Below are 109,933 nucleotides of genomic sequence, written 5' to 3' on the forward strand. Positions count from 1 at the left end.
AAGGAATCTTCGAAACACGCGACGGATTTATGCCCTGATGGCAAAATGGTATCAGGGCCGACGAAGCATCCCTGCAGGACCTGAGGGAGAGCCGGTTGGAACCATGGCATGTCGCAACGGCGAGATGGCCCTCGCGCGCCTGAACGAGCGGATTTCGCAAATGTTGAACTCCGGTCAAGTAGCGCCGGGGCAGATTGCGGTGCTCTCAGGAACAGGTGACGCCTTGACTGCTCTTGGCGAAAGGATCGCCGGCAAGCCAACCTGCCGTGCCGATGATGTGCGGCCTGATCACATCGTCCTTGACACGGTTCGGCGCTTCAAGGGCCTGTCGCGTCCATGCATCTTCCTGATCGGCATCGAAGGTCTCACTGATCCCGAACTGATCTATGTCGCGACAAGCCGCGCAAATGTCCTGCTGGAACTCATCGGGACTGCGGAAGACATCGCGCGCCTCAAGCAGGAGGTTGCAGCCGCTGGACCGTGAAGTCGGCTTCACAAAGCGAATGCTTATCAATAGTCGAACAGGCTGTTCTGTGTCGGATGCGCATCCGCCGATGACATATCCGGCTGTTGAGGATCAGTGCCGTTGCTCGCAGAATTAAGGCCTAAGATAGCATTCAACACGATCTGTGCTATCTGGCGGGCCAGAAACGGCGGGACGGCGTTCCCGACCTGGACGTATTGCTGAGTCCGGTTTCCCATGAACAGGTAGTCGTCGGGAAATGTCTGAAGACGCGCAGCTTCGCGCACCGTGAGGCTGCGGCACTGCAGAGGATCCGGATGGATGAAGTAGTGACCATCCTTCGAGATGTGACTCGTGACAGTGGTTGAAGCCTCATCGGCCAGCTGGACCCGGAACCGGTCATTGAACACCCCGCTGTGCCAGTTGCGATGATCTGGGCTCAGCGCGAGCGGAAAATCGGCGGCCTTCGGGCTGTAACCACGGACGGCCCCGAACACGGCTGCGAAAAGGTAGCGGCCGAGATCCGACGTCATGTGTCCCCGCGTCTCGTGCTGGGCAATTGCGCGAAGGTCCGTACGCTCGAGCCAGTTAAGCAGTTCATCGTTCGACCCCCCGTAGCCCTCGGCAAGTCGTGTGTCCTTCCGACTGCCCGGCGCTTCTGTCGCCGTGCGCCTTGCTACTGAAGAGAATGCCTCGCGGAATGGTTCGCTCTCCTTCTCGGGGTAAATGCGCGCCAGCATTCTGGCAGCTTCGACAACCTCCTCGCGCCAGTCTGCAGCGCTGTCCGCTCCTCGACTGATGCCACTGCGCAAGCGCGGCATCGTGTCAATCGCGTCACTGACCGTTCGCCTACGCTCGGGGGCGGCCATGCAGGCGCCCGCCGTCTTGCCAGCCAGATCGGACCTGATCCCGACGATGATTACCCGGTGACGCCGCTGCGGAACCCCGAACTCTTCGGCACGCACGACGAAGTCAGAAGGTCGCATCGCCTCCAGCAGGCGGACCTTCCCGTCTTCGACCCGAATGGCACGGAGTTCGTATTGATGGCCATGGCCACTGCCGAGGGAGGTAAGGTCCTCCATCAGCATCTCGAACACGAGCCGGCTCTCGACCGTCGAGGACAACATGCCCTTGACGTTTTCCATAACGAAGGCTGCCGGCCGGAGCCTGTCGAGCACCCTGATGTACTCGCGGAAGAGGTAATGCCGTTCATCCTCCTCCGGCACATAGCCGACCTTGCCCCTCGACCGGGCCCTACCCACGAGGGAGTACGCCTGACACGGCGGACCACCGATCAGGATCGTGTCGTCGTACCCCGACTTCAGCTTCTCGATCGCGGCATCGATCGCTGTTGCTGCGGCCTTGGTGCCGAGCTCGAGGCCGCGGGCCTCCTCGACGGCCAACCGCCAAGCAGACGCGTCGACTTCCGACCAGTCCGGTTCAGGAATTTCTCCCGCATGAAAATCGATGAACTGTTTCGGCAAGCTGCCATGAAGCAACCGGTACTCGCGCAGAAACGCGCGCAGCATCAGGGTTCGGTGCGCCGATGCTTCCTTCTCGACCGAGATGCCGATCCGGAACGGCGAGTGGCCATCCTCGACAAGGGATGCAAACCCCTCGCCAAGTCCGCCGGGGCCGGCGAACAGATCGACGATGCCGAAAGTCGAAGGCAAATCAGTCTCCTGACGAACTACATTCAGCCGGTGTATACTAGGTTCAGGCACGAAAACCAGGACGCAAGTGACAGATATTGTGAATCAGAAGACCCGGTCGCGCATGATGGCAGGGATCAGTGGAAAAGACACGAAGCCTGAGCTAGCGCTGAGGCGGGCGTTGCATGCGCGCGGTTTCCGATTTCGCCTCCATTCGAAGGCGGTCCACGGTCGACCGGATCTCGTTCTGCCGAAGTATCGCGCCGTCGTTTTCGTACATGGCTGTTTCTGGCATCGTCACGAGGGGTGCCGCTACGCCACCACCCCGTCGACCCGTCAGGACTTCTGGCAGGCGAAGTTCGAGGCGAACGTCGCTCGGGATAAAGCAGTTCGCGGGCGGCTTCTGGAAGACGGGTGGCGCGTTGCAACGGTGTGGGAATGCGCGCTCAGGAAAACGGATCAGATTGCCGCGTCTGTAGACAGACTTTCAGCATGGCTACGATCCGAGGAATACCAGATCGAAATCGGCGACACAGAGGCGCAGTTGCCCTGAGACGCCCCTAAAATTGAACGCTCATTCAGCCGATCTTGGTCCCCCCAGAAGGACGTGTGGTCTCCGGCGAAATGGCCGTCCGCGACCCGCAAATATCCTTGGACCTCAACCGTATCACCCTCCGGCAGCGGCACCAAGGTCTGCTGTCAGATGGCGGCGGCGAGCGTGACATGGATGGCCGAGGTTTCACCGAAGGAGCTGCGGATTTCCGTCGTGCCGTTCAGGACGAGCCGCCCCCGAATGCGTGCAGTGGTGCTTGCGTTGACTTTGTAAATGAGCGTCGCGCCGAAGAGGCAGCTCCCGTCGACCTAGGACCACGAGCCGGTTGTTCGCGGCGTAGAACACTCCCTGATCGTTTTAGTCGGTATTGTTCAGGCCGATCCTCGTCTAGGTCCCGACGCCGATGTAGTTGTCATAGTTCGTGTACGCCTTGAAGCGCGGCAGCTGGGGCTGATCGGGGAGCGTGTCGAAGGCGGCGTCGCGATCATTACTCTGAACCACCGCCTCGATCTCGGCGCGGTGCTGGTAGTGGTAGGTGAGCGGCGACAGCTTCACCTCGGGCTCGCCCGACTCGCCGTCGCGCAGCACCAGCAGGCCATCTGCCGGGACGCGCTCGGGTGACACTTCACCCCGCAGCGCGGTGGGAGGCAGCGCCGAAAGCCGCTTGTGCAGCGCGGCGAGGATGGTTTCACGAGTGGAGGCCAATTAATTCAACTTTTGTCTGTCAGCATTGGGCTTCACCAATCCGTGACCGAGCGCACTGCTGCTTGCTTCTGCGCGGCGCTGAAAGGCCGAATACAGATTCTTAGCAACAGAGAGATTTCGGGTAGAGACAGCGAGTGTCTCGGCCATCGGTTCTGAGGCAACTTCAAAGAACCAACAAGCCGCCTCCTGTTCCTGGATCGCACCAGCCATCCACACCCGACCAAATGTTTGATTGAATTTTTCTCTCGTCTTGATGACCAGTGTATTTGATCCAAAGTTTGGGTGAACCATTTCAGAAAGAATGTCGTAGTATGCAGAGAATGGCTTATTGTGACCTTTCTCCATGTGGGAGATGCAGTCATTAACATGTGTCTTCCGAGATTCCGATTGCTTGAATGCTTGTGATGCCAAGCCCTCATCATGCAGCCCTTGAAGATTTTGCTTAATCCAAGAGGCCCAATCAAAATCAGAGCCCTGCAATGCCTTTTCAATATTTCTGATTATTTCAAGATCGCAACTTATGTAGTCTTTAATCCACTTGTCTGACGGCCGCTTACCTTGCCTGACCCGCTTGGTTTCATTCTTTTCCAGTTGATCGATTTTCTTCACGTTTCTCTCAATGCGCGAGAGATAGAAGTTGTAGTGCGCTATCTCCTCGAACATGTTCCGAAGGCAGGTGAAGGCGATTAGCCAATTCCCGGCGCTCAATGAGTACTTCAACCCATCATCATATGCGTTCATTTTATATGCGTGTCGATAGAGCCAGAATCCGACCAGATATTCGCAGCAATGCGTGAGAGAACTAAATGCATCTGGAAAATAACCTTGAAGCCGTTCGGCTGATATCTGATAAATCTCATACATCTCGACTTCTGAGGGCAAAGGCTGTATTTCTTTTTGAAGACGAGAGTATCGGGATCGAAATCGGTCTATCGACTTAGCGGCTGGGGAACTCAGGCTTGACCTAATGCCATCGTAGTCATCTTCGATCCAATCAGGGAACACACGGTCTCCGGTCATGATTGCTCCACTAACTCCACTGCTCTTGGCAGACTAAACGAACGCGTCGCGACGCAAAAGCACCGCCTATTATCGGCGGCTGAGCCAGTTCGCCACGATGAGCCCCGGCACGCTGTCGAGGGCACGCTCTGCATCCCGGTCGAGGTCCAGCCGCTTCGGCGGCTTTACCTGTGGCACCTGCAGGAAGTTCGGCACCGTCGCGCGCCCGCGGCCGGTCTTTGAGCGAGACGCGACGCCGAGCCCTCGGCTGTTCAGGCGCCCTTCCGCACAAGTAGGCTCGGCCCCTGGCGGCGATAGACGAAGCTCAGGCGCAGTCCACGGCCGGCGGCATCTGTCGGAATCGCGAGCCAGAAACCGTCCTTCGAGCGGATCAGCAGGTCGGTAGTAAGCATCCGGCGTGGGCCGCACGCGGTCAGCGCGCGCTGTGCCGGTCTATTTCGATGAGCTCTCGCAGGTTTTCGATACCGAACGGAGTGAATGCGATGACGCTGTCGTCGCCGGGACCGTAGACCCAGATCACGCCATCTTCGGTTTCCATATCACCGGCGAGCTCGAAGATCCGATCGACGGTTTCTCCGAGCTCGGCAGCAACGCGGTCGATGGTCTTGACGGAATGCACCTTATTGAGCGGCATGATCATGCCGCCTCGGCGAGGGACCCGGATTTCCAGTTCCAGGGCAGAAGTTCATGCGTGCGGGAGACAGGCATGTCGGGCAGCCGGGCGAGAACATCGGCGAGCCACGCCTGCGGGTCGATGTCGTTCATTTTGGCCGTGACGATGAGGGTATACATGGCGGCGGCCCTCTGCCCGCCGCGCTCGGAGCCGGCAAAGAGCCATGACTTGCGGCCCAGGGCTACGCCGCGCAGGGCGCGTTCGGCTGCGTTATTCGTCAGGCAGATGCGCCCGTCATCGAGGAATGCCGTGAAGGCCTGCCAACGGCCTTCTTTCTCGAACATGTAGTTGATCGCCTTGGCCACCTTGTTGTGCCGGGAGAGTTTCGCGCGCTCTGCCAGCAGCCAGTCATGGAGGCTGTTCACCAGAGGACGAGACAGGTCCTGGCGGGCGGCAAGCCGGGCATCGGCATCCAGCCCATTGATTTCGCGCTCGATGTCGAAGATGGCGTCGATCCGTTTCACCGCTTCCAGCGCGACCGGCGAGATCTGATGGGCGGGTTTGCCCTTGCGGACGTTTCCGGCAATATCCGCCAGTTCGAAGAACTTCCGGCGCGCATGCGCCCAGCACAGGGCGCTGGTCACGGGCCCTGCATCACGGTCGACGCGATAGAGATCGTTATATCCACCATAGGCGTCGGCTTGCAGCACGCCTTGCCATCCGGCGAGGTGCTGATTGGGATTGGTTGCCGAACGATCGCGGGAGAAGTGGAAGACGGCCGCCGGCGGTGCGCCACCATTCCAGGGCCGATCATCGCGCACATAGGTCCAGAGCCGGGCTTTCTTCGCGCTACCCCGCGCCAGAAGCGGCACGGTCGTGTCGTCGCCGTGCAGACGGTGAGCGGCGCGCACGTGGGTCTCGATCAGGGCATGGATCGGCTGCAAGGCGACAGTCGCGTGCCCGACCAGGTCTGCCAGGGTCGACAGGCTCAACTCGACGCCTTCACGGGCGAAGCGTTCGGCCTGCCGGTTCAGTGGCTGGTGCTGGCCATATTTCTCGAAGACGAGCATGGCGATCAAGCCGGGCCCGGCCCATCCACGAGGGATTGTATGGAACGGGGCTGGCGGCTGGCTGATCTTCTCGCAGGCCCGGCAGGTGAACTTCTCGCGTACCGTCTGGATCACCTTCCACCGGCGCGGGATCACCTCCAGGGTCTCGGTGACATCCTCGCCCATCTTCACGATCCGATCCGAGCCACAGCAGGTGCAGGCATCAGGCGCCTCGACGACAACCCGCTCACGCGGCAGGTGATCGGGGAATGGTTTGCGCACAGGGTGGCGGCGCGTGAAGGCGCGCACCGTGGTGGCCTTGCCGGCCACCTGTTCGGCGGCCAGGCCATCCTCGGTTGCCGCCGTTTCAAGCTCTTCAAGCTGCAGTTCCAGCTGATCGATCAGCCGGGCGCGCCGTTCCGACGAGATGCCGTATTTGTCGCGGCGCAGCTTGGCGATCTCAAGCTTGAGTTCCTGGATCATCGCTTCCGAGCAGGACACGACCGCACGGGTCTGTGCCAGCTCGCTTTCAGCAACCTCTACGCGGGCCTCGGCGACGGCCAGGGCAGCGCGTAATCTCGCAAGCTCGGAAGCGGTGTTCGACATGGCGGATGTCTATCATCCGGGCTCGCAAGGCACCAATAAAAAACAGACCTGTCAGCGTAATTTATCCTGCCTTTGCAGGGCGTTGCGTCCAGCGTGGATTGCGCCAATCGATCCCCTCGAGAAGATAACCCAACTGCGCTGCAGAGATCTGCACCGCCTCGCCGGACCGGCTCACCGGCCAGATGAACTTGCCAGCCTCCAGGCGTTTCAAATAGAGCGACATGCCCACGCCATCATGCCACAGGATCTTCACCAGGTCGCCCTTGCGGCCCCGGAAACAGAAGATCTCCCCGGCATGTGGGTCACGACCAAGCCCCTCCTGCACCTGCAGAGCCAGCGTGTTCATGCCTCGCCGCATGTCGGTCACTCCGCCCGCGATCCAGACCTTAACGCCCGCTGGAAACGCGATCATGCGCGCTCCACCAGTTGGATGAGCCGGACCAACTTCTCCGGTTCCAGTTCGGTCGGCACGATAAGCCGACGGCCATTTGGTAGGGCGATCTCGACTTGGGTATCTCGCGCTGGCTCAAAGGGATCAACCTGACCCGGCCGCGAGCCCGGGCTGTCCTGCGTTACGCTAACCGGCGAAAAGGCTGCAGATCGGGATGCGCCAAGTTCGCCGTTCCGGTATTCACGGCGCCAGATCGTCAGCAGCGAGCGGCAAACGCCATGCCGCCGGGCCGTGGCAGCACATTGCCGATGGCCAATAAAGCTTTCCTCGACAATCCGGACCTTGTCCTCGTCCGACCAGTGCCGGCGGCGGGCACCGTCAGAAACGGCAAGAACTTCGATTTGCGGGCGGTTGTTAAAGTCGGACATAACGTCGGACTTATCATCGGATCGTAGCCGCGATCAGACGGCCGCCGCCGGAGCCTTACGGTCGGTATCGAGGGCGCCGACGATGACAGCCACACAATCGCCTCCTCGGCCTCCAGCATTTAGCGCGGGCTCGGCCGGGGACGGTGCATCTGCGGCTTCAAACTGACGTAGCTTGTTAGCATTCACAGGAGACGAAATCTCGTCCACATATGTAAGAAATAAATCCTCTCCCCTTGCCTCATATTCTAGGCAAGTCAGGAGCAGGCAGGCAACGGTCCATCAAAACGGAACGCCCTGTTCTGGCGGTGAAATGCGTAACAAAAAAATAGGGACCGTATCTTGGGATTTCGTGCGCGGGTCCGCGGCACCCCAGATACTCGGCGTTTTTCTGATCTCTCGATTTGCGTTTCGGTTCGCCGCACCGGCAACAATGAACCAGGCTCTACCGGCACCGTCATCTCCGGCCAGGCACAACATTACATGAACACGCCATAATTCGCCGACTTCATGTAAAGCGCAGCCGCATCCGCTCGGGCATACTGCAGATGACATCCCAAAGAGATCTGCGTCATGCCACCAAGCGGTTCGAACCAAGCTCCTGCAATCGCCCACCAGGTCGAAACTCGATCAGTGAGCGACCTCACTCCCTACACACAAAATGCGCGGGAGCACCCACCGGAGCAGATCGCACAGATCAAGGCTTCCATAGAGCAGTTTGGGATCACAATTCCTCTGCTCATCAAGGAAGATGGCACTCTGATTGCGGGCCACGGCCGCCTTGAGGCGGTTCGTGGCCTCGGACTGACCGAGGTGCCGGTGATCGTGGCCCGTGGCTGGTCTGATGAAATGGCCACGGCCTACGCGCTGATCGACAATCGTCTCGCTGAAACCAGCATGTGGAATGAAGACCTTCTGCGGGCAGAACTTGACGCTCTCGAGGACTTGGTTGGCGCAGACTTTCTCGCCGACGTCGGCTTCTCGCCTGAGGAACTTAACGACCTCCTCCCGCCTTTGACCGCTGCAACCATCGGTGGGCTGTCTGAACCGGATGACCTTCCGGAAACCGCTGAGACGGTCATCAGTCGCCCCGGCGATCTCTGGCAGCTCGGCGACCATCAGCTGATTTGTGGAGACGCCACCGATACTGACGCAGTGCGGGAACTGCTTCATGGCGAAACGCCGAACTTGATGGTCGCTGACCCACCTTACGGCGTCACCTATGACCCGTCATGGCGCGCCAAGGCCGGCGTCAACCGCAACCGTCGCAAACTGGGACGCGTGCAGAACGATGACCGAGCGGACTGGCGGGCGGCCTGGGCCCTGTTTCCGGGCGACGTCGCATACGTCTGGCACGGCGCGCTCCATGCCAGCACTGTTGAAGAAAGCCTGATCGCAGCGGGCTTCGAAATCCGCTCACAGATCATCTGGGCAAAAGAGCGGTTCGCACTTTCTCGGGGCCACTATCACTGGCGCCATGAACCTTGCTTCTATGCTGTACGCAAAGGCGGAAACGCCAACTGGCAAGGCGATCGTAGCCAGTCGACGGTTTGGTCAATTGGCTCACGCGACGATGCCGGGCACGGCCACGGAACTCAGAAGCCCGTCGAATGCATGCGGCGCGCCATCGAGAACAGTTCGGCTGTTGGTAACGCGATCTACGACCCGTTTGTCGGCTCGGGGACGACCCTGATCGCAGCCGAATTGGCGCAACGCCGCGCGTACGTGATCGAGATCGACCCCGCATACGTCGACGTCACCATTCGACGTTGGTCGGAGTTCACCGGCCGCGAGGCGGTTCTTGCTGTAACGGGTCAGCCGTTCACGGACGTCGCGGCGCAGCGTGCTCAAGAGGGAGTTGATCATGAACCGGCCTGAGCAACGCCCCTCCGTACTCTTGGACGAAACCGGCCAGCGCTACCACGTCATAAGCGCAAGCGAAGCACGCGCAGTGATGTGGGGCGCCATTATTGACGCGCTCGACCGCTTCAAGGCAGAGCAGGGTGCTAGCTCGACAGCTGGCCAGCAGCCCGAAAACGTCCTGGACCCACACGACGACACCAGTCGGTCGAGCTGACCATTGTGGCCTACGAAAACCCAGCCCGCGGGCCGCCACGTCCTCGGACGCCAAGATCACTTTCTTCGAAAATAGAACAGAAAGGAAACACGACATGCAAAACCAGTGGAGCGCGTGGAAGCCCTGGACCGGAGGCCCCTGCCCCGGCGACCTCAACACCGTGGTCGAGGTCTTGCTGCCCGATGGCACGCTTGCACCCACTGCCGCGAAGAACGTCGGCTGGGATTTCCCGCAGGATCCCGTGGTCGCCTATCGGGTTCGCGAGACCGCCGCTGCAGACGCCGCGCGTGAGAACCTGCGTCGGCCGGAACATGAGCACTGTGACACCGATGGCTAGCCAGAAGGATGGAGGTGCAGGCCTGACGGTAAGTCAGGCTGCCACCCTCACCGGGCGATCGGAACGCTGGCTCCAGAAGCTGCGGAAAGACGGCTTCATAGCCGACGATGGGCGCGGATCATACACCGTTGTCAGTCTCGTGCGCGGGATCATCGCGCACTATGAAGATGCCCTTGAACGCGCGTCAAAAAAGGATGCCTCAAACGAAGTGGCGCGCGCGCGTGCAGCGGAGATCCAGCAGCGCATCGCGGTCAAGAATAGGGAGCTGATCTCGCAGAAAGAGGCTGAGGCGGTGATCATGCAGCTTGCGACCTGGGTCCGTGCCGAGCTCTACGGTCTGCCGCCGCAGCTGACTCGTGATCGGGCCATGCTGAAGCAGTACAATCAAGTCATTGATGACTGCCTCAATCGCTTGGCGGAAAAATGCACAAAATCTGCAGAGTCTCTGAGATCTGGCAGCGACGACTGAGGCACGCCGCAACCTTCCTTCATCACTGATGGTACGTGCGGGTTTGCGCCAAACAAATCGCCTTGTTTTCTTGATCCAAGCCACACAGAATTCGGAGGAATCAGCTACACACCATTGAAGACCGGGGGCGTCAGCATGGCAATGGACGAGAAGAAACTCGCCAAGCTTGAAGAGTTAATCCAGTCAACCTGGCCAAGCACCGGACCGGACCCAGACTACCCATTCAAACAATACGTTTTCCCAGCAAGATCTCTCGCAGTTATGATATTGGGTGCCTCCGAGGTTCTTCCCCTCGAATACGGAAAGTTCATAGATAAAGAGCCGATCGAAAAACTCATTCCGGCCCTTAAAAAGTTGCTCAAACAGCTTGGGCGGATCTCCGGTCAGGGCGCACTTGAGTTGAAGCTGCATGCCGATATGCTTCAATATAGCAGCGATCGCGAAGAACCCTTTGACGAATTTTCAGACTATGCTCGGCGGCTGCTTCGCTCGGCAGAATACATCGCCAATAAAAACTCCGGTTTGAAGCCGCCGCATGGCGGGACCAATTGGCGAGCAATTTCTGTGTTGGATGTTTGCAGCGAGATCTGGCACCAAGAAACTGGTGAGAAAGCGCCTAGGATCAATGCCGAAACTCAGCATTCGTCGCCTTTCGGGAAGTTCATCAATCACGTTTTTCGAATTCTTGGCATTGGCGCGCAGCCAAGAGTTGCACAGGACAAGCTCCGCCAGTGGCAACAAGATGAAGCCCAGAGTACATGAAGGCTCTGCAAGTTCCTCATATCTCGTAACGAGAACCATTTGGACAGGACATACAACGACTTCCAACGGCTGAGTTCGTCTGGAGGTTATGATGTTGGCCAGCGAAGTCGATCTGGATGCTCATGCATTGCTGCCCCCGCGCCAAGCCGCGCGGTACTTGGGGTTGAGTGAGTCCACGCTGGCTAAGCTTCGCAGCCGTCATGCCCGTGGCCGCGGCCCGCGCTACAGCAAGCTGGGTGGATCTATCCGCTATCGGAAGACCGATCTTGACGCCTGGATCGCTGAGAACGCAACGCGGTCTCCCGGCCAAGCGCCGGATGTCCTTGCCGTCCGCGATGACGCAGAGCGGTGATGGTGATGAAAGCGGAAGCTCAGCCATCCTCAGACTGCCGCGCCCGGGTCGAGGCGGAAATCGCCTCCCTTTGCAGCGCTGGCTTCTCTCTGCTCCCGCTTGGCGGCGGCCCGGAGGGCAAGGCCCCCTTGGTGAGCTACGCCAAGAAAGTCACCATATCGATGCCTCAGGTCTTCGGTGCGATGCGGCGGGCAGATTCGCTCATGTATGGCATTCGGCTGCCTGGCCTCGTCGTTCTCGACCTCGATTGTGACGATGATGATATTATCCGGCGCCTTGAGGACCGTTTTGGACCGGCGCGGGTTCAGGTGAGGACGCCGCGCGGCCTGCACCTTTACTTTCGGCGTCCCGCGGCCTCTCTGCCCAACCTTCGCACCGAGGGTCTGCCCGTCGACGTGAAATCCGGCCCGAATGCCTACGTCGTGGGTCCTGGCTCTATTCGCCCGAACGGAGAAGCCTACTACTACGCCACCGGCGCCCAACTCGGCGAAACAGAAATTACGGTTCTGGCCACGGAGAATAGTGAGAGCGCTCCAATTCTGCAGCCGAAGGTCCCTGAAGGCGCACGGAACCGTCACCTTTTCCAGTCGGCAATCAGCATGGTCGAGTATGTCGATAGCCTTGATGAGCTTTCAGACAATCTGAGGTTTGAGCGTGATGAGCGGTGCGTGCATCCGGAAACGGTAAAGGACGCAGAGGTCGAAGCCATCGCCAAATGGGCTTGGAAGAAGCGGCTCCGCAACTCGGTGTTTGAAGGCCGCAACTCTGCCTTCCGCGTCAACAGGTGTGCTGTAGATGCCATTCGGCATGCCGGCGGATCGTCCGATGCATTGGCACTGTACGTGACGCTGGTGGATCAGCATGGGCATGCACCGGCGAAAGCCTTCGCACTCGATCACACCGGCATGCGCGAGGTAGGGCTGACGGATCTGTCGCGGGAGCGTTTTCTGAAAGCGAGACGGGACTTGGAGCGAGCGGGTCTGCTTTCGCAGGTACGACGCCCCGTTCCCGGGAAACTGCATGCTCAGTTCCAGCTTGTGACCCCGATCGATGGTAACGTCACGAGGTTGCCGAGATGACCAAGCCGCATGCTCCTCGTGTCTCCGCAAATGCATTGTCGCCGCACCTGATGTCCCCGGCCGAACGGCGTGCGGAATTGTGCCGTTTGCTGGCCTGCGGGCTGGTTCGCCTGAAGATGGGACAGTCAAGGAAATATTCTCCTGAGATCGGAGATAGTTCGCTTCACTCCGAGCGCCTTCAGAGCGGTCATGCAATTCCAACTCGCAAGGAGACCGCATGATGACCGACGACCCCATCCCCGCGCGCCTGGCCGCGCTCAAGACCACGCCGACGCCGGCGCTGAAGCAGCAGTGGCGCGAGTTGTTCGGCGGCGAGCCGCCGCCGTTCAACCGGCAGTATCTGGAAAGCCGCCTCGCCTATCGCATTCAGGAACTGGCCTATGGCGGGTTCAAGCCGGCAACCGTCCGAAAGCTGGAGAAACTGGGCAAGCAGCTCGACGGCGGCGACCGCAAGAAGAGCGGCATGCGGGCTGATCGGGAACGTCCGATCAACGGCACACGGCTGATCCGCGAATGGCAGGGTGTCGAGCATGTCGTCACCGTCACCACGGACGGCTTCGAGTGGCAGGGACGGCCCTACAAATCGCTCTCCGCCATCGCCCGCGCGATCACAGGAACGCGCTGGAACGGCTGGGTCTTCTTCGGCCTCAGGAACCGGGGGGCACGGACATGACCAAGCCAATCGTGCGCAAGCAGCGCTGCGCCATCTACACCCGCAAGTCCTCGGAGGAAGGGCTAAGCCAAGAGTTCAACTCGCTCCACGCCCAGCGCGAGGCCTGCGAGGCTTTCATCGCCAGCCAGCGCTCCGAGGGCTGGGTGCTCGTCCGCGATCAATACGACGACGGCGGCATCTCCGGCGGCACGCTGGAACGGCCCGGACTGCATCGGCTGCTGGAGGACATCGAGGACGGCCTGATCGACGTGGTCGTCGTCTACAAGATCGACCGCCTCAGCCGGTCGCTGGCCGATTTCGCCAAGCTGGTCGAGGTATTCGACCGCAACGGCGTGACCTTCGTCTCGGTCACGCAGTCCTTCAACACGACCACGTCGATGGGCCGGCTGACGCTGAACATCCTGCTCTCGTTCGCGCAGTTCGAACGCGAGGTGACCGCCGAGCGCATCCGCGACAAGGTCGCCGCCAGCCGCAAGAAGGGCATGTGGATGGGCGGCGTCCCGCCCTACGGATACCGTGTCGAGAACCGGAAGCTGGTCGTGGACGACGAGCACGCCAAGCATGTCCGTTGGATCTTCGCCCGCTTCCTCGAGATCGGATCGGGGATGGAGCTCGCGCGGGAGGTGTCGAAACGCGGCATCCGCACGCCGCGCGGCAACCGGATCGACAAGAAATACCTCTACCGGATGCTGAACAACCGCGCCTATATCGGCGAGGCGGTGCACAAGGGCGACAGCTACCCGGGCGAGCACGACGCCATCATCGACCGCGAGACGTGGGACCGGGTCCACGCCATCCTGCAGGAAAGCCCCCGGAAGCGCGCCGCACGGACACGCGCCGAGACGCCCGCGCTGCTGAAGGGGCTGCTATTCGGTCCCGATGGCGCGGCCTTCTCGCCGACGCACACCCGCAAGGGCGGCCGGCTCTACCGCTACTACGTCAGCCAGACGGTACTGAAACACGGTGCCGGGTCGTGCCCGGTGGGTCGCGTACCAGCGGGCGAGATCGAAGCGACCGTCATCGATCAACTCCGAGCCGTGTTCCGCCAGCCCGAGATCGTGGCAGGGACGTGGAAGGCCGCCCGCGCCCACGCCGACGACATCACGGAAGCCGACGCCCGTTCGGCGCTCCAGCAGCTCGACCCGCTGTGGGACGAACTCTTCCCCGCCGAGCAGGCCCGCATCGTGGCGCTGCTGGTCGAGCGGGTGGACATCGGCACGGACGGGCTCGACGTCCGCCTGCGCGTCGATAACCTCTGCGGCCTCGCGCGCGAGATGCTGGCCGGCGGCACCGGGGAAGCCGCATGACCCGTGCGACGCCGATCCCCGACACCGTGACGCTCCACGTCCCTTTCCGCGTCGTGAAGCGCGGTGGACGCAAGGAGATGCAGATGCCGGACGGTGCTGTTCAGCCGCGACGGCCGGATAGCGCCCTCGTGAAGGCGCTGGCCCGCGCCTTCCGCTGGAAGCGGATGCTCGAGTCGGGCGAGTTCGCCACCATCGCCGAACTGGCCGAGCGGGAGGGCATCGCGCCCTCATACATGACCCGCGTCCTGCGGCTCACGCTGCTCGCGCCCGACATCGTCGAGGCGATCCTGGACGGGAAGCAGGGGCCGGGGGTGACGTTGGCGCGGGTTCTGGAGCCGTTTCCGGTGGAGTGGGAAGCTCAGCGGTTCAGGCAATCAATCTGAAAACAGACGGGGCAGGCCGCAGCCTGCCCCAATGGTGTGGATATTTCGCCTTATCGCGGGAAAGACCACGCCGCTTCTTCTGCTAGGAATTTCAGGTTATCCCGGAATATGCTGGCTTGGCAAGCATTTCGGAGGGCTCATGTATCGTTTCGCTTTCGACCTTGGAACAAACTCACTTGGCTGGGCCGTCTATCGCCTGGACGCTGATGTGCGGCCCGCTTCTCTTGAAAAGATTGGGGTGAGGATATTCCCGAATGGTCGGGATCCACAGTCGAAGGAGTCCAATGCTGCCGGACGCAGAATCCCGCGCGGTGCAAGGCGGCGGCAGGATCGAAGCCTAGGGCGAAGGAAGCGACTGCTCGATGACCTGGTCAGATTCGGCCTGATGCCATCAGATGCAGAAGACCGAAATGAGGTCTTTGCCACAAATCCCCTCGAAGCTCGGGCGAAGGCCGCACGCGAACAGGTGGCGCTGGAGCAACTTGGTCGGGCGCTCTGGCACATGTCCAAGCATCGCGGATTCAAGAGCAACCGCCGTGCCGACAAGGATGCGGACGAAAAGGGCAAGATCGCGATCGCCTCGGCCGCGCTTCTGGAGCGACTGAGGTCAGATGGGCACCCGACATACGGTGCCTTTCTGCACGCGCGCCTTGCGCGTGGCGAAGGGACCCGCATCCGTCCGACGGGTGAAGGCGCGAAGCTTTCCTACGAGTTCTATCCAACACGCGCACTTCTGGAAGCCGAGTTCGATCACATCTGGGCGACGCAGGCCGCATTTCATCCGTCGCTGACCGAAGACATGCGACAGCGGTTCCGTGACACGATCTTCTTTCAGCGCCCGTTGCGCCCCGTACGCCCGGGGAAATGCACATTTTTCCCGGATCAGGACCGGCTGCCGCGCTGGCACCCGGCCGCACAGGAGTTCCTGATCCTGTCACAGCTCAACCATTTGCGCATTGTCGACGACCACGGCGAACAGCCGCTGGACATCACCGCGCGGGATCTTGTCGCGCGTACGTTGATGGCTGGAACGAAACTGTCATGGTCGGGCCTGAAAAAGACCCTGAAGCTGCCGTCACAGGCCGAGTTCAACCTCGAAAAGGGCGGCATGAAGGAGCTTGCACGGAATGACGTGGCAGCACGACTGCTGGGCGATACGAAGAAACCCGGACCGCTGGCGACGATCTGGCCGACCCTCGACAACGCCACGCAAGAGGAAATCCTGTGGCAGATATCGGAGGTCGCAGACACGGAAAAGCTCATCTGCTGGCTTATTGAAAGGCTTGGGCTTTCTCGCGAGGTGGCGGAAAGGGTCGAGAAGATCCCACTGCCGGACGGTCACCTGCGTTTCTGCAAGACAGCGACGCAGGCGATTGTCGAAGAACTGCGCAGCGACGTCATTTCTTATGACGAAGCGGTCCGGCGCGCGCCTTTGCTTGGCGGAGCGGGGCTGGACCACTCCGATTTTCAGGCCGAAGAAGGCGTCGATACCCTGCCGCCCTACAACCGACTGCCCGTTCTAAAGCGCATGATCGGGAACGGAACCGGGGACCCGAATGACCCCGACCTGTTGCGCTATGGCCGGATCACTAATCCAACCGTGCACATCGCACTCGGTCAATTCCGGCGCGTGATGAACGAACTGATCGCAAAATACGGCAAGCCCGCGCAGGTGGCGATAGAGGCCACCCGCGACATGGCCAAGTCCGCGGAGGAACTGAACAAGATCGAGAAAACCATCCGCGACAACGAAAAACGCAATGATCGCTGGCGTGCCGAGCTTCAGCAAGCGGGGCTGCTGACGGAAGGCGCGCGGATCGGCGACCGGTTCTTGCGGATGCGACTTTGGGAGGAGATTGGCAAAGGCCCCTCAGATCGGCTCTGTCCATACACAGGCCGCCCCATCGCACTGCATCAGCTGCATTCCGACGAGATCGAGATCGATCACATCCTGCCCTTCGAGGAAACCTTCGACGACAGTCCGGCCAATAAGACCTTGTGTTTCCGCGATGCCAACCGCCGAAAGGGCAAGCTGTCGCCGTCCGAGGCCGCCGACCAGCAGCCGGATTTCTTCGACCTGGCCGCCATCATCGGACGCACGAAACACCTGCCCGCCAACAAGTCCTGGCGGTTCCTGCCGGGCGCCATGCAGAAATGGGAGGAGACCCGCGGTTTCGAAGACCGTCAGTTGGACGCCACCGGCTATCTGGCCCGAGTTGTCCGCGCCTATGCCGAGGCGTTGTTCCCGAAAGTCGACGATGAGGGCAAACGCCGCAGCCATGTCTGGGTGCTGCCGGGTCGGATGACGGCCATGCTGCGGCACCGCTGGGGGCTGAACCTGGGCGATCACAACCGCAAGTCGCGCAACGATCACCGCCATCACGCGATCGATGCCGCCGTGGTGGGCGTGATCGACAGGCGGATGGTGCAGGTCTTGCAGACCCATGCCCGGAACATGGGGGGTCAGCGGCTGGACCGAGTCCTGCCCGCCCCGCCTGAGCCCTTCGATGGGTTCCGCGACGCCGTCTTGTCCGCCGTCGAAAAGGTCAACGTCAGCCACCGCGCGCAACATGGCAGCATCGGCCCGAGCGATCCGTCACAGACCAGCGGCAGGCTGCATGAGGATACGGTCTTTGGTATCGTGCGTGATGTGTCCGAGAACCAGGCCGACCGGACCATCGGCAATGTTGTCGTCCGAAAACCGGTGTCCGGCCTCACTGAAAAGGAAATCGGTCAGGTCCGGGACGTCAAGCTGCGCCTAAGCCTGGAAGAGGCCACCAGGTCAGCCCGCGACAAGTCGCTGCCAGAGGCGGAACGCAAGAAGCGCCTCCCCGAGTCACTGGCGAAATGGGTTCAGGAAACCGGCCACCGGAAACTGCGCATCCTGAAACCCGAAGCAGGCGTGCGCCCCGTCCACGACCGTGACGGCGAGCCCTACAAATGGCTGGTTCCCGGCGAAATCTCTTGGCTCGACATCCTTGAAACTCCCGAAGGCACCTGGTTTCAGCACGCAACAGACATCTGGGCGGCGAATTCGGGTGGGGCCAAGCCATGGGATGTTGCGCATCCCGACGCGCGCTTCATCATGCGCGTCCGCAAGAATGACACCATCCAGCTGTTCGATTGGGACGACAAGAACAAGTGCATCGTCGAGGGAAGCAACCAGATCAAACGGATCGTTCGACTGTCGCCAAGCAACTCGGTGATTTACCTCGTCGGGATCAATGATGCTGGAGACTACCAGAAGCGGCACAGTGATGCCAACGATCCCTTCCGCTGGGATTTCGCAAACATCGGCAAACTGAAGCTTCGCCGCGCCCGGCGCGTGCGGATCGACGAACTGGGGCGGGTACACACGATCCCGCATGGGACACTCTGACAGGCAGGCCAACCGCTCGGGCGCATTCCCACAAGGAGGCTCTCATGGTTGGACGGATACTGGAACTGACGAAGCCCGGGCTCTCGGTGCACAAGCGCCGCGGGTTCCTGGCGGTGGACACAAGCGACGGCGAGGCCGGACGGATCGCTTTCGATGACGTTGAGGCGGTGCTGGTCGCCAGCCCCGGAATGGTCTGGTCGAATACAGCGCTTGCCGAACTTGGCGTCCGACATGTACCGGTTATGGTGCTGGGCCATGACTTTAACCCGGTGAGTGTCATGCTCCCGCTCAACGGGCATTTCCAGCAGGCGCATCGTTTCAGGGCGCAAGCAGATGCGTCCTTGCCCTTTCGCAAGCAAGCTTGGGCCACTTTGGTGCGCCACAAGATCATGGCACAGGCTGAGGCACTTGAGCGCGTGAACGAGCCCCCCGAGCGATTGCGACGACTGGCAACAGCCGTGCGCTCCGGCGACCCTGACAATCGCGAGGCCCAAGCTGCGCAGGCCTATTGGCCCTTGATGATGGACAAGGCATTTCGGCGTAACCGCGACGCCTCGGGCGCGAATGCCCTGCTGAACTATGGCTATGCCGTTCTCAGAGCAGCGACTGCCCGCTCGATCGTGGCCACGGGTCTGCATCCGTCCTTGTCCGTCCACCACCGTTCCGGTGGCGATGCGCTGGCGCTTGCCGATGACCTGATGGAACCTTTCCGCCCCACTATCGACCTGATCGTCCGTAGCCTTTGCGCGGAGGGCATCACCGAGGTCGCCGAGGCGCGTGGCGCACTCGTGGCCAGCCTCGCGGCCGATTTCCCGACGTCACAAGGCGCAAGCCCGCTTTCTCAGGTTCTTGTGCGTCTGGCGCAAAGCCTCGCCCAGTCCTGTGAGACCGGCAAGCTGCGCCTCGTCTTTCCGGACCGGCCGATCCCCATCGCCGCGGAAGTGCGGTACGATGAATGAGAACGGTTTCAAACAGCTTTCAGGATACAGAATCATGTGGGTATGGGTGCTTTTCGATCTGCCGGTGCTGACCAGCGCGGAACGCAAACGCGCCACGCGTTTTCGCAACGACCTGTTGGACCTTGGCTTTGAAATGGTTCAGTTTTCAGTCTATCTTCGGCATGCTTGGAGCAAGGAAAAGGCTGAGAGCTATGCAAGACAGGTTGGCGACCTCGTCCCGGACCCCGGCCATGTGCAGGTGCTATTCTTCACGGACAAGCAATATGCCCTCAGTCAGGTCTTCCACGGCAAGCGGAGATCGAAAGCCCCTGCAGAAAAACCAGCTCAACTTGTGCTGTTTTGAGCAGGCAAGGGGCGTTTTTCTGAGGCGCCACTCAGTAAAAAGCCCCGCGCAACAAGAGGTTGCGCGGGGTGTAATCCTAGCAGAAGGAGCGGCGTGGCCAAGCCCGGACAACGCCCTCTTCCTCGAACGCCTCGACCGTATCCTAGCAGAAGGAGCGGCGTGGCCAAGCCCGGACCGCAAGGGGATCGACCTTGACGGCAATCAAATCCTAGCAGAAGGAGCGGCGTGGCCAAGCCCGGACGGCAGTTATGTCAACCGCTCTTGCACTTTTATCCTAGCAGAAGGAGCGGCGTGGCCAAGCCCGGACTTCTCTGGCCCGTCTACGTCTACCTGCACAATCCTAGCAGAAGGAGCGGCGTGGCCAAGCCCGGACCGGGATGGATTTTTCATCCGTGATGCTGACATCCTAGCAGAAGGAGCGGCGTGGCCAAGCCCGGACCAGTTATCGCATTTCCAGAATGGCAAAGCGAATCCTAGCAGAAGGAGCGGCGTGGCCAAGCCCGGACGAAATAGAGAACCGGGTAGACATCCACGTTAATCCTAGCAGAAGGAGCGGCGTGGCCAAGCCCGGACACTGATCTGATTGCCTGCACTTCCATGCTTAATCCTAGCAGAAGGAGCGGCGTGGCCAAGCCCGGACGTTCGGGAAAACGGACTCCACGAGCGCCTTATCCTAGCAGAAGGAGCGGCGTGGCCAAGCCCGGACCGCCGATTGCCTTGAGATCCCCCCGCTGGATGCATTGTTCTACAACCACCAAGCCATGGCCTGAGAACTTCCGAACCCGGTCGCGGCAGATGCAAACGCGACTCCAATCCAAGCAATTTCGGGGACTCTATTTTCTTGTTCTATCACAGGGGTTTACAAGCCATTCACCAAATCGGCGCAGTCATGAGGTCCAGAGAATATCAGCCCTGAGAGACCGCTTTCGAGCCTCCCGGCGCTGAGGCCAGTGCTCAGCCCTTCCCGCATAACCCTCGAAAACAACGAGAAAATCCGGCCGCGGCCAAATCGGGAGAACGCTTTCGCGGGGGCAAGTGGCGGAGAGACAGGGATTCGAACCCTGGAGACGGTTTCCCGCCTACACGCGTTCCAGGCGTGCGCCTTCGACCACTCGGCCACCTCTCCGTGCGGCTCTCTTTAGCCGCGGGGGCGCAGGCAGTTCAAGGGAATTCTTGGGGTTCTCGCGCCCGGCCGTCAGTCTTCCAGGTGCAGGCTCACCCGGCGGTTCTGGCGGCCCTTCTTCTCGATCTTTCCAAGGCGTACGCGCCCTATCTCACCCATCCGCGCGACATGGGTGCCGCCGCAGGGCTGCAGGTCCACCTGGTCGGTGCCCTCGCCGATGCGGACCAGATGCCGTACCAAGTATGTCGCTTGTCTCGTTCGGTACTGCGGTCATCTAACCATCCTGCAAATCACTGAGTTCCTTTTCGAAATCGATCTCGTGTTCGTCAGGCGGATTTACGTGTTCAAGAGCTAGGAAGATGACGTCATTCTTTCGTGCGAGGTGAAAGACAAGTTGAGAGAACTGTGGGTAGTTTTCACTCAACAGGCTCTCCAACGGCCCGGCACCCAGTTGCGCGATTTCCTCGTCAGAAAGTTCACTCTTTGATATCTCGATTATTCCTCCCCAGAGTTCCTCTGGGCGATCGAAGGTCCATCCAACGTAACAATCGACGACCCACTGGCTCGCAGACCACATCGCGGTGCCTGCGGGGCTTCTTTGAAATCCCAGCCAGGAGACGGCAAAGTCACTTGAGTTGGCATTCTTCGGAGTAATCATGGACGAAATGATGGTCGAGAACATTAGCCGAGTCCAGGGACGGGTGCAGGGCGTTCAGCCGCCCGCCATCGCCCGACTTCCCGCCCCCGGTGGCGTAAAAGATCGAGGCGTCCAGCACGATCCCGCCCTCTTGCGTGTGCCCCGTCACGGTGGCCTCCGCCTCGGTCCGGTAGGCATCCTTCAGGAAGAGCGGTTCGGTCATCTCGCGTCCGCGTCCCCGTCGGACCCGTCAGCCTCGCCGTCGGTCTCGCCGGTGCGGGCGTCCTCGATATCCTTGCCGGTCAAATGCGCGCGCGCATCCTCGACATCGCCGCTCGTGCTCGGCGTGCCGGGTTCGGTCTCGGGCGCAGGTTCGCCGCGCAGCACCTCGGGGTTGCGCAGCCAGACGTCGCGTTGTGCGAAGGGGATCTCGATCCCTTCCTCGGTGAAGCGCCGGGCAATCTCGTGGTTCATGTCGGAATGCACGGCCAGCACCCAGTTCACGTCGCGCAGGATGGCGCGGATCTCGAAATCGAGCGAATCCGCCCCGAACCCCTTGAACACGATGAATGGCGGTGTCGACATCAGCACCATCGGATGCGCCTCGGCCACCTCCTTCAGGATGCCCTCGACCTTGCGCGTGTCGGTGCCATAGGCCACGCCCACCGGCACGATCACCCGGCCGACGGTGTTGCCGCGGGTATAGTTGGTGACGGTGCCGCTGATCAGGTCCGAGTTGGGCACGATCACGTCGGAGCGGTCGAAGGTCTCGATCACCGTCGAGCGCACCGAGATGTCGCGCACCACGCCATGCGTGCCGCCCACCTCGATCCAGTCGCCCTCGGAAATCGGCCGCTCGATCAGCAGGATGATCCCCGAGACGAAGTTCGACACCACGTTCTGCAGGCCGAAACCGATGCCGACCGACAGGGCACCGGCGACATATCCAAGCGCGGTCAGGTCGATGCCGGCGCTGGTGATGGCGATGATCGCGGCCAGGAAGATCCCGACATAACCGATGCCCGAAACGATGGCGTTCTGCCCGCCCTGGTCGAGCTTCGTCTTGGGCAGCACGGTGTTCTTCAACGTCCCCTGCAGCAGCCGGGTCGCCATGTAGCCGATCACGAAAACGATCACGAGAGTCAGGAAGATCGCCGGCGAGATCCGCGTGCCGCCGACATCGAACCCCTGCAGGAGGCGGGAATAGATCTCGGTCAGGTCCGCCACCCGCGCGCCCCAGGCCAGCGCGAAGAACGGGATCGACATCAGCACCAGCACGAAGCCGATCAGGATCGGGATCAGCGATTCCGCTGCGCCGTCCCGGTTGCCGGTCACCAGCACGTAGACCTCGGTCACCAGCCTTTGCAGGATCAGCAGGATCGCCAGTAGCTGCAGCGAGGCCAGCGACGGGAACATCAGGAAATGCGCCAGCGTGAAATACCCCACCGACGCCAGCACCGGCGAGATCAGCGACAGCAGGTTGAGCGCCAGCACGAGGAACCGGGTCAGCCGCGTGCGGTAGTTCTCGCTGCCCTCCAGTTCCACCTGGTTGCGCGTATGCGCCCTGAGCAGCCGCGCCAGCCGCAGCACCAGCAGCCCCGTCAGCACCAGCAGCGGGAAGAGCAGCGTGTTGGTCGTGGCCTCGCTCCAGCGCGACAGCTCGGCGGTGTTCCGCACCAGCGCATAGGCCGCCACCACAAGCCCGAGCGCCGCCCCCGTCCAGCGGCCGCTGAAGCGCTGCGCCTCGTCCAGCACCAGCGGCAGGGTCCGTGCCTCCTTGGCGGGGAAGATTCGCGTGGCCAGCCAGCGCGCCATGAGGAAGACGAAGGCCGAGGGCAGCAGTGCCTCGACGAACTGCTCGGCCCGCAGGCCCAGCAGGCCGGTCTTGCTGACCGCCTCGATCAGCAGCGCGACGCCGATGAAAGGCAGGATCAGGCTGCCCAGCGACAGGGCGAACCCCGCCAGCCATCGCCCGGCGCCGGGTTGATCGCCCAGAACCCAGGCCGTCAGCCCGCGTGACCAGCGCCGCCCCCGCACGACAAGGACCAACCCGATGGCGAGAAACACCAGCACGGCGGGCAGGTTGTCGCGGGTCTCGTCCTGTCGGATCGGGTTGTTCCAACCGTTGCGCACCTCCCCGACCATCTGCGTGGTGGTGGTGCTGACCTCCTGCAAGGCGGGCAGCCAGTGCACCGGGTTCAGCGGCGACGGCCCGAATTCCAGCAGCTCCTCGGCCTGCCTGTCCCGGATGATCCGGTCGACGCCGCGGATAAGCCCGTCGGCCCGGCTATAGGCCAGCTCGGCCCGCTTCACCGGCGCCTGCAACTCGGCCAGCCGGGCATTCAGCGCCTGTCGCTGGGCTGCAATGTCTTCCGATTCCGTGCCGTCCTCGGGGGCGTCCCCCAGGGCTGCAAGCTGCTGGCGTACCGTGGCGATGGTGCTGGAATTCTCGGATTGCGCGGCAAGGAACCTGTCGCGCCATTCGGCCAGATCCTCGCGCAGCGCCTCCAGCGCGGGGGTCGAGGCGCGGTTGTTCTCGACCGCCTCCTCGGCCCGGGTCGCCGTGCGCTCCCATGCCTCGTAATCGACGGCCTGCCCGGCCGCCTGTGCCATGGCCTGCGGGACAGTGACAAGCCCCGCCCCGGCACCGCCCACCAGCAGCGCCAGGAGAAGGCAGAGCGCCCGCAGAAGCCCCGTCACTCGACGAAGACCCCGGGAATGCTGCGCGGCGAGCCGTCAAGCCACTCGGGCACCGGCAGGTTCTTCTCGCGCAGGAATTGCGGGTTGAACAGTTTCGACTGGTAGCGGTTGCCGTAATCGCACAGCACGGTCACGATGGTGTGGCCCGGCCCCATCTCCTTTGCCATGCGGATTGCGCCGGCCACGTTGATGCCGGACGAGCCGCCAAGGCAGAGCCCCTCGTGCTCGAGCAGGTCGAACACCACCGGCAGCGCCTCCTCGTCGGGGATCTGGTAGAGCATGTCGGGGGTGAACCCCTCGAGGTTGGCGGTGATCCGCCCCTGCCCGATGCCTTCAGTGATCGAGTTGCCGGTCGCGTTGGCCTCGCCGTCCTTGTAGAGCGTGTACATGCCAGAGCCCATCGGATCGGCCAGCGCCACCTTCACGCCCTTGGGCTGCAGCGCCTCGCCCACCCCGGCCAGCGTGCCGCCCGAACCCACGGCGCAGACGAACCCGTCGACCTTGCCGCCGGTCTGTTCCCAGATCTCGGGTCCGGTCGTCTCGACATGGGCCTGCCGGTTGGCGACGTTGTCGAACTGGTTGGCCCAGATTGCGCCCTCGTTCGAGTGCCGCGCCATCTCCTCGGCCAGCCGGCCGGAATAACGGACATAGTTGTTGGGGTTCTTGTAGGGCGCCGCCGGCACCTGCACCAGGTCGGCCCCGGCCAGGCGGATGAAATCCTTCTTCTCCTGGCTCTGCGTCTCGGGGATGACGATGACGGTCTTGAACCCCATCGACGCCCCCACCAGCGCCAGCCCGATGCCGGTATTGCCCGCCGTGCCCTCGACGATGGTGCCGCCGGGCAGCAATTCGCCCCGCTTCACCGCATCGCGGATGATGTAGAGCGCGGCGCGGTCCTTGACCGACTGGCCGGGATTGAGGAACTCGGCCTTGCCGTAGATGTCACAGCCGGTCTCCTCGCTCGCCTTGCGCAGCCGGATAAGCGGCGTGTTTCCAACGGCCTCGGCCAGATCCTTCGCGACGCGCATGCCCTGCTCCCTCATCTTGCATTGCCCCGAAAGGATTAGAACCTGCGCCCCGGAAACTCAAGCAGCAGAACGCAGGCGCGGCCGTTCCCGCTGAAGCCAGAGCAGCATCAGCACCAGCGGCCCGACATTGGCCTCGCCGCTTTCGACAAGCGCCATCGCCTGATCGAAACCCAGAACATGGGTGCGGATATCCTCGTTCTCGGTCTCCAGCCCGCCCCGGCCACGGCCCGTGTCCGGCAGGTCGGCCAGGCCGAGATAGCAATGGTAGAACTCGGTCGAACAGCCGGGCGAGAAGTAATGGCTGGTCATGTGCTCCAGCCCGTCCAGACGCAGCCCCGCCTCCTCCCACGCCTCGCGGTGCGCGGTGGCCTCGGGCGTCTCGCCGGCATCGACCCGGCCCGCCACGGGCTCCAGCACGAAGGGACGCGGGTCGCCCCTACCATAGGGCCCCATGCGGAACTGCTCGACCAGCAGCACCCTGTCGCGCGCGGGGTCATACGGCAGGACAAGCGCCGCGTCGGTGGCCACGAAGACCTCGCGCTGCAACGGCGGGCTCATATGGCCGTCGAACGCCGGATGCCGCAGGGAATGGGTCTGCGTCAGGAAGAAGCCGGCATGGGTTACCTCCCGCCCCGTCTCCTCGACCTGCGAGGCCGGCGTCGCGCTGCGCAGGGTGGCGGGCGGCGCATCCGCCGCGCTCACGCGTGCGGCGGCACGGGCCAGCACCATCTGCAGGTGCGCCGCCACCTCGTCCGCCGGCTTGCGGCCGAAATAACCCGCGATCTCGGTCACCGCGTTCAGGGCGATGTCCCCCCAGCGCTTGGCCCAGCCCGCCTCGTCCCACGCCGCGCCCGGCTCGGTTTCGCCCTCGCCGAGAAAGGCAATGGCGGCCCGCGCCTCTCCATCGACCTCGATATGCTTGGGAATGGGGGTGCAACCAAGCGCGGCGGCGACATACTCGATGCGATCGAATACCAGCCGGTCGGGCAGATCGACCAGCACCCCGTCCGCCATGCCCTCCGCCGCCGGCACCAGCACCGGGAAACAGGTATCACGGTCCGGGCCCAGCGTCGCCCCGGTCAGCCGCGCCGCGCGGGGCCGCCCGGAAAGCGGCCCGCCCGCGACGATCTCCAGCAGGGGCGGCCACGCCAGCGGCCCGGTGACGAAAACCTCCTGCATCGGCTCAGCGGAACCTGCGGGTGACGAATTCGGCAACCAACGCGACGCCCATCGCGCCCAGCACGAGGAACCAGATCAGCGGCCAGTAATAGACGTTCTGCGCATACTCGAAAGCGATCTCGAACATGCCCTGGATCGCCTCGACCGGCCCGTCATACCGCAGGTCGAGCGAGCGCTGGATCATGTCGTAGAAGGACAGCAGCAGGAATTCCCAGAACACGAACGCGCCAAGCCCGGTCAGCCCGGCACCCAGTGCCGCCATGTAGCCCCGCCCGATCCGCCGGCCCATGACCCACCAGCCCACCAGCAGCCCCAGAAGCGCCGTGAACAGGCTGAAATGGCCGAAGCTTTCCTCGATGGGCCAGATGGCCTTGACGGTCTGCGTGGCCTGCCAGCCCAGTGCCGCCAGCCCGATGGCGCAGATGAGCTTGCCGACGGTGGGCATCCGTTCTGTTGGGCGCATGTGTTATCCGGGCCTTGCGATGGTGATCTGCGTCACGTCGCAGTTTCCCCCACGGAACGCCCCGGCACAAGAGGTCAGGTAGAAATTCCACATCCGGCGGAAGCGGTCGTCGAAGCCCAGGCGCGCGACCTCCTCCCACTTCTCGTTGAAGGTGTCGTGCCAGCGGCGCAGGGTCTGGCTGTAACTTTCGCCGAACTCGATCGAGCGCAGCACCTGGAGGCCCGCCCGTTCCACCTCGGCCCGCAGCACCGAGGGGCTGGGCAGCATGCCGCCGGGGAAGATGTATTTCTGAATAAAATCGACCGTGTTGCGATAGGCCTCGAAACGGTGATCCTCGACCGTGATCACCTGCAGCGTCGCCCGCCCGCCGGGGTTCAGCCGGTCGCGCACCGTGCCGAAATAGGTGGGCCAGTACTGCTCGCCCACCGCCTCGAACATCTCGATACTGGCGATCCCGTCATAGGAGCCGCGCTCGTCGCGGTAATCCTGCAGCTTGAAGGTCACCTGCTCCGACAGGCCGGCCCTGGCGATCCGCTCCTGCGCGAAGGCGAATTGCTCCCGGCTGATGGTGAGGCCGGTTACCCTGAGCCCCCGCTCCTTCGCCGCATATTCCGCGAACCCGCCCCAGCCGCAGCCGATTTCCAGCACGTGATCGCCGGGCTTGGCGCCAAGCTGGTCGACCATGCTGGCATATTTCTGGGTCTGCGCGGCCTCGAGGCTTTCCTGTCCCGTCCGGAACAGCGCGCTGGAATAGGTCATCGTGTCGTCGAGCCACAGGCGGTAGAAATCGTTCCCCAGATCGTAATGGTGGCTGATGTTCCGCCTGGCCTGCGCCCTGGAATTCCGCTTGAGCCAGTGGCGCAGCCGTTCGTACATGCGCACCAGCCCCATGCCGGGAAAGCCGTCATAGACGTCCCAGTTGTCCTCGTGCACGAAATCCATCAGCGCCTGCAGGTCCGGCGTGCTCCACCACCCCTCGAGATAGGCGTCGCAGAAGCCCAGATCCCCCTCGCGGATCAGCCGCGCGAAACAATCGGGGTTGTGGATGTCCAGTTCCGCCACCGGCCCGGGCGTCTTGCCTTCCACGCGAAAGCGCCGCCCGTCGGGCAGGACGAAATCGAGCCGCCCGCAATTGATCTTCTGCACCGTGTCGAAGGCCTGCGCGAAGTAGCGCGGCAGGTCCTTCTGGCCGGTCGTGTCGGTCAGGATCATCCGGTTCCCCCAAATATGCACCCCAAGGCTAGGCCGCTGTTGCGGCCAGCGGCAAGGGGTTTTGCCAATGTTTTCAAAAGTCCCGCGCCTCGTAGGCCTCCAGCGCCTTCTTTCTGCCTTCCTTCATGCCCACCACCGGCTCTTCCGGGTAGGCGTCGTCGGGCGACAGGTTCCAGCTTCGCGGGATGGCGTCGAAATAGGACAGCGCCGTCTTGGTCGGCCGCGATTGCCCCTCGGCGATCCAGCGGCGGCGATAGGTGCCGTCGCGGTCGAACTTCTCGGCCTGCGTCTCGGGGTTGAAGACCCGGAAATACGGCGTGGCATCCGGCCCGCTTCCGGCCGTCCACTGCCAACCCAGCGCGTTGTTGGCCGGGTCCCAGTCGGTCAGGCAATCCTCGAACCAGCGCTTGCCGATGTCCCAATGGGTCATCATGTGCTTGGTCAGGTAGCTCGCCACGATCATCCGGGCGCGGTTGTGCATCTTGCCGGTCACGTACATCTCGCGCATGGCGGCATCGACGAAGGGCACGCCAGTGCGCCCCTGCTTCCAGCGCAGCACGCTCTTGCGGTCTTCCTTCTCCTCCCACGGGAAGCGGTCCCACCCCTCGCGCCAGTTGCGCTCGGTGATGCGCGGCGTGTGGTACATGAGGTGATAGGCGAACTCGCGCCAGACCAGCTCCTTCACCCATGTCTCGGCCCCCTCGGCGCCCTCCTTCGCGGCCCGCCAGCCGGCATGCCAGCACTGGCGGGGGGAAATCTCGCCATAGGTCAGGTTCTCGGACATGCCGGAGCAACCCTCCTCGGCCACCATGTTGCGGCCCGTGTCGTAGTCGCCGATGGCATGGCCCGCGAACCAGCCCAGCCGGCCCTGCGCCGCCTCCTCGCCCACGCGCTGATGCGGCAGGCAGACGGCAGCGCCCCGGTCCATCGCGGCGCCGAGCTGCCAGTCGTCCAACTTGTCCGACTTGGGCCATGTCCCCGGCGCGGGTATCTTCGACGGCGCAGCCAGCGCCTCCGGCACCTCGCGATCCTTCACCGCGCGCCACATCGGGGAATAGACCTTGTAATAGCCCCCCTCGCCGGTCTCGACCGTCCACGGCTCGAACAGCACATGCCCCTCGAAGCTTTCCGCCTCGACGCCGTCATCCTTGAGCAGCGACTTCACATCCGAATCCCGCTCGATCGCCTCCGGATCGTAAAGCCTTGACCAGTAGACGGCCCCTGCCCCGGTCTCGGTCACCAGTTCGCGCAGAACCTCCTGCGCCGGCCCGGCGCGAAAGATCAGCCGGCTGCCCTTGTCCTTCAGCCGCTGCGCCAGATCCTCCAGCGACAGGCCCAGCCGCCAGCGCGGCGCGGCGCCCAGCCGGTCGATGCTGGCGTCACGGATAAACACCGGTATGACCGGCCCGCCCCGCTTCACCGCCGCGGTCAGCGCCGGATGGTCGCTCAGCCGCAGGTCACGCCGCAGCCACAGGATCGTCGGTTTCGTATCGCTCATGCCCGCCTCTTGCCGTTGTACTCTTTACGCAAGAGGCGACCTAGCGGATCAGATCACGTCGTCCAGCGCGGTCAGCAACTGGTCGATCTCGGCCTTGGTGGTGTAATGCACGAAGCTCAGCCGCAGCACCCCTTTCTTCAGGTCCACCCCCATCGCCTGCAACGGGCGCGAGCCGTAGAAATCACCGCCACCGGCCATGATGCCGTGGCGCGCCAGCTTCGCCGCCGCGTCTTCCCCCGGCCCGGGCAGTTCCACCGCCACGGTCGGCGCCTTCTCTGCCGCGTTCCGTGGCCCGATCAGCCGGACGGAGTTTCGATCCGACAGGAAGTCGAGCACCGGCTGCAACAGCTCCGTCTCATGCGCCCGGAAAAGGTCATGTACCCCGCTGGTCCGCGCCGCCGCATCACCGTTCAGCCCATGATGCCCTGCCAGGGCATCGTAGTAATCCGCCATACCGGCACTGGCCGCCACCTGCGCATGGTCCGGCCCCGCCGGCGTGAACCGCTTGTAGAGCGTGTCGGCGTTGAACCAATGCGCCTGGTTGGGCAAGAGCCGCCCCAGCTCCTCGCGGATCACCATCACCCCCTGGTGCGGCCCGAAGGTCTTGTAGGCCGAGAACAGGTAGATATCGGGCCGCATCTCGCCCACGTTCGGAAAACCGTGCGGCGCATAGCTGACCCCGTCGACACAGACGAACGCGCCCGAGGCATGGGCAGCCGCGGTGATCTCGGCCACCGGGTTCACGGCGCCCACGATGTTCGAGCAATGCGGGAAACACACCAGCCGCACCTTGTCGTCAAGCAGGGTCTCGAGGTCGTCCAGCCGCAAAAGCCCGGTGTCCCGGTCGATCCGCCACTCCCGCACCTCGATCCCCGCATCGGCCAGCCGCCGCCACGGGCCGGAATTGGCCTCGTGATCCTGGTCGGTCACCACGATCGCGTCGCCCTCGTTCAGCCACTCGCGGAAGGCCTGCGCCAGCACATAGGTGTTCTGCGTGGTCGAGGGCCCGAAGCTCAGCTCCTGCGTCTCCACCCCCAGCATCGCGGCCAGCCGGCTGCGCGCCTCGTCCATTTCCTCGCCCGCAAGCCGGCTGGCCTCGTATGGCGCATAGGGCTGCACCTTGCGCTGGCGGTAATAGCGTTCCAGCCGCTCGATCACCGGCCCGCAGGTATAGGAGCCGCCGGCATTCTCGAAGAATGCCTGCCCCTTCAGGCTTCCCTCGGCAAAAGCGGGAAACTGCGCCCGCACGAAATCGATATCCAGTGTCGTTGGCATGCCGCCCCCCAATTTTTGCCCAACTCACCGGCAAGAAACAACAAAGCCCCCCGGGCTGCAACACCCGGGGGGCTTCCTTTTCCGAAATCGTCGCGCCGTCAGGTCAGGCGCGCTTCTCGCTCATCAGGCCCTTGGTGATGCCGATACACAGCACGATTAGGATGATGGTGAACGGCAGGCCGGTGGAAATCACCATCGCCTGCAACGCCCCCAATCCGCCGCCGACCAGCAGCGCGATGGCCACGAGCCCCTCGAAGGTGCACCAGAACACCCGCTGCGGCACCGGCGCGTCGACCTTGCCGCCCGCCGTGATCGTGTCGATCACCAGCGAACCCGAGTCCGACGAGGTGACGAAGAACACGATCACCAGGATGACCCCGATGGTCGAGGTGATCGCCGACAGCGGCAGGCTTTCCAGCATCGCGAAGAGCGACAGCTCGGGCGAATAGGCGTCGATCACGTTGGCTTTCACCGCCGAGGTGTCGGGGTTGGCGATCATGTCGTTGATCGCCGCGCCGCCGAAGACCGCCATCCAGAAGATGCAGACCAGCGACGGGATGATCAGCACGCAGGTGATGAACTCGCGCACGGTCCGGCCCCGGCTGACGCGGGCGATGAACATGCCCACGAACGGTGACCAGGAAATCCACCAGGCCCAGTAGAACGCCGTCCAGCCCTGCATGTAGCCGGTATCTTCACGGCCATGCGGGTTCGACAGCGGTATCACCTCCTGCACGTAGGCGCCCAGCGTCGAGATGAAGTCGGTGAAGATGCCGACAGCCCCGGCGGTGAACAGCACGAAGACCAGCAGCACCAGCGCCACGACCATGTTGATCTCCGACAGCACCTTCACGCCGCCGTCGAGGCCCCGCAGCACCGAGATCAGCGCCACCGCGGTGATCCCGCAGATCAGGATGACCTGCACGGTCATGTTGTTGGGCAGGCCGTAGACATGGTTGATGCCGGCATTCGCCTGTTGCGCGCCGATCCCCAGCGAGGTGGCAAGGCCGAACAGCGTGGCGAAAACGGCCAGCGTGTCGATGATGTGGCCGGTCCAGCCCCAGACCCGTTCGCCGAAGATCGGGTAGAAGGCCGAGCGGATCGAGAGCGGCAGGCCCTTGTTGTAGGAAAACAGCGCCAGCGCCAGCGCCACCACGGCATAGATCGCCCAAGGGTGCAGCGCCCAGTGGAACGAGGTTGCGGCCAGCGCCATGCGCCGGGCCTCTGCCACGTTCTCCTGGATCAGCGCGCCATCCTCACCGAACGGGCGGACAGTGCCGAGCGGCGCATCCCCCCACGGTGTGCCGAAGTAATAGGCCGGCTCGAGCACGCCGAAGAACATCAGCCCGATGCCCATGCCGGCGGCGAACAGCATCGCGAACCATCCGGGATAGCCATAGTCGGGCGTCGCCTCGGTCCCGCCCAGCTTGATCGAGCCCCAGGGGCTGACGATCAGGAACAGGCAGAAGATGACGAAGATATTGGCCCCCCAGAGGAAGAACCAGTCGAAGGTCTGGGTGAGATAGGCCCGCAGGCCCAGATCACAGAAGGCGCCCGCCTCGCAGCCCTCGACGGCCGATGCGTCGACGCCGTTGAAGAGCGCGTTCGCGGTGTCCTGCGCGAACATCGCAAAGGCCACGAAGGCGACGATCACCAACCCGGAAATCACGAAGACCGGGTTGTGGATGTCGAGGCCGAACGGGCCCACTTTCGTCTGGATGTTGTCCTGTCCGATCTCGTAATCGGTCTGAATGAGATCTGCCGAGCCTTCCGGCTTCGGTATCCCCTGATCTACTGTTTCATCGGCCATGCATGGCTCCTTGTTGTGTGTTTATTCCGTCCTGTCCCGTCCGTGCGAAGCCTAGCTCCGCACCACCATCACGCTGCAATCGACATGCTCGGCCACGCTGCCGCCGTTCGACGGCCAGATGATGTCGAGCACGTTGGGCACGTGGCTGGCCATGATCACCAGGTCGGTACCGGTCTCCTTGGCCGCCTTGATGATCGCGTCGTCCACGTCCGTCGAGGGATCGTGGCAGATCTCGGTTTTCGACGACACGGTGATCCCGTGCTCGCTGCCCTGCGCCATGGCGAAGGCCTTGAGCTTGGCGTCGAACTCCTCGGGGTTGTGGGCGGTCGAACTCGGTGCGGCGGCGGTGACGCCGACATAGACGACCTCTGCGCCGTAGTGCTTGGCCAGGTCGGCCGCGCAGGCCAGCGCTTTCTGAAGATCGCCCTGATGCGCCAGGTCGACCGGCGTCATGATCTTGTTGAACACGAATTCCCTCCTGATCGGACACTTGGGAATCGCCGGACAGCTTGCCTCGGCGCCAATGTGCCTCGTTTTTGCCCGTTATTTCAGCATCAGCGTGAAATTGCCCACGCCTAGGGGGGCAGGCTAACCCGATTCCGCGTTGCATTACAAATACCGGCGACCGTTTTTGTACGTTACGCGACATGAAGCCGGTGCAACCAAAGGGCGAAAAGCCGCCGGCGCCCGCTGACCGGTGCCACGGGGATTTCTCGGATTCGCGGCATCTCTCCCCTTTCAAAACACCGCGCAAGCGCTTATGTTCACGATGTTCCTTCGGGAACTATGGGCATAAACGCGCTCGTAATAAGCGGATCGGACCCGGGGGCGGTACCCGGCGGCTCCACCAAATACCTTTCGTTGGAGGGATCTGGGGCCGAAACAGGATCGACGAACGTGTAAAGGAGTGGCTTTGTCCCGGTGAGGTACCACCGTTATCGGTCCGAACAAGCATAATTGCCAACGACAATAATGCTCCGGTTGCAGTTGCCGCGTAAGCGGTGACAAGACCGAAATTGAAGCCCTTGCCTCTAGCAAGGTAAGGCGGGGTTCGCAGGCACCTGGCAACAGAAGCCTGCACTTACCTCCCGATACGACACTCCCCGGCAATTGACTTTGACGCCCCCTCGGGTAGGTTTCCCGCATGGGGCCCCATTGCGACTGCCCCGTGAGGCCAAGGCCCAAAGTCGCATCCACTGTCAGACCAGAGGATGTGCCATGCCTGCGCCCAATGAAATCACCGTATCCCGTCTTGACCGGCTGATCGGAACGCCCGATTGTCCGGCGATCGTCGATCTTTGCACCGACGAGGACTTCTCGGAAGATCCCTATCTCATCCCCTCCGCCGCCCGGCACCCGTTCACCGACCTGCCGGGGCTGGCGGCGAAGCTGCGAGGAAAGCGCGTGGTGGTTTATTGCCAGAAGGGCGGGAAACTCAGCCAGGGCGCCGCAAGCTGGCTGAGGGGCGACGGGATCGCCGCCGAGTTCCTGCAAGGCGGCATGTACGCCTGGCGCGATGCGGCTGGAACGATGCGGGTGCCGGCGGCCAGCCTGCCGACGCCGGTACAGGGCGAGACGCTTTGGGTCACCCGCCACCGGCCCAAGATCGACCGGATTGCCTGCCCCTGGCTGATCCGCCGCTTCGTCGACCGCTCGGCGCGATTCCTGTTCGTGGCGCCCGCCGATGTCGGCGCCGTTGCCGACCGGTTCGGCGCCACGCCCTTCGACATCGAAGGCGTCTTCTGGAGCCACCGGGAAGAGACCTGCACCTTCGACACCATGGTCGAGGAATTCGGCCTGACCTCCGAGGCCTTGCTCAGGCTGGCCCAAGTCGTGCGCGGCGCGGATACCAACCGCCACGACCTGCATCCCGCCGCCGCTGGTCTGCTGGCCGTCTCGGTCGGCCTGTCGCGCCAGTACCGCGACGATCACGCGCAGCTCGAGGCGGGCATGGGCCTTTACGACGCTCTCTACCGCTGGGCACGGGACGGGTACGAGGAAGGCCATGACTGGCCAACCGCGCGGGGTTGAGGCGATGAGGGTCACATTCGGCGACCTGTTCCGAAGTTTCGGACGCATCGGCGTGCTGTCCTTCGGCGGGCCGGCGGCGCAGATCTCGCTGATGCATGCCGAGCTGGTCGAGCGACACAAATGGCTTTCCGAGAAACAGTTCCTGCAGGCGCTCTCGTTCTGCATGCTCCTGCCCGGGCCGGAGGCGATGCAGCTGGCCACCTATGCCGGCTGGAAGCTGCGCGGCGTGCCGGGCGGGCTGATCGCGGGGCTGCTCTTCGTGCTGCCGGGGGCGGCGGTGATCATGGGGCTGGCCTTCGGCTATGCCCATTTCGGCGAGATGCCGCTGGTCCAGTCGCTCTTTGCCGGCATCAAGGCGGCCGTCGTCGTGGTCGTGCTGCAGGCCCTCTGGCGGCTGTCGCGCAAGGCGCTGGGCGGGCCGTCGAGCTGGGCGTTGGCGGGGCTGGCCTTTGCGGCGCTCTTCTTCCTGTCCATCCCCTTCCCGCTCATCATCGCCGCCGCCGCGCTCTGGGGCTATGTCACCACGACCCATGTGGCGGCCGAGCCCGCGCCGCCGCCCCACCGGCCCGATACCCTGCGCACCGTCGCCACCTGGGGCACGCTCTGGCTGGCGCCGGTGGCCCTGCTGTGGCTCTCCGGGGCGGAGTTCCTGACCGACCTCGCGCTCTTCTTCTCGCAACTGGCCGTGGTCACCTTCGGCGGCGCCTACGCGGTGCTGGCCTACATGACGCAGGCCGTGGTCGAGACCCATGGCTGGCTGACGACACCGGAAATGATCGACGCGCTGGGGCTGGCGGAAACCACCCCCGGCCCGCTGATCCTGGTGACGCAGTTCGTGGGCTTCCTCGCCGGGTTTGCCGAGGGCGGGCCGTGGCTGGCGCTCCTCGCCGCCACCCTCACCCTCTGGGTCACCTTCACCCCCTGCTTCCTGTGGATCTTCGCCGGGGCGCCATACGTCGAAACCCTGCTCGCCCGCCCCCGCCTGCGCGGCGCGCTCGATGCGATTTCGGCCGGCGTGGTGGGGGTGATCCTCAACCTTTCGGTCTGGTTCGCGCTGCACGTGATCTTCGCCGACGTCGCGCCCGGCCGCTTCGGCCCGCGCGTCGAGGCGGCCAGCCTGATCCCGGAAAACCTTGTTTTCATCGGGATCGCGATTGTCCTTCTCCTTGGCCTGCGCCTGCCCCTCATCCTCTGCCTCGGGCTGATGGCGGCCATCTCGGGGGCTGCGGAACTTTTAGTTTGACGCCGGCCCGCCATGGGTCTTTGTTAGAGGGAGAATCCCTCCAACAACGGGCACGACCCGGGGACATCATGGCGCGAGAGATCGACTACGGAAAACTCATGCACAGCGCGATGCGCGGCCTCATCCAGGAGGTTCTGACCGATGTGCGCGACAAGGGGCTGCCCGGCGCCCACCATTTCTTCATCACCTTCGACACCACCCACCCGGATGCCCGGCTCGCCCCCTGGCTGCGCGAGCGCTACCCGACCGAGATGACGGTGGTGATGCAGCACTGGTTCGACAATCTCGAGGTCAATGACGACGGCTTCGGCGTGACGCTCAACTTCGGGGACGAGCCGGAAAGCCTCTATATCCCCTACGACGCCATCCAGACCTTCGTCGACCCCTCGGTCGAGTTCGGCCTGCGCTTCGAAAGCCATGACGAGGACGAGGATGACGACGAGGCGGAGGACGACGGCGAACCGGCCGGCTTTGCCGAGGATGTCGAGGAAGAGACCGAGAAGAAGGATGCCGAGGTGGTGAGCCTCGACAGCTTCCGCAAGTAGCCGCTTGCGCCCGTCGCGGCGCGCGGCGACACGGTTATCCCATGAAGTTTTCATGAAGTTTCGCGGGCCCCGCTTGCCCCGTCCCGCGGCTTTGCTATCTCGCCTCTGACCCCACCGCAGAGGATGCGAACATGGCAAACGATATGGGCCTATTCTTCGGCGAGTTGCTGCGCCACCCGGCCGAGGTTTCGGCGCTTCTCCCCTCCTCCGGCGCCGTCGCGTGGCGGATGACCGAAGGGGTCGACCGCCATACCGGCCCGGTGGTCGAGATCGGCCCCGGCACGGGCAGCTTCACACGCGCGATCCTCGCCCGCGGCGTGGCCCCCGAACAGCTCACCCTGCTGGAAACCAACGCCCGGTTCTGCGAGATCCTGCGCGCCCGCTTCCCCGGCGTGCGCGTCCTCAACCAGCCGGCGCAGGACATCGAGAAGCTGGGCCTTTCCGAGATCGGCGCCGTCATCTCGGGCGTGCCGGTGCTGGCCCGCCCGAAGATCCAGCGCGAGGTGGTGGGCCCGGCCTTCCGCCTGATGAAGCCCGAGGGGTTCTTCACCCAGATCACCTACAGCCCCAACCCGCCCATCTCGGCCGAGATGCAGCGCGAGCTGGGTCTCTCGGTCGAGAAACGCGGCACCGTCTGGGTCAACCTGCCGCCCGCGCGGGTTTTCGTCTTCCGCCGGCGCACGCATTGAACTTTCCCGCCACTTGGGTATGACGGGGGCGAACCGTATTCAGGAGAGCCCCCGAATGACCGACACCCGCACCGAAACCGACAGCTTCGGCCCTCTCGAGGTGCCCGCCGACAAGTACTGGGGCGCGCAGACGCAACGCTCGATCATGAACTTCCCCATCGGCTGGGAAAAGCAGCCGGTGGCGGTGGTCCGCGCGCTGGGGGTCATCAAGAAGGCCTGTGCCATGGCCAACAAGGCGCAGGGCACGCTCGACGCCAAGCTGGCCGATGCCATCATCGAGGCCGCGGGCGAGGTGATCGACGGCAAGCTCGACGACAACTTCCCGCTGGTGGTCTGGCAGACGGGGTCGGGCACGCAATCCAACATGAACGCCAACGAGGTGATCGCCAACCGCGCGATCGAGATCCTGGGCGGCACCATGGGCAGCAAGGATCCCGTCCACCCCAACGATCACTGCAACATGGGGCAGTCCTCGAACGACACTTTCCCAACGGCCATGCACATCTCCACCGCCACCACGGCGCATAACGTGCTGCTGCCGGGGCTGGCCAAGCTGCAGGTGGCGCTGGAACAGAAGGTGGTGCAGTTCGACGGCATCATCAAGATCGGCCGCACCCACACGCAGGACGCCACGCCGCTCACGCTCAGCCAGGAATTCTCGGGCTACGCCCACCAGGTCGCCATGGGGATCGAACGGGTCCGCGGGGCGCTGGTGCGGATCTACGAGCTGGCCCAGGGCGGCACCGCCGTCGGCACCGGGCTCAACACGCGGCAGGGCTGGGACGAGGCGGTCGCCGCCAACATGGCCGAGATCACCGGCCTGCCCTTCGTCACCGCCCCCAACAAGTTCGAGGCGCTGGCCGCGCATGACGCCATGGTCGAGATCTCCGGTGCGCTCAAGACCGTGGCCGCGAGCCTCTTCAAGATCGCCAACGACATTCGCTTCCTCGGCTCCGGGCCCCGCTGCGGACTGGGCGAGCTGATCCTGCCCGAGAACGAGCCCGGCTCCTCGATCATGCCGGGCAAGGTGAACCCCACGCAATGCGAGGCGCTGACCCAGGTCTGCGCGCATGTGATGGGCAACGACGCCGCCGTGGGCTTTGCCGGCAGCCAGGGCCATTTCGAGCTCAACGTCTACAAGCCGATGATGGCCTATAACGTGCTGCAATCCATGCAGCTTTTGGGCGATGCGGCCTCGGCTTTCACCGACAACCTGATCGACGGGCTGGATGCCAACCGCGAGCGGATCGAGAAGCTGATGCGCGAGTCGCTGATGCTGGTCACGGCGCTGGCGCCCGAGATCGGCTACGACAACGCCACCAAGGTCGCCAAGACCGCGCACAAGAACGGCACCACGCTGAAGGAAGAGGCCATCGCGCTGGGTTTCGTCGACGCCGAAACCTTCGACCGCGTGGTCCGGCCGGAACAGATGATCGGGCCGAAATGAGCGGCAAGCCGGTCAACCTGAACCGGGTCCGCAAGGACAAGGCCCGGGCGGAAAAACGCGCCCGGGCCGACGAGAACGCGGTGAAATTCGGCCGGACGAAGGCCGAGAAGGCCCGCGACGGCGCCGCCGCCGACAAGGCGGACAAACATCTCGACGGCCACAAGCGCGAGACATGAGCCACCGCCCCGTCAAGCGCTCGCTCACCCTGCGCGGGCACCGCACCAGCGTCTCGCTCGAAACCGAGTTCTGGGAGGCTTTCCGCACCATCGCCGCCGAGCAGGGCCAGCCGATCAACGCGCTGGCCGCCGAGATCGATGCGGCCCGCGGCACCGAGATGGGCCTCGCCTCGGCCATCCGGCTCTACGTGCTGCGGCATTACCGGGACCGGGCCACCTGACCTGCGGCCCTCGGTACAGACGCCCTTTTTGGGAGCCTCCGGCGGGGATATTTGAACCAAGAAGAAGCCCGGTATTCCGCCCCCGCTTCTTCTGGCTGAAAATATCCCGGGGAGTCGCGCCGGAGGCGCGGCGGGGCAGCGCCCCTATTCCGCCAACCTTGCCTTCAGCGCCGCGTTCTCGGCGCGAAGCTCGGCCAGTTCGGTGCGGATGGGGGCCAGCACCGGCTCCAGCTCCTCGACCGTCAGGCGCACGGGCAGGTGCTGGGGGCAGTTCCAGTCGAAGCCTTCCACGGTGATCACCACCGCCCGTTCCACGCGGGCGCGGTAGCCGTCGTCGCGCAGCCGGGCGATCAGCTCGGGGTCGTCCGACAGCCGTGCCCGCCCGAGGATCTTGATCCGGGCCGAGTTGGGATAGTCGACGAGGATCATGGCGATCCGGTCATCGCCGGCGAGGTTGCCGTCGCTGATATACTGGCGGTTGCCGCGGTAATCGGCATAGGCGATGGTCCTGTCGTCCAGCACCTTGAGAAAGCCGCGCGGGCCGCCGCGGAACTGGACATAGGGCCAGCCGGTCTCGCCGACCGTGGCCTGGTAGAAGCCGTCGCGCAGGCCGATGAAGCGCGCCTCGTCCGGGCCAAGCCGGTCGCCGCGCGCCGCCTCGGGGTCGAGCATCCGGTCATACATGCGGGCAGAGCCCTGCGCCTCCTGCATCTTGCGCACGGCGGGGGTGAAGGCGAGTTCGGCGAAAGTCTTGGCCATGGGGTGATATCCTTAACCGATCGGTCAACCCCTAGATAGGCATGCCCTGCCCGCCTTGCCAAGCCCCATCACGGCAGCGTGACGGAAAAGGATCAGAGCCCCGCGAACTGGGCCGCCTGGCGCGCGTTCCAGCGCACCGTGAGGTGATAGCCGTCCTCGTCCTGGGTCTCGTCCTCGACCAGCCCCTTGTCGAAGAGCCATGCCCGGCGGCGGCCGTCGTCGAAGCCCAGGTGAAGGGTCTCGAGCATCGTCACGCCGGCGATCCGGTCCTTGATCGCCTCGACCACCGCGTCGATCCCCTCGCCGGTCACCGCCGACAAAAGGTAAACATCGTCTGAACGGGCGGCGCGATTCTCGAGCACCGGCCGCGCCTCCGAATCGACCCGGTCGACCTTGTTCCAGAGCTCGAGCTGCGGCACCTCCTTGTTGACCCCGAGGCTGTCGAGGATGGCGGCCACGTCGTCCGCCTGTTCCTCGCTCTCGGGGTGCGAGATGTCGCGCACATGCACGATCAGGTCCGCCGCCGTCACCTCCTCGAGCGTGGCGCGGAAGGCCGCGACCAGCTCGGTCGGCAGGTTCGAGATGAAGCCCACCGTGTCCGACAGAATGACTTCCGGTCCGTTACCGGGCAGTTCGATCTTGCGCATCGTCGGGTCGAGCGTGGCAAACAGCATGTCCTTGGCCATCACGTCGGCCCCGGTCATCCGGTTGAAGAGCGTCGACTTGCCGGCGTTGGTATAGCCCACCAACGCCACGATCGGGAACGGCACCTTGGCGCGGGCGGCGCGGTGCAGGCTGCGGGTTTTCACCACCTTCTCGAGCTGGCGTTTCAGGCGCACGAGCTGTTCGTCGATGGCGCGGCGGTCGGCCTCGATCTGGGTTTCGCCGGGGCCGCCGACGAAGCCCAATCCGCCGCGCTGGCGTTCCAGGTGGGTCCAGGCGCGCACCAGCCGGGTGCGCTGGTAGCTGAGCGCCGCCATCTCGACCTGCAGCACACCCTCGCGGGTGGCCGCGCGGTCGCTGAAGATCTCGAGGATCAGGCCGGTCCGGTCGAGAAGCTTCACCTTCAGGTCGTTCTCGAGGTTGCGCTGCTGCACCGGTGTCACCGGCCCGTCGACCAGCAGAAGCTCGACCTCCTCGGCCTGGATCAGCGTGCGCAGCTCTTCCAGCTTGCCCTTGGAAAACAGCGTGCCCGGATGCGGCTGGCGCAGGCGCACCACGTTCGAGCCGCACACGTCGAGCCCCGGCAGCGCATGGGCCAGCGCCACCGCCTCGTCCAGCGCGTAGGCCGGGTCACGCGCGTCGGCGTCCCCGGGAATGTCAGGATGCACCACCCAGGCGCGGGTGGCGTCGGTCTCGGTCTGGGTCACTCAGCCCCCGTGCGGGCCCTGTCGTCAGGCCCCGTCTCAGGACGACGCGTCATCGCCGTCATACAGGTTCACCGGCTGCGACGGCATGATGGTCGAGACCGCGTGCTTGTAGACAAGCTGCGACTGACCGTCCCGGCGCAGAAGAATGCAGAAATTGTCGAACCAGGTGATCACGCCCTGAAGCTTGACCCCGTTGATCAGGAAAACGGTCACCGGAATCTTCGTCTTGCGGACCTGATTCAGAAATGCGTCCTGCAGATTTTGTCGATCTGTCGCCATCGTAATATTGCCTTTGTTCTTGCGACGCCGCGGATCGGCGCGTCCCTCTCCCTCGGCGGAGTATGAAGTGGCACGGTCCGAGTTTCCACCCTAAAATTCAACCCGTTGCAAGGGGCAATCGCACGGCCCGTATCAATAGCGCCACAGCGAGGGATTGAAGAGCGCGATGATGGCCAGCGTTTCAAGCCGCCCGAGCGCCATGGCGGCGGCAAAGACCATCTTTGCCGGCGCGCCGAGCTGAAGCAGGTTGATCGGCGTCTCGGCGGCGATCTGCGTCAGCGGCCCGGTGGTCGAGAGCGCGGCGATGGCCATCACGATGGCGGATTCGAAATCGAGCCCCAGCCCCGCGAAGATCACCGTGATCGACGACAGCGACAGCGCGAAGAGCATGAAGAAGATCCAGGCGATGAAGGCGCCCTCGCGCCGGATGCGGCGGCTGGCCTGCCCCGCCCCGCTGATCGAGGAGGGATGCACCAGCTTCTCCATCTCGCGCCGCCCGCTGAGATAGAGCGCGTAGACCCGCAACAGCTTGACCCCGCCCGCCGTGGTGGCGACACCGCCGCCCACCACCGACAGCCCCATCAGGATAAGCCCCGGCGTGCCCAGCCCCGACCAGCCGCGCGCCTGGTCCCACGCGGCGCTTTCGAACCCCGTGGTCGTCAGGAAGGACAGCACCGTGAACATCCCCCCCCAGAGGGCCGAGACCGCCTCGGAGAAGTTCTCAATCTCGTCCACGTCGAAGGCCGCCGCCCAGTGCCGCAGGAACAGGATCAGCGGCACACCCACCACCAGCGCGATGCCGATGCGGAATTCCGGGTCGCCCCACAGGCCGGTCTGCGACGTGGTGATCGTGTCGGACGAGAAGGTCAGCCGCGACAGGCCGAACAGCATGAAGAGGAAGATGATCGCCTCGCCTGCGATCCCGCTCTGCGCCTCGGGCACGCCCACCAGCGGGGTGATGCCGCTTGTCGCCATGGTCGACATGGCATGCATCGTGGCCACCAGCGGCCGGTCGCCGGCGATCAGCAGCAGCAGCCAGATCGCCGCCGTCAGCCCCGTGTAGACCGGGAAGAGATGCGCCGTGAACTGGGCGATGCGGCGCGCCGAGCTGGCCCGGCGGAACCGATCGAGGCGCTGCACGTCCTGCCCCGGCTCGGCCCGGGCGGTCACCTCGAACCCGCCGAGGTGCAGGGGCGCCAGCACCGCCGCCGCCGAGATCCAGACCAGCAGCCCGCCCAGCCAGCCCACCAGCCCGCGCCACAGGTGCAGGCTGCCGGTCAGCCGCCCCGGCTCGGAAAACAGCGTGGCCCCGGTGGTGGTCAGCGACGAGACCATTTCCACGTAGGCGTTGAGATAGGTGGTGGTGCCCAGCCCCTCGTAGAACGGCAAGGCCAGGAAGACGGGCAGCAAAGTGTAGCTCAGGAACAGCGATAGCAGGTTCTGCAGGTCCGAGCTGTCGCGCCGGTCCCGCCCGGTCATCGCCAGCCCGATCACGAAGATCAGCGTCAGCCCCAGCAGCCCGGAATAGAAGAAGGACCGGGCGATGGTGTGATCCTCGTTCACCAGCGCGTGCAGGGCGGGGACGAACATCGCGATCGAGAAGATCCCCGTCAGCAACAGGATCAGCGGTAGGCTCAGGATGCGCTCGCCCGGGGTCATCGCCATCTAGAAGAAATCGATCGAGACCTGCAGCAGCTGCTCGACCCGTGCCACGTCGGCGGCCAGCGCGAACATCACCACCACGTCGCCCGCCTCGATCCGCATGCCGCCGGTGGGTTTGACGATCTCGCCGTCCTTCAGCACGCCCGCCACCAGCACGCCCTCGGGAAAGTCGATATCCCGGATCGCGGCGCCGGCAATGTTGGAGGTCGACATGACCTCGGCCTCGATCACCTCGGCCTCGGCATCGCCGATCGAATAGACCGCGTGCACCCGGCCGTGCCGGATGTGGCGCAGGATCGAGCTGACGGTGGTGGCGCGGGGGTTGATATAGGCGTCGATCCCCAAGGGCTCCATCAGCGGCAGCAGCGTCGGGTCGTTGATCAGCGCGATGGCATAGGCACAGCCCTCGGCCTTGGCCCGGACCGAGGCCAGCATGTTGGTCTTGTCATCGTCGGTCACCGCGAGGATGGCGTCGGCGCGCGAGACGCCCGCCTCGGCCAGCAGGGTCGAATCGAGCCCGTCGCCGTTGAGCACGATGGTCCGCTCCAGCGCATCGGCCGCGCGTTCGGCGCTGCGGCGGTCGCGCTCGATCATCTTGGTGCGGGCCTTGCGGCCGCGTTTTTCCAGCGACTGCGCCACGGCGAGGCCGATATTGCCGCCGCCGACGATGACCAGCCGCTCCTGCTTGTGGTCGGACTTGCCGAACACCTCGAGCGTGCGGGGGATATCCTCGACCGGGGCAAAGACATAGGCCTCGTCATGGGCGAAAAGCTGGTCGCCCGCCTCCGGCGCGAAAAGCCGCCCGTCGCGGCGGATGCCGATCACCACCACGCGCAGGGTCGAGAAGAGGTCGTTCAACTGCCTGAGCGGCGTGTTGAGCACCGGGCAATCCTCTTCCAGCCTGAGCCCCATGAGCTGGGCCTTGTTGCCGAGGAACATCTCGGTGTCGAAGGCGGCGGGCGCGGCCAGCCGTTGCAGGGCGGCGTCGGCCACCTCGCGCTCGGGGCTGATCACCACGTCGATCGGCATGTGGTCGCGGCGGTAGAGGTCGGAATAGATGGCATCCAGGTAGGACTGGCTGCGCAGGCGGGCGATCTTGCGCTGGATGGCGAAGACCGAGTGCGCCACCTGGCAGGTGACCATGTTCACCTCGTCCGAATAGGTGGCGGCGATGATCATGTCGGCATCCCGCGCGCCGGCGCGGTCGAGCACGTCCGGATAGCTGGCGAAGCCGTTGATGCCCTGCACGTCCAGCGTCTCGGCGGCCCGGCGGACGAGGTCGGCGTTGTTGTCCACCACCGTCACGTCGTTCTTCTCGCCGCTCAGATGGCGGGCGATCTGCCAGCCCACCTGGCCGGCCCCGCAGATGATGACCTTCATGGACGCACCTTGAGCTGTCGTCGGGGTTTTTGAATGACAGAAGGGGGGATGGGGGTCAATTGCCTTTGGCGCCCGGCCCCGGCCTCCGGGCGCGGCGCGGATTTCCGGTTGATCCGTGGCGGTCGGCTGCGGTCTAGTGAAGCCAGAGCGAAACGGTCGGAGAAGGACATTGCCGATGACACGCCTGTTGATCACCGCCAGCGCGGCGCTGTGCCTGGCGGCCCTGCCCCCGGCGGCGCAGGAGGAGGGAAGCGGGCCGCTGGGCCTGCCGAACAAGGCCGGGGCGTCGGTGCTGATGACCGAGCTGAACGCCATCGAGGCCGCGAACATCATCCGCCGGGGCCGCGTGATCCCGCTTGGCCGGGAATACCGGCCCGAGATGCCGCTGGGGCCCGGGCAGGATTACGCGCTCAGCCGGACGACCAGCCGTGGCGTCACCTCCACCCGGATCGAGACCACGCTATCCGCCCCGCTGACCGCCGGCACCTATCTCGAGGGGCTGGGTCATACCGGCACCGGCGGCGAAGACCCCCGCTTTTTCAATGGCTTCACCCCCGACGAGGTGGCCCCGAAGGACGGCCCCGGAGAGGCCGGGGTGGAGCATCTCAAGCCCATCTTCACCCGCGGCATCCTGATCGACATGGTCACCGTGAACGGCGGGCCGATGGCGGCGGGACAGGAGATCACCGTGGCCGATATCGAGAAGGCGCTCGACTGGTTCGGGGTGAACGAGCCCGGAAATGGCGACGCGGTGGTGTTCCATACCGGCTGGGGGCGGCACTGGATCGCGGACAATGACACCTACCTCTCCGGCGCGCCGGGCATCGGGCTGGAGGTGGCGGAATGGCTGATCGAGCGCGAGGTGGCGCTGGTGGCGACGGATGCCTGGACGGTGGGGGTGCAGCCCGTGAAAGAAGGGCCCGAGCGGGATTTCCCGGTGTCGCTGGCGCTGACCCAGAAACACGGGATCCTGCTGCATGACAACGTGGAAAGCGAGCGGCTGATCGACGCCGAAATCTCGGAATTCGCCTATATCTTCGCACCGGTGCCGATCAGGGGGGCGACCGGCTCTCCGGGGGCGCCGTTGGCGGTGTATTGACGGGCGGTTCCCGACGAATGGCGGCGAATCGGGGTTAATGGCCTGATTTTGCTGGGTTTCCGATGTCGGTATAACGTCGGTATTTTGTCGGTATCGCGTCGGTGCGAATGACCGCCCGCGCCTTGGTTGATGTGGCGTGCGGTGCGGGGGCACGCCAGATGTTGTGAGGCGCGCAACGGCCACCCTGCCCCCCAACCCCGTCGACTTGTCACCATTTTCCACCGCTTTGCCACGATCTCCGCCCCGAGAGCGCCCCCTGCCCCGATACGGCTTCGGTTTCGACACCGAACCATCCGAAGGGCGACAGCATGGGCGCAGACAACACTCCGATTCCCGACCTGATCGAGATTTCCGGCATCACCGTGAACACCACCTTCACGGTCGAGGGCACCGGCGGCGGCACGATCCACGGCGTGGTGGACAACGCCACCTATTCCGACAACGAGACCGGCAACAGCGCCACCCATATCGGCGAGCTGAACGAGACCCAGGATGCCGATAACGGCGTGCTGACGATCGACGGGGTCGAGTACAGCATCGAGCTTGTCACGCCGACGGGCAGCTCGGGCGGCGATGTCACCTATACCTTGTCGGACGGCAGCACCGGCACGATCGCGGGCAACGGCGATGACAGCGATATCGTCTTCATCGTGGCCTCGCCCACCGGCGGCGGCGAGACGCGCTACTTCGCGGTTATGGATGACAGCCTGGGCGACGTGGCGGGGATCACGTCGCTCACGACCGGCGACCTCGACTATGACCCGGCGGGCGACGACGTGATGATAGATGTCGAGCAGAACAACGCGCAGACCGTGATCTGCTTCTGCGCCGGCACGCTGATCGACACGCCCGAGGGCCCGCGGGCCGTCGAAACCCTGCGGCCCAACGACCGGGTCGCTACCATGGACCGGGGCGCGCAGGCCGTCCTGTGGACCAGCGCGCGCACCCTTGCGCCCGAGGCGCTGGCGGCCGACCCGCGTCTCCGGCCGGTGCGGATCGGCCGGGGCGCGCTGAGGCCCGGACGGCCGGCGCGGGATCTGTATGTCTCGCCCCAGCACCGGATCTGGCTGCGCTCGAGGATCGCCGCGCGGATGTTCGGCACGGCCGAGGTGCTGGTGCCGGCGATCAAGCTGACCGGCCTGCCCGGCGTGGCGCAGGTCAGCCCGGAGGGGCCGGTGCGATACCATCACCTGCTCTGCCGCCGCCACGAGATCGTCTTTGCCGAGGGATTGCCCTGTGAAACCCTGCTGCGGGCCGAACGGGCCGGGCTGGCGCTGTCGGGGCGGGGCCGGACCGCCTGGGCCCTGCTGCGCGGCGCCGGGCGCGGGCCGGCCCGGCCGATCCGGGCGAAGGGGGCCACCATCGACCGGCTGGTCGCGCGGCACGTGAAGAACCGCAAGCCGCTGATCCCGGCGTAGCGGCGCGGGCGGAGGGGGCTGGCCGGCGGCGCGCCCCTACCCGGCCTCCTGCTCCTCGGAGTGTTTCACGCCCTTGTTGCCGGTCACCACGCTGAGGCTCTTCAGCTTGCGGTGCAGCGCGCTGCGCTCCATGCCGACGAATTCGGCGGTGCGGCTGATATTGCCGCCGAAGCGGTTGATCTGGGTCAGCAGGTATTCCCGCTCGAACGCCTCGCGCGCCTCGCGCAGCGGCATGGTGGCCACGGTGCCCGACAGCACCACGCGCCCCTCGTCGACCGGGCCCTGGGATTCACCGGGAAGTTCCTTGGCGCCGATCTCGCCGCTGCTGTCGCCAAGGATCAGCACCCGCTCGATCACGTTGCGCAGCTGGCGGACATTGCCGGGCCAGCTCATCGTCTGCAGAAGCGCGCTCGCCTCGCCGCTGATCTTGCGCAGCGGCAGGCCCTGCTCGCGGTTCAGCACCTCGATGAAATGGTTGGCGAGGTCGGGCACGTCCTCGCGCCGTTCCTCGAGGCTGGGCACGGAAATCGGCACCACGTTCAGCCGGTGATAGAGCTCGCGGCGGAAGCGGTCGGCCTCGATCTGCGCCTCGAGGTTGCGGGAGGTCGAGGAGATGACGCGCAGGTCGACCTGCACCTTGTCCGAGCCGCCGACGCGCAGGAAGGTCTGGTCGACCAGCACGCGGAGGATCTTCGACTGGGTGCCGAGCGGCATGTCGGCCACCTCGTCGAAATAGATCACCCCGCCATTGGCCTCTTCCAGCAGGCCCGGCTCGACGCCGCGCTCGTCGCTTTCGCGGCCGAACAGCACCTCCTCCATCCGCTCGGGCTCGATCGAGGCGCAGCTGACCGAGACGAACGGCCCGTCGGCGCGGTTGGAATGGGCGTGGATATAGCGGGCGGCCAGTTCCTTGCCACAGCCGGCGGGCCCGGTCAGCATCACCCGCCCGTTCGACTTGGTGACCTTGTCGAGCTGGCTGACCAGCGTGCGGAAGGCGGGGCTTTGCCCGAGCATCTCCGAGGGTTCGGCCCCGCGGCGCTTGAGCGCGATGTTCTCGCGGCGCAGGCGGCTGGTTTCCATGCCGCGGCGGATGACGACGAGCAACTGGTCGATGTTGAACGGCTTCTCGATGAAGTCGTAGGCGCCCTGCTTGATGGCGGCGACGGCGATCTCGATATTCCCGTGGCCCGAGATGATGACGACGGGCACGTCCGGATAGTCGCGCTTGACGGTCTTGAGGATGTCGATCCCGTCCATGTTGCTGTCTTTCAGCCAGATATCGAGGATCAGCAGCGCCGGCGGCTCCTGCCCGATCGAGGCCATCGCCTCGTCGGAATTGCCGGCAAGGCGGGTGGTGAAGCCCTCGTCCTCGAGGATGTCGGAGATCAGTTCCCGGATGTCTCTTTCGTCGTCAACGATCAGAATATCGCTCATTTGAACCTCATACCGCTTGTCTGTTCTGGTCGGTGGCCTGCGCCGTGGCAAGGACCGGCAGCCGGATGACCGCCATCGCCCCGGCATGGGCGCCCTCCTCGAAGGCCGGGGCGTCTTCCAGCGTCAGGAGGCCGCCATGCTCCTCGATGATCTTCTTGACGATGGGCAGGCCGAGGCCGGTGCCCTTCTCGCGCGTGGTGACATATGGCTCGAACAGGCGCGAGCGGTCCTCGGGCAGGCCGATGCCGTTGTCGGCGATGCGGATCACCGCCTCCTCGCCGGTCATCTCGCCGCTGATGCGGATGGTCGGCCGGTGGCCATCGGGCGCGCCCTTTTCCTGAAGGCTTTCAATCGCTTCGCCGGCGTTCTTGATCAGGTTGGTCAGCGCTTGGCTGATCATCGTGGCATCCAGATCGGCCCAGACCGCGCCCTCGGGCATGTCGGTCTCGAACTGCACGTCGGGCTGGCCCGCCTCCTGCAGCAGCACCGCCTCGCGCAGAAGGCTCATCAGGTCTTCCTGCCGTGTCTGCGGCTCGGGCATCCGGGCGAATTTCGAGAACTCGTCGACGATGCGGCGCAGATCGTCGGTCTGGCGGATCACCACGCCGGTCAGCTGTTCGAGGCTGTCCTTCTGGTCATCGGTCAGGACCTTGCCGAACTTGCGGTTAATCCGTTCCGCCGACAGCTTGATGGGCGTGAGCGGGTTCTTGATCTCGTGGGCGATGCGGCGGGCCACGTCGCCCCAGGCCGCCATCCGCTGGGCGGCGACAAGGTCGGTGACGTCGTCGAAGGCCACCACGTAGCCCTCGCGCTTGCCCTGCTCGGTGCGCCGCGTCGACATGCGCACCAGCAGGTTTTCCATCCGCGCGCCCCGGCTGACCTTGATCTCTTCCTGCACGAAGCCCGAGGCGCTGGCCTTGAGGCGGTCGAAAAGCGGCCCGAACTCGGGCACGGCATAGCTCAGCTCCAGCGATTGCTGGTCGTCGTGCCAGTCGAGCAGCCGCTCGGCGGCGCGGTTGACGAAGGCGACGCGCCCCTTGGCATCGAGCCCCACCACGCCCGACGAGACCGAGCCCAGCACCGAATCGAACAGCCGCCGCCGGCGTTCGATCTGCTGGGTGTTGGCCAGCAGCCGCTCGCGCTGGCCCTTCAGCTGGCGGGTCATCTGGTTGAAATAGGTCGACAGCATCGCGATCTCGTCGCCGCCGCCTTCCTCGCGCACGCGGATGTCGAGATCGCCCTCGCCCACCCGCTGCGCCGCGCTGGTCAGCCGGCCCACGGGCCGCGACAGCCGCTCGGCGAACCACATGCCCAGCCAGATCGCCGCAAGGATCAGGATCACGGCAAAGCCGAGGTAGAGCAGCCCGAACTCGAACAGCACCCGCCCCCGCTCGCTTTCGCGCTGTTCGTAGAAGCGGGCGGTTTCCTTGGTGTCGTCCAGCAGGTTGAGGATGGCGCCATCAACATTGCGGCTGACATAGAGATACCGGTCGGGGATTTCCTCGAGCGGCATCAGCGCGCGGAACTCGTTGTTGTCCCAGTCCTGGATCACCAGCACGCCGGTTTCGTCGGCCTGCGTGATCTGTTCGCGGCTGGGCTGTTCGTAGTCGAAGAGGTAGGAGCGTTCGCCGCGCGCCCGGATCTCGCCCGTGCCGTCGATCACGAAGGCCTCGCGCAACCCGCGCTGGATTTCCCGCTGGCCGCGCGACAGGACCTGCCGGATCTGGCCGTCGTCGATGAAGACCGCCGCGCGCTTGGTGGCGTTGATGACCGAGGCCAGCGCCTGGGCATCGGTGACGAGGTCGCGGCGGTGCTCGTCCTCGTAGGCCTGGGCGGCGGCGACCGAGTTGTCGACCACCCGGCCCACCCGGTCGGAGAACCACGCCTCCAACCCCATGTTGACCGAGAGCGTGGCAAAGACCGCCACGGTGATCGTCGGCGCCAGCGCCATGATGGCGAAGACGCCGGTCAGCCGCAGGTGCAGGCGCGAGCCCGCCGAGCGCCGGCGCCGCGCCGCGATCATCTGCATGAGCTGCTGCATCACCAGCGCCGCGATCATGATCACGTAGACCAGGTCGCTCAGCAGCACGATGCGCAGGATGTTGGACGACGCGCCCTGGTCGAGCGGGCCCATCACCAGGTAGGTCACCAGCGCCAGCACCGGCCCCAGCACCACGAGACCGAAGGTCGCCGCCGTCTGCACGCGGCGGAGGCGCCGAAGGCGGCTGACCGTATCCCACGAGAATCTGCGTGTCCGGGTCGCCACGGACGCCCCCCATCAGGTTGTTATGTTGCTGCGGTCACCCCCCATATCTGGTCCTGGTTCGGGCACCGTCAGCACTGTGGCCCCAATTGGCCACACCAGATGTTGCAGTTTTACATCAACTTGCGGCGGCGTGTCACGCGAATATCAAGGTCGGTAATCTTCTTGCGCAAAGTATTGCGGTTGATGCCCAGCAGGTCGGCGCATTTCGCCTGGTTGCCGCTGGTGGCGTCCAGCGCGATTTCGATCAGCGGAAGCTCCAATTCCTTCAGAATCCGGGCATAGAGGCCCGGCGGTGGCAGCTGGGTGCCGTGCAGGTCGAAATAGCGGCGCAGGTGGCGGGCGACGGAATCCGACAGGCTCTCGCCGCCGCCGGTGCCGACGACGGGCGCCGCTTCCGGTTGATTGCCGATCACCGCCTCGACCTCCCCGCGGGTGATCTCGACCCCGCGGGCGGTCAGGCCGATTCGCTGCACCATGTTTTCCAGCTGGCGGACGTTGCCGGGCCAGCTATAGGCGCGCATCAGCTCCATCGCGTCCGCAGACAGGTGCCGGGCGGGCTGGCCGTCGCGCTCGGCGCGGGCCATGAAATGCTCGATCAGCAGCGGGATGTCATCGACCCGCGAGCGCAGCGCCGGCACCTCGACCACGGCGCCCGACAGGCGGTAATAGAGATCCTCGCGCAGCTCGCCCGCCTCCAGCCGATCGGCCAGCCGGCCGAGGCTTGTCGCCATGAAGCGCGGCACGTGATCGCCCGGCGCATCCATCATCCGCACCACGCGGGCCTGCGCGGCGGTATCGAGGTCGCCCACCTCGTCCAGCACCACGGTGCCGCCCTTCGCGCGCGCCATCACCTTCGACGGCCCTTCCAGGTCGGCCAGGTCGGCGGGCGTCACGGTCACGAACGGCAGCGTGCGCCGGTCGGAGAAGTCGTGGATCGCCCGCGCGATCAGCGACTTGCCGGTGCCCGACTCGCCGGTGATCAGCACCGGCAGGTCGGTGTTCATCAGCCGGGCAACGACGCGATACAGCCCCTGCATCGCCGCCGTCCGCCCGATCAGCGGCAGCTCGTCCGGCTTGTCCTCGACCTCGGCCTGGTGGGCGGCGCGGCTGCGGGAATCGAGCGCGCGCGCGGTGCGCTTCATCAGGTCCGGCAGGTCGAAGGGCTTGGGCAGGTAGTCATAGGCCTCCGCCTCTTCCGCCTGGATCGCCGTCATGATCGTGTTCTGCGCCGAGATCACGATCACCGGCAGGCCGGGCCGGTCCTGCGAGATCTTGGGCAGCATTTCCAGCCCGTTCCCGTCGGGCATCATCACGTCGGTGATCACCGCGTCGCCCTTGCCCTCGCCCACCCAGCGCATCAGCGTGGTCAGCGAGCTTGTCGCGTGCACCTTGCAGCCCGCCCGCGTCAGCGCCTGCGTCAGAACCGTGCGGATCGTGCGGTCGTCATCGGCAACCAGTACAGTACCATCCATCAGTCTTCCTCCATCTCCTTGGGCGCCAGCGGCAGCGATATGCGGAACACGGTCCGCCCGGGTACGGACGAGACGGAAATCCAGCCGTCATGGTCCGAAATGATCTTGGCCGCCAGCGCGAGCCCCAGCCCGGTGCCGTTCTCGCGGCCCGAGACGAAGGGTTCGAACACCTCCGCCGCGATCTCGGGCGGCAGGCCCGGGCCGTCATCTATGACTTCCACCTGCAGGGGCAGTGTCTTGCCCTTGCCCGCGCCACGGCGCACGCGCAGCGACTGTTCGTAATAGGAATGCAGCCGGATCGTGCCGCCCGCCTTGCCGGCGGCCTCTGACGCGTTCTTGATCAGGTTCAGGATCACCTGCAGAAGCTGGTCCGGATCGCCAAGCGCGAGGGGCAGCGAGGGGTCGTAATCCTCGAGCACGGTCATGTCGGCGGCAAAACCCACGATGGCCGAGCGGCGCGCCCGGTCGAGCACGTCGTGGATGTTGACCGCCTGCAGCCGCGGCGCCGAGACGTTGCCGAACTGCTCGACCTGCTCCAGCAGCGCCACGATGCGGCGGCTTTCGCTGACGATCAGGTCGGTGAGCTCGAGGTCGTCCTTGCTGAGGTTCATCGACAGAAGCTGTGCCGCGCCGGTGATCCCGGCCAGCGGATTCTTGATTTCATGCGCCAGCATCTCGGCCATGCCGATGGCCGAGCGGGCGGCGGATTTCACCGATTGCCCCTGGCTCACCCGGCCGGCCAGCTCGCGCGGGGAAATCAGCAGCACCATGTGCCCCGCCTCGCCCGTAAGCGGCGCGATCTGGAGGTTGCATTGCAGCGGCGCCCGGTCGCCCGTGCCCACGTCGACATCGTTGACGAAAAGCGGCGAGCCGTCGCGGCGGGCACGTTCCAGCGCCTCCTCGAGGGGCGCATCGACCGCCAGCTTGTCCCAGACCGGCTGGCCGGTGACGGCGCGTGCCGAGCTCATCAGGAAGCCCTCGGCGGCCGGGTTGATCCGGGCGATGCGGTCGTCTGCGTCGAGCACCAGCGCGGGCACCGGCAGCGAGGTCCAGATGGCGTCGTCGGCGCTCATGCGGCAACCCTCTCGCCATCGGCCAGCGCGTCGGGGAGAAGGCGCAGCACCTCGCCCGCATCGCGGCTGGTCAGCACCCGCTTGCGCAGCTCGGGCCCGGTGCCGGCGCCATCCATGTACCAGCCCAGATGCTTGCGCGCCACGCGGGTGCCAAGCTCTGCCCCGTAGAAATTCAGCATGTCTTCGTAATGGGTTGCGACCATATCCTCGCGTTCTTTCCCCTGCGGAACCTCGGGCGCCGGGCCGCTTCCCATCTCGTGCGCCACCTGCGCCAGCAGCCACGGCCGCCCCTGCGCCCCGCGCCCGATCATCACGCCGTCGGCGCCGGAGAGGCGCAGCGCTTCCTTTGCGTCCTCCGTACCGAGGATGTCGCCATTGGCGATCACCGGCACGTTGACTGCTTCCTTGACCGCCCGGATCGCGGCCCAGTCGGCCCGGCCCTTGTAGAACTGGCAGCGGGTGCGGCCGTGGATGGTGATCATCTGCACGCCCGCGGCCTCCGCCCGGCGGGCCAGCTCCGGCGCGTTGAGCAGGTTGTCATCCCAGCCCAGCCGGGTTTTCAGCGTCACCGGCACGCTGACTGCGTCGACCACCGCCTCGATCAGCGTGAGCGCGTGGTCGAGATCCTTCATCAGCGCCGAGCCGCTGGCGCCCGTCCCGCTGGCCGAGGTCACCTTTTTCGCCGGGCAGCCCATGTTGATGTCGATGATCTTCGCGCCGTTGCCCTCGACCTGTTTGGCGGCCTCGGCCATCCAGTGCGCCTCGCGGCCCGCAAGCTGCACCGCCGTGTCGGCCTGCTCCAGCCCCAGCTCGGCCTTCTCGCGGACGCCGGGCTTGGCCTGCACCATCTCCTGGCTCGCCACCATCTCGCTCACCACCAGCCCGGCGCCGAATCGCGCCACCAGCTTGCGGTACGGCAGGTCGGTGATCCCGGCCATGGGGGCAAGGAACACCTGGGGCGACAGCGCCTTGTCGGACAGACGAATGGTCACGTGCTTAATCCTTGTGCAGTACCCTCTATTTACGGTCGGCTTGCGGGAGGGACAATATTTCAAGGGCATAAAAGCCGGCCGCCGGATCGCAATGCCTATTATTTAGGCATATCTCCACGATAACCCGGCGTAAACTCCCCTTCCGGATGTACCGTCCCGCGGCCTCGCGCGGGGCGCCGGCACGGCGGCGGGCGGTGTCTGTTGCAACCGCCGCCGCCGCCACGCTATCAGGGCACATGACAACCGCTGCCATCATCGTCGCCGCCGGGCGCGGCACCCGTGCCGGGGGGGACTTGCCGAAGCAATGGCAGGGCCTCGGCCAGAAGCGCGTGATCGACTGGACGCTGGCGGCCTTCGAGGCGGTGCCGCAGGTGGGCCACGTCGTGGTGGTGCTCCACCCGGATGAAATGGACCGGATCGCGCCGCGCGCGGGCCTGAGCGTCGTGGCTGGTGGCGAAACGAGGTCAGCTTCGGTGCGCAACGGGTTGGAATCTCTGGCGGAAAGCGGGATAGATACTGTACTCATCCACGACGCCGCACGCTGTTGCGTCCGCCCGACCCTGATCGCCCGCGTGCTTTCCGCACTGGAAAGCGGCGCGCTGGCCGCCGCCCCGGCGTTGCCCGTGACCGACGCGCTCTGGCAGGGCGCCGGGGGCCAGGTCACCGGCACGCAGGACCGCACCGGCCTCTACCGCGCGCAAACCCCGCAGGGCTTCGATTTCGACACCATCCTCGCCGCCCACCGGGCGCATGCCGGCGATGCCGCCGACGATGTCGAGGTGGCGCGCACCGCCGGGATCGCGGTAGAGATCGTCGAGGGGGACGAGCGCAACCTCAAGATCACCAACGCGGGCGATTTCGCCCGGGCAGAACGGATTTTGCGAGACATGGACATACGGATCGGCACCGGCTTCGACGTGCACCGCTTCGGCGAGGGCGACCACGTGATGCTTTGCGGCGTGGCGGTGCCCCACGGGCGCGGGTTGCAGGGGCATTCCGATGCCGATGTGGGGATGCACGCGCTGACCGACGCGATCTACGGCGCGCTGGCGGAGGGGGATATCGGCCGGCATTTCCCGCCCACCGACCCGCAATGGAAGGGGGCGGAAAGCCATGTCTTCCTGTCTCACGCCGTCACGCTTGCCGGGGAAAAAGGCTACAGGATCAATAACATGGACGTCACTCTTGTCTGCGAACGGCCGAAGGTCACGCCGCACGCACCCGCCATGCAGGCGGCGCTGGCCGCGATCACCGGGGTGGCGCCCGACCGGATCTCGGTCAAGGCCACCACCTCGGAACGGCTGGGTTTCACCGGCCGCGAGGAAGGCATCGCCGCGCAGGCGGCGGTGACACTGGTGCCGAAATGAGCCTCAGCCACCTGATCGCCACGGTCTGCTACGTGGGCCACATGCGGCCCGCCTCGGGCACCTGGGGCTCGCTCGCGGCGCTGCCGCTGGCCTGGGGGCTTCACCTCGCAGGCGGTCCGTTGCTTCTGGCCATCGCCATAATCGCCTTCTATATCATGGGCTTCTGGGCCACAGCTAAGGAAACCCACGGTAGCGACAACCACGACCCGTCCGAGATCGTCGTCGACGAGCTGGTGGGCCAGTGGATCGCCTTCCTGCCCGTCTCGATCGGCGCCGCGCATGTGGGGGCGGAGCTCACCGCGCTCTGGCCCGGCTGGATCGCGGCCTTCCTGCTGTTCCGCCTGTTCGACATCTGGAAACCCGGCCCCATCGGCTGGGCCGACCGGAAGGGCGACGCGACGGGCGTGATGCTGGATGACGTGATCGCCGGGGTCTTCGCCGCCATCGGCGTGGTGATCCTGGCCGCGATATCGCACGGGGTGATGGCATGAAAGTGAGCGCATTGCTGGAAAAGGCCCGCAACCGGGGCGTGAAGATCGCCACCGCCGAAAGCTGCACCGGCGGCATGGTGGCGGCGGCGCTGACCGACATTCCCGGATCGTCCGACGTGGTTGAACGTGGCTTCGTAACCTACTCGAACGAAGCGAAAATCGAGCTTCTCGACATCTCACCCCGCACCCTTTCCGAGTTCGGCGCGGTGTCCGAGGAGATCGCCCGCGAAATGGCCGAGGGCGCGCTCAAGAACTCCTACGCCCAGCTCACCGTCTCGATCACCGGCATCGCCGGCCCCGGCGGATCGGAGCACAAGCCCGAGGGGCGCGTCTGCTTCGGCGTGGCGATGGCGGGCCAACCGACCCGCACGGAAACGCAGGAATTCGGCGCACAGGGGCGCGACACGGTCCGCACCCTCGCCCGCGACCACGCGCTGGCCCTGCTCGACAAGGCGCTGTCTTAAGCCCTCAGCCGGCGATCAGCGCCGCGAACTCCTCCGGAGACGCTGCCCGATCGAGCACGTCGCGGATCGCCCCGGCCCTGTCGCCGCCGATCAGCCGCGCGGCCTTGTCCTGCACCTTCTGCCGGCGCACGCTCAGCCCCGGATCGGCGTCGAGATCGTGATAGAGCTCGCGCGTCACCCCGTCCCCCAGCGTCACGATCACCCGTGCCTGCATCTCGCTCAGGCCCTCGTCCGCCTCCACCTCGATCCGGGCGCGCATCTCCTCGATCTCGGCATCGGCGCAGGTCTCGGCCGAGAAGCTCTCGAGCAGCGCCGTATCGCGCCCGCAGAGCGCCATGGAGAGCGCCACGCGATAGCTGAACTTCGCCTCCAGCCCCGTCTTCGGCGCCTCGATATTGCACACGCTCAGCCAGCGCGGATGGGTATGCACGGTGATCGCCTCGATCGGGTCGGGCGTGTCGGGCAGCGTGCCGATCGCCTCGAGCGCGGCATGCAGCCCGTGACAGCAGGCGTGGAACTTGTGATGCACGCCGGGGAAGAGCCACGCGGTGCCCAGCCCGTCGAGCCCCGTACCGTCCGCCATGCCGTGATGCGTTGGCCCGAAACCCTGCGGCCCGTCGATGGCGGCGGGGTTGCTGACGAACCCCCGCCGCGCCAGAAGCGCCGCTTCCAGCCCGTTCTGAGCGGCGATGCCGGCGTTCATCGGCTTGCCCATGGTGCCGAATTGCGACTTCAGACCGGAGGCACGGGTCGAGACCAGCCCCAGCGCCATCCGCATCTGCCCCGCGTCGAGATCCAGAAGCCGGCCCGCCGCCACCGCCGCGCCGAAGGCGCCCGCCGTGCCGGTCTGGTGAAAGCCCGCCTGGTAATGGTCGCGCCCCAGCCAGACGCCGATGCGCACCGAGGCCTCGGCCCCGATCAGCGCGGCCTGCTGGAACGCCATGCCGCCTGCCCCGGCGAACTCTGCCGCGGCCAGCGCGGCGGGCACCACGGCCACCGAGGGGTGACCGATATGGGCGAAATGCGTGTCGTCGTAGTCGAGCGCGTGGCTGACCGTGCCGTTGACCAGCGCCGCCATCCGCCCCGGCACGCGGGCGGCGCTGCCGAAGATCGCGGCCTCCTCGGCGCCGCCCTCGGCCTCGGCCTGCTCGCGCAGCAGCACCGACACCGGCTCCTCCTGCCCGGCGATCCCCACCGCGGCCCAGTCGAGCAGCGACAGGCGCATCACCTGAAGCGCCGCCTCGTCCGGTTGCCCGTTCAGCGCGAAATCGGCGAAACGCCCTGCCAGCTCAGCCATGCCCGTAAAGCTCCGCCGCGCGGGTCTCGAACGCCTTCACGACGCGCTTCATCGCCTCGTAGAAGAAGAACTCCGACGCCGATTGCAAAAGCCGGTTGCGCAGCTCGAAATCCACGTCGAAATGCACCTTGCAGCCGCCCTCGGCCTCTTCGAATTTCCAGTTGGATTTCATGTACTTGAACGGCCCGTCTAGGTATTCCGTCTCGATCACGCGGGCCTCGTCCCAGAGCGTCACCTTGCTGCCGAACTTCTCGCGGAAGACCTTGAAGCTGATCACCAGGTCGGCCTCCATCACCCGGGCGCCGTCGTCGCGGGGCGTGACCTTGCGGATGCGCGCGGCGGCGGTCCAGGGCAGGAATTCGGGGTAGGACTCGACATCCGCCACGAGGTCGTACATCTGCTGGGCGGTGTACGGCATCGTCCGGGTCTCGGAATGGGATGGCATAGGCAGGCTGGCCCCGTTTTCGCGTGACAGTGGGCCGCTGTTTCGTAGACTGCGACCGGAAAATCAAGGGGATACCATGACAGAGCGGCCATATGTCATCGACCGCATGATCTCGGCCAAGGAGATCGCCGCCCGGATCGAACAGCTCGCCGGAGAGATCAAGGCAGAGTTCGCCACCTCCGAAAAGCTGGTGGTGGTGGGGCTGTTGCGCGGCTCCTTCGTGTTCATCGCCGATCTCGCGCGCGAGCTCGACATGAATGTCGAGGTGGATTTCATCGAAACGTCGTCTTACGGCAACGCCACGGAATCGAGCCGGGAAGTGCGTATTCTCAAGGACTTGCGCGGCGACATTGAAGGGCGCGACGTGCTGGTGGTCGAGGATATCGTCGACACCGGCCACACGCTGTCGGCCGTGCTGTCGCTGTTGTCGAGCCGCAAGCCGCGCAAGCTGCGGACCATCGCGCTGCTCGACAAGCCGTCGCGCCGCGAGGCCGAGATCACCGCCGACTGGATCGGGTTCGAGATCCCCGACGAGTTCGTCGTGGGCTACGGCATCGACTATGCCCAGCGGAACCGCAACCTGCCCCATATCGGCAAGGTCCGGTTCACCGGATGAACCCCCGCTGGCTGTTCCGCATGGCGAAATGGGCCCACCGCCCGCCGAGCGAAAAGCGGGTCAAGCTGGTGCTCGGGATCATCGTGGTCTGCCTTGCGGTCTTCGCGGTGGAATACTTCGTCGGCTGGCCCGACTGGATGTCGCTGGAACCGGCCGGGCGGCGCGGCTGGCTGCCCTGAGCGGGAAGCGGCCCGTTCGCAGGGCACGCGGGCGCCGGGGCTCGACCGAATCGGCGCGCCGGGTGACAAGGGCCTGCCATGCGTACCGCCAGATCCGCCCTCGCCCGCCCTGCCCCCGGCGTTGAACGCCCCGCCGTCCCGCGCTATGCCGCAGTGATGCTGTTGATGGCCCTGCTGGGCTTTGGCGCCGGAGGAGCGATGGCCGACCGATCCGACACATCCGACAATGGCCAGATGGCCCGCCCGCTGCTGGCCTATCGCTGCCCGACCGGGTTCGACACCGCCGAGGATCTCTGCCGCGCCTTCCGCGAGCTGCTGGGCCGCGCCGCCCCCGGCCATGCCCTGCGCCGGATCGGTCCGGGGGAGGCGATGCCGCCGCTGCGCGATCACGATCTGTTCATCACGCTGGGGGCGAACCGGACGGGCGACACCCGCCTGACCGGGTGGCTCGACTGGCAGGAAGGCCCGGACGGCCGCCCGACGCGCGGCCCCGACGTGTCGCTCGACAGCAGCGATGCGCCGCTAAGCCCCGGAATGTACGCCGATTTCCTGCGCGGCCTGTGGGAGGTGAGCGCCCCGCCGCCGCTGGGCGGGCCGACGCCCGACAGGTAGCCCCGGCCTGGTCGGCGCGCCGTGACCCGACGGAAGGCGCCGCAAACCTGACGCAACGGTGTTGGATCGCTGCCACAAGGTTTTCTTGTTTTCGTCACCTGGCGGAAGTATCCCCTTCGGCCACGGGACGAAAACAGGGAGATCTCAGGGGATGCAGATCGTTTACCACCGCCATGTCGATGACGAGGAAATTGGCCCCACGGCCGCCAATGTCGTCGAGACGACCGATGCCCCGGCAACGGCCGGCACGGGCTATGCCATCGCGGTCGGCGACACGTTCTCGGGCACGCTGAACCCCGCGGGCGACCGCGACTGGGTCGCGGTCGAGCTGGAGGCCGGGCACACCTACGATATTTCCCTCACCGGAAGCCCCTCGGGCCATGGCACGCTTTCCGATCCCTACCTGCGGGTCTACGATGCCAACGGCAACCTCGTGACCGCCAATGACGACGGCGGCACGGGCTTCGAGTCGCTCGCCACCGTCACGATCAGCGTCTCGGGCACCTATTACGTCTCCGCCGGTTCCTACCGGGACAGCTATGGCGGCTCCTACCGGATCTCGGTCAACGAGTCCGGTCCGGTCGAAATGGCCGATCTCGACACGATGGCGGCCTACCTGACCGACGGCTACTGGCAGGATAACGGCGCAACCCGCCGGTCCTTCGACACCTCGACCGACAACGTCATCACCGTCAACATCACCGCCCTGACCCCCGAGGGGCAGGAACTGGCGCGGATGGCCCTGGCCGCGTGGGAAATGGCGGCGGATATCAAGTTCCAGGAGGTGACGGGCGCGGCCGACATCACCTTCGACGACAACGACAGCGGCGCCTACGCCACCTCGACCGTCTCGGGCGGGCGGATCATCTCCTCGCGGGTCAACGTCTCGCAGGACTGGGTCGACACCTACGGCACGTCGATCGACGCCTATGCCTACCAGGCCTATGTCCACGAGATCGGCCACGCGCTCGGGCTGGGGCACCAGGGTGACTACAACGGCAGCGCCGTCTACGGGCGGGACGAGGTCTTTGCCAATGACAGCTGGCAGCTCTCGGTCATGTCCTATTTCTCGCAGACCGAGAACCCGACGACGACCGCCTCCTACGCCTTTCTCGGCACGGTGATGATGGCCGACATCATCGCCATCCAGTCGCTATACGGCGCCCCCGGCGCCGGCAGCGCGACGGCGGGCGACACGATCTATGGCGCGGGCACCAATCTGGGCGGGCATCTTGGGACCGTCTTCGCCGCGCTGGCCGGGGTGCCGGTTTCCCCGGACGAGATTGCCGGCAACGGGCTGGCGGCCACGATCTACGACGTGGGCGGCATCGACACGATCGACCTCAGCCCCAGCCCCACCGACAACCGGCTCGACCTGCGGCCCGAGCATTTCTCCGATATCGGCGGCCTGGTCGGCAATCTCGGCATCGCCCGCGGCACGATCATCGAGAATGCCGCGATGGGCAATGGCGATGACCACGTCACCGGCAACACGGCCGACAACGAGATCCTCGGCCGCGGCGGCGAGGACACGCTGCTGGGCGGCGACGGTGACGACCTGATCAAGGGCGGCGCCGATGACGACCTGATCGAGGGGGGCGCCGGCAACGACGAACTGCGCGGCCAGAACGGCATCGACGTGATCCATGGCGGCGACGGCAACGATTTCCTCGCCGGCAACAACGGCGACGACACCATGAATGGCGATGGCGGAAACGACAGCCTCAAGGGCGGTTTCAACTGGGACACGCTCGATGGCGGCGCCGGCCAGGACCTCGTCATGGGCCAGAACGGCAACGACACGATCGCGGGCGGCGCCGATGACGACACGGTCATGGGCAACAACGGCAACGACGTGATGGATGGCGACGGCGGCGACGACCTGCTCGACGGCGGCCCGGGCAACGACATGATGCGCGGCGGCACCGGCAACGACACGCTCGACGCCGGCACCGGCCGCGACACGCTGGTCGGCGGCGCCGGCAATGACGAGCTGACCGGCGGCAACGGCGACGACACCTTCGTCTTCCACACCGACACGGCGACCGGCCACGACACGATCACCGATTTCGAGGACGGCATCGACACGATCCGCCTCAACGGCACGGTCGAGTTCGACGACCTGACCATCAGCGCGGCAGGGCCCGACGCCGTGGTCACCTGGAGCGGCGGCTCGGTCACGGTCGAAGGCGCCTTCGGAGCCATCGACGAGGACGATTTCGTCTTCGGCTGAGCGCCGCGCCCAATAAAGGCGGCCGCCCGGTGGGGCGACCGCCTGGAACTTTCCTGCCGTGACAGGCGCGCGCGTTACGACGCGGTCTTGGCCTTGATGGCGTCGATCATCGCCTGTTCGGTCATGTTGACCCGCAGACCGTCACCATCGACGGCAAGGGCATTCTTGCTGATCACCACGTGTTCGGTCGAGCCGTCGATCGAAGTCTCCATCTGCGTGTCGAGATCGACCATCACCATGTCATCGGCCAAGTCGGCCTTGTGGACGGTGCCGACAAGCTCGCCATCGCTGGTGCGCACCTTAGCGTCCTGCGTCAGGGCGGCGTCAAGCTGCGCGCCCGCGTCGCTGGCGGCGTCGTAACCGGCCTCGGCGGTGGCGGCGGCGGCATCGACGCCCAGCTTCACGGTGTTCTCCATGAACTCGCCTGCTTCCTGGGCGGTCTGACCCAGCTCTTCACCGACACTGGTGGAGCTTTCGGCCTGGGTCTCCATCTCGACCTCGGTGTCCATCTGTTCGGCCGACAGCGGGGCTGCGGCGATCAGGGCCAGCGCGGCGGTGGTGGCGGCGATACTCTTGCGGAATGTCATGGGGATTTCTCCTTTGCTTGCTGACATTGCGTCGTGCAACAGGACAACCCGACCCGCCCGGGCGTTGTTCCATGCCGAATCCGGCCGGGGAAAACCGGCATTTGCCCGCCGAAACGCCGCCCCGTTCGGGCCGAAAAAACACGTTATGAGGGAAAATGGCGCACCTGTCAGGATTCGAACCTGAGGCCTCTGCCTTCGGAGAACTACGGTCCATAGTCGTTTTCCTTATTTTATTGGATGAGCTTTCGCAAGTGTTCCCGAAACGTCTCAAGAACACAACGGTATTCCGCGGACATTCCGCGGACAGCGTTGAATTCCGACCTCTCTTAGAATGCAGTTGCAGCCGAACGCTGATGGTCCGGATGGTGGTGACCATAAACGCGGATTAGCGTTTCCTCGCTCATACCGAGAAAGCCGGACGCCTCCCATGTGGGAACGCCGGCTTGCATGAGCCAAGTCGCGCACGTGTGCCTCAGCGTGTGAGGCGAAACATCATGAAGCCCGGCCCGGCGGCAGGCGCTTGCGAATCCACGTTTGACGTCGAGTACCGGTTTACCGGCATACGAAACAACGGGGCCCAGATCATTCCCCCACCGCCGGGCACGTCTTAGGTGTGCAAGCAGCTTCGGGTTGATCGGATTTCGCCCACGTCGTTTTTTTGTGATCCGACGACCGGGTGTCTCCCAATCGATCAGACCCCGCTCAAGGTCTACCTGCGACCATCGGAGAGAAAGGATAGCTTCCTTCCTCTTTCCCGTGTACAGGCCGATCAGAATAAACATTGGAAGGTGACCGCGTGATTTCCCACCAGCACGTGCGGCGCGCAACAGTTGAGCAGCTTCCGTCCTTGTCAGCCATCTGTCACGACTCGGCGGCCTTTCCGGCAGTAGCACGGGGATCTGTTGCGTTAGCCGCCGCGCGGAGAAAGCATGGTTTAGCGCAGCACGCATCACCCCGAGCTCTCGGCGAATGGTCCCGTCCGACCGATCACGCCAGCGCCTGTACTCGTCACACGTTAGCGGAGAGACCTGCGCAGCGGTCTTGCCGGTCCAAAACTCGGAGAGAGGCACAAGCGCATAACCTACCCTCTGCGGTGTGGTCATGCGTTCAGCGGATTCTTCTGCATAGTCCGCCAGAAGATCGTTGATCAGGACTTGAGAGGGATCACGCGGGCCGGCGTCTCGCTGTCGGATGTGGAGCCATTCGGCGAAGACCTCTTCAGCTTCTCGCCGATCCGCCGTGCCCGTGCTGCGCTGCCGGCTTCGGCCGCCGTCAGTCCAAGTGATGTAGTAGCAGCCTCGTTTTTCGAGCCAGCGCAGTTTTGGCCCTTGGTTTCTTCTGGGCATGTTGGTCCCCCTCGCAACATGGCGCCAAGGTATTCTTCGACGGCGTTCTCTGGCAAGAGATACCTGCCGCCGACTTTCGCGTGCTGGATCTCCCCGGAATGGATACCGTCTCGGATCTTCGCCTCGCTTAGAGGCCCGTTCTTCGCAGCTTGTCGAATGGTCAACCACCCCATAGGCACATCTCCATCGTGTCGTTCTCAGAGCGCACGACTCCTCCTTTCGGACGCGCGCGCGTCCGTTGTTTTCGACTGGATTTTCAGAAAAAAGGCGCGCATCGAACGCGCACAAAAAAGCCCCCACGCTATCTAGCTGGGGGCGGCATCGCTTCTCCTGCGATTGTTATGAACAATGTCAATATGAGTAGGAAATGTCAATGAGCGTTTTTCTTTTAATATCAAAGCACTGACTTAATATTAGGCTTTTCGCGCTCTTCCGTGGCCCCTTTTGGTCGATCATGTCCTCGAATTGATCGGCCGGGATATTCCCCGTCCGCATCGCCTGCTTGTGCTGGTGCGGAGACATGCCAGCCTCGCGGGCGGCATCGGTGCGGGAAATCAAAGGGTGGTCGTCCGCCTTTTGTTTTTTGGCGTTGTGCTTGGTAGCCGGCTCAATCTGCTGCATCAGCTCGGCATAGCGGCGCAGGGCCCGGCCCGCTATGCCTCGGCCGTTCCAAGTCAGTCGAGCAGAAATGGCTCACCACGACGATAGGAGACGCGTGGCATCCAAACCCAATTCAGGTTCATGCGGGGGCAGACGGTTTTTATCAGTTTGCTTGTCTTGATCATGCATCTTGCAACGAACTGGCTGTTTGAGAACTTTTCGAGCATTTTCTTTCCTCCGATGTTGCGGTAATACCTTTGGTATCAAATACAGGGGCAGGTAGTGTCAATACCAAAAGTATCAACCGAACAGGTGAAGGCCGCACGCGCTTTGCTGCGATGGTCACAAAACGAACTCGCGCGAGCCTCAGGCGTGTCGGTTCCTACGATTAAACGGCTCGAGGCACAGATCGGCCTGATCGGCGGTCGAACTGAAACCTCGGTCGCCATCTGCTCCGCCTTAGAAGCCGCCGGAATTCAGTTCTTCAATGAAAACGAAGACGCCGCGGGCGTCAGTTTGAGAAAGGTCAAAAATGAAGAAAGTAGCAAATAAGGAAGCTGCGGATGCGGTCAAAGATATGCATCGCGGCCTGCACATCGCTATGGATTACCTTTTGAATCGGAACGATCCGGAAAAGGCAGAAGAAGTCCTGCGGGAGTTAGATTTTCACATGTCGAATTGGATCAACCAAACCAAGATTGCGAAGTAATCCGCGCCGCCCTAAAGGACGTCAGCGCCGGCGATCGTTTCAGGTGCCGCATTTGCGGCAGCTAAGTTGCGGCGTACGGTGTCGTTGTTTACAGTCCCATCCGCCTCCGCGACTTAAGGAGCTCGCGGGCAAAGTCGATCACTTCCTGAATTTCGCTTTCATCCATGTATGCGACCGCCGCCCAAAGTCGAGCTTCACTTGAAGGTTTCATGTCGATCCTCATTCCTTTGTTTCAGGCCAGATCGTATACCCTCCAAACGTTTGTTGCTAATCGCAAATAGCGACACGACTCTTTGATGAAATTTTGCTATCAAAATGGGATCAGAGATGTCAGGAGATTATGATGAAAGAAAACGACAACACCAAAAATCTTGATGCAATCATTGGGGTTTTGCGGGAATGGCGCCGGGAAAAGGCAGCCGACATTTCCTACGGTATGAAAGATGGAATCGACTTAACGAAGCTCAACGATTTACTCGAACTACACAGAAAAATAGTTGAGCTCGAAGACGTTCGGAAGGATGAAAGGTCGACGATTTCGAACGGCGCACTTTCTGGCCGTCAACGTTGAATAAGCCATTTCGCTTTGTTTTGCCTTTTATGTAGAAATGCCTTCATCCCGGCCATTCCACCACATCTTCTTGAGCAATACCGCTGCGCTTTGTGTCGCGTCCTAAAAGTTCTGCCGCATTGCAAACAGGCCCGCTGGTACTTGTTCTTTTGGCGTTCCTTGCTCGCCAAGGATTGGCAGCGAGAGCTGCAATATTTCGCAGACCATCTGAGCGCTGGCGACACGGGCCCGCCGCACCAGAGACAGGGAGGCCGGGTCAGTTTGCGTTCATCTCGTGCAGCCTTCTCGAGAGCGTAAACGCTGGCGCAATAGCATCGGTTCGAACAGTATTTTCTGTGAGTTCGCGAACCCTCGGGAAGCTCTTTGCCGCAGTGCTCGCACCGCGCCTTCAGGTCCAGCTCGCCGCCGCTTTCGCGGCCCAAGCTTCTGAGCTTTCCTTGCGCCTTCGAATCGCGTTGTGATGCGCATCTGCGCAAAGCGTCGAGCAGAACTTTGTTTGTTCCCAGGTCAGTTTCTTGTGACATCGGATGCACCTTGTTCTTTCGATTTGAAGTCCCGGCAGGGCGACGTGCTCGCGCTGACCTTCATTCCAATCGGGCCGCTCGGCACGAAGGCGTCGGTAAACTTCATCAAGTACGCTTCGGGCGGCCAGATCCGCGTCGCGCCACCGCCAACCCTGAAGGCACAGATCGGCCCGCACAACCGCGTGAAGCGGGCCCTCAAGACCGAAGATGGACAGGATCATGCCTGCCTCTAAGGCGAGCCGGTGCAGTGCGACCATATCCGTGACCAGAGCGTCAAACCGGCCTTTCCCGAGCCGGCCTTTGATTGCATCCCGTCTCCGCCGAGCGAGCCGCCGTTCCATGTGTGGCGATATCATGAGCATCGAGGCCCCTCCCGGTCATATCTCCCAATCCACAAGGCGCAGCGCTGCGTCTGCGTCGACACCGCCCTCCTTTGCCATCACCAGCAACTGCACCACCTGGGCTGCGGCCCTCGCCCGCCCGCCAGCATCGAAAGCTTGCAACGGAGCGAGTACGTCGATGCTCACTTCGGCGCCGAATTTCCGGCCCGCCTCTTCCGCGATCAGCTCGGCCACCGGCTGCAAGGTCCAGGTCGCCAATTGCCGCTGACTCTCGCGTACAAGCGGCCCCTGCGCCGTGGTATCGAAGAGGGACGGCAGAACACCGTAGGCCGAAAGGATGCCCGCCCGCGCCGCCTTCAATGTCTCGTCGATCATTGCCCTCGACAGATCCGGCGTCACGTCGCTCGGCCGCCAGTCCTGCGCCGGGGCAGGCCCACCCGCCGCCTGAACGTTGACCGACTCCCGCAACAGGACGCGACCGCGCCGGCCACGGAATCCACGGCCCAGATCTTCCAAGTCGGTATCCGGGGTTTCCGGAAATGGCAGTACCTGAGTGCCGATCGGCGCGTTTTCATAAACTTCGCTCAGGGCAGTCTCGACCGCGTGCAACAGGCTCGCCGTCAGGCTGGCCCGCCGGAGCGGCGCAACGCCCGTCCAAGGCGCCGAAGGATCGGCCCCGATCCGCACATGCAGCACCTCGGGCGCCAGCGCTGTTCGCGTCCGCCCGCCGCCCACCTCGGGGATGGACAGGCGATAGGCCCGTGGCTCACCGTCGCGCGTGCTCAAGTCCCAATCGGTTGCCGGGATCAGCCGTGTGTCGCCGATCAGGAAAACCGCCTCGCCCCGGAGCGCCACGGAGCGGCCCAGCAAGGCCATTGTCCGCCGGTCCAGTAGATCGGCGCCCGAAACATCCGCAGAGGCCATAGCGCCCTCCCAGAGACTCACACAGGACGAAGCCGTTGCCGTCAGTTCGGCAAGCCCGCGCGAGCCCGAGATGTAGGACCACCTTGCGGCGATAACCTCGGAGGTGAAACCCGAGCCGCTGGCCCGTTGCTCGACGGGTTCGGCCCGCCGTCTGAATAGATCGAGAATGCCCATCACGGCGCCCTCCTGTATTTCCTGAGAAGATCGGCAGCGCCGCTCAGATGAAGCGCACGCGCTCGCCATGTCGGGTTTCGATCGAAGCTTTCGCTCAGCCCACCAATACTGACTTCGTACCTCCCCGCCCCGTGCCGTTCCGCAGCCTCTGCCATGTAGGCGTCGAGCCGCGTGACCGCCTCTTGAACCGCCGCCGGAACATCGTCCGCATCGGCCCCCACCGTAGCGGTGAACCGGTAGGTTTCGCCGTCGAGCACGTACCCGCCTAGCGGTGAAGGATCGAGCGTCACCGCCTGCCAGGTCAGATCCTGCCACTTTTCGGTTGCGGTAATCGTCACCGGTTTCAGGTCGGGCGCCCACCATCCCGCTCCCTCGACAGTCCAGTTCACTTCGCGCTCAGACCAGCGCCATGAAATCCATTCCTCAATGCGCGACCATGCCAGCCCCGCATTATTGAGATCGGCGGGCACCGCCGGATAGGTCTCCGGCTCTTCCTCATCCCGTTGATAGGTGTTCATGTTCACCTCCACCTCTGGACGGCGTGAAGCCGTGACGGTTGCAGCACTGGCCCAGGCTCCCAGTTTCGTTTCTCGACCTCGGAGTCCTTGAAGGCCGGACGAACCACGATTGAGAGCTCGTAAAGTAGCGCTTCGCGAACATGCCGGATCAAGGCACCGCGCCGCGGGTCGCCATTTTCATCGAGCGTGCCATCGTCGGGCTCTTCCTCGATGAATTCCGGCTCGGCCACGGCACGTTGCGGCGGGATGCGAAAACCCGGCGAGATTCCGAACGCCAGCCCCGCGCCGATCTGAGCGATCACATCCTTGCCGTAGCTCGTTTGCGAGATCTCTTCGGCAACATCGGCGGTGAAGGTGAGCGCGTCGTCGGAGTCCGTGAGCGCAAGCGTGCCGGTCAGTTTTGAGGCTAAGGGGCGGTTGAAGTCGTGACCCACCAGCAAGTGAATTTCCTTCGTCGGATCATCGACGCGGAACGCGAATGCCCGAGGCTCGAAAACTTCCTTCTTCGGCCTGCCGGTGCGGCCGCCGTCACTGAGCGTCGCGGTCTTACGATAGGGGAAGCGGCCGGCCAGCCGGACGCCGCCCTCGGATCGGCGGCGGACCTCAAGCCCGCCGCCTTCAAGATATGCCCCGAACAGCATTACTGCAGCCCGGTCAGAACTTCGAGTTGTGCCGGTCGCGAAACCGTCGTGTCCATCGTGCACAAACCCGTCACGCGCAGACCGCCTGAAGCGGCGTCACTGTACGGGTCGCGGATCATGTCGACTGCTCCCCACGTGGCCACCCAGAACGGAGGCACACCGCCGGCAACTGTCGTGAGCAGCGCCTTGCTTTCCTCGGGCGAACCAGACGGGGCCTCAAGAGCATTCGGTGAAACCGTAATGCTCTTCAACTGTCGCATCATCTTGTCCCAATCAGTCTCGCTGGCGCCTGTGAAGACCGGACCGTTATCAAGCTGATTGTACACTTCGGGACGGACGAGAAGACGGACATCTGACGGCGAACTCGCCGCGGACCCAGCCATGAAACGCACAATCGCACGTCGAAACTCAGCCCAAGACGCATAGGCCGAAACATCGGTTTCGGTGATCGAATACCCCGATGCGCCCGCGACAACCCCGTCAGGCTCGCCGCTGGAACCGCCACCAAGGAACACCACCCGGTCCAGCTCTTGGGCAATGCAGCCGTTCATGTCGCGCCGCACTGCTTGTTCCAGTGCTGCACCGGCCTGCTTGAGCGTCTTGCGCGTGAGCTTCATCGTGATTCCGAGCGTGTGATCCGGCGCCAGGGGCCGGTCGATGGTGGCGTAGGCGGTTGGTCCTGCCACGTTGCCGGTCTCCGAGGTCTGCCAGCCGGCCGAAACGCTGGAAGTGGCGACGGGAAATTCGAGCTCTCCCTGCCCTACGTTGATCATCGCGCCACCCATGCGACCGGCGACGGATTGCGGGAAAAGCCGGTCGATGATTGGGCGCGTCTGCACCGGATCAGGCGTGCCGCTGGCGATGGTCTCGCCTGCACGCTGTTCCAGCGCCTGCCACGGCACCGGGACGCCCTGATAGGTGCCTTGGCTGCGAAGCTCCTGCACAATCTCGGCTGTCTCACCGTCGATCTGATGACCGTGATCTAGGGCCATGGCGACCTGGCGCACCTCGAAGCGGCCGAGCAGGTCGGCCCATTCGTTATCGGATCGGGTTTCGAGATCCTTTCCCGCCTCCCGGCGTTCCTCGTCTTCTGCCACCAGTGCCGCGCGATAGCGGGTTTCCAGCTGGCGATATTCCTTGTCGCCGGCCTCCATGGATCGCACCTCGTCCTCCGTGGGCTCGGCCTTCGCAGCGAGCGCAGCCAGTTCCTGCCGCAGCTCGGAACGCCGCAGCTCGATCTTCTTCGATTCAAGCATCTTTAACTCCTATGTGCTCGATGGGGTTGCGGGTCGTGTCCCGCAGCAAGTCGCGCCACGCTCGGCGCTCAGGGGAAAGCTCGGGGAACCCAAGTTCGCGCCGAGTTTTCTTCGTGTGGCACCCGCCACACAAAGTCTGTAGATTGATGAGCTCGAAGGCAAGTTCCTGTTTTGTTCTCACAGGCTCGATGTGATCGACCTCGAGGCGGTGACGGGAACCGCACTTCACGCACTTGAAACCATCGCGCCGCTTGGCCGCCAGCCGCAGCGCCGGCCACCGCCGGTCACGGTAAACCCATGTACCGTGCCTCTGGTACTTCATGCCCATAGATACGCCCCCGATTTCTTCTGCGGCCGAGCTGTCATCCGGGCGCCCTGGGCAACAGCCAGTACGGTTGCCGCCGCGGCGTCGATCCGCCCGAGGCTGCGCCCCTTTGCCAGTTTGTGATTTCCGGCCGGGTCAACCAGTGTGATGGCGTCCGCGAATGCGCTGCGTAGCAGCAGCGATGGCGCGCTTTTCACCTGGCCCTCGAAGAGCGCGCGCCGGAAACGCTCGATATCTTCTGCGCCATCCTTCCATCCGAAGCCGCGCCAGATGAATGGCACCCGGTCTAGCCCGGCCTTTGCCAGCGCTTCGATGAATTCAGCATGGCGGAAGCGATCGCCGACGATGGCAACCGGCGCTTGACCGTTCAGCTTCTGCGCCACCCCTGCAAGCCATGGGCCCACCGGAACGGTGGTTTCGCCGAGCGCGACCAGCTCGCCACGCTTAGCCATCTCGACATATCGCCCACGCACGCCGTCAGCGGCGCCTCGATCCGACAAGCTGGGTTTTGTCGGGAATGCTCCAAATGCCTCGAGGCGCCCGGTCTCAGGCCAGTACAGCGCCACGGCCGACATGCTCCGGCTGCCCCCGAGATCCACACCCAAGACGACCGGGCCCTCGCGAGCCGGCAGAGCATCGGGCGCGACCTCTGCCGCAAGCCATTCGTCTACCGAGATCAGGACGGATCGGTCGTCTGTGGCGACGCGCTCATTTCGGTTCAGGTTGCGGAAGCTCGACAGCGCGGAGCCGCCGCGAGCCATTGCCCGCCGCGCCTGCGCCACCAGCCAGTCAGGCGTTGGCCCGATGCCTTCCTTGGCGCCCGGATTGGCGATCAGCAGGCTTACCAGATCATCGGGCGGCAAGCCCGGCTCCGGCCGGTGTTCCTGCACATACGTGCCCGGCGGGGGCTCGTCGATCCACCGGCTGAGGGTGTTAGTGTCATCCGGGGCCGAGGTGCTGATGATCAGCGCCCGGCCGTCACGTTTGCCGAGGCCCGACAGGATTGCGTTTTCCAGCGCGTCGCCCTTCTCTCGCTCCCACGCCGCGCGCTCGTCGAGGATTGCCAGAGTCGGCGCACCGCCGAGAATGGATTTGCCATCGGCCGCGATGACGCGGGCCAGGCCACCGCCGGCCTCGGCCGTCTCCACTTCCAGCTTCGATCCGCGCCGAATGTCGAAGTCGTACTTCTCCCGGTCCTCCTCCGGCAGCCCGTCAATGAAGCCGAGAAGGAACCCGAAAGCGATCTTGGCCTGATCCCGGTTTCGGGCAGCGAAGATGATCTCACGTCGAGGCTGAGGCGCGATCTCTCCGACCAGATGGCCCAGAGAGACGCCAGCGGATAGCGCGGTCTTGGCCGCCCCCCTGCCCACGCTTAGCACGCCGGTCGCTACATCCTTGGCAAAGGCACCCCTTACGAAATCCTTCTGGTAGCTCGCCAGCTTCAATCGCCGACCGGCCAACCGGCCTTCCGGAATCGTCAGCTGCGGCAGGAACCGCAGAGCCGCCATCGCATCCTTCGAGGCACGGCCCATCAGATCGACCCCCCGAAATTTTTTCGGAGAGAGAGAAGAACACCTCCTCCGTCGTTGCTCACCTCCTCACAGACGCCGACGAAGGCTCCGCGCACGATCATGTCACACCTCCGGCAACTGCAAGCTCGGCCTGCTGCCGCGCCTCGCGCCGTTGGATCTCGGCTAGGACGGTGCTTCGCTGCTTCTTCGGTGTGGAAAGGCGCTTGCGCGGGTTGGTTCGTTCCGCGAGCTCGCCCTCCATCCAGTTCCGCCAAGACAGAGACAGACTCGAGGGCATATTCACCTGATCGCCCCACCAGATCCGAAACTTCGTCGTTTCTTCTTCGATGTCGTATTCAGTGAACCCTTGGGAAAACGCCCAGCGCCGAAGCTCTTCGTCAGGTTCGAAGTCCTTCAATGAAGACGAAGTCGAACCTGCAGCGGCCTTTTCTGCTTCTTCCCTTTTGAGGTTCTTAGGGGTTTGTCTTCTTATAGCGTCCGGTTTTCCCGTATCCGGCTCAGCCGTATCCGGTTTTTCCGGACACGGTTCGGACCCCTTGTTTTCAGGGCTTTCATTGATATACCAGACCGATTCAACGAACCTGCCTTGGTCATCGCGCCGCTCTTCGATGCGAAGATAGCTTGCGTCCTGAAGTTCGCGCAGGATCTTGTAGTACTTATCCTTCTTGATGCCGGCGTCCCGCATGAGGTTTGCCGGATGAAACTCGTAGCTGTCGTCGTGCGACATGAGCATCGCGAGGAAGCCCCTCGCAGCGATGGAAATACTGCGGTCTCGCAGTGCGGCGTTAGGGATTGTCGCGTACGCGCGCTGCGGACGGACGGTCCGGTGTTTGATGCTCATACCGCACCCCCGACCGTCACACTATCAGCGAACGCCCTGAGCTCATCTCGATCGTGGAAGATAAATTTGGCCCGCACGTGCTTTCCGAGCACTGTCACGATGTACGCAGGGCCGCACGCCCGATCCTCAATCACACAGGTCAGCGCCGCTCCGCCTGGCGCCTCAGCCGGCCGCATATGAATCAGCTGTCCGATCATGCGGCACCTCTGGACAGGTGCAGCGCGAAAGGATTCCGCGGACATAAAGCGGACACTGCGATCAGTTCCGCCGCGTTTGGTACGGCTAAGTTATTGGAAAGGTTGGCGCACCTGAGAGGATTCGAACCTCTGGCCTCTGCCTTCGGAGGGCAGCGCTCTATCCAGCTGAGCTACAGGTGCCTACGCGGCGGGGTATAGCTTTCACGACGGCGCCCTGCAATCGCGAAATGCGCCCCCGATCATGTTTCCGGCCGCCACAATTCACCGGCCGCGAAAGTTAAGAGGCCGCAATCCCTGGCGGGAATGCGGCCTCTTGATGTTTTATACTCACCAGAAATGGTCGAGCGGTCAGAGACCGTTCGATCAGATCGGGTTGCCGTACTTGTCGTAAACCGGTTCCGGAACGACCATCGGCGCGGGCTCTTCCTGCTGCTGTTGAGCACAGGCGGTTGCACCGAAGCCGATTGCCAGCAGCGTGATAAGCTTGATCACTTTCATAAGGGCAGCTCCTTTCGCATTAAACACGGTGGATAAAACAACGAATTAATTCCTTTGTCGACCGTCTTTTCACGTTACCGCGATGAAATCCGGGAGACTGGCGCAAGAGATTGGCGGGTGTTGCCTAGTTGACGCACATTGGCCGGTTTTTGGCCTCTTTCAGGCCCGAATCCGCCGAAGAATCAGGTGAATAACTCGTGTGCGAGCTCCAGCGCCTCGACAAGCGTGTCGACTTCTGACTCGGTATTGTAGAGCCCGAAAGACGCCCGGCAGGTCGCCGTCAGCCCGAGGTGATCCATCAGCGGCCCGGCACAATGGTGGCCCGCGCGCACCGCCACGCCCTTCTTGTCGAGGATGGTCGAGATGTCATGCGCATGCGCCGCGCCATCGAGCGTGAACGAGAAGATCGCGGCCTTGTCCGGCGCCCTGCCCTGCAACTGCAGCCAGTTCAGGCCCGACAGCCGTTCAACCGCGTAATCGCGAATCCTGTCCTCGTGGGCGGCGATGTTCTCCATCCCCAGGCCCATCATGTATTCGAGCGCCACGCCCAGCCCGATGGTCTGGACGATGCCGGGCGTGCCGGCCTCGAACTTCATCGGCGGGTCGGCATAGGTGACCTCGTCCTTGCTGACCTCGCGGATCATGTCGCCACCGCCGAGGAACGGGCGCATCTCGGCCATCCGCTCCTTCCTGACGAAGATCGCGCCCGAGCCGGAGGGGCCATACAGCTTGTGCCCGGTGATGGCGTAGAAATCACAGCCGATCTCGTCGAGGTTGACCGGCATGTGCACCGCCGCCTGGCTGCCATCGACCAGCACCGGAACGCCCTTTTCATGCGCCGCGTCGCAGATCGCCTTCACGTCGACCTTGGTGCCCAGCACGTTCGACAGGTGCGAGATCGCCACCAGCTTCGTTTTCGGCCCGATCGCGTCGATCACCTTCTGCGGATCGAGCGACCCGTCGGCCTCGGTATCCACCCATGTCAGCTTCACCCCCTGCCGCTCGCGCAGGAAATGCCAGGGCACGATATTGGCGTGGTGCTCCATCACCGACAGGACGATCTCGTCGCCTGCCTCCATCCGCGGCATGGCCCAGCCATAGGCGACCATGTTGATCCCCGCCGTGGTGCCGGTGTTGAGCACGATCTGCTCGGCATCCGCCACGCCGAGGAACCGCGCGATGATGCCGCGCACGCCCTCGTATTTCTCGGTGGCGATGTTCGACAGGGTGTGCAGGCCTCGGTGCACGTTGGAATACTCGTGGGAATAGGCATGGGTGATCGCGTCGATCACCACCTGCGGCTTCTGGGCCGAGGCGCCGTTGTCGAGATAGACCAGCGGCTTGCCGTTCACCTCGCGGCTGAGAATCGGAAAATCGGCGCGGATGGCCTCGACGTCATACATGGTCATCTCCCTGTCATCCCCAGCCCGCCCAGCAGGGCGGTCAGGATCGTCATGCCGATGGAGAAGGTCACCACCGTCAGAATGCAGACGCCCGCCGCCTTCAGCAGGCCGTCGAATCGGTGGGCGGCGGCGATCAGCGCCAGCGTCGCCCACAGCCCCCAGAAGAAGGCGGCGATCATCATCAGCCCGCCCACCAGCGGCAGGATCAGCCCGATCAGGAACAGCACCACCGCCAGCACCAGCGACACGACCTGAAGCCAGATCATCACCGCCAGCACGTCGGCCAACGCGCCCTTCCCGCCGAAGGCCAGGCCGATCCGGTGCAGCAGCACCACGGAAATCAGCGCCTGCGCCCAGTTCAGCAGCGCGAACAGAAGCGGCGTGTGATAGGCCGGCGACATCTGGATCAGCTCGCCCATCTCGCCGGGCGGCAGCGGGGCCACGTAGAACACCGCCGACACCATCAGCGACAGCAGCACCGACACCAGCATCAGCGCGATCCACAGCCCCTGCATGGGCCAGCCCATCTCGATCACCAGCGCACCGGCCTGCCGCGGATTGGTCAGCGTCAGGCGCAGCATCGCCCGGAACCATGCGATATTCATGACATGCCCCATTCCGCCTCGCGCAGGTTCGACAGCCAGAACCACAGGAACACCGCGACCCAGACAACGCCCACGCCGGTCAGCCCCGGCCCCGGCCCGATGAACCCCGCGACCAGCCCGAACAGCAGCAAGAGCGGGCTCGCCGCAAGAAAGGCCCAGAACAGCGCCAGCCGCGCGCCATAGCCAGTGCCGCGGGCGCCGAAGGCCCGGCTGGCAAGGTGGCTCAGGAAGGCCAGCGCGTAAAACGCCAGTGGTGCTATGAAGATCCAGCCCAGCAGCGCCCCGCCCAGCAGCGGGTTCAGCTCCTGCCCGGTCAGGTGCGCCTCGCGCGCCAGCCTTGGCCATTGGCCGATGAAGGTGACAAGACAGCCCGCCATCAGGATGGCCAGCGCCCTGCCCTCGTTCTCGCCCATCGCCAGAAGCCGCCGCATCACCGGCCGCGGCCCCCGGTAGGAAGCCACGATATCGGTGGTGACCGGCATCAGCCGCGCCGGCGCTGCAGCCAGGCGTCCAGCCGGCCGACAAGCTCTTCGCGCAGGGTCTCGTCCTCGATCTCCTGCACCGCCTCGGCCAGGAAGGCCAGCGTCAGCAAGTCGGTCGCGATCTCCTTCGGCACGCCCCGCGCGCGGAGGTAGAACAGCCCGTCCTCGTCAATCGCGCCGCTCGTGGACCCGTGCGAACAGGCCACGTCATCGGCGTAGATCTCGAGCTCCGGCTTGGCGTCGAACTCGCTGTCATCGTCCAACAGCAGCGACTGGCTGATCTGGTAGCCGTCGGTCTTCTGCGCGCCCGGCTTCACGAGGATCTTGCCCTGGAACACGCCCCGCGCGCCGTTGCGCAGCACCTTCTTGAACACCTGCCGGCTTTCACAATTCACCGCGTCATGGGTGACGAAGACCGTGTCGTCATGGTGGAAATCGCCATCGCCCACGCAGGCGCCGGCGATATGCGCGGCGGCATCGTCGCCCAGCATCTCGACCACGCATTCGTTCCGCGTCAGAACGCCGTTCACCGTCAGGGTAAAGGTCTTGAACGTGCTCTCCTTGCCGAGCCTTGCGAAGATATGCGTGGCCGCCCGCCGCTCGTGGTCGCGGCCCTGCGTGCGCACGTGGTGGAAGCCGGCACCATCGGCCACGTCCACCTCCATCACCTTGTTGAACCGTGCCGCCGCCGGGCCGTTCTCCAGCACCGTCAGGTCGGCGCCCTCGTCCAGCTTGATGACATGGTGCAGGATCGCGTCGGATGTCTCCGACCGATGGTGATAGATCAGGTTGATCGGCTTGCTCACCCGGCCTGTGACATGGATCAGCAGCCCATCCTCGGCCAGCGCGGTATTCAGCGCCGCCAGGGGCCGCTCGACCGGGGTCTGCCCCCGCTCTTCCAGCACGCCATAGACGTCCTTGGCCCAGTGGATGTCCTTCTCCGCCGCGTCGCTCAGCCGCTCGATGCTGACGCCCTCGAGGCTCAGGTCATCGCTGGCGCCCTCGTCGAACTTGCCGTCGACAAAGACGATCTGCAGCCGGTCCACGCCGTCATACATCGGCCCCTCGTCCGCCTCGAACACGGCAGCCGCCTGCACCTCCGCCTGCACCAGCGTATCGGGCCGGGTATATTTCCAGTACTCGTCGCGCCGGTCCGGCAGGCCCATCGCCCGCACCCGGCCCATCGCCGCCTCGCGCGCCGCGCTGGCCCAGGCCGCCCCTTCGGGCAGGCTCAGGCCGTCAAGCCGCGCATCGGTCGCATCGGTTTTCGCCTTCGGCAATGCCATCAGGCCACCTCCCCCTGCAGGTCCGTATAGCCGTGCTCCTCGACCTCGAGCGCCAGCTCGGGCCCGCCGGTCTTGATGATGCGGCCATTCGACATGATGTGCACCACGTCCGGCTGGATATGGTTCAGCAGTCGCTGGTAGTGGGTGATCACGAGGAAGCTGCGCCCCTTGTCACGCAGGGCGTTCACCCCGTCCGAGACCAGCTTCATCGCGTCCACGTCGAGGCCCGAGTCGGTCTCGTCGAGAATGCACATCTTCGGCTCGAGCACCGCCATCTGCAGCACCTCGTTGCGCTTCTTCTCGCCGCCCGAGAAGCCCACGTTCACAGGGCGTTTCAGCATGTCGGCGTCGATCTTCAGCGTCTTCGCCTTCTCACGCACCAGCTTGAGGAAATCGGCCGCGCTCATCTCCTCCTCGCCGCGCGCCTTGCGCTGTGCGTTGAGCGCGGTGCGCATGAAGGTCATGTTGCCCACGCCCGGAATTTCCACCGGGTACTGGAACGCCAGGAACAGCCCCGCCGCGGCGCGCTCTTCCGGCTCCATGTCCAGCAGCTCCTCGCCCAGAAGCGTGGCGCTGCCCTCGGTCACCTCATAGCCATCCCGGCCCGACAGAACATAGCTGAGCGTCGACTTGCCGGACCCGTTCGGCCCCATGATCGCGTGCACCTCGCCCGCGCCCACCTTCAGGTCGACGCCCTTCAGGATCTGCTTGTCCTCGTCTTCAAGATCGACGTGCAGGTTCTTGATTTCCAACATGTTCTAACCCTTCTTCATCTCTGCCGCGGGGGCCGTGCCACCGGGCGCATTTTCCTTCATCCGCGCAATCTGCGCATGTGTCATCTCAGTCTCGGCGGCGCGCCTCGCGTTGAGCGCCGCCACCTCCCGTTCCATCTGCCGGCGGCTGACCACGCGATGGATCACCGCGCCCACCACGAACCCGGCACCGATCCCCACGGCCAGCGCCACGCCCGCTGAAACCACCGCATAAGCCGAAAGCCCGACGATGATCGCCACCGCCGAGCCGCCCAGCCCCGCCAGCCGCCCGGCATCCATGTGCCCGGGATAGTCCAGCCGCGTCAGCAGCCATTCCTCTGTGGCGTTCCCGGTCATCGCGCGGCCCTACTCGATCACCACGGCGGTGCCGCTCGCCGATACCATCAGCATCGACTGCCCCACCACCTCGTAATCGAGATCGACGCCCACGACCGCGTTCGCACCCATCGCCGCCGCCCGCGCCTCCAGCTCGGTCATCGCCGTGTCGCGCGCATCCTGCAGCTTGCTTTCATAGGCGCCCGAGCGCCCGCCGACGATATCGGTGATCGAGGCGAAGACATCGCGCACGACATTCGCCCCCATGATCGCCTCGCCCACCACTATCCCCTTGTAGGACGTGATCCTGTGGCCCTCGATATTGTTGGTCGTGGTGATGATCATGCCTCGCCCTCCCAGTAATCGCCGCTCGTCTCCTTGCGGCCGATGAACCGAAGATGGGCCTCCATGAAATTCGCCCCCGGCGCGATGGCCAGCGCGGCGAATTTCCCACTGTCGGGATACTCCACCACGTCCGGGTCTTCCATCGTGGAAATGCTGAGGTATTTCAACACGCTGTCGCCCGTATTTATCAGCTGGTGCGCGGTCTCCGGCCCGCCCTTCGGCGCGGCACAGACGTCGCCGGCCCGCACCGGGTATTCCGCCTCGCCGAAGCGATAGGTGCCGGTCCCCTCGAAGATCACGAACATCTCGTGCTTGCCGAGATGGTTGTGAAACGGAAAGGCCCGCTTGCCCGGCTCGACGACCGTGTACATCGCGCCCAGCCCGGTCGACCCGATCGCCGCGCCCATCGGCGCCACGGTCGCGCCGAACCGCGCGCTGCCTTCCGGCGGCCGCGTCGGCATCGCCGGCGCGTCTTCCACGTTCAGTACAGGCTGCGTCATCTCCGCGTCCTCAGTCAAAACAAGTTAACAGGTCCACCGGGGCGAAAATATTCCACTCATGGCTACACGCCGCCGGATTGGGATAGCCCCAATCAACGACGATACCGGGGATCAGAACCCAATTCAGAACCGTTTCCCCAACGCCGGCGCCAAGGGCCATATCAAGCCTCGCCCCATCATGGAATCGCCAGATCCCGGCGGGATAGGTAGGCGCGACGAACAACAGCGCCACGAAGGAAAACACCATCACCCGGACGATCCAGTCCCGTATCGCCGGCCGGGTCATCAGCCCACCGACCCTTCCAGCGAGATCGCCACAAGCTGTTGGGCTTCCATGGCAAATTCCATCGGCAGGGCCTGCAGCACGTCCTTGCAGAAGCCGTTGACGACAAGCGCCACCGCCTCCTCCTCGTCCATGCCGCGCTGGCGGCAATAGAACATCTGGTCGTCATCCACCTTCGAGGTGGTGGCCTCGTGCTCCACCCGGCTCGAGTTGTTCTTGACCTCGATATACGGCACCGTGTGCGCCCCGCAGTCGCTGCCGATCAGCAGGCTGTCGCACTGCGTGTAGTTCCGGCTGTTCTTGGCCTTCGGGTGCATCGAAACAAGCCCCCGATAGGTGTTCTGCGCCTTGCCCGCGCTGATCCCCTTCGACACGATCCGCGACCGGGTATTCTTCCCCAGATGCACCATCTTGGTGCCGGTATCGGCCTGCTGGTAGTTGTTGGTGATGGCGATCGAATAGAACTCGCCCTGGCTTTCATTCCCGCGCAGGATGCAGCTCGGATATTTCCACGTCACGGCAGAGCCCGTCTCGACCTGCGTCCACATCACCTTGGCCCGGTCGCCCCGGCAATCGGCGCGCTTGGTCACGAAGTTGTAGATGCCGCCCTTGCCGTTCTCGTCGCCCGGGAACCAGTTCTGCACGGTCGAATACTTCACCTCGGCGTCTTCCTCGACGACGATCTCGACCACCGCGGCGTGAAGCTGGCTGGTGTCCCGCTGCGGCGCGGTGCACCCTTCGAGGTAGCTGACGTAGCTGCCCTTGTCGGCAATGATCAGCGTCCGCTCGAACTGCCCGGTATTCTCGGCATTGATCCGGAAATAGGTCGACAGCTCCATCGGGCAGCGCACCCCCGGCGGCACGTAGACGAACGACCCGTCCGAGAAGACGGCCGAGTTGAGCGTCGCGTAGAAGTTGTCGCTCACCGGCACGACACTCCCGAGGTATTTCTTCACCAGCTCCGGATGCTCCCGGATCGCCTCGGAAATCGAGCAGAAGATCACGCCCGCCTTCTGCAGCTCCTTCTGGAACGTGGTCCCGACACTGACGGAATCGAACACCGCGTCCACCGCGACCTTCCGGTCACTCTGCCGGCCCTCGGCGGGCACGTCCTCGGCCCCCTCGACACCCGCAAGGATCATCTGCTCCTTCAGCGGGATGCCAAGTTTCTCGTAGGTTTCCAAAAGCTTGGGGTCCACCTCGTCCAGCGACTTGGGCTTAACCTCCATGCTCTTGGGGCGGGCATAGTAATACTGGTTCTGGAAGTCGATCTGCGGATAATCGACCATCGCCCAGTTGGGCTCCTTCTTCTGCAGCCAGCGCTCATAGGCCGCCAGCCGCCAGTCGGTCATCCACTCGGGCTCGCCGTTCTTCTCGGAAATCAGCCGCACGATATCGGGCGTCAGCCCCTTCGGCGCATATTCCGTCTCGATCTCGGTTTCCCAGCCGTGCTTGTAGGTGCCGGCCTCGCGGACCGCATCGACCGTGTCCTTGTCGACGCCTTCCTTCACGCGTGTTTCGTCCAGTGCCGCCATCTTCAAGCTCCTTTCAGCTCACGCCGCGCGGGCGCGATGCTTTGCATGCTGCCTTGCCCAGGCTTCGGCAAAGCGTGTCACGTCGTCCTCACTCGTCCCGGGGCCCAGCGACACGCGCACGGCGCTTGCCGCCTGGGTGTCGCCGTAACCCATCGCCCCCAGAACCCGGCTCGCCTTCACCTTGCCGCTGGAACAGGCCGAGCCTGCGGATATGGCAAACCCCGCCAGATCCATCGCCATCACCTGTGTCTCGCCTTTCCATCCGTCGGAAATGAAGCAGGAGGTGTTGGGCAGACGCCGATCCGATTTCCCGACAAAAATAGTCTCTCTTGCCGATTCCTCAAGCAGAGTTTCTAGAATGTTTCTAAGTTTTTCCACCCTGGCCCAGGCCCCCTCGGCCTGCTCCCGGAGCGCCGCTTCAATTGCGGCCCCGAACCCCGCGATTCCAATGATGTTTTCCGTGCCGGACCTGCGGCCCATCTCCTGCCCGCCACCCGGCGTCAGCGCGGGGAAATCCACCCCCTGCTTCACGATCAGCGCGCCCACACCCTTCGGTCCGCCCAGCTTGTGGGCCGAGAGAATGGCGAAATCCGCCCCGCTCCAGGCGAAGGAGAACGGAATACGCCCCACTGCCTGGGTGATGTCCAGCAGCAGCGCGCCCTCGCGCGGTTCCGGCTCGGTCACGATCCCGGTCTCGGAATTCGCCAGCCCCATCGCGTGAAGCGGCGCGCCCTCGCCCGTCTCGCGCCGATGCGCCCAAAGCGCATCATGCGCCGTCGCCTGAACCTCCACCGGCCCCGGCCAGCGCTCCATCACCCGCGCCGCCTCCGTCGCGCCGGAGGTGAACACCACTTCCTGCGGCTTGCACCCCACGGCCTCGGCCACCTGCGCCCGTGCCCGCTCCACCAAGGCCTTGGCCGCCCGCCCCTCGCCATGCACGCTCGACGGGTTGCCGGCCACGTCCATCGCCGCCACCATCGCCTCGCGCGCCTCGGGCCTCAAAGGCGCCGTCGCGTTATGATCGAGGTAGACCCGCGCCACTACCTTGCCCGCTTCTTCTGGCTAGAAATATCCCGGGGAGCGTTGAAACACCACAAGGGTTTCAACGTGGGGCAGCGCCCCCAACCACGGCTTTCACACCCACAGGTCACTGATCGTCGACCACCGGCACCAGCGTCGGCACGATCGGACAGGGCGTCAGCGCATTCTCCACCACGTCCGACAGCCGGGTCTGGTGCAGGAAGACGTAGACATGCGCCGACAACCCCTCCCACAGCCGGTTCGCCATCGACTGCGCGCGCGAGCCCGACGTGGCCCCCGAGGCGCCCGCGCCCTTGTGCAGCGCGTCGACCGTCTCGTCGACCGCCTGCAGCACCTCGCAGATGCGGATTTCCGAGGCCGGCCGCGCCAGGCGATAACCGCCCCCCGGCCCGCGCACCGATTCCACCAGCTCCGCCCGCCGCAGCTTGACGAACAGCTGCTCCAGGTAGGGCAGCGACACCTTCTGCCGTTTCGAGATTTCGCCCAGCGTCACCAGCCCGTCCTTCTGGCTGAGGGCGATGTCCACCAGCGCCACCATCGCGTAACGCCCCTTCGTGCTGAGTTTCATGGCCCCGACCCTCGCGAATAGATTGACCTGACGATCCGCAAAGCTTATCTCGCTTGCAGCCCGATCCGGCCCCCGGCTGGAAAATTAGAATAATTCTAAGGTGCTGAGGGAATTTCGTCAAGAATAGCCTCGCCACCCCTGAGATGGACAAAGGGACCATATGCCCGAGGTAATATTTCCCGGACCGGAAGGCCGGCTCGAAGGCCGTTATCACCCCCAACGCGAGAAAGACGCCCCCATCGCCATCGTGCTGCACCCGCACCCGCAATTCGGCGGCACGATGAACAACAAGGTCGTCTACAACCTGCATTACGCCTTCTACAACATGGGCTTCACCGTGCTGCGGTTCAATTTCCGCGGCGTCGGGCGAAGCCAGGGCGAGTATGACCAGGGCGTGGGCGAGCTGTCCGATGCGGCCTCCGCGCTCGACTATCTCCAGTCGATGAACAACAATTCCAAGCATTGCTGGGTCGCGGGCTTCTCCTTCGGCGCCTGGATCGGCATGCAATTGCTGATGCGCCGGCCCGAGATCACCGGGTTCATCTCCGTCTCGCCGCCCGCCAACATGTACGATTTCTCGTTCCTCGCGCCCTGCCCCTCCTCGGGTCTCATCATCAACGGCGGCGCCGACCGTGTCGCGCCCCCGGCCGACACCCGCTCGCTGGTGTCGAAGCTGCAGGAACAGCAGGGCATCACCGTCACCCACGAGGAGATCGACGGCTCGGGCCATTTCTTCGAAGAGCCTTACATGGACACGATGATCGACACGGTCAGCGATTACGTCAAACGCCGGCTGACCGAAACCACGAGGTAGGCCCATGGGCGTGACCGAGGATCTGGCCGACGACCTGGCGCTCCAGGTGATCAAGTATGTCGATGCCTCGGGCGACGAGGGCGTGGTGAACGAGATCGTCGCACTCCTCGGCGCCACCTCGCAAACCGCCGAGGAGGCCTTCCTCACCTCCATGCGCGTGCGCCGCGCCAACATGAAGGCGCGCGCGCTGCTCCTGCAGAAGGTCAAGGCGTTCAAGGCGAAGCAGGAGGCGGGCAAGCCCGCCCCCGACACGCCCGCGCCAGACACCCCCAAGACATGAGCGACAACCGCCTCGACGCCCGGATCGCCTTCCTGAACGAGGCCTGCCGCCTCAAGTCGGTCACCCGCACCACCACGCTCTGCGACGGCTCGCGCTACGAGAACTCGGCCGAGCATAGCTGGCACCTCGCCCTCTACGCGCTGGTGCTGGAAAACCACGCGCCCGAAGGCACCGACATCAACCGCGTGATCCGGATGCTGCTGCTGCACGACCTCGTGGAAATCGACGCCGGCGACACGCCGATCTACGGCGAGACCGGCCACGCCGAACAGGCCGAGGCCGAGGCGAAAGCCGCCACCCGCCTCTTCGGCCTCCTGCCCGAGGGCCAGGGCGAGAGCCTCCGCGCGCTATGGGAAGAATTCGAAGCCGCCGAAACGCCGGACGCCCGCTTCGCCAAGGCCCTCGACCGCTTCCAGCCCCCCAACCAGAACCTCGCCTCGAACGGCATCGGCTGGCGCGAGAACGGCGCCACCTGGGACAAGTTCGAGGCCCGCGTCGCCCCACCCATCCGCCGCACCGTCCCCGCCTTCTGGGACTACATCGCGCCGAAGGTGCGGGCTTGGTTCACACGGAACGGGTAATCCCGCCGCGCACCATCCTGACGCCCGCCGCGCCGGGCGAGCGCCGGCCCGTGGGGAGGCGCTGCCACGCTGGTGACTGCCACTTTATGGCGCCGAATACATCCCACCTAACGACGTCACGCCACACCCGCCAAAGCGCCTGCCCGCCCGGACGGGCCGGCGCTCGCCCGGCGCCTTCGGCTCGATTCCGGGCGAGTATTCCCCAGAACCAGAATCGACCTCTCACACCCCCGTTGCACCCCGCACAACATCCGGTACCACCCCCCACCGCACGCCACATCAACCCGGCCAATCACCGCCAAAAACACCGACAAAATACCGACGTAAAACCGACGTGATACCGACCCGCCAAATCCCAACGAAATCAGCCTGTTAACCCCGATTCGCCTTCTTCTTCTCGACGACCTTCTCCGCCAGGTCCCGGGCAATGGCGAACGCCCCCTTGATCTTGTCGCTCTCCTTGGCCCAGTCCCGCCGCACGACGATTTTGTTGTCCTTGACCTTGGCCATCCCCCGCTGGTCCTGCATGAACTGCACCAGCCCTTCAGGCGAGGCGAACTTGTCGTTGTGGAACTGGATCGTCGCCCCCTTCGGGCCCCCGTCCAGCTTGGCAATCCCGGCCCGTTTGCACATCGCCTTGATCCGCACGATCAACAGCAGCGTGTTCACTTCCTTCGGCAGTTTTCCGAACCGGTCGATCAGCTCGGCGGCGAAACCCTCCAGTTCAACTTTGGAACTCAACCCACTGAGACGGCGATACAATCCCAGCCGCACGTCGAGGTCCGGCACATACTCCTCCGGGATCAGAACCGGCACACCAAGGTTGATCTGAGGCGCCCATTGCTCGTCCGTCTCGGTCAGCCCTTCCAGCTCGCCCGCCCGGATCTTGGCAATCGCCTCCTCCAGCATCGACTGGTAGAGCTCATACCCCACGTCGCGCATCTGCCCCGACTGTTCCTCGCCCAGCAGGTTCCCCGCCCCGCGAATATCGAGGTCCTGGCTCGCCAGCGTGAACCCCGCGCCCAGCGTATCAAGGCTCCCCAGCACCCGCAGCCGCTTCTCCGCCGCCGGGGTCAGCGGCACGCGCGGCTTGGTCGTCAGGTACGCATAGGCCCGCAGCTTCGACCGCCCCACGCGCCCCCGGATCTGATACAATTGCGCCAGCCCGAACATGTCCGCCCGGTGGATCACCATGGTGTTGGCGGTGGGAATATCCAGCCCCGACTCCACGATCGTCGTCGCCAGCAGAACGTCGAATTTCCCGTCGTAAAAGGCGTTCATCCGGCTATCCAGCTCGCCCGCCGCCATCTGCCCATGCGCCACGACGTAGGACACCTCCGGCACCTGCTCCTTGAGGAATTCCTCGATCTCGGCCAGGTCCTTGATCCGCGGCACCACGAAAAAGCTCTGCCCGCCCCGGTAATGCTCGCGCAGCAGTGCCTCGCGGATGGTCACCGTGTCGAACTCGCTCACATAGGTCCGGATCGACAGCCGGTCGACCGGCGGCGTCCCGATTATGCTGAGATCCCGGACACCTGAGAGCGAAAGTTGAAGTGTCCGGGGAATGGGTGTCGCCGTCAGCGTCAGCACGTGCACATCACTGCGCAACTGCTTCAGCCGCTCCTTGTGGGCCACCCCGAACCGCTGCTCCTCGTCGATCACCAGAAGGCCCAGATTGGCAAACCGCACCCCCTTGGCCAGAAGCGCATGGGTGCCCACCACGATATCCACCTGCCCCCGCGACAGCGCCTCGCGCGTCTTCGCGGCCTCGGTCGTCGACACGAACCGCGACAGCGGCCGCACCGAGATCGGGAAGCCCCGGAATCGCTCCGCAAAGCTCTGGTAATGCTGCCGGGCCAGCAGCGTCGTCGGCGCGATCACCGCCACCTGGTAGCCCTGCAGCGCCGCGACGAAAGCCGCCCGCATCGCCACCTCGGTCTTGCCGAACCCCACGTCGCCACAGACCAGCCGGTCCATCGGCGTGCCGGAACTCAGGTCGTTCAGAACATCCTCGATGGCGCGCAGCTGGTCATCCGTCTCCTGGTACGGGAACCGGGCCGAAAACGCCTCCCACGCGTGGTGCTCGGGCTCCATCACCGCGCCCTTCCTGAGCGCCCGTTCGGCGGCGATCCGGATCAACCGGTCCGCCATCTCGCGGATGCGTTCCTTCAGCTTCGCCTTCTTCGCCTGCCACGCACCCCCGCCCAGCCGGTCGAGCAAGCCCTCCTCATGCCCGTACCGGCTCAGCAGCTCGATATTCTCGACCGGCAGGTAAAGCCTTGCGCCCTCGGCATATTCCAGGCTCAGGCATTCATGCGCCGCCCCCGCCGCCGTGATCACCTCCAGCCCGTGATACCGCCCGATCCCGTGGTCGACATGCACCACCAGGTCGCCGGGGCTGAGCGATTGCGCCTCGGTCAGGAAGTTCTCCGCCCGCCGCCGTTTCCGTGGCGACCGGATCAGCCGGTCGCCCAGCACGTCCTGCTCGGCAATCACCGTCAGCCCAGGCGACTCGAACCCGTGCTCCAGCCCCCAGACCGCCAGGTGCAGCCCGTGCCGGCCCACGCCGCCCACATCCTTCACCGTGACCGCCCCGATCAGCCCCTCATCTTCCAGCAAGCCCTCGAGCCGCTCGCGGGCGCCCTCGGAATAGCTCGCCAGAAGCACCGGGCCATCCGCCATCTTTGCTTCAATATGATCCTTCAACGCGCCGAAAAGGCTGATATTTTCCTGCTGCCGCTCGGGCGAGAAGTTCCGACCGATCCGCCCGCCCGCATCGATGATGTTGGGCCCCGGGCTTTTCGCCAGTGGCGAGAAGGCCAGCCGCCGGCGGTCGGCCACGGCCGCATTCCACGCCTCGTCGTCGAGATAGAGCTGCTCCGGCGGCACCGGCTTGTAGATCGTCTCGGCCCGCTGCTTCTGCTCCAGCGCGTGCCGCCTTGCCTCGTACTGGTCGCGCACCGTGTCCCACCGCGACAGCCGCGCCGCCTCGACCTGGTCGTCCATCGTCACCGGCGCGCCGGGCAGGTAGTCGAACAAAGTCTCGAGCTTTTCATGGAAGAACGGCAGCCAATGCTCGATCCCGGCGTGTTTCCGCCCCGCGCTCACCGCCTCGTAAAGCGGGTCGTCGGTGCCGGCGGCGCCGAACTCGATCCGGTAATTCTGCCTAAACCGGGTGATCGCCGCCTCGTCGAGGATCACCTCGCTCACCGGCGCCAGCTCCACCCGCGACAGCTTCTCGGTCGTCCGCTGGCTGCCCGGATCGAACCGCCGCACGCCGTCCAGCACATCACCGAACAGGTCCAGCCGCACCGGCCCGCCCTCGCCCGGCGGGAAGATGTCGATGATCCCGCCCCGCACGGCGTAATCGCCGGGCTCGGTTACCGTCGGGCTCTGCACGAAGCCCATCCGCACCAGGAACGCCTTCAGCGCCCCCTCGTCGATCTGCCGGTCGACCTCGGCCGTGAACGCGGCCTCGCGCAGCACGTCGCGCGGCGGCACCCGCTGGCTCGCCGCGTTGAGCGTGGTCAAAAGCACGAACTGGCTCGGCTCGCCATGCACCAGCCCCGCCAGCGTCGCCATCCGCGCGGCGGAAATGTCGGCATTGGGCGAGATCCGGTCATAGGGCAGGCAATCCCACCCCGGAAAGCGCAGCACCGGCATGCCGGGCGCATAGAACGCCAGCGCCTCGGCCACCTGTGCCAGCCGCTTGTCGTCGCGCGCCACGTGAATGACCGGGCCGCCGTCGCGCTCGGCCTCCTTCAGGATCAGCCGCGCGTCGAACCCTTCGGGCGCGCCGCCCACGATGATGTGCTTCGCTTCGCTCATGTCCTTCCGCCTGGCCGGGCCGAACCCTAGCCGAGCGCCCCGATCGTCATGTTCTGCAGCATGCCCCACATGGCGGTGACGAAGATCGAGATCACCCCCACCACCTGTGTCAGCACCCTGTGCTTGTGCATCATCCGGAACAGCGCCTCGCCCGACAGGCCGTCGCGCCGGATCACGTGCGCCGTGGCCACCGACAACAGTCCGACAATCGTCATCGGAAACAGCAGCAGGAAGACCGCCTGCGAGAACTCGTTGTCATAGAAGAACCCCAAGAGCAGCAGCATGGTCAGCACGAACCCGGTGAACCCGGCCAGAAGCAGGCCCGACTCCTCGGCGATCAGCAGGATGCGGTTGGTGCTGATCCGCACCATCGATTCCAGGTCGTCGATCCGCTCGTGCCCGTCATCCTTGCGGGCGCGCATCACCATGTCCCACGGCACGCCCAGCACCCAGTGGCTGACGGTCGACCACATCACGGCCAGGATGATCCAGTACCAGAGGTTACTGAAACTGCGCATGTCGATAAGTTCGAAGACGCTCTGGTACCAGTCCACGAGATTGAGCCTGTCATACGTTTCTTGCCCGGCCGGCCCCGGGGTTCACCCCTCATAGCGCTGCCACGCGGCAATTCCTACCCTTGAGATAGCCAATTTTCCATGCCAGTGACACGGGAACGGAAAACAAGGATTGACACCCATGCGCCCGACCCAAGCCCCCTTCCCCGCGACCCGCCTGCGCCGCACGCGGCAAAGCCCCGCGATCCGCGCACTGGTGGCCGAGAACACGCTGACCCCGGGCGACCTGATCTGGCCGGTCTTCGTGCGCGACGGCGACGGGATAGAGGAGCCTGTGCCCTCGATGCCCGGCGTCGTGCGGCGCAGCGTCGACCGCGTGGTCGAGGCGGCCCGCGAAGCGGCCGACCTGGGCATTCCCGCCATCTGCCTCTTTCCCTATACCGCGGCCGAGAACCGCACCTCCGACTGTGCCGAGGCGTGGAACCCCGAGAACCTCTCGAACCGCGCCACCCGCGCCATCAAGGCCGCCGTGCCCGAGATCGCCATCATGACCGACGTGGCGCTCGACCCCTATTCCGATACCGGCCATGACGGGTTCGTGGTGAATGGCGAGATCGTCAACGACGAAACCGTCGAGGCGCTGGTCAAACAGGCGTTGTCCCAGGCCGAGGCCGGGGTCGACATCATCGGCCCGTCGGACATGATGGATGGCCGCATCGGCGCCATCCGCTCGGCGCTCGAGGGCGCGGGGCATCGCAACACCATGCTGCTCTCCTACGCCGCCAAGTACGCCTCGGCCTTCTACGGGCCCTTCCGCGACGCGGTCGGCGCCAGCGGCGCGCTCAAGGGCGACAAGAAGACCTACCAGATGGATGCCGCCAACACCGACGAGGCGCTGCGCTGCGTCGCCCGCGACCTCGCCGAGGGGGCCGACATGGTGATGGTCAAGCCCGGGATGCCCTATCTCGACATCTGCCGCCGGGTGAAGGACGAGTTCGCCGCGCCCACCTTCGCCTACCAGGTGTCGGGCGAATACGCGATGATCATGGCCGCCGCCCAGAACGGCTGGATCGACGGCGACCGGGCGATGGCGGAAAGCCTGATGGCCTTCAAGCGCGCGGGATGCGACGGGATCCTGACCTATTTTGCCCCGGCCATGGCCCGGGCCCTTGCATAACCGGCCGCGGCACCGGGACGCGCCGCCGGACGCCTCCGGCGGGAGTATTTCGGGAAAGATGAAGGGCGGGTGACAAAGCCTTAATCGCCTTGTGGAATAGTGCCAGCGAATCGCTTCGGCCCGGGCCCCGGGGCGCCCGGTCGCAATATCCCGCCGAAAAGGCGCTTTGCGGGTGACACTTTGCCGGTGCGCCTCTATACTCGACCCCAGATCGGCAGGTACATGCCGACGCGGAACACAGGCAGTCACAGGCAAATAACATGAGCATTCTTTCCAGACGCAGCTTCACGCTCGGCATGCTGGCGACCACCCCGGTCGTCGCCGCATGCGGCAACGGGGTCGGCAGCACCAAGGGCACGGAAATCGACGCCCGCGCCGACGCGACCATCAACCACCTCTACACCACCTACCCCGCCACGCGCGAAATCGCCGACAAGTCCACCGGCGTGCTGATCATGCCGCTGGTGACAGAGGGCGGCTTCATCGTCGGCGGCGGCTATGGCCGCGGCGCGCTCCGCGTGGGCGGTGTGACGGTCGATTACTACTCGGCCACGAAGGGCAGCGTCGGGCTTCAGATCGGCGCCCAGCAATTCGCCCATGTGCTGTTCTTCATGACCGAGGACGCGCTCAGCCGCTTCCGCCGGGGCACCGGCTGGGTCGCGGGGGCGGACGTCGAGTATGTCTTCAACGACCAGGGCGCCAACCTGCGCGCCGACACGGTGACGACGACCGCGCCCGTGGTGGCGGTGGTCTTCGGCCAGGCGGGGGCGCTGGTCGGCGCCTCGCTCGAAGGCATGAAATACACCCGCATCATTCCCTGACCGCCGCCTGTCGCGGACGGTTGGACAGCGCCCCGGGCCGAAAACGCCCGGGGCTTCACGTTTTCTTAACCCTGGTTAATGAAGGGTGAACTCGCCCACCACCTGCCGCCATTCGCCGGGCGAGATCAGCTTTCGATGGGTGAACTGCACCGAATGCAGCGGCCCCTCGATCTCCTTCTGCCAGAACTCCACGAACTCGAACAGCCGCGGGTGATCGGGCGCGATATCGTACTCCTGCCAGACGAAACTGTTGAGAACATGGGCATAGTCGGGCATGTGATAGAAGAACTCCGCCGTGGTCAGGCCATAGCCCTTCAGCATCATCTCCGTCTCGGTCATCGTTACACCTCCTGCCGGAACCTCGGATTTTTTTGCCTTTGGTTCCAATAAGGATGCCGCGATTTTTTTACTTTTCAACAAAAACAGTATGTTAGCAGCCATCGCCCCTGGCTGCCAAAATCCGCCGCAAACGGGCCGGGCTTTGCGCATTGCACCCCCTGCAAGCCCTCTGATATACCCTTGTCAACATCATAAGAAGACAGCAGGACAGAGCGGGCAGAAACGTGAACGATACGCCGGAAACACCTGAAAACGAAGACGAAATGCCCAACGGCGGTTCCGGCCCCAAGCGTCCGGCCTATGACGGGCCGACGATCTCCATCTCCGAGGAGATGAAGACCTCCTATCTCGACTACGCCATGAGCGTGATCGTCAGCCGCGCGATCCCCGATCTGCGCGACGGCCTGAAACCTGTGCACCGGCGCATTCTTTATGCAATGCACGAAACCGGAAACACCCACGACAAGCCCTATCGCAAGTCCGCCCGCCCGGTGGGCGACGTCATGGGTAAATACCACCCCCACGGCGACAGCGCGATCTACGACGCGCTGGTGCGGATGGCGCAGGATTTCTCGATGTCCCTGCCCCTGCTGGATGGCCAGGGCAATTTCGGCTCGATGGACGGCGACAACCCGGCCGCCATGCGCTACACCGAGGTGCGCATGGACAAGCCGGCACAATCGCTTCTTGCCGATATCGAGAAGGACACGGTCGACTTCCAGGACAATTACGACGGCAAGGACCGTGAGCCTTCCGTCCTGCCGGCGCGGTTCCCCAACATGCTGGTCAACGGCGCAGGCGGCATCGCCGTCGGCATGGCCACCAACATCCCGCCGCACAACCTGGGCGAGGTGATCGACGCCACGCTGGCGCTGATCGAGAACCCCGATCTCGACAGTTCGCAGCTCAACGAATACGTGCCCGGCCCCGATTTCCCCACCGGCGGGCTGATGCTCGGCCGCTCCGGTGCGCGCAAGGCCTATCTCGAAGGGCGCGGCAGCGTCATCATCCGCTCGAAAACCCGGGTCGAGGAACTGCGGAAAGACCGCTACGCCATCGTCATCGACGAAATCCCCTACCAGGTGAACAAGGCGGCGATGATCGAGAAGATCGCCGAAACCGCCCGCGAGAAACGGATCGAGGGCATCGCCCACGTCCAGGACGAAAGCGACCGCACCGGCGTGCGCGTGGTGGTCGAATTGAAGCGCGACGCGACACCCGAGGTGGTGCTGAACCAGCTCTTCCGCTTCACGCCGATGCAGACCTCCTTCGGCTGCAACATGCTGGCGCTCAACGGCGGCAAGCCCGAACAGCTGACCCTGCACGGATTCCTCAGCGCTTTCATAAGCTTCCGGGAAGAAGTTGTCGCACGCCGCACCGCCCATGACCTGCGCAAGGCGCGCGAGCGCAGCCACGTGCTCTGCGGCCTCGCCGTCGCCGTCTCGAACGTCGACGAGGTGGTCGCCACCATCCGCGCCTCGGCCGACGCGGCGGAAGCGCGCGAGAAACTGATGACCCGCCGCTGGCCGGCGCAGGACATCCTCGAATACATCGCGCTGATCGACGACCCGACCCATACCGCGAACGAGGACGGCACCTACAACCTGTCGGAAACACAGGCCCGCGCCATCCTCGAACTGCGCCTGCAACGCCTGACCCAGCTTGGCGTCCGCGAAGTCACCGACGAGCTTCAGGAACTGGCCGCCAAGATCAAGGAATACCTCGCCATTCTCGCCAGCCGAGAGCGGATCATGCAGATCATCTCGGACGAGCTGACCGAGGTGAAGGAGCAATTCGCCGTCCCCCGCCGCACCGAGATCGTCGACTGGTCCGGCGACATGGAAGACGAGGACCTGATCGAGCGCGAGGACATGGTCGTCACGGTCACCCAGGGCGGCTATATCAAGCGCACCGCGCTGGCCGACTTCCGCGCGCAAAAGCGCGGCGGCAAGGGCCTGTCGGGCATGCAGACCAAGGAAGAGGACGTGGTCACCACCCTCTTCGTGGCCAACACCCATACGCAGCTCCTGTTCTTCACCACCGACGGGATGGCCTACAAGCTCAAGACATGGCGCCTGCCACTGGGCGGGCGCACGTCCAAGGGCAAGGCGATCGTCAACATCCTGCCGATCCCGCAGGGCGTCTCGATCGCCGCGATCATGCCGGTCGACGTGCCAGAGGACGAATGGGACAACCTGCAGATCTTCTTCGCCACCTCCGCCGGGGATGTGCGCCGTAACGCCTTGTCGGACTTCACGAATGTCAAATCCAACGGCAAGATCGCGATGAAGCTGCCCGAGGACGGCACGCAGCTTGTGAACGCCCGGATCTGCTCGGAAGAGGACGACGTGATGCTGGTCACCGACTCGGGCCGCGCCATCCGCTTCCCCACGACCGAGGTGCGCGTCTTCAAGGGCCGCGATTCCACCGGCGTGCGCGGCATCCGCCTGCAGAACGGCGACAAGGTCGTCTCGATGTCGGTGATCCGCCATTTCGAGGCCACGCCGGACGAACGCGCCGCCTATCTCAAGATGCGCCGCCAGATGGCCGGCGCCGAGGACGAGGGCAATTCCGACGAGGAAGGCAATGCCGACGCCACCATCTCCGACGAGCGGTTCGAGGAGATGCGCGCGGCCGAGAACCTGATCCTCACCATCACCGAGGGCGGTTCGGGCAAGCTGTCCTCCAGCCACGACTACCCCGTCCGGGGCCGTGGCGGCATGGGCGTGCGGGCGATGGACAAGGCCATGCGCGGCGGCGACCTCGTCGCCTCCTTCCCGGTCCAGCCGGAAGACCAGATCATGCTCGCCACCTCGCGCGGCCAGTCGATCCGCGTGCCGGTCGAGGGGATCTCCTTCCGCTCGCGCGGGGCGGGCGGCGTCAAGGTGTTCAACACCGGCAAGGGCGAAAAGGTGGTCAGCGTCGCCTGGATCGCCGAAAGCGCCGAGGAAGAGGCCGACGCCGAGGCCTGACAACCGGGGGCGGACTCGCTGCAACACGAGCGGTTCCGCCCGCATTTTCCGTCTTTGCGCTCAAGTTTTGCCACATTTTCGGGCCACAAACCGGGTTCGAAATGCGTATGCGCCCCGCCGTCGGGCGCATTTGCCTTGCGATCAACCCTCTCCCGCGGCCCCGCCGCGCGGATCGTCGAGGACACACCTGGTGCCGACCAAGAACGAACGCTGGCTCGACCATACCGGTCTCAACCTGATCCGGATCGTGATCGGGTCGTATTTCATGGCGATCTCGCTCAACCTGATCGAGGGGTTCGATCCCTCGGCCCTGTTCGCGCCGCTGCTCGACGACCGGACCGCCCGGCTGGCGGGGATGGGCGTGCTCTTCACCCTGTCGGTCGTGTTCATGTCGGGCGTGGCCCTGCGCATCGCCGCGCTGGCGCTGGCGCTGTTCATCCTGTGCTCCAGCTTCGCGCAGAACGTCCTCGGCCCCGAGCCGCTGCGGATGTCGTCCTTCTGGCGCGACCTCGCGCTGGTCTGCGCGGTGCTGATGTCCTACTCGACCCTGCGCCGGCAGGAGTTGCGCAAGGCGGCGCTGATCATGCGGCGCCGGGCGGCCCGCCTCAAGCGTGGCAAGTTCTCCACCGTGACCCCGCGCCGCGTGACCGTCCGCAACCGGCCCGACGCCGCCGGCAAGGCCGCCGGCCGTGGCCCCGACGGGCCCGATTACGACCGCGTGCTGCGCCCCCTGATCGCGCCCACCGGCCCGATCAAGCGCCCCGAACCGCCGGTCACCCCGCGGCCCGACTTCAACGGCACGTCCACCCCGGCCAGCGACCGGACCGCACCGCAGCAACCGCTGAAGCTGACCAATCGCCTGCGCCTGATCCCGCCCCCGGCCGAGGCCGAGGACGAGATCGACAACATCTTCTCGAATATCTGAGGGCCGAACCGCCCCGGCCCGGGGCCACGGGCCCGGCTCAGTTGGACAGGTTGTTTACCGACGAGCTGACGCCGATCACCGTGCCGAACAGGCCGATGATGGTCTGAACCGCGGTGACCGGGGATTCCGTCGCCATGACCGTATCGTTCGGCATGACCTGGAACTGGCGCGCGGCGAACAGGCCGTCGGCGGTGGTCATGTCGACCGAAAAGATCACCTGCTGCATGTCCGGCCCGCGCGGCCCCGGCGTCAGGTGGCGGGGATGGTATTCGCGCAGGATCAGGATGCCCTTCGGATTGGCCCGCCCGGGGTTTAGCCCGCCCGAGGCCGACAGCGCATCGAGCGCGTTCATCCGCTCTTTCTCGAAATAGACCAGCTTCTGGTCGCGCGACGAGCCCAGCACGGTAAAGGTCCGGGCATCCTCGACCACGGCGATCTGGTCACCGCCATGCACCGTGATGTTCATCGACGGCTGGGCCAGGACGCTTTCGACGCGGGTCTCGTAGATCTGGCCGCCCCTTTGCAGCCGCACGCGCGGATGGCGCATCGAGGTGTCCACCCCGCCGGCCAGGGCCAGCACGCTCAGCAGCCTCGTGTTGCGGTTCTCCAGCGGGTAGCGGCCGGGCGCGCCCACGCCGCTGGCCACGTCGACCGAGTTGTTGCGCCCCGGCGTGACCTGCACCTGCACCTGCGCGGCGGGCACGATCATCTCCATCTTCCGCTGGATCCGGTCACGGGCCGAGTCGGCGGACAGGCCGCGCACATGCACGTCGCCCACATAGGGCAGGAAGACCGACCCCGACGACGACACCGTCAGCGGCGGAATCGGCGTCTGCTTGGTGCCGTCCGAGATCAGCGAGTTTTCCTGGTTGTCCCAGACCACGACATCAAGCCGGTCGCCGGTCTGGATGACCGAGGAATCCGGCCCGGCATTGGCGTGGAACCACGTATAGTGACTCTGCTCGCCGGTATAGGGCCAGGTCGAGATCATCGGCGTCGCCGCACGGGTCACCTCGACCACCTGGAAGGTGGGATTTTCCGACGCGCCCTGGCTGACCACTTCCCTTTGCACGGCCGCCCCCCGCGGAAGAGAGCAGGCACCGATGGTAAGGGCCATGCCAACCAGCAGGATCGTCTTGGAAAATCTCGTCAAACCGTCGTCCCCCGACTTGTTGGTATTGGCAGTTCACTACCGCATCGAAAGGATGTTAGACAACGGAAATCTCTCGGCATATGGCAGTTGAGCGCAATCGTGACACAATTCCCGCAAGCAGCCGATATCCTGTTGACCGGCGCGGGCGGGCGGCTGGGCCGGCTGCTGCGCCGTGCGGTGGCGCGGGACGGCACCGGCCCTCTGCGGCTCGCGTTCCAGTCGCGGCGCCCCGGCACCGGGCTGACCTGGGCGCCGGGTGACCCCCTCTCGGCCTTGCCGCGCTGCGAAACCGTGGTCGCCCTCTGGGGCCGCACGGGCGGCGACGCGGCCGCCCTGGCCGAGAATGGCGCCCTCGTCGCCTTCAGCCATGCCGTGGCGCTTGCCTGCGGCGCGCGGCGACTGTTCCACCTGTCCTCGGCCGCGGTTTACGGCCCCGGCCGGCGCATGGACGAGACGACGCAACCGCAGCCTGCGGCGGAATATGGCCGATCCAAGCTGGCGCTGGAGGCCGAGGTTGCCGGCCTGCCCCGCACCGACCGGATCGCCCATTGCTGTCTCAGGCTCGCCAACGTGGTGGGCGCCGACAGCCTCGCCCCCGGTCTGCGCGGGGCCGGCCCGGTGGCGATGGACCGGTTCAAGGATGGCGGCGGCCCGATCCGCAGCTACATCGCGCCGGGCGACCTGCTGCGCGTGCTCCTCGGGCTGGCCGATCTGCCCCCCGATCGCTTGCCCGGAACGCTCAACGTCGCCGCCCCCGCTCCGGTTCGGATGGAGGATCTCGTCGCCGCCCGGGGGCTCGACCTCGACTGGCGCCCGGCCCCGCCCACGGCCACGCACGAGGTCTCGCTCGACACCGCCCGCCTGTCGAAGATCCTGCCGGGCGCGATCCGCCACGAAACGGCCGAAGGGATGGTGGCCGACTGGGCCGCGCTGGAGGCGCCGGCATGACCGCCTCGAAACGGCTGATGGATATCGGCCTCGCACTTATACTCGTGGTCATTCTGGCCCTGCCCACCCTGGTCGTCGCGCTCTGGGTGCTGGCCGTAGACGGCCGCCCCGTCTTCTACCCCTCGGAACGGATGAAGACCCCCGACACCCCCTTCACCCTTTGGAAGTTCCGCACCATGCGCACCGACCGCAACGACTCCGGCGTCTCGGGCGGGTACAAGACGGCGCGCATCACCCGGACCGGGCGCATCCTGCGCGGCAAGCGCCTTGACGAATTGCCTCAGCTTTTCAACATCTTGCGAGGCGACATGAGCTTCGTCGGCCCGCGCCCGCCCCTGCGCCGCTATGTCGAGCTGCGCCCCGATCTCTATGCCCGCGTACTGCGCAACCGGCCGGGCGTCACCGGGCTCGCCACCCTGCGCTACCACGCGCGGGAGGAAAAGCTGCTGGCCCGCTGCGCCGATGCCGCCGAGACGGAACGCGTCTACCTTCGCCGCTGCGTACCGGCTAAGGCCCGGCTCGACCTGATCTGGGCGCACAACCGCTCGGTTTGCTACGATGCGGCATTGATCGTGGAAACCGTACGCCGCGTTCTCCTCCGCACCCGCCCAAAATAGTGGCGCAGGTGCAGAAAAGCCCTTTGCTTGCGCGGAATTCCGCGCCTGCCGGCGATAGGGCTTGTGACAGGCAGGCCACTTGCAATACATTGATTTCAGGACACCTTGGGCACATTGCGGCGCTTGTCATTCGGCTGTTGCAGCCGCGGCGGGGTCTGAAGAAATGACACCGGGAGATGCTCCGGCATGTTCTACAATCTAGTCGTTGCTCTGACCCGACAGCAGAAGCGTTTCATCATCCTGGCGGTGGACCTCCTGCTGATCGCGATTTCCTTCGCGCTGGCCAAATCCATCGTCATGCACCCGACCAGCCTGCTGGAAACGCCGGTAAGCTCCGCCATGTTCGTTCTGGCGATGATGTGCTCGGGCGCCGTCGCGACGGTGTGGCAGGGGCTGCACAAGGTCAAGCTCAACGCCTACCAGATGCAGGGCGTGATGGAATCGGCCATCGTCGCCGCGGTGCTGATGGGCACCGGCATGACGCTCTCCTATCTGGGCGCGGTCCGCGGCGGCTCGGCCCAGCTCTTCATCGTCGTCGGCATGACCTTCCTGATCCTGTCGGTCGCCACCCGCCTGCTGATGCGGCGCGTGCTCCTGCGGATCTACGCCAACGGCACCCAGCGCAAACCGCTGATCATCTTCGGCGCCGGCCAGACCGGGCAGCAGCTCGCCATGGCGCTGGCCACCGACGACGCGGTCGAACCCGTGGCCTTCATCGACGACGATCGCCGTCTCCAGGGGCTCACCGTCGCCGGCCTGCGGGTCTACCCGGCCACCGACCTGAAGAAGGTGGTCAAGCGCCGCGGCGTCAAACGGATCGTGCTGGCCATCCCCAGCGCCAACCGCAACAAGCGGGCCGAGATCACCCGGCGCCTGGCCCGCACCGGCTGCGAAGTGCACGCCCTGCCCTCCTTTGCCGACCTCGTCGCCAACAACGCCCGCAACCTCTCCGACACCCGGCCGGTGGACGTCAACGAACTGCTCGGCCGCGACCAGATGGAAGAGGAACTGCCCGGCGTCAGCGACACCTACCTGCGCCGCAACATCATGGTCACCGGCGCCGGCGGCTCGATCGGGGCCGAGGTCTGCCGCCAGCTCATCACCTGCCGCCCGGCCTCGCTGATCCTCGTCGATCACAGCGAACTGGCGCTCTTCGAGATCGACCGCGAACTCCGCGGCTATTGCAAGGACGTCAAGATCGTCCCGGTGCTGGGCTCGGTCTGCGACAAGACGCTGGTCGAGGCGGCGATTGCCGACAACGACGTCGATATCGTCCTGCACGCCGCCGCCTACAAGCACGTGCCCCTCGTCGAGGCGAACGGGCTGGAAGGCATCCGCGTCAACGTCTTCGGCACCAAGATCGTGGCCGACGCGGCCAAGGCCGCAGGGGTGGAACGGTTCATCCTCGTCTCCACCGACAAGGCCGTGCGCCCCTCCAGCATCATGGGCGCCTCCAAGCGTTTCGCCGAGCTGCTGGTGCAGGATCTCGCCACCCGCAGCCAGACCACCCGCTTCTCGATGGTCCGCTTCGGCAACGTGCTGGGCTCCTCCGGCTCGGTCATCCCGATCTTCCAGAAACAGATCTCGCGCGGCGGCCCGGTCACCCTGACCCATGCCGACATCACCCGCTACTTCATGACCATCCCCGAGGCCGTACGCCTGGTGCTTCTGGCCGGCTCCTTCGCCCGCGGCGGCGATGTCTTCGTGCTCGACATGGGCAAGCCCGTGCCGGTGCGCCAACTGGCCCGCAAGATGATCGAAAGCGCGGGCTACACGGTCAAGGACACCGCGAACCCCACCGGCGATATCGAGATCAAGATCACCGGCCTGCGCCCCGGCGAGAAGCTGCACGAGGAGCTGCTGATCGGCTCCGACATGCTGACGACGCCCCACCCCAAGATCCTGCGCGCCCAGGAAACCGGCCTGTCCGAGCTCGAGATGGCCAACGCCATCCAGTCGCTGCGCCAGGCGCTCGAAACCCGCGGGCTCGACCTGATGAAGCAGACCCTCGAAAAGTGGATCGAAAAGGACGTGGCCAAGACCGTCAAGACGGTCAACGAGTAGCCCTCACGCCTCGGCCTTCTCCGCCAGTTCCAGCCATTCCTCTTCCGCCTCCGAAAGCGCCGCCTGCCGCTTGCTCAGGGCATCGGTGGCCTTGCGGAACTTCTCCGGCTCGCGGGTGAACAGCTCGGCATCCGAAAGCAGCCCTTCCAGCTTGGCAATCTCCCCCTCCAGCCGCTCGATCAGGCCGGGCAGCTCCTCCAGCCGGTGCTTCTCGGTGAAACTCAGCTTGGGCTTCGATTTCGGCGCGGCGGGCTTGGCCGCCACCGGCTGCGCGGGCTTCGCCTTCGGCTTCGCAGGCTCCGCCGCCACCGGCGCCGCCTCGGCCCGCTGCGCCCGGTAATCCGACCAGCCGCCGGCATAGACCGTGGCCTGCCCGTCGCCTTCCATCGCGATGGTCGTGGTCGCCACCCGGTCGAGGAAATCCCGGTCATGGCTGACCAGCAGCACGGTGCCGTCGAAATCGTCCAGCAGCTCCTGCAACAGGTCGAGCGATTCGATATCCAGATCGTTGGTCGGCTCGTCCAGCACCAGCAGGTTGCTTTCCCGCGCCATCAGCTTGGCCAGCAGAAGCCGCGCCTTCTCGCCCCCCGACAGCGACCGCACCGGCGCCCGCACCTGCCGCTCGTCGAACAGGAACTCCTTGAGATAGCCCACCACGTGCTTCGGCTGCCCCCGCACCAGCACCTGGTCGGCCTGCCCCGACACCCGCATCTCGCGGTCGCCGGTCAGGTTCTCCCAAAGGCTCATGTCCGGGTCGAGCCCGGCGCGCGACTGGTCGAAGATCGCCGGCACAAGGCTGGTGCCGTGGGTGACGGTGCCGCTGTCGGGCTCTTCCCGCTTCATCAGCATGTTGAGCAGCGTGGTCTTGCCCACGCCGTTCGGCCCGACAAAGGCGATCCGGTCCTTGCGCAGCACCTTCAGGCTGAAATCGTGCAGGATCACGTTTCCGCCGTAAGCCTTTGAAACCCCCACCGCCTCGATCACCTTGCGGCCCGATTTCGGCCCCGAATCGAGCGCCATCGCCGCCGTGCCCTGCCGCCTGATCTGGGCGGCGCGCTCGGCCCGCATGTCCTGCAGCGCGCGCACCCGGCCCTGGTTGCGCTTGCGCCGGGCGGAAATGCCCTCCACGGCCCACCGCGCCTCGGCCTTGATCTTCTGGTCCAGCTTGTGGCGGCTCGCGTCCTCCTCTTCCCAGACCTTGTCGCGCCAGGCCTCGAAATCGGTGAAACCGCGCTCCTGCCGGCGGGTGATTCCCCGGTCGATCCAAAGGGTTGCGCGCGTCAGTTCACGCAGGAAGGCGCGGTCGTGGCTGATCAGGACGAAGGCCTTGCGGGTCTCCTTCAACTGCTGTTCCAGCCAGCCGATCGCCTGGATATCGAGGTGGTTCGTCGGCTCGTCCAGCAGCATCAGGTCCGGCCCCTCGGCCAGAAGCTTGGCCAGCGCCGCGCGCCGCCGCTCCCCGCCCGAGGCGGTCTGCGGCGACAGGCCGGGATCGAATTTCAGCCCCTCCGCCACCATCTCGACCCGGTATTCCTCGCCCGCATCCAGCTCGCTCGCCGCGAATTCGCCCAGCGTGGCAAAGCCCGAGATGTCCGGATGCTGCTCCATGTAGCCCACGGAAATCCCCGGCGGCACGGTGCGCGTGCCGGTATCGGCCTCGACCAGCCCGGCCATCACCTTCATCAGCGTCGATTTGCCCGACCCGTTGCGCCCCACCAGCGCCACGCGGTCGCCCTGTTGCACGGTCAGTGAAACGTCACGAAACAACGGCTCGCCCCCGAAGGTCAGCGAGATATCGGAGAGTTGGAGAAGCGGTGCCTTGGCCATGGGCGGCAGCTATCCCGCCGCCCGGTCATGGTCAAGCGGGCCCGTGCAGGCGGCACCCTGATTCAGCCCGCCGTTTCACCCCGCGGTCGCCCGCAACAGCCGCTTGCGCGTCGGCGGGATGGCGGCAATCTCCAGCCCGGTGAAGACATGCAGCGTGTTCATCTGGGCATCGACCACCGCATGGTCGCTCACCCAGCCCCCCATCAGCAGGTAGGTCCGCAACAGCGGCGGCATCCCCAGCATGGCAAGCTTGGCATCCGGCTTGCGCAGCCGCAGCTTCTGGGCGAAGCGAAAGACCGACGGCGCCTTCACCCGAGGCAGCCAGCGGCGGGGCGCAAGGTGGCGGTCCTTCAGCATGGCGAAGGCATCGGCGTAAAGCTCGGCATCGGTGCCCTTGAACGACGAACAGCCGAACAGCATCTCGACCCCGTTCTCGTCCACGAACCGCGTCATCGCCCCCCATGCCACCCGCAGGATATCGGCGTCGCGCGCCTCCGGGTGGATGCAGAACCGCCCCATCTCCACCATCGGCCCCTCGAACGTCTTCAGCGCCGACAGCTCGTAGAACTGCGCCGAATAGCTCCGCCCGATCTCCGCCCCGCCGGTCAGCGGCAGCATCCGGAAACAGCAGACCAGCTTGCCGGTCGCGTTCTCCTCGACAAGGATATGCGTGCAGATGTCGTCGAATTCGTCGGCGTCGATGCCGGGCACGTCCTCGCCCTGCTTGAAGGCCACGAAGCGCAGCCGCTGGGCGGCGCGGATATCCGCCTCCGTCCCGGCCACCCTCGTGCTGTAGCGCCCTTTGCGGAACATCGTCCTGCCCATGCCCGACCACCTGCTCTCAAAGGTAGGTGCGGGGGCTTTAACACTCAAGATGTGACAGGGCCGTGACGCGCCGCCCCGATCAGTTGAAAAGCTGGCTCGGGTCGATATTGCCGAAATTGCCGAAGATCTGCCGCAGCAGGCCGTTGCCCATCACCGACGAATCCGTCACCCGGCGGGTCAGCGGAACGATATTGCCGTCCTCCAGCCCGAAGCTCTCGATATTCCGGATCGTGTCGTTCTGGTTGAAGCTGATCGCCACCACCTGCCGCTCGATCACCTCGGGGGCGCGCATCCCATAGCTGCGCATCCGGCTCTTGACGTAATAGTAATCCCCGTCGCTCAGCAGGCCAGAGGCCGAGGGCGCACCGATCACCTCGTCCACCGTGGCGCGGGTATCGACACCGACGTTCAGCTTGTTGAGGTCGCGGGCCGGCGGGACGTAACCGTGGTTCTGGTACTGCGACTGGCAGGCCCCCACCACCATCAGACAGACCACGGCCAGCGCGCTGGCCAACCGGTTGCGAATACCCATCATCATCTGTCCTCTTGAACTCAGCCCCGATTGCTTTCACACCCGCTTACAACAAGCTAGGCTATATGTTCAAGAAATGATGAGAGAGGCCCGATGCCGGAACATCCCCGGAAATCCGCCCTTTACCGCGTGAGCGGCCTGTCCCCGCGCAAGCCGCAGCCCTTCGAGATCGCCCCCGGCCCCGACGCGCTGCAGCAGGTGGCAGACGAGCTGGGCCTCCTCGGCCTGAAGAAGCTGCGCTTCACCGGCACGCTCGCCGCCGAGGGCAAGGAGGACTGGCGCCTCGACGGCCATCTGGGCGCCACCGTCACCCAGGCCTGCGTCGTCACGCTCGAGCCGGTCAACACCAGGATAGAGGAGGATGTCGCCCGCCGCTTCCTCGCCAACTGGCCCCCGCCCGAGGAAAAGGGCGACGAGGTCGAGATGCCCGAGGACGAGACCATCGACCCCTTGGGCGAACAGATCGACCTCTGGGCGGTGATGCTCGAGGCCCTCGCGCTGGCCCTGCCCGCCTATCCCCGCGCCGACCAGGCCGAGCTGGAAACCGACAGCGCGATTCCCCCCGGCGCCGCCCCGATCGAGGAGGAGGAAACCAGGCCCTTCGCCGCGCTGGCCGACCTGAAGAAAAAGCTGGAGGATAAAGGCGAATAACCGCCAAAAAACCGCTTGCTCCTGCAACAATTCCCTGTATTTTCGCCGTCTCACCGGAATTTGGGGTTGAACCGGCGGCTCGAGACAGATTAAGAGCCGCCTCAACCCGTGACACACGGGTCTTTCCAAGGACCCACAGAAAACTGAGGTTGCGACATGGCCGTCCAACAGAACAAAGTATCGAAATCGCGCCGCAACAATCGTCGCGCCCACGACTCGCTGACCGCGGCGAACCCGAACGAGTGCCCGAACTGCGGCGAACTCAAGCGCCCGCACCACGTCTGCGCGGCTTGCGGTCACTATGCCGACCGCGAAGTCGTGGCGATGGTTGACGAGGTCGATCTGGACGACGACGCAGCCTGAATCAGTCGGGGGCGCGCGTCCTGATGACCGCAGACTCGGATCAGACCAGGGCACGCCCGAAACGCACGATCATTTCCGTCGACGCGATGGGTGGCGATCTGGGGCCGGCAACCGTGGTTGCCGGCATTTCGCGTTCGGCCAAGAAGAACGACGAGATCGGCTTCATCCTGCATGGCCGCACGGACATCCTCGAACCGCTTGTCGCCAAGCGCAAGAACCTCGAGGGCCGGTGCGAGATCCGCGATGCGCCCGATGTCGTCTCGATGGACGAAAAGCCCAGCCAGGTGATCCGCCACGGCAAGGAAACGTCGATGTGGTCGGCGCTGGAATCGGTGCGCAAGGGCGAGGCCACGGTCTGCGTCTCCTGCGGCAATACCGGCGCGCTGATGCTGATGTCGGTCGTCCGCCTGCGCAAGCTGCCCAGCATCTACCGCCCCGCCATCGCCGTGCTCTGGCCCTCGCGCAACCCGCAGGGTTTCAACATCATGCTCGACGGCGGCGCCGATATCCGGGCCGATGCCAAGGACCTGATGCAATACGCGCTGATGGGCACCTCCTACGCCCGCAACGGTTTCGGCCTGAAACGCCCGCGCGTCGGCCTGCTGAACGTCGGCACCGAGGAACACAAGGGCCGGGCCGAGCTGCGCGAGGCGCATGACCTCATTTCCGCCAACGCCCGCAAGGCCGATTTCGAGTTCGTCGGATTCGTCGAGGGCCGCGACCTGCCCGGCACGCTCTGCGACGTGATCGTCACCGACGGCTTCACCGGCAATATCGCGCTCAAGACAGGCGAAGGCGTGGCCAAGCTGGTCTCCGACCTGCTGAAGGAGGCGTTCCGCTATACCCCGCTGTCGCGCTTCGCCTCGATCCTCGCCTATACCTCGCTCCAACGTCTCAAGAAGCGGATCGACCCGCGCCGCGCCAATGGCGGCGTGTTCCTGGGCCTGAACGGCACGGTGGTGAAATCCCACGGCGCGGCCGATGCGATGGGGGTCTCGTCTGCCGTCAAGCTGGCCTTCCAGCTCGCCCAGACCGGGTTCACCGAAAAACTCGCCGCGCGGGTTGCATCTGCCTCCATGCTTGATCAGGATGACGCGACCGAAGACTCGAAAGCCAGCGGTGACCCTGCATGACAATACGCGCCGTTGTAGAAGGCGTCGGCCACTACCTGCCGGAACGGATCGTCCCCAACACGTGGTTCGAAGAGTTCCTCGACACCTCCGATGAATGGATCCGCACCCGCTCGGGGATCGAGCGGCGGCATTTCGCGGCCGAGGGCGAAACCACCTCCGACCTCGCCGTCAACGCGGCGACCGCGGCGCTGGAAAACGCGGGCGTGAGCATCGACGACATCGACGGCGTGCTCGTCGCCACCTCGACCCCCGACCTGACCTTCCCCTCCGTCGCCACCATGGTGCAAAGCCGGCTGGGCATGACCCGCGGCTTCGGCTTCGACGTGCAGGCGGTCTGCGCGGGCTTCATCTACGCGCTGGCCAATGCCAACGCGCTGATCGTCTCGGGCCAGGCGAAACGCCTGCTGATCATCGGGGCCGAGACCTTCAGCCGGATCATGGACTGGGAAGACCGCTCGACCTGCGTGCTGTTCGGCGACGGCGCCGGCGCCCTGGTCCTCGGCGCGGCCGAGGGCGACGGCACGTCGGCCGACCGCGGCATTCTCGCCTCCGACCTCAACTCCGACGGCCGCTACCGCGAGATGCTTTATGTCGACGGCGGCGTCTCCACCACCGGCACCTCCGGCAAGCTGCGGATGCAGGGCAACCCCCTCTTCCGGCAGGCCGTGGAAAAGCTGACCTCGACCGCCGAAACCGCCCTGCAAAGCGCCGGGCTCGGCCATGACGACATCGACTGGATCGTCCCCCACCAGGCCAATATCCGCATCATCGCCGGCACCGCCAAGAAGATGGGCGTGCCGCTCGACCGGGTGATCATCACCGTGCAGGAGCACGGCAACACCTCGGCCGCCTCGATCCCGCTGGCCCTGTCCGAGGGCGTGGCCCAGGGCAAGATCAAGCGCGGCGACCTGCTGGTGTCGGAGGCGATCGGCGGCGGGCTGGCCTGGGGCGCGGTCGTCCTGCGCTGGTAAACCTCGCTTCATTGGCCTGAAACCGCGCGTAAACTCCTTCCGCCAAGTCATTGACATTGACTCGGAAAATCCTTCCGCCCTAAAGTCTTGGAAAGAGCGAGGGGATGAGATGAGCGACAAGACGTTGACCAGGATGGATTTGAGCGAGGCCGTGTTCCGCGAGGTTGGCCTGTCCAGGAACGACTCGGCAACGCTGGTGGAAAGCGTGCTGGATCATATCTCCGACGCGCTGGTGCGCGGCGAACAGGTCAAGATTTCCTCTTTCGGCACCTTCTCGGTGCGCGAAAAATCGGCCCGCGTGGGCCGCAACCCGAAAACCGGTGAAGAAGTGCCGATCAACCCCCGCCGCGTGCTGACTTTTCGGCCATCACACCTGATGAAAGACCGCGTCGCCGCCGGCAACCGGAAATAACGAAGGCCCGCCGCGATGGCAAAATCCGCAGATGCCTTTCGCACGATCAGCGAGGTGGCCGAGTGGCTGGACACGCCGGCACACGTGCTGCGGTTCTGGGAGAGCAAGTTCACCCATGTCAAGCCGGTCAAGCGCGCCGGCGGCCGGCGCTATTACCGGCCCCAGGACATGCGCCTTCTCGGCGGGATCAAGAAGCTGCTGCATGATGACGGGATGACCATCAAGGGCGTCCAGAAACTGCTGCGCGAGAACGGTATCAAGCACGTCTCCGCCCTGTCCCAGCCACTGGCGGGGGAAGAGGATACGGCCTACCCCCATATGCCCGGCCCCGATACGCCGGAACCGGCACAGGTGCTCGATTTCCGCCCCCGCGCCGGCGATCCCGCGCCCGAGCCGTCCGCCACCCCGGACGAGCCGGAGCCGGCACCGGAACCGGCGCCCGAGCCTGCCCCGCCGCAACGCAACTTCACCCTGACCCACTCGGTGCCCTCCAGGCCCGAGCCGGACCGCGCGGCCGAGGAGCCCCCGGCCCCCGCCGTCGAAGACCCCTGGCCGGAAGAGGCCGAGACCACCGAGACGGCAGAGGCCGCCCCCGACGACGCATTCGGCGACTGGCCGCAGGAAACCGGCCCAGCCCCCGGGCCCGACGATGCCTTCGACCCGCAAACCGCCTTCGACCCGGATGAGGGGCCCGAACCGGAACCGGCCCCCGCCCCCGAACCGGCCCCCGAACCGCCGGTGAAAACGAAACTCCCCGCCTTCCTCAGCCGCCCGCCGGCCGCCGACATCGGCTCGCCGCTGGACGAGGCCGGCGCCGAACCGCCCGCCGACACGCCCGAGCCGCTCGCCCCAGGAACCCCGCGCGTCTCTCTCGGCGTCGATGTCCCCGACGACCCCGCCGACGACGATCACGTCGCCACCGGCCCCATGTCCCTGCTGGCCCAGGTGCCCAGGCCGTTCCCCGGCCGGGTCAACCGGGCGATCCGACCCATCGTCGCGCGGCTCCGCAAGCACCTGGACGAAACGGATGAAACTTGAGCCGGAAAATTCGAATTTGCCCCTTGTCCCCGTGCGCAAATCCAGTATGTAACCCCAATCGTCGGGCTATAGCGCAGGCTGGTAGCGCGTCCGTCTGGGGGACGGGAGGTCGCAGGTTCGAATCCTGCTAGCCCGACCATGAACACCCTCCCCGCAGAACCGCACCACCAGGCGCCCCGCGCCGTGTACGGGCCGCCCGGCCGCAACGGAGCCGCAGGATGACAGGTGTTCTCGCCAGCCAGCAACTCAGGGCAATGATCGCCGACGGGCGCATCTCGGCCCCCACCGCCATTCTTCCCGAACAGGTCCAGCCCGCCAGCCTCGACCTCCGCCTCGGGCGCACCGCCTACCGCGTGCGGGCCTCCTTCCTCTCCGGCGCCGGGCGCACCGTGGCCGAGCGGCTGGAGGAGCTGGAGATGCACCGCATCGACCTGACGAACGGCGCGGTGCTGGAAAAGGGCTGCGTCTACGTCGTCCCGCTGATGGAGATGCTCGACCTGCCCTCCGACGTCACCGCCGTCGCCAACGCCAAGTCCTCCACCGGCCGGCTCGACCTGCTGACCCGCACCATCACCGACCAGGGCGAGGAATTCGACCGCATCGCGCCGGGCTACACCGGCCCGCTCTATGCCGAGATCTGCCCGCGCTCCTTCTCCGTCCTCGTCCGCCCCGGCATGCGCCTCAACCAGATCCGCTTCCGCGACGGGCAGGCCGCGCTCGACGACGCCGCCCTGACAGCACTCCACGCCGAGGCGCCGCTGGTGGATGGCGAGGCGGTCATCTCCGACGGGCTCGGCTTCTCGGTCGACCTCGAACCCGGCCAGGGCACCCTCGTAGGCTACCGCGCCAAGCCCCATACCGGCGTGATCGACCTCGACCGGATCGGCCATTACGACCCCTCCGAATACTGGGAGGAGGTCCACACCGACACCGGCCGCATCATCCTCGATCCGGGCGCCTTCTACATCCTCGTCAGCCGCGAAGCGGTCCACATCCCCCCCGCCTATGCCGCCGAAATGGCGCCCTACCTCGCCATGGTGGGCGAATTCCGCGTCCACTACGCGGGCTTCTTCGACCCCGGCTTCGGCCATGACGCCGCCGGCGGCGCAGGCTCCCGCGGTGTGCTCGAAGTCCGCTGTCACGAGGCGCCCTTCGTCCTCGAACACGGCCAAGTCGTCGGCCGGCTGGTCTACGAGAAGATGGACCAGGTGCCAGACCAGCTCTACGGCGCCGGCATCGCCTCCAACTACCAGGGCCAGGGCCTCAAGCTCTCGAAACACTTCCGCGCCTGACGCCCGTCAGACGTCCAGAACCTGCCCCGCCAGCCGCCGCTGGATCGGCAGCGCCATCATCACCGCCATCAGCCCGTAGAACATCCCCCGCCGCAGGGCCCCGCCCTGCATCAGCGCCTTGCGCGCCCGCTCGCTCAATTCGATCACCCGCCGCCCCTCGGCGTGCCGCGCGGCGTGATACCCCGCCAGCCCGCCCGACGCGAACCGCGCCGCCAGGTCACCCGCATCGGCGATCCCGAGGTTCATGCCCCGCCCCCCCACCGGCGAATGGCAATGCGCCGCATCCCCCGCCAGGAACACCCGCGCCGTCGCATAGGCCGTCACCTGCCGCACCGAGATCCGGAACGTCCCCGCCCGGTACAACCGCTCCACCTCCATCGGCACCGGCAGGGTGGCCAGCGCATCCGGCGTGTTGGAAATCAACCGGAACCGCGTCGCGGCCAGCGGGATGACGATCACCGTCCTCCCCTGCCGCCCGAAAAACCCCTGGAAATTCTCCGGCTCGCGCCAGCCCGGCGCTTCCACATCCGCGATCGACCAAGTCTCGGGCAGGTCATAGCCCTCGAACCCCACGCCCATCGCCGCCCGCACCCGGCTGCCGACACCATCCGCCCCGATCACATGACCGAACCGGCGCGCCTCGCCATTGATCCGCACCTCGACGTGATCCGGCCCCTCGGTCAACGCCTCCAGCGCCTGGCCAAAATTCACCCGCCCGCCATACCGCTCCAGCGCCACGCGCAGGTGATGCTCCGTCCGGTCCTGCGGCAGGGCCAGCATCTGCGCCCCCTCCCCGTGATCGAGGGTCAGGCTGGCAAAGCGGAACCGCCCGGCATGAAACTGCGCCTGCCCCACCACGACCGCCTCCTTGCGTATGGCCCGTGCCGCGCCCGAGGGCGCCAGGATATCCATGCTGGGGGGAATGATCCCCACCGCCCGCGACAGGCCCGACGGGCCTTCGCGCCGGTCGATCACCGTCGGCACCATGCCCAGCCGCGCCAGTTCCAGCGCGGCGGTCAGCCCGGTCGGCCCGGCGCCGACCACAAGGATGTCGCCCGACACCCCGTTCACCGATTGATCAGAAGCGGCCCATGCGCCGCGCCATGCGCATGCCCTGGCGCATGCGCTTCTGGGTCTTGGCCGTCTCCGGGCCCTGGCCCTTGGCCTGCCCCGTACCCTTGGCCTGCCCCGCACCCTTGCCCGCCTTGGCATCGCGCCGGTTGGCATAGGCGTTCACCCCGGCATCGACGCCCGAGCGGATAAGGCGCCGCATCACCATGCGCACGACCATATTGATGATCTGGTTGGCGTTCATGACGCCCTCCTTTCCTGCCTGCTGATCCATATATAGCA

113 protein-coding genes, 3 tRNA genes, 1 other RNA gene, 4 pseudogenes and 1 CRISPR repeat array (1 of these 122 running past the window's edge) are annotated in these 109,933 nt (G+C 65.0%); of the genes and pseudogenes, 54 read left to right on the forward strand and 67 right to left on the reverse strand.

The window, feature by feature from the left end:
- Positions 1-484, forward strand: the final stretch of a protein-coding gene (locus tag ACO07J_RS10660; RefSeq protein ID WP_422028800.1) for an NERD domain-containing protein. Its footprint begins 1,193 nt before the window's first position; only the last 484 of its 1,677 coding nucleotides appear in the window; its start codon lies beyond the left edge, outside the window; the stop codon is at positions 482-484.
- Positions 485-510: 26 nt separating this feature from the next.
- On the opposite strand, the gene dcm is transcribed toward ACO07J_RS10660, so the two are convergent.
- Positions 511-2,136 (reverse strand): DNA (cytosine-5-)-methyltransferase, encoded by a 1,626-nt coding sequence (dcm, locus tag ACO07J_RS10665; protein ID WP_422028801.1) that lies wholly within the window; start codon positions 2,134-2,136, stop codon positions 511-513.
- 67 nt (positions 2,137-2,203) lie between these two features.
- On the opposite strand from dcm, the gene ACO07J_RS10670 reads away from it, so the two are divergent.
- Entirely contained in the window at positions 2,204-2,668 is a 465-nt protein-coding gene (locus tag ACO07J_RS10670) for a very short patch repair endonuclease (RefSeq protein ID WP_422028802.1), read from the forward strand.
- Positions 2,669-3,127: 459 nt separating this feature from the next.
- On the opposite strand, the pseudogene ACO07J_RS10675 reads toward ACO07J_RS10670, so the two are convergent.
- From ACO07J_RS10675 to tnpA, 7 genes and pseudogenes are all read right to left on the reverse strand, one after another.
- A pseudogene (locus tag ACO07J_RS10675) lies at positions 3,128-3,373 on the reverse strand (acyl-CoA transferase); the annotation flags it as partial.
- Entirely contained in the window at positions 3,374-4,237 is an 864-nt protein-coding gene (locus ACO07J_RS10680; protein ID WP_422028803.1) for a hypothetical protein, read from the reverse strand. It lies immediately after the preceding pseudogene.
- Between the two features lie 225 nt (positions 4,238-4,462).
- Positions 4,463-4,776 (reverse strand): annotated as a pseudogene (locus ACO07J_RS10685) (DUF6441 family protein); the annotation flags it as partial.
- 29 nt (positions 4,777-4,805) lie between these two features.
- The gene (locus ACO07J_RS10690; protein WP_422028804.1) at positions 4,806-5,033 is read right to left on the reverse strand and encodes a hypothetical protein; all 228 of its coding nucleotides are present in this window, start codon (positions 5,031-5,033) and stop codon (positions 4,806-4,808) included.
- Positions 5,030-6,661, reverse strand: a complete 1,632-nt coding sequence (tnpC, locus tag ACO07J_RS10695) for an IS66 family transposase (protein ID WP_422028805.1) — start codon at positions 6,659-6,661, stop codon at positions 5,030-5,032. The genes ACO07J_RS10690 and tnpC overlap by 4 nt, the downstream gene beginning before the upstream one ends.
- A 61-nt stretch (positions 6,662-6,722) precedes the next feature.
- Positions 6,723-7,073, reverse strand: a complete 351-nt coding sequence (gene tnpB, locus ACO07J_RS10700) for an IS66 family insertion sequence element accessory protein TnpB (RefSeq protein ID WP_067630184.1) — start codon at positions 7,071-7,073, stop codon at positions 6,723-6,725.
- Positions 7,070-7,480 (reverse strand): IS66-like element accessory protein TnpA, encoded by a 411-nt coding sequence (gene tnpA / locus ACO07J_RS10705; RefSeq protein ID WP_422028806.1) that lies wholly within the window; start codon positions 7,478-7,480, stop codon positions 7,070-7,072. The genes tnpB and tnpA overlap by 4 nt, the downstream gene beginning before the upstream one ends.
- Before the next feature lie 630 nt (positions 7,481-8,110).
- Here tnpA and ACO07J_RS10710 point away from each other — a divergent pair.
- The 13 genes from ACO07J_RS10710 to cas2 all read left to right on the forward strand — a co-directional run bounded on the left by ACO07J_RS10710 (position 8,111) and on the right by cas2 (position 19,597).
- Positions 8,111-9,355 (forward strand): site-specific DNA-methyltransferase, encoded by a 1,245-nt coding sequence (locus ACO07J_RS10710; protein ID WP_422028807.1) that lies wholly within the window; start codon positions 8,111-8,113, stop codon positions 9,353-9,355.
- The gene (locus tag ACO07J_RS10715) at positions 9,342-9,554 is read left to right on the forward strand and encodes a hypothetical protein (protein ID WP_422028808.1); all 213 of its coding nucleotides are present in this window, start codon (positions 9,342-9,344) and stop codon (positions 9,552-9,554) included. Before ACO07J_RS10710 ends, ACO07J_RS10715 begins: the two co-directional genes overlap by 14 nt.
- A 94-nt stretch (positions 9,555-9,648) precedes the next feature.
- Positions 9,649-9,891, forward strand: a complete 243-nt coding sequence (locus ACO07J_RS10720) for a hypothetical protein (RefSeq protein ID WP_422028809.1) — start codon at positions 9,649-9,651, stop codon at positions 9,889-9,891.
- Positions 9,884-10,360, forward strand: coding sequence for a hypothetical protein (locus ACO07J_RS10725; protein WP_422028810.1), 477 nt, complete (start codon positions 9,884-9,886; stop codon positions 10,358-10,360). The genes ACO07J_RS10720 and ACO07J_RS10725 overlap by 8 nt, the downstream gene beginning before the upstream one ends.
- 135 nt (positions 10,361-10,495) lie before the next feature.
- Positions 10,496-11,122: a hypothetical protein gene (locus ACO07J_RS10730; RefSeq protein ID WP_422028811.1), complete on the forward strand. Its 627-nt coding sequence runs from the start codon at positions 10,496-10,498 to the stop codon at positions 11,120-11,122.
- 91 nt (positions 11,123-11,213) lie between these two features.
- Positions 11,214-11,474 (forward strand): helix-turn-helix transcriptional regulator, encoded by a 261-nt coding sequence (locus ACO07J_RS10735; RefSeq protein WP_422028812.1) that lies wholly within the window; start codon positions 11,214-11,216, stop codon positions 11,472-11,474.
- On the forward strand, positions 11,474-12,553 hold the full coding sequence (locus ACO07J_RS10740) for a bifunctional DNA primase/polymerase (RefSeq protein WP_422028813.1): 1,080 nt from the start codon (positions 11,474-11,476) through the stop codon (positions 12,551-12,553). The genes ACO07J_RS10735 and ACO07J_RS10740 overlap by 1 nt, the downstream gene beginning before the upstream one ends.
- Before the next feature lie 217 nt (positions 12,554-12,770).
- On the forward strand, positions 12,771-13,226 hold the full coding sequence (locus ACO07J_RS10745) for a DUF2924 domain-containing protein (RefSeq protein WP_422028814.1): 456 nt from the start codon (positions 12,771-12,773) through the stop codon (positions 13,224-13,226).
- On the forward strand, positions 13,223-14,533 hold the full coding sequence (locus tag ACO07J_RS10750) for a recombinase family protein (RefSeq protein WP_422028815.1): 1,311 nt from the start codon (positions 13,223-13,225) through the stop codon (positions 14,531-14,533). Before ACO07J_RS10745 ends, ACO07J_RS10750 begins: the two co-directional genes overlap by 4 nt.
- Positions 14,530-14,916: a hypothetical protein gene (locus tag ACO07J_RS10755; protein ID WP_422028816.1), complete on the forward strand. Its 387-nt coding sequence runs from the start codon at positions 14,530-14,532 to the stop codon at positions 14,914-14,916. The genes ACO07J_RS10750 and ACO07J_RS10755 overlap by 4 nt, the downstream gene beginning before the upstream one ends.
- Before the next feature lie 139 nt (positions 14,917-15,055).
- Positions 15,056-18,295 (forward strand): type II CRISPR RNA-guided endonuclease Cas9, encoded by a 3,240-nt coding sequence (gene cas9 / locus ACO07J_RS10760; RefSeq protein WP_422028817.1) that lies wholly within the window; start codon positions 15,056-15,058, stop codon positions 18,293-18,295.
- A gap of 44 nt (positions 18,296-18,339) precedes the next feature.
- Entirely contained in the window at positions 18,340-19,254 is a 915-nt protein-coding gene (gene cas1, locus ACO07J_RS10765) for a type II CRISPR-associated endonuclease Cas1 (RefSeq protein WP_422028818.1), read from the forward strand.
- Positions 19,247-19,597 carry a CRISPR-associated endonuclease Cas2 gene (gene cas2 / locus ACO07J_RS10770; RefSeq protein WP_422028819.1) on the forward strand — a complete coding sequence of 117 codons (351 nt, stop codon included), beginning with the start codon at positions 19,247-19,249 and terminating at the stop codon, positions 19,595-19,597. Before cas1 ends, cas2 begins: the two co-directional genes overlap by 8 nt.
- 73 nt (positions 19,598-19,670) lie before the next feature.
- Positions 19,671-20,303: a CRISPR direct-repeat array (repeat unit 36 nt; unit sequence ATCCTAGCAGAAGGAGCGGCGTGGCCAAGCCCGGAC).
- Between the two features lie 330 nt (positions 20,304-20,633).
- Here cas2 and ACO07J_RS10775 read toward each other — a convergent pair.
- The 13 genes and pseudogenes from ACO07J_RS10775 to ACO07J_RS10835 all read right to left on the reverse strand — a co-directional run bounded on the left by ACO07J_RS10775 (position 20,634) and on the right by ACO07J_RS10835 (position 32,990).
- A tRNA-Ser gene (locus ACO07J_RS10775) sits at positions 20,634-20,723 on the reverse strand.
- 69 nt (positions 20,724-20,792) lie between these two features.
- Positions 20,793-20,948 (reverse strand): annotated as a pseudogene (locus ACO07J_RS10780) (alanyl-tRNA editing protein); the annotation flags it as partial.
- A 46-nt stretch (positions 20,949-20,994) separates the two neighbouring features.
- On the reverse strand, positions 20,995-21,402 hold the full coding sequence (locus ACO07J_RS10785; protein WP_422028820.1) for a DUF6869 domain-containing protein: 408 nt from the start codon (positions 21,400-21,402) through the stop codon (positions 20,995-20,997).
- Between the two features lie 28 nt (positions 21,403-21,430).
- A pseudogene (locus tag ACO07J_RS10790) lies at positions 21,431-21,580 on the reverse strand (alanyl-tRNA editing protein); the annotation flags it as partial.
- Entirely contained in the window at positions 21,577-24,057 is a 2,481-nt protein-coding gene (locus ACO07J_RS10795; RefSeq protein ID WP_422028821.1) for a DUF3772 domain-containing protein, read from the reverse strand. The pseudogene ACO07J_RS10790 and the gene ACO07J_RS10795, both read right to left, overlap by 4 nt.
- Positions 24,054-25,085: a cysteine synthase A gene (locus ACO07J_RS10800; RefSeq protein ID WP_422028822.1), complete on the reverse strand. Its 1,032-nt coding sequence runs from the start codon at positions 25,083-25,085 to the stop codon at positions 24,054-24,056. Before ACO07J_RS10800 ends, ACO07J_RS10795 begins: the two co-directional genes overlap by 4 nt.
- Positions 25,086-25,142: 57 nt before the next feature.
- Entirely contained in the window at positions 25,143-26,264 is a 1,122-nt protein-coding gene (locus tag ACO07J_RS10805; RefSeq protein ID WP_422028823.1) for an NUDIX domain-containing protein, read from the reverse strand.
- Positions 26,265-26,268: 4 nt separating this feature from the next.
- Positions 26,269-26,727, reverse strand: a complete 459-nt coding sequence (locus tag ACO07J_RS10810; protein WP_422028824.1) for a TrgA family protein — start codon at positions 26,725-26,727, stop codon at positions 26,269-26,271.
- A gap of 3 nt (positions 26,728-26,730) precedes the next feature.
- Positions 26,731-27,939: a class I SAM-dependent methyltransferase gene (locus ACO07J_RS10815; RefSeq protein ID WP_422028825.1), complete on the reverse strand. Its 1,209-nt coding sequence runs from the start codon at positions 27,937-27,939 to the stop codon at positions 26,731-26,733.
- 73 nt (positions 27,940-28,012) lie between these two features.
- Entirely contained in the window at positions 28,013-29,437 is a 1,425-nt protein-coding gene (locus tag ACO07J_RS10820; protein WP_422028826.1) for a cryptochrome/photolyase family protein, read from the reverse strand.
- 48 nt (positions 29,438-29,485) lie between these two features.
- Positions 29,486-30,712 (reverse strand): aminotransferase class V-fold PLP-dependent enzyme, encoded by a 1,227-nt coding sequence (locus tag ACO07J_RS10825; protein WP_422028827.1) that lies wholly within the window; start codon positions 30,710-30,712, stop codon positions 29,486-29,488.
- A gap of 103 nt (positions 30,713-30,815) precedes the next feature.
- On the reverse strand, positions 30,816-32,522 hold the full coding sequence (locus tag ACO07J_RS10830) for a BCCT family transporter (RefSeq protein ID WP_422028828.1): 1,707 nt from the start codon (positions 32,520-32,522) through the stop codon (positions 30,816-30,818).
- Positions 32,523-32,573: 51 nt separating this feature from the next.
- Positions 32,574-32,990, reverse strand: a complete 417-nt coding sequence (locus ACO07J_RS10835; protein WP_422028829.1) for a universal stress protein — start codon at positions 32,988-32,990, stop codon at positions 32,574-32,576.
- A gap of 264 nt (positions 32,991-33,254) precedes the next feature.
- Here ACO07J_RS10835 and ssrA point away from each other — a divergent pair.
- From ssrA to ACO07J_RS10875, 8 genes are all read left to right on the forward strand, one after another.
- Positions 33,255-33,604: a transfer-messenger RNA gene (gene ssrA, locus ACO07J_RS10840) on the forward strand.
- Between the two features lie 136 nt (positions 33,605-33,740).
- On the forward strand, positions 33,741-34,553 hold the full coding sequence (locus ACO07J_RS10845) for a chromate resistance protein ChrB domain-containing protein (RefSeq protein WP_422028830.1): 813 nt from the start codon (positions 33,741-33,743) through the stop codon (positions 34,551-34,553).
- A 4-nt stretch (positions 34,554-34,557) separates the two neighbouring features.
- Positions 34,558-35,796, forward strand: coding sequence for a chromate efflux transporter (gene chrA / locus ACO07J_RS10850; protein WP_422028831.1), 1,239 nt, complete (start codon positions 34,558-34,560; stop codon positions 35,794-35,796).
- A 68-nt stretch (positions 35,797-35,864) separates the two neighbouring features.
- Positions 35,865-36,341 carry an SspB family protein gene (locus tag ACO07J_RS10855; RefSeq protein ID WP_422028832.1) on the forward strand — a complete coding sequence of 159 codons (477 nt, stop codon included), beginning with the start codon at positions 35,865-35,867 and terminating at the stop codon, positions 36,339-36,341.
- A 131-nt stretch (positions 36,342-36,472) separates the two neighbouring features.
- Positions 36,473-37,030: a class I SAM-dependent methyltransferase gene (locus ACO07J_RS10860; protein WP_422028833.1), complete on the forward strand. Its 558-nt coding sequence runs from the start codon at positions 36,473-36,475 to the stop codon at positions 37,028-37,030.
- 55 nt (positions 37,031-37,085) lie between these two features.
- A complete protein-coding gene (gene fumC, locus ACO07J_RS10865) occupies positions 37,086-38,477 on the forward strand; it encodes a class II fumarate hydratase (protein ID WP_422028834.1) in 1,392 nt (463 codons plus the stop codon).
- A complete protein-coding gene (locus ACO07J_RS10870; protein WP_422028835.1) occupies positions 38,474-38,653 on the forward strand; it encodes a DUF4169 family protein in 180 nt (59 codons plus the stop codon). Before fumC ends, ACO07J_RS10870 begins: the two co-directional genes overlap by 4 nt.
- Positions 38,650-38,874, forward strand: a complete 225-nt coding sequence (locus ACO07J_RS10875) for a ribbon-helix-helix domain-containing protein (protein WP_422028836.1) — start codon at positions 38,650-38,652, stop codon at positions 38,872-38,874. The genes ACO07J_RS10870 and ACO07J_RS10875 overlap by 4 nt, the downstream gene beginning before the upstream one ends.
- A 144-nt stretch (positions 38,875-39,018) precedes the next feature.
- On the opposite strand, the gene ACO07J_RS10880 is transcribed toward ACO07J_RS10875, so the two are convergent.
- The 5 genes from ACO07J_RS10880 to trkA form a co-directional block, all read right to left on the reverse strand.
- Positions 39,019-39,633, reverse strand: coding sequence for a pyridoxamine 5'-phosphate oxidase family protein (locus ACO07J_RS10880; RefSeq protein ID WP_422028837.1), 615 nt, complete (start codon positions 39,631-39,633; stop codon positions 39,019-39,021).
- Positions 39,634-39,725: 92 nt separating this feature from the next.
- Positions 39,726-41,003, reverse strand: coding sequence for a GTPase HflX (gene hflX, locus ACO07J_RS10885; protein WP_422028838.1), 1,278 nt, complete (start codon positions 41,001-41,003; stop codon positions 39,726-39,728).
- Between the two features lie 36 nt (positions 41,004-41,039).
- The gene (hfq, locus tag ACO07J_RS10890; protein WP_300894763.1) at positions 41,040-41,282 is read right to left on the reverse strand and encodes an RNA chaperone Hfq; all 243 of its coding nucleotides are present in this window, start codon (positions 41,280-41,282) and stop codon (positions 41,040-41,042) included.
- A gap of 132 nt (positions 41,283-41,414) precedes the next feature.
- On the reverse strand, positions 41,415-42,947 hold the full coding sequence (locus tag ACO07J_RS10895) for a TrkH family potassium uptake protein (protein WP_422028839.1): 1,533 nt from the start codon (positions 42,945-42,947) through the stop codon (positions 41,415-41,417).
- Positions 42,948-44,324 (reverse strand): Trk system potassium transporter TrkA, encoded by a 1,377-nt coding sequence (trkA, locus tag ACO07J_RS10900; protein WP_422028840.1) that lies wholly within the window; start codon positions 44,322-44,324, stop codon positions 42,948-42,950. It lies immediately after the preceding gene.
- Between the two features lie 175 nt (positions 44,325-44,499).
- Here trkA and ACO07J_RS10905 point away from each other — a divergent pair, with 175 nt between their 5' ends.
- Positions 44,500-45,423 carry a cyclase family protein gene (locus tag ACO07J_RS10905; RefSeq protein WP_422028841.1) on the forward strand — a complete coding sequence of 308 codons (924 nt, stop codon included), beginning with the start codon at positions 44,500-44,502 and terminating at the stop codon, positions 45,421-45,423.
- 308 nt (positions 45,424-45,731) lie between these two features.
- Entirely contained in the window at positions 45,732-46,841 is a 1,110-nt protein-coding gene (locus ACO07J_RS10910; protein WP_422028842.1) for a Hint domain-containing protein, read from the forward strand.
- 36 nt (positions 46,842-46,877) lie between these two features.
- Here the strand turns inward: ACO07J_RS10910 and ACO07J_RS10915 are convergent, their stop codons facing one another.
- The 5 genes from ACO07J_RS10915 to dusB form a co-directional block, all read right to left on the reverse strand.
- Positions 46,878-48,275, reverse strand: a complete 1,398-nt coding sequence (locus ACO07J_RS10915) for a sigma-54-dependent transcriptional regulator (protein WP_422028843.1) — start codon at positions 48,273-48,275, stop codon at positions 46,878-46,880.
- A 7-nt stretch (positions 48,276-48,282) separates the two neighbouring features.
- A complete protein-coding gene (locus ACO07J_RS10920; protein ID WP_422028844.1) occupies positions 48,283-50,541 on the reverse strand; it encodes an ATP-binding protein in 2,259 nt (752 codons plus the stop codon).
- 110 nt (positions 50,542-50,651) lie between these two features.
- Positions 50,652-52,013, reverse strand: coding sequence for a response regulator (locus tag ACO07J_RS10925; protein WP_422028845.1), 1,362 nt, complete (start codon positions 52,011-52,013; stop codon positions 50,652-50,654).
- The gene (locus tag ACO07J_RS10930) at positions 52,013-53,086 is read right to left on the reverse strand and encodes a two-component system sensor histidine kinase NtrB (RefSeq protein WP_422028846.1); all 1,074 of its coding nucleotides are present in this window, start codon (positions 53,084-53,086) and stop codon (positions 52,013-52,015) included. The genes ACO07J_RS10925 and ACO07J_RS10930 overlap by 1 nt, the downstream gene beginning before the upstream one ends.
- Positions 53,083-54,078, reverse strand: coding sequence for a tRNA dihydrouridine synthase DusB (gene dusB / locus ACO07J_RS10935; RefSeq protein ID WP_422028847.1), 996 nt, complete (start codon positions 54,076-54,078; stop codon positions 53,083-53,085). The genes ACO07J_RS10930 and dusB overlap by 4 nt, the downstream gene beginning before the upstream one ends.
- 236 nt (positions 54,079-54,314) lie before the next feature.
- Between dusB and ACO07J_RS10940 the strand changes: the two genes are divergently transcribed.
- The 3 genes from ACO07J_RS10940 to ACO07J_RS10950 are packed head-to-tail and all read left to right on the forward strand — an operon-like array spanning position 54,315 to position 56,400.
- Positions 54,315-55,445 carry a bifunctional 2-C-methyl-D-erythritol 4-phosphate cytidylyltransferase/2-C-methyl-D-erythritol 2,4-cyclodiphosphate synthase gene (locus ACO07J_RS10940; protein ID WP_422028848.1) on the forward strand — a complete coding sequence of 377 codons (1,131 nt, stop codon included), beginning with the start codon at positions 54,315-54,317 and terminating at the stop codon, positions 55,443-55,445.
- On the forward strand, positions 55,442-55,936 hold the full coding sequence (locus ACO07J_RS10945) for a phosphatidylglycerophosphatase A (protein ID WP_422028849.1): 495 nt from the start codon (positions 55,442-55,444) through the stop codon (positions 55,934-55,936). Before ACO07J_RS10940 ends, ACO07J_RS10945 begins: the two co-directional genes overlap by 4 nt.
- The gene (locus ACO07J_RS10950) at positions 55,933-56,400 is read left to right on the forward strand and encodes a CinA family protein (RefSeq protein ID WP_422028850.1); all 468 of its coding nucleotides are present in this window, start codon (positions 55,933-55,935) and stop codon (positions 56,398-56,400) included. Before ACO07J_RS10945 ends, ACO07J_RS10950 begins: the two co-directional genes overlap by 4 nt.
- 4 nt (positions 56,401-56,404) lie before the next feature.
- Here the strand turns inward: ACO07J_RS10950 and ACO07J_RS10955 are convergent, their stop codons facing one another.
- Both ACO07J_RS10955 and ACO07J_RS10960 read right to left on the reverse strand, forming a co-directional pair.
- Positions 56,405-57,697, reverse strand: coding sequence for an MmgE/PrpD family protein (locus ACO07J_RS10955; RefSeq protein ID WP_422028851.1), 1,293 nt, complete (start codon positions 57,695-57,697; stop codon positions 56,405-56,407).
- On the reverse strand, positions 57,690-58,142 hold the full coding sequence (locus ACO07J_RS10960; RefSeq protein WP_422028852.1) for a type II toxin-antitoxin system RatA family toxin: 453 nt from the start codon (positions 58,140-58,142) through the stop codon (positions 57,690-57,692). Before ACO07J_RS10960 ends, ACO07J_RS10955 begins: the two co-directional genes overlap by 8 nt.
- A gap of 76 nt (positions 58,143-58,218) precedes the next feature.
- On the opposite strand from ACO07J_RS10960, the gene hpt reads away from it, so the two are divergent.
- The 4 genes from hpt to ACO07J_RS10980 all read left to right on the forward strand — a co-directional run bounded on the left by hpt (position 58,219) and on the right by ACO07J_RS10980 (position 61,782).
- Entirely contained in the window at positions 58,219-58,758 is a 540-nt protein-coding gene (hpt, locus tag ACO07J_RS10965) for a hypoxanthine phosphoribosyltransferase (RefSeq protein ID WP_422028853.1), read from the forward strand.
- Positions 58,755-58,937, forward strand: coding sequence for a hypothetical protein (locus ACO07J_RS10970; RefSeq protein ID WP_422028854.1), 183 nt, complete (start codon positions 58,755-58,757; stop codon positions 58,935-58,937). The genes hpt and ACO07J_RS10970 overlap by 4 nt, the downstream gene beginning before the upstream one ends.
- Positions 58,938-59,015: 78 nt before the next feature.
- Complete coding sequence (locus ACO07J_RS10975; protein WP_422028855.1) at positions 59,016-59,549, forward strand: hypothetical protein; 534 nt, start codon at positions 59,016-59,018, stop codon at positions 59,547-59,549.
- 151 nt (positions 59,550-59,700) lie between these two features.
- On the forward strand, positions 59,701-61,782 hold the full coding sequence (locus ACO07J_RS10980; RefSeq protein ID WP_422028856.1) for a M10 family metallopeptidase C-terminal domain-containing protein: 2,082 nt from the start codon (positions 59,701-59,703) through the stop codon (positions 61,780-61,782).
- A gap of 74 nt (positions 61,783-61,856) precedes the next feature.
- Here the strand turns inward: ACO07J_RS10980 and ACO07J_RS10985 are convergent, their stop codons facing one another.
- The 4 genes from ACO07J_RS10985 to ACO07J_RS11000 all read right to left on the reverse strand — a co-directional run bounded on the left by ACO07J_RS10985 (position 61,857) and on the right by ACO07J_RS11000 (position 64,336).
- Entirely contained in the window at positions 61,857-62,369 is a 513-nt protein-coding gene (locus ACO07J_RS10985) for a hypothetical protein (protein WP_422028857.1), read from the reverse strand.
- Between the two features lie 326 nt (positions 62,370-62,695).
- On the reverse strand, positions 62,696-63,472 hold the full coding sequence (locus ACO07J_RS10990; RefSeq protein ID WP_422028858.1) for a site-specific integrase: 777 nt from the start codon (positions 63,470-63,472) through the stop codon (positions 62,696-62,698).
- Positions 63,473-63,516: 44 nt separating this feature from the next.
- Positions 63,517-63,888: a helix-turn-helix domain-containing protein gene (locus ACO07J_RS10995; protein WP_422028859.1), complete on the reverse strand. Its 372-nt coding sequence runs from the start codon at positions 63,886-63,888 to the stop codon at positions 63,517-63,519.
- A gap of 178 nt (positions 63,889-64,066) precedes the next feature.
- Positions 64,067-64,336, reverse strand: coding sequence for a hypothetical protein (locus ACO07J_RS11000; protein WP_422028860.1), 270 nt, complete (start codon positions 64,334-64,336; stop codon positions 64,067-64,069).
- A gap of 261 nt (positions 64,337-64,597) precedes the next feature.
- Between ACO07J_RS11000 and ACO07J_RS11005 the strand changes: the two genes are divergently transcribed.
- The 4 genes from ACO07J_RS11005 to ACO07J_RS11020 all read left to right on the forward strand — a co-directional run bounded on the left by ACO07J_RS11005 (position 64,598) and on the right by ACO07J_RS11020 (position 66,352).
- Positions 64,598-64,867 carry a helix-turn-helix transcriptional regulator gene (locus tag ACO07J_RS11005; RefSeq protein WP_422028861.1) on the forward strand — a complete coding sequence of 90 codons (270 nt, stop codon included), beginning with the start codon at positions 64,598-64,600 and terminating at the stop codon, positions 64,865-64,867.
- On the forward strand, positions 64,848-65,024 hold the full coding sequence (locus tag ACO07J_RS11010) for a hypothetical protein (RefSeq protein ID WP_422028862.1): 177 nt from the start codon (positions 64,848-64,850) through the stop codon (positions 65,022-65,024). Before ACO07J_RS11005 ends, ACO07J_RS11010 begins: the two co-directional genes overlap by 20 nt.
- A 343-nt stretch (positions 65,025-65,367) precedes the next feature.
- Positions 65,368-65,595, forward strand: coding sequence for a hypothetical protein (locus ACO07J_RS11015; RefSeq protein ID WP_422028863.1), 228 nt, complete (start codon positions 65,368-65,370; stop codon positions 65,593-65,595).
- Positions 65,596-66,163: 568 nt separating this feature from the next.
- On the forward strand, positions 66,164-66,352 hold the full coding sequence (locus tag ACO07J_RS11020; RefSeq protein WP_422028864.1) for a hypothetical protein: 189 nt from the start codon (positions 66,164-66,166) through the stop codon (positions 66,350-66,352).
- A gap of 144 nt (positions 66,353-66,496) precedes the next feature.
- Here the strand turns inward: ACO07J_RS11020 and ACO07J_RS11025 are convergent, their stop codons facing one another.
- From ACO07J_RS11025 to ACO07J_RS11125, 21 genes are all read right to left on the reverse strand, one after another.
- The gene (locus ACO07J_RS11025) at positions 66,497-67,558 is read right to left on the reverse strand and encodes a phage portal protein (RefSeq protein ID WP_422028865.1); all 1,062 of its coding nucleotides are present in this window, start codon (positions 67,556-67,558) and stop codon (positions 66,497-66,499) included.
- Positions 67,558-68,076 carry a hypothetical protein gene (locus tag ACO07J_RS11030; RefSeq protein ID WP_422028866.1) on the reverse strand — a complete coding sequence of 173 codons (519 nt, stop codon included), beginning with the start codon at positions 68,074-68,076 and terminating at the stop codon, positions 67,558-67,560. The genes ACO07J_RS11025 and ACO07J_RS11030 overlap by 1 nt, the downstream gene beginning before the upstream one ends.
- Positions 68,077-68,078: 2 nt before the next feature.
- Positions 68,079-68,717 (reverse strand): HK97 family phage prohead protease, encoded by a 639-nt coding sequence (locus ACO07J_RS11035; protein ID WP_422028867.1) that lies wholly within the window; start codon positions 68,715-68,717, stop codon positions 68,079-68,081.
- Positions 68,717-69,973, reverse strand: coding sequence for a phage major capsid protein (locus tag ACO07J_RS11040; RefSeq protein ID WP_422028868.1), 1,257 nt, complete (start codon positions 69,971-69,973; stop codon positions 68,717-68,719). The genes ACO07J_RS11035 and ACO07J_RS11040 overlap by 1 nt, the downstream gene beginning before the upstream one ends.
- A complete protein-coding gene (locus tag ACO07J_RS11045) occupies positions 69,966-70,301 on the reverse strand; it encodes an HNH endonuclease (RefSeq protein ID WP_422028869.1) in 336 nt (111 codons plus the stop codon). Before ACO07J_RS11045 ends, ACO07J_RS11040 begins: the two co-directional genes overlap by 8 nt.
- A complete protein-coding gene (locus ACO07J_RS11050; RefSeq protein ID WP_422028870.1) occupies positions 70,292-71,830 on the reverse strand; it encodes a terminase large subunit domain-containing protein in 1,539 nt (512 codons plus the stop codon). The genes ACO07J_RS11045 and ACO07J_RS11050 overlap by 10 nt, the downstream gene beginning before the upstream one ends.
- A gap of 97 nt (positions 71,831-71,927) precedes the next feature.
- Positions 71,928-72,671 carry a hypothetical protein gene (locus ACO07J_RS11055; protein WP_422028871.1) on the reverse strand — a complete coding sequence of 248 codons (744 nt, stop codon included), beginning with the start codon at positions 72,669-72,671 and terminating at the stop codon, positions 71,928-71,930.
- Positions 72,672-72,971: 300 nt separating this feature from the next.
- Positions 72,972-73,048: transfer RNA gene (locus tag ACO07J_RS11060), tRNA-Arg, on the reverse strand.
- 183 nt (positions 73,049-73,231) lie between these two features.
- A complete protein-coding gene (locus ACO07J_RS11065; RefSeq protein WP_300895847.1) occupies positions 73,232-73,366 on the reverse strand; it encodes a hypothetical protein in 135 nt (44 codons plus the stop codon).
- 182 nt (positions 73,367-73,548) lie between these two features.
- Entirely contained in the window at positions 73,549-74,769 is a 1,221-nt protein-coding gene (locus ACO07J_RS11070; protein WP_422029761.1) for a cysteine desulfurase, read from the reverse strand.
- A 2-nt stretch (positions 74,770-74,771) separates the two neighbouring features.
- On the reverse strand, positions 74,772-75,374 hold the full coding sequence (locus tag ACO07J_RS11075; protein WP_422028872.1) for a YIP1 family protein: 603 nt from the start codon (positions 75,372-75,374) through the stop codon (positions 74,772-74,774).
- Positions 75,371-75,856, reverse strand: a complete 486-nt coding sequence (locus tag ACO07J_RS11080; RefSeq protein WP_422028873.1) for a YIP1 family protein — start codon at positions 75,854-75,856, stop codon at positions 75,371-75,373. Before ACO07J_RS11080 ends, ACO07J_RS11075 begins: the two co-directional genes overlap by 4 nt.
- Positions 75,856-77,142, reverse strand: coding sequence for a Fe-S cluster assembly protein SufD (gene sufD, locus ACO07J_RS11085; RefSeq protein WP_422028874.1), 1,287 nt, complete (start codon positions 77,140-77,142; stop codon positions 75,856-75,858). The genes ACO07J_RS11080 and sufD overlap by 1 nt, the downstream gene beginning before the upstream one ends.
- Positions 77,142-77,897 carry a Fe-S cluster assembly ATPase SufC gene (sufC, locus tag ACO07J_RS11090; protein WP_422028875.1) on the reverse strand — a complete coding sequence of 252 codons (756 nt, stop codon included), beginning with the start codon at positions 77,895-77,897 and terminating at the stop codon, positions 77,142-77,144. Before sufC ends, sufD begins: the two co-directional genes overlap by 1 nt.
- 3 nt (positions 77,898-77,900) lie before the next feature.
- Complete coding sequence (locus tag ACO07J_RS11095; protein WP_422028876.1) at positions 77,901-78,251, reverse strand: hypothetical protein; 351 nt, start codon at positions 78,249-78,251, stop codon at positions 77,901-77,903.
- A 9-nt stretch (positions 78,252-78,260) separates the two neighbouring features.
- Positions 78,261-78,575 carry a heavy metal-binding domain-containing protein gene (locus ACO07J_RS11100; protein ID WP_422028877.1) on the reverse strand — a complete coding sequence of 105 codons (315 nt, stop codon included), beginning with the start codon at positions 78,573-78,575 and terminating at the stop codon, positions 78,261-78,263.
- Positions 78,572-79,075 carry a cupin domain-containing protein gene (locus ACO07J_RS11105; RefSeq protein ID WP_422028878.1) on the reverse strand — a complete coding sequence of 168 codons (504 nt, stop codon included), beginning with the start codon at positions 79,073-79,075 and terminating at the stop codon, positions 78,572-78,574. The genes ACO07J_RS11100 and ACO07J_RS11105 overlap by 4 nt, the downstream gene beginning before the upstream one ends.
- Before the next feature lie 10 nt (positions 79,076-79,085).
- Positions 79,086-79,361 (reverse strand): hypothetical protein, encoded by a 276-nt coding sequence (locus ACO07J_RS11110; RefSeq protein ID WP_422028879.1) that lies wholly within the window; start codon positions 79,359-79,361, stop codon positions 79,086-79,088.
- Complete coding sequence (gene sufB, locus ACO07J_RS11115) at positions 79,361-80,893, reverse strand: Fe-S cluster assembly protein SufB (RefSeq protein WP_422028880.1); 1,533 nt, start codon at positions 80,891-80,893, stop codon at positions 79,361-79,363. Before sufB ends, ACO07J_RS11110 begins: the two co-directional genes overlap by 1 nt.
- 18 nt (positions 80,894-80,911) lie before the next feature.
- A complete protein-coding gene (locus tag ACO07J_RS11120; protein WP_422028881.1) occupies positions 80,912-81,934 on the reverse strand; it encodes a cysteine desulfurase family protein in 1,023 nt (340 codons plus the stop codon).
- 106 nt (positions 81,935-82,040) lie between these two features.
- Complete coding sequence (locus tag ACO07J_RS11125) at positions 82,041-82,502, reverse strand: Rrf2 family transcriptional regulator (protein ID WP_422028882.1); 462 nt, start codon at positions 82,500-82,502, stop codon at positions 82,041-82,043.
- A gap of 160 nt (positions 82,503-82,662) precedes the next feature.
- On the opposite strand from ACO07J_RS11125, the gene ACO07J_RS11130 reads away from it, so the two are divergent.
- The 3 genes from ACO07J_RS11130 to ACO07J_RS11140 are packed head-to-tail and all read left to right on the forward strand — an operon-like array spanning position 82,663 to position 84,177.
- Positions 82,663-83,316, forward strand: a complete 654-nt coding sequence (locus tag ACO07J_RS11130; RefSeq protein ID WP_422028883.1) for an alpha/beta hydrolase — start codon at positions 82,663-82,665, stop codon at positions 83,314-83,316.
- Positions 83,317-83,320: 4 nt separating this feature from the next.
- Complete coding sequence (locus ACO07J_RS11135; protein WP_422028884.1) at positions 83,321-83,596, forward strand: hypothetical protein; 276 nt, start codon at positions 83,321-83,323, stop codon at positions 83,594-83,596.
- Complete coding sequence (locus ACO07J_RS11140) at positions 83,593-84,177, forward strand: HD domain-containing protein (RefSeq protein WP_422028885.1); 585 nt, start codon at positions 83,593-83,595, stop codon at positions 84,175-84,177. The genes ACO07J_RS11135 and ACO07J_RS11140 overlap by 4 nt, the downstream gene beginning before the upstream one ends.
- A 372-nt stretch (positions 84,178-84,549) precedes the next feature.
- On the opposite strand, the gene mfd is transcribed toward ACO07J_RS11140, so the two are convergent.
- Positions 84,550-88,005: a transcription-repair coupling factor gene (gene mfd / locus ACO07J_RS11145; RefSeq protein ID WP_422028886.1), complete on the reverse strand. Its 3,456-nt coding sequence runs from the start codon at positions 88,003-88,005 to the stop codon at positions 84,550-84,552.
- Positions 88,006-88,031: 26 nt separating this feature from the next.
- The gene (locus tag ACO07J_RS11150; RefSeq protein ID WP_422028887.1) at positions 88,032-88,559 is read right to left on the reverse strand and encodes a component of SufBCD complex; all 528 of its coding nucleotides are present in this window, start codon (positions 88,557-88,559) and stop codon (positions 88,032-88,034) included.
- A 142-nt stretch (positions 88,560-88,701) separates the two neighbouring features.
- Here ACO07J_RS11150 and hemB point away from each other — a divergent pair, with 142 nt between their 5' ends.
- Together hemB and ACO07J_RS11160 are read left to right on the forward strand one after the other, a co-directional pair.
- The gene (gene hemB, locus ACO07J_RS11155) at positions 88,702-89,697 is read left to right on the forward strand and encodes a porphobilinogen synthase (RefSeq protein ID WP_422028888.1); all 996 of its coding nucleotides are present in this window, start codon (positions 88,702-88,704) and stop codon (positions 89,695-89,697) included.
- Positions 89,698-89,957: 260 nt separating this feature from the next.
- Positions 89,958-90,518 (forward strand): YSC84-related protein, encoded by a 561-nt coding sequence (locus ACO07J_RS11160; protein ID WP_422028889.1) that lies wholly within the window; start codon positions 89,958-89,960, stop codon positions 90,516-90,518.
- Between the two features lie 75 nt (positions 90,519-90,593).
- On the opposite strand, the gene ACO07J_RS11165 is transcribed toward ACO07J_RS11160, so the two are convergent.
- Positions 90,594-90,857 carry an usg protein gene (locus ACO07J_RS11165; RefSeq protein ID WP_350127030.1) on the reverse strand — a complete coding sequence of 88 codons (264 nt, stop codon included), beginning with the start codon at positions 90,855-90,857 and terminating at the stop codon, positions 90,594-90,596.
- A 263-nt stretch (positions 90,858-91,120) separates the two neighbouring features.
- Here ACO07J_RS11165 and gyrA point away from each other — a divergent pair, with 263 nt between their 5' ends.
- Positions 91,121-93,829 (forward strand): DNA gyrase subunit A, encoded by a 2,709-nt coding sequence (gyrA, locus tag ACO07J_RS11170; protein ID WP_422028890.1) that lies wholly within the window; start codon positions 91,121-91,123, stop codon positions 93,827-93,829.
- 190 nt (positions 93,830-94,019) lie between these two features.
- Positions 94,020-94,754, forward strand: coding sequence for a hypothetical protein (locus ACO07J_RS11175; RefSeq protein ID WP_422028891.1), 735 nt, complete (start codon positions 94,020-94,022; stop codon positions 94,752-94,754).
- Between the two features lie 37 nt (positions 94,755-94,791).
- On the opposite strand, the gene ACO07J_RS11180 is transcribed toward ACO07J_RS11175, so the two are convergent.
- Positions 94,792-95,907, reverse strand: coding sequence for a polysaccharide biosynthesis/export family protein (locus ACO07J_RS11180; RefSeq protein WP_422028892.1), 1,116 nt, complete (start codon positions 95,905-95,907; stop codon positions 94,792-94,794).
- 99 nt (positions 95,908-96,006) lie between these two features.
- Between ACO07J_RS11180 and ACO07J_RS11185 the strand changes: the two genes are divergently transcribed.
- The 3 genes from ACO07J_RS11185 to ACO07J_RS11195 all read left to right on the forward strand — a co-directional run bounded on the left by ACO07J_RS11185 (position 96,007) and on the right by ACO07J_RS11195 (position 99,536).
- The gene (locus tag ACO07J_RS11185; RefSeq protein WP_422028893.1) at positions 96,007-96,855 is read left to right on the forward strand and encodes an NAD-dependent epimerase/dehydratase family protein; all 849 of its coding nucleotides are present in this window, start codon (positions 96,007-96,009) and stop codon (positions 96,853-96,855) included.
- The gene (locus ACO07J_RS11190; RefSeq protein ID WP_422028894.1) at positions 96,852-97,472 is read left to right on the forward strand and encodes a sugar transferase; all 621 of its coding nucleotides are present in this window, start codon (positions 96,852-96,854) and stop codon (positions 97,470-97,472) included. Before ACO07J_RS11185 ends, ACO07J_RS11190 begins: the two co-directional genes overlap by 4 nt.
- 186 nt (positions 97,473-97,658) lie before the next feature.
- On the forward strand, positions 97,659-99,536 hold the full coding sequence (locus ACO07J_RS11195) for a polysaccharide biosynthesis protein (RefSeq protein ID WP_422028895.1): 1,878 nt from the start codon (positions 97,659-97,661) through the stop codon (positions 99,534-99,536).
- A gap of 3 nt (positions 99,537-99,539) precedes the next feature.
- On the opposite strand, the gene ACO07J_RS11200 is transcribed toward ACO07J_RS11195, so the two are convergent.
- From ACO07J_RS11200 to ACO07J_RS11210, 3 genes are all read right to left on the reverse strand, one after another.
- Positions 99,540-101,363, reverse strand: a complete 1,824-nt coding sequence (locus ACO07J_RS11200; RefSeq protein ID WP_422028896.1) for an ABC-F family ATP-binding cassette domain-containing protein — start codon at positions 101,361-101,363, stop codon at positions 99,540-99,542.
- Positions 101,364-101,438: 75 nt separating this feature from the next.
- Positions 101,439-102,188 (reverse strand): GNAT family N-acetyltransferase, encoded by a 750-nt coding sequence (locus ACO07J_RS11205; RefSeq protein WP_422028897.1) that lies wholly within the window; start codon positions 102,186-102,188, stop codon positions 101,439-101,441.
- Positions 102,189-102,267: 79 nt separating this feature from the next.
- A complete protein-coding gene (locus ACO07J_RS11210; RefSeq protein WP_422029763.1) occupies positions 102,268-102,723 on the reverse strand; it encodes an outer membrane protein assembly factor BamE in 456 nt (151 codons plus the stop codon).
- Positions 102,724-102,813: 90 nt separating this feature from the next.
- Here ACO07J_RS11210 and ACO07J_RS11215 point away from each other — a divergent pair, with 90 nt between their 5' ends.
- The 8 genes from ACO07J_RS11215 to ACO07J_RS11250 all read left to right on the forward strand — a co-directional run bounded on the left by ACO07J_RS11215 (position 102,814) and on the right by ACO07J_RS11250 (position 108,580).
- A complete protein-coding gene (locus tag ACO07J_RS11215; protein WP_422028898.1) occupies positions 102,814-103,371 on the forward strand; it encodes a YceD family protein in 558 nt (185 codons plus the stop codon).
- Positions 103,372-103,527: 156 nt separating this feature from the next.
- Positions 103,528-103,734, forward strand: coding sequence for a 50S ribosomal protein L32 (gene rpmF / locus ACO07J_RS11220; protein ID WP_057816004.1), 207 nt, complete (start codon positions 103,528-103,530; stop codon positions 103,732-103,734).
- A gap of 23 nt (positions 103,735-103,757) precedes the next feature.
- Positions 103,758-104,867, forward strand: coding sequence for a phosphate acyltransferase PlsX (gene plsX, locus ACO07J_RS11225; protein ID WP_422028899.1), 1,110 nt, complete (start codon positions 103,758-103,760; stop codon positions 104,865-104,867).
- Complete coding sequence (locus ACO07J_RS11230; protein WP_422028900.1) at positions 104,864-105,838, forward strand: beta-ketoacyl-ACP synthase III; 975 nt, start codon at positions 104,864-104,866, stop codon at positions 105,836-105,838. Before plsX ends, ACO07J_RS11230 begins: the two co-directional genes overlap by 4 nt.
- Positions 105,839-105,947: 109 nt before the next feature.
- Positions 105,948-106,250, forward strand: coding sequence for an integration host factor subunit alpha (gene ihfA, locus ACO07J_RS11235; protein ID WP_057815998.1), 303 nt, complete (start codon positions 105,948-105,950; stop codon positions 106,248-106,250).
- Between the two features lie 15 nt (positions 106,251-106,265).
- On the forward strand, positions 106,266-107,288 hold the full coding sequence (locus ACO07J_RS11240; protein ID WP_422028901.1) for a MerR family transcriptional regulator: 1,023 nt from the start codon (positions 106,266-106,268) through the stop codon (positions 107,286-107,288).
- A gap of 62 nt (positions 107,289-107,350) precedes the next feature.
- Positions 107,351-107,427: transfer RNA gene (locus ACO07J_RS11245), tRNA-Pro, on the forward strand.
- A 79-nt stretch (positions 107,428-107,506) separates the two neighbouring features.
- Positions 107,507-108,580, forward strand: a complete 1,074-nt coding sequence (locus ACO07J_RS11250; RefSeq protein WP_422028902.1) for a 2'-deoxycytidine 5'-triphosphate deaminase — start codon at positions 107,507-107,509, stop codon at positions 108,578-108,580.
- A 6-nt stretch (positions 108,581-108,586) separates the two neighbouring features.
- Here the strand turns inward: ACO07J_RS11250 and ACO07J_RS11255 are convergent, their stop codons facing one another.
- Positions 108,587-109,642 (reverse strand): FAD-dependent oxidoreductase, encoded by a 1,056-nt coding sequence (locus ACO07J_RS11255; protein ID WP_422028903.1) that lies wholly within the window; start codon positions 109,640-109,642, stop codon positions 108,587-108,589.
- Positions 109,643-109,658: 16 nt separating this feature from the next.
- Positions 109,659-109,895: a hypothetical protein gene (locus tag ACO07J_RS11260; RefSeq protein ID WP_422028904.1), complete on the reverse strand. Its 237-nt coding sequence runs from the start codon at positions 109,893-109,895 to the stop codon at positions 109,659-109,661.
- Positions 109,896-109,933 lie beyond the last annotated feature (38 nt).

The sequence above is a fragment of the Roseovarius sp. genome, from assembly GCF_965228755.1.
Classification (GTDB): domain Bacteria; phylum Pseudomonadota; class Alphaproteobacteria; order Rhodobacterales; family Rhodobacteraceae; genus Roseovarius.

What these genes read in the sequence shown, in the direction of transcription:
- ACO07J_RS11135 (WP_422028884.1), top strand. Translation starts at nt 83,321, where the DNA reads ATGGGCGTGACCGAGGATCTGGCCGACGACCTGGCGCTCCAGGTGATC.
- sufC (WP_422028875.1), bottom strand. Translation starts at nt 77,897, where the DNA reads ATGTTGGAAATCAAGAACCTGCACGTCGATCTTGAAGACGAGGACAAG.
- ACO07J_RS10870 (WP_422028835.1), top strand. Translation starts at nt 38,474, where the DNA reads ATGAGCGGCAAGCCGGTCAACCTGAACCGGGTCCGCAAGGACAAGGCC.
- cas1 (WP_422028818.1), top strand. Translation starts at nt 18,340, where the DNA reads ATGGTTGGACGGATACTGGAACTGACGAAGCCCGGGCTCTCGGTGCAC.
- ACO07J_RS10805 (WP_422028823.1), bottom strand. Translation starts at nt 26,264, where the DNA reads ATGCAGGAGGTTTTCGTCACCGGGCCGCTGGCGTGGCCGCCCCTGCTG.
- ACO07J_RS10960 (WP_422028852.1), bottom strand. Translation starts at nt 58,142, where the DNA reads ATGCCATCCCATTCCGAGACCCGGACGATGCCGTACACCGCCCAGCAG.
- trkA (WP_422028840.1), bottom strand. Translation starts at nt 44,324, where the DNA reads ATGAAGGTCATCATCTGCGGGGCCGGCCAGGTGGGCTGGCAGATCGCC.
- tnpB (WP_067630184.1), bottom strand. Translation starts at nt 7,073, where the DNA reads ATGATCGCGTTTCCAGCGGGCGTTAAGGTCTGGATCGCGGGCGGAGTG.
- ACO07J_RS11000 (WP_422028860.1), bottom strand. Translation starts at nt 64,336, where the DNA reads ATGCAGCAGATTGAGCCGGCTACCAAGCACAACGCCAAAAAACAAAAG.
- ACO07J_RS10810 (WP_422028824.1), bottom strand. Translation starts at nt 26,727, where the DNA reads ATGCGCCCAACAGAACGGATGCCCACCGTCGGCAAGCTCATCTGCGCC.
- ACO07J_RS11200 (WP_422028896.1), bottom strand. Translation starts at nt 101,363, where the DNA reads ATGGCCAAGGCACCGCTTCTCCAACTCTCCGATATCTCGCTGACCTTC.
- ACO07J_RS10995 (WP_422028859.1), bottom strand. Translation starts at nt 63,888, where the DNA reads ATGGGGTGGTTGACCATTCGACAAGCTGCGAAGAACGGGCCTCTAAGC.
- ACO07J_RS11045 (WP_422028869.1), bottom strand. Translation starts at nt 70,301, where the DNA reads ATGGGCATGAAGTACCAGAGGCACGGTACATGGGTTTACCGTGACCGG.
- tnpC (WP_422028805.1), bottom strand. Translation starts at nt 6,661, where the DNA reads ATGTCGAACACCGCTTCCGAGCTTGCGAGATTACGCGCTGCCCTGGCC.
- ACO07J_RS11025 (WP_422028865.1), bottom strand. Translation starts at nt 67,558, where the DNA reads ATGGGCATTCTCGATCTATTCAGACGGCGGGCCGAACCCGTCGAGCAA.
- ACO07J_RS11095 (WP_422028876.1), bottom strand. Translation starts at nt 78,251, where the DNA reads ATGACCGGGAACGCCACAGAGGAATGGCTGCTGACGCGGCTGGACTAT.
- ACO07J_RS11050 (WP_422028870.1), bottom strand. Translation starts at nt 71,830, where the DNA reads ATGGGCCGTGCCTCGAAGGATGCGATGGCGGCTCTGCGGTTCCTGCCG.
- ACO07J_RS10880 (WP_422028837.1), bottom strand. Translation starts at nt 39,633, where the DNA reads ATGGCCAAGACTTTCGCCGAACTCGCCTTCACCCCCGCCGTGCGCAAG.
- ACO07J_RS11080 (WP_422028873.1), bottom strand. Translation starts at nt 75,856, where the DNA reads ATGCCGGTCACCACCGATATCGTGGCTTCCTACCGGGGGCCGCGGCCG.
- chrA (WP_422028831.1), top strand. Translation starts at nt 34,558, where the DNA reads ATGAGGGTCACATTCGGCGACCTGTTCCGAAGTTTCGGACGCATCGGC.
- ACO07J_RS10875 (WP_422028836.1), top strand. Translation starts at nt 38,650, where the DNA reads ATGAGCCACCGCCCCGTCAAGCGCTCGCTCACCCTGCGCGGGCACCGC.
- ihfA (WP_057815998.1), top strand. Translation starts at nt 105,948, where the DNA reads ATGAGCGACAAGACGTTGACCAGGATGGATTTGAGCGAGGCCGTGTTC.
- ACO07J_RS10925 (WP_422028845.1), bottom strand. Translation starts at nt 52,013, where the DNA reads ATGGATGGTACTGTACTGGTTGCCGATGACGACCGCACGATCCGCACG.
- ACO07J_RS10800 (WP_422028822.1), bottom strand. Translation starts at nt 25,085, where the DNA reads ATGCGCGTCGCGAAGGATCTGGCCGAGGCCGTTGGAAACACGCCGCTT.
- ACO07J_RS10955 (WP_422028851.1), bottom strand. Translation starts at nt 57,697, where the DNA reads ATGGCTGAGCTGGCAGGGCGTTTCGCCGATTTCGCGCTGAACGGGCAA.
- ACO07J_RS10690 (WP_422028804.1), bottom strand. Translation starts at nt 5,033, where the DNA reads ATGATCATGCCGCTCAATAAGGTGCATTCCGTCAAGACCATCGACCGC.
- ACO07J_RS10715 (WP_422028808.1), top strand. Translation starts at nt 9,342, where the DNA reads ATGAACCGGCCTGAGCAACGCCCCTCCGTACTCTTGGACGAAACCGGC.
- ACO07J_RS10985 (WP_422028857.1), bottom strand. Translation starts at nt 62,369, where the DNA reads ATGACATTCCGCAAGAGTATCGCCGCCACCACCGCCGCGCTGGCCCTG.
- ACO07J_RS10745 (WP_422028814.1), top strand. Translation starts at nt 12,771, where the DNA reads ATGATGACCGACGACCCCATCCCCGCGCGCCTGGCCGCGCTCAAGACC.
- ACO07J_RS10860 (WP_422028833.1), top strand. Translation starts at nt 36,473, where the DNA reads ATGGCAAACGATATGGGCCTATTCTTCGGCGAGTTGCTGCGCCACCCG.
- fumC (WP_422028834.1), top strand. Translation starts at nt 37,086, where the DNA reads ATGACCGACACCCGCACCGAAACCGACAGCTTCGGCCCTCTCGAGGTG.
- sufD (WP_422028874.1), bottom strand. Translation starts at nt 77,142, where the DNA reads ATGGCATTGCCGAAGGCGAAAACCGATGCGACCGATGCGCGGCTTGAC.
- ACO07J_RS10940 (WP_422028848.1), top strand. Translation starts at nt 54,315, where the DNA reads ATGACAACCGCTGCCATCATCGTCGCCGCCGGGCGCGGCACCCGTGCC.
- ACO07J_RS11250 (WP_422028902.1), top strand. Translation starts at nt 107,507, where the DNA reads ATGACAGGTGTTCTCGCCAGCCAGCAACTCAGGGCAATGATCGCCGAC.
- ACO07J_RS11260 (WP_422028904.1), bottom strand. Translation starts at nt 109,895, where the DNA reads ATGAACGCCAACCAGATCATCAATATGGTCGTGCGCATGGTGATGCGG.
- ACO07J_RS10945 (WP_422028849.1), top strand. Translation starts at nt 55,442, where the DNA reads ATGAGCCTCAGCCACCTGATCGCCACGGTCTGCTACGTGGGCCACATG.
- ACO07J_RS10740 (WP_422028813.1), top strand. Translation starts at nt 11,474, where the DNA reads ATGGTGATGAAAGCGGAAGCTCAGCCATCCTCAGACTGCCGCGCCCGG.
- ACO07J_RS10830 (WP_422028828.1), bottom strand. Translation starts at nt 32,522, where the DNA reads ATGGCCGATGAAACAGTAGATCAGGGGATACCGAAGCCGGAAGGCTCG.
- ACO07J_RS11055 (WP_422028871.1), bottom strand. Translation starts at nt 72,671, where the DNA reads ATGAGCATCAAACACCGGACCGTCCGTCCGCAGCGCGCGTACGCGACA.
- ACO07J_RS11190 (WP_422028894.1), top strand. Translation starts at nt 96,852, where the DNA reads ATGACCGCCTCGAAACGGCTGATGGATATCGGCCTCGCACTTATACTC.
- ACO07J_RS10820 (WP_422028826.1), bottom strand. Translation starts at nt 29,437, where the DNA reads ATGAGCGATACGAAACCGACGATCCTGTGGCTGCGGCGTGACCTGCGG.
- ACO07J_RS11030 (WP_422028866.1), bottom strand. Translation starts at nt 68,076, where the DNA reads ATGAACACCTATCAACGGGATGAGGAAGAGCCGGAGACCTATCCGGCG.
- cas9 (WP_422028817.1), top strand. Translation starts at nt 15,056, where the DNA reads ATGTATCGTTTCGCTTTCGACCTTGGAACAAACTCACTTGGCTGGGCC.
- ACO07J_RS10680 (WP_422028803.1), bottom strand. Translation starts at nt 4,237, where the DNA reads ATGTATGAGATTTATCAGATATCAGCCGAACGGCTTCAAGGTTATTTT.
- ACO07J_RS11110 (WP_422028879.1), bottom strand. Translation starts at nt 79,361, where the DNA reads ATGACCCGGCCGGCGATACGGGACTGGATCGTCCGGGTGATGGTGTTT.
- ACO07J_RS10915 (WP_422028843.1), bottom strand. Translation starts at nt 48,275, where the DNA reads ATGAGCGATATTCTGATCGTTGACGACGAAAGAGACATCCGGGAACTG.
- ACO07J_RS10720 (WP_422028809.1), top strand. Translation starts at nt 9,649, where the DNA reads ATGCAAAACCAGTGGAGCGCGTGGAAGCCCTGGACCGGAGGCCCCTGC.
- ACO07J_RS11010 (WP_422028862.1), top strand. Translation starts at nt 64,848, where the DNA reads ATGAAGAAAGTAGCAAATAAGGAAGCTGCGGATGCGGTCAAAGATATG.
- ACO07J_RS10750 (WP_422028815.1), top strand. Translation starts at nt 13,223, where the DNA reads ATGACCAAGCCAATCGTGCGCAAGCAGCGCTGCGCCATCTACACCCGC.
- ACO07J_RS10980 (WP_422028856.1), top strand. Translation starts at nt 59,701, where the DNA reads ATGCAGATCGTTTACCACCGCCATGTCGATGACGAGGAAATTGGCCCC.
- sufB (WP_422028880.1), bottom strand. Translation starts at nt 80,893, where the DNA reads ATGGCGGCACTGGACGAAACACGCGTGAAGGAAGGCGTCGACAAGGAC.
- ACO07J_RS10905 (WP_422028841.1), top strand. Translation starts at nt 44,500, where the DNA reads ATGACACGCCTGTTGATCACCGCCAGCGCGGCGCTGTGCCTGGCGGCC.
- rpmF (WP_057816004.1), top strand. Translation starts at nt 103,528, where the DNA reads ATGGCCGTCCAACAGAACAAAGTATCGAAATCGCGCCGCAACAATCGT.
- ACO07J_RS11140 (WP_422028885.1), top strand. Translation starts at nt 83,593, where the DNA reads ATGAGCGACAACCGCCTCGACGCCCGGATCGCCTTCCTGAACGAGGCC.
- ACO07J_RS11130 (WP_422028883.1), top strand. Translation starts at nt 82,663, where the DNA reads ATGCCCGAGGTAATATTTCCCGGACCGGAAGGCCGGCTCGAAGGCCGT.
- ACO07J_RS10735 (WP_422028812.1), top strand. Translation starts at nt 11,214, where the DNA reads ATGTTGGCCAGCGAAGTCGATCTGGATGCTCATGCATTGCTGCCCCCG.
- ACO07J_RS11165 (WP_350127030.1), bottom strand. Translation starts at nt 90,857, where the DNA reads ATGACCGAGACGGAGATGATGCTGAAGGGCTATGGCCTGACCACGGCG.
- ACO07J_RS11160 (WP_422028889.1), top strand. Translation starts at nt 89,958, where the DNA reads ATGAGCATTCTTTCCAGACGCAGCTTCACGCTCGGCATGCTGGCGACC.
- ACO07J_RS10930 (WP_422028846.1), bottom strand. Translation starts at nt 53,086, where the DNA reads ATGAGCGCCGACGACGCCATCTGGACCTCGCTGCCGGTGCCCGCGCTG.
- ACO07J_RS10895 (WP_422028839.1), bottom strand. Translation starts at nt 42,947, where the DNA reads ATGGCGATGACCCCGGGCGAGCGCATCCTGAGCCTACCGCTGATCCTG.
- ACO07J_RS11015 (WP_422028863.1), top strand. Translation starts at nt 65,368, where the DNA reads ATGAAAGAAAACGACAACACCAAAAATCTTGATGCAATCATTGGGGTT.
- ACO07J_RS10845 (WP_422028830.1), top strand. Translation starts at nt 33,741, where the DNA reads ATGCCTGCGCCCAATGAAATCACCGTATCCCGTCTTGACCGGCTGATC.
- ACO07J_RS10855 (WP_422028832.1), top strand. Translation starts at nt 35,865, where the DNA reads ATGGCGCGAGAGATCGACTACGGAAAACTCATGCACAGCGCGATGCGC.
- gyrA (WP_422028890.1), top strand. Translation starts at nt 91,121, where the DNA reads ATGCCCAACGGCGGTTCCGGCCCCAAGCGTCCGGCCTATGACGGGCCG.
- ACO07J_RS10910 (WP_422028842.1), top strand. Translation starts at nt 45,732, where the DNA reads ATGGGCGCAGACAACACTCCGATTCCCGACCTGATCGAGATTTCCGGC.
- ACO07J_RS10725 (WP_422028810.1), top strand. Translation starts at nt 9,884, where the DNA reads ATGGCTAGCCAGAAGGATGGAGGTGCAGGCCTGACGGTAAGTCAGGCT.
- ACO07J_RS11070 (WP_422029761.1), bottom strand. Translation starts at nt 74,769, where the DNA reads ATGTATGACGTCGAGGCCATCCGCGCCGATTTTCCGATTCTCAGCCGC.
- ACO07J_RS10970 (WP_422028854.1), top strand. Translation starts at nt 58,755, where the DNA reads ATGAACCCCCGCTGGCTGTTCCGCATGGCGAAATGGGCCCACCGCCCG.
- ACO07J_RS11075 (WP_422028872.1), bottom strand. Translation starts at nt 75,374, where the DNA reads ATGAATATCGCATGGTTCCGGGCGATGCTGCGCCTGACGCTGACCAAT.
- ACO07J_RS11240 (WP_422028901.1), top strand. Translation starts at nt 106,266, where the DNA reads ATGGCAAAATCCGCAGATGCCTTTCGCACGATCAGCGAGGTGGCCGAG.
- ACO07J_RS10730 (WP_422028811.1), top strand. Translation starts at nt 10,496, where the DNA reads ATGGCAATGGACGAGAAGAAACTCGCCAAGCTTGAAGAGTTAATCCAG.
- hpt (WP_422028853.1), top strand. Translation starts at nt 58,219, where the DNA reads ATGACAGAGCGGCCATATGTCATCGACCGCATGATCTCGGCCAAGGAG.
- ACO07J_RS11040 (WP_422028868.1), bottom strand. Translation starts at nt 69,973, where the DNA reads ATGCTTGAATCGAAGAAGATCGAGCTGCGGCGTTCCGAGCTGCGGCAG.
- hemB (WP_422028888.1), top strand. Translation starts at nt 88,702, where the DNA reads ATGCGCCCGACCCAAGCCCCCTTCCCCGCGACCCGCCTGCGCCGCACG.
- mfd (WP_422028886.1), bottom strand. Translation starts at nt 88,005, where the DNA reads ATGAGCGAAGCGAAGCACATCATCGTGGGCGGCGCGCCCGAAGGGTTC.
- ACO07J_RS10755 (WP_422028816.1), top strand. Translation starts at nt 14,530, where the DNA reads ATGACCCGTGCGACGCCGATCCCCGACACCGTGACGCTCCACGTCCCT.
- ACO07J_RS11065 (WP_300895847.1), bottom strand. Translation starts at nt 73,366, where the DNA reads ATGAAAGTGATCAAGCTTATCACGCTGCTGGCAATCGGCTTCGGTGCA.
- ACO07J_RS10990 (WP_422028858.1), bottom strand. Translation starts at nt 63,472, where the DNA reads ATGACCACACCGCAGAGGGTAGGTTATGCGCTTGTGCCTCTCTCCGAG.
- ACO07J_RS11125 (WP_422028882.1), bottom strand. Translation starts at nt 82,502, where the DNA reads ATGAAACTCAGCACGAAGGGGCGTTACGCGATGGTGGCGCTGGTGGAC.
- ACO07J_RS10785 (WP_422028820.1), bottom strand. Translation starts at nt 21,402, where the DNA reads ATGTTCTCGACCATCATTTCGTCCATGATTACTCCGAAGAATGCCAAC.
- ACO07J_RS10825 (WP_422028827.1), bottom strand. Translation starts at nt 30,712, where the DNA reads ATGCCAACGACACTGGATATCGATTTCGTGCGGGCGCAGTTTCCCGCT.
- ACO07J_RS11100 (WP_422028877.1), bottom strand. Translation starts at nt 78,575, where the DNA reads ATGATCATCACCACGACCAACAATATCGAGGGCCACAGGATCACGTCC.
- ACO07J_RS10815 (WP_422028825.1), bottom strand. Translation starts at nt 27,939, where the DNA reads ATGATCCTGACCGACACGACCGGCCAGAAGGACCTGCCGCGCTACTTC.
- tnpA (WP_422028806.1), bottom strand. Translation starts at nt 7,480, where the DNA reads ATGTCCGACTTTAACAACCGCCCGCAAATCGAAGTTCTTGCCGTTTCT.
- ACO07J_RS11230 (WP_422028900.1), top strand. Translation starts at nt 104,864, where the DNA reads ATGACAATACGCGCCGTTGTAGAAGGCGTCGGCCACTACCTGCCGGAA.
- cas2 (WP_422028819.1), top strand. Translation starts at nt 19,247, where the DNA reads ATGAATGAGAACGGTTTCAAACAGCTTTCAGGATACAGAATCATGTGG.
- ACO07J_RS11035 (WP_422028867.1), bottom strand. Translation starts at nt 68,717, where the DNA reads ATGCTGTTCGGGGCATATCTTGAAGGCGGCGGGCTTGAGGTCCGCCGC.
- ACO07J_RS11215 (WP_422028898.1), top strand. Translation starts at nt 102,814, where the DNA reads ATGCCGGAACATCCCCGGAAATCCGCCCTTTACCGCGTGAGCGGCCTG.
- plsX (WP_422028899.1), top strand. Translation starts at nt 103,758, where the DNA reads ATGACCGCAGACTCGGATCAGACCAGGGCACGCCCGAAACGCACGATC.
- ACO07J_RS11205 (WP_422028897.1), bottom strand. Translation starts at nt 102,188, where the DNA reads ATGGGCAGGACGATGTTCCGCAAAGGGCGCTACAGCACGAGGGTGGCC.
- ACO07J_RS11105 (WP_422028878.1), bottom strand. Translation starts at nt 79,075, where the DNA reads ATGACGCAGCCTGTACTGAACGTGGAAGACGCGCCGGCGATGCCGACG.
- ACO07J_RS11210 (WP_422029763.1), bottom strand. Translation starts at nt 102,723, where the DNA reads ATGATGGGTATTCGCAACCGGTTGGCCAGCGCGCTGGCCGTGGTCTGT.
- hfq (WP_300894763.1), bottom strand. Translation starts at nt 41,282, where the DNA reads ATGGCGACAGATCGACAAAATCTGCAGGACGCATTTCTGAATCAGGTC.
- ACO07J_RS10950 (WP_422028850.1), top strand. Translation starts at nt 55,933, where the DNA reads ATGAAAGTGAGCGCATTGCTGGAAAAGGCCCGCAACCGGGGCGTGAAG.
- ACO07J_RS10975 (WP_422028855.1), top strand. Translation starts at nt 59,016, where the DNA reads ATGCGTACCGCCAGATCCGCCCTCGCCCGCCCTGCCCCCGGCGTTGAA.
- ACO07J_RS11195 (WP_422028895.1), top strand. Translation starts at nt 97,659, where the DNA reads ATGTTCTACAATCTAGTCGTTGCTCTGACCCGACAGCAGAAGCGTTTC.